Below are 115,343 nucleotides of genomic sequence, written 5' to 3' on the forward strand. Positions count from 1 at the left end.
GGTGGTTTTGCCGGAACCGGACGGGCCGAGCATTGTCAGGAATTCGCCCGGCGGAATATCGAGATTGAGGTTCTTTACGACCAGGGTTTCCCCGTCATAGCTCTTTTGAACGCTGTCATACTTAACAGCAGCGCCCCGTGTGTTCGCCATTGTGTCCCCAAGTCAGCTTCTATCATTATTATTAGACGCACGACCAATAACCTCCAGGTAACCTCTGTTCCTGAAGAGCTATCGATGTGTGCGAACGCGCATAGAAAAACAAAATTACTGCCTTTTGGAAAGGGGTTATGAAAAAAATTTGGATATTTTTTAGTCAGGCGCCGACTTAATATTTTGCAGCGCGGTATGAAGCCGTATTTTTTACTCAAGAAGAAGCGCCCGAAGAAAGAAATATCTTTTTCCGGGTTCGGCAATCTTTACTACACAACGATGTTCTTTGTTGTGCCTCTAGAAGAGTTTCGCGCAAGCCAACTTGCACCAATAGCCGTAGAACGTCACGGAATGCTCTGGCTGCGTCATGCGGAAAATAGCGCGACAAGGGAGCCGCGAGCACCGTGCGGGCAACAAAAAACCCCGCCCGGCAACTGCCGGACGGGGCCTGACGCTAAGCATCAACCTTGCAGCGTATACGGCTTATTTGTAGTCGTACTGGCCGTCTTTCCACTCGTACCAGACGTAGCCCGGCAGGGTGACGTCGCCCTTGTCGTCAAAGGAGAGGTCGCCGAGAACGGTCTTGAAGTCGCCGTCGTTTAGGGCGCCGACAACGTCGTCATACTCGGTGGAGCCGGCAGCTGCGGCAGCTGCTGCCCAAGCCTGGATGGCGGCGTAGGTGTAGAGCGCGTAGCCTTCAGCGGTCTTGCCGGCGTCTTCAAGCGCCTTCACGACCGGAGCAGCTTCCGGGTTCTTGCGCGGGTCCGGAGAGAAGGTCATCAAAGTGCCTTCGCCAGCCGGGCCGGTGATCGACCAATATTCGTCGGTCACGAGTGCATCACCGGAAACGAGAACGGTGCTCATGCCCTGGTCGACCATCTGACGCTTCATCAGGCCGGCTTCGGTGTGGTAACCGCCGACGTAGAGAACGTCGATGTTTTCCGACTTCAGCTTGGAAACCAGCGCGGTGTAGTCCTTTTCACCGGCAGTGTAGGCTTCGTAGAGGGTTTCGTTCTTGCCGGCAGCGTTCATGACTTCCTTGGTGGCATCGGCGAGGCCTTTGCCATAGGCAGTCTTGTCGTGAACGATGGCGATGTTCTTGTCGCCGAATTCCTCTGCCAGATAGGTACCGGCAACCTGACCCTGCTGGTCGTCACGACCGCAAACGCGGAAGGTGCCCGGGCCCGGACGTTCGTCGGTGAACTTCGGGTTGGTGGAAGCCGGAGAAATCTGGACGATACCTTCTTCCGCGTAAACGGCGGATGCCGGGATGGAAGAGCCCGAGCAGAAGTGACCGGCCATGAAGACCACGCCCTTACCGACCATCTGGTTGGCAACGGCAACAGCCTGTTTCGGGTCGCAGGCATCGTCGCCCACTTCCAGCACCAGCTGTTCACCATTGACGCCGCCAGCTGCGTTGATGTCCGCCACGGCCTGCTCGGCACCGGCTTTCATCTGCGCGCCGAAGGAGGCGTACTGGCCGGTCATCGGGCCTGCAGTTGCGATCACGATGTCTGCAAAAGCGGCGGTGGACATGGCCACACCGGCAACTGCAGCAACGCTAGCCAAAAGATACTTTTTCATCATCAACTCCCCTGGTTCCAGTTATCTGGACCACTTGGAATGGAAGCCCGTGCTTCCGTTTTGGCCGGGCCAGGGACGATTCTTGTTGTTTTTCGTCCATTCCCAGCCGGTTCCCCATCGGTGCGGAAAACGCACCTCCGGAATTCTCAATCCTTGGCGTATTTGTCCGTCTGGCCGGTCTTCAACCGCCAACTGAAGGGACTCGTCTTTTCGTAAAGCCAGACATACTGCGTCGTCATCTGGTTGGTGCGTGTATACCGCCATCCCGCCAGGCCGATTGCAAGCAGAATGAGATAGTCTACAACCAGATAGTGCACCGATAGTAGCGTTCCGTCGAACAGGGCGAAGGTCAGGAACCTGATCGCCAGGCTCAACAGGAACACGAACCAGAACAGCACATAAAGCGGCCGCCAGGTGTTGGCACAGGCACGTCCCGTCATCCAGGCCGCGCCGCCGCCAAGGCAGCACAGCAGGACGAGAAACACACCGAAACTGGTCTGATAAAGAATACCCATAGCGCGCTCCTAGTGTCTTCCGCCTTCGAGGTAGGCCGCCTGCACGTCCTCGCGGGCGAGCAGTTCCTTGCCGGAACCCGACATGGTGATCTTGCCGTTCACCATCACGTAGGCCCGGTGTGCCAGTTTCAGCGCATGATAGGCGTTCTGTTCCACCAGGAAGACGGTGAGACCGTCGCTCTGGTTGAGATCCCGGATAGCATCGAAGATCTGTTTCACGATCAGCGGTGCAAGGCCGAGAGACGGTTCGTCCAGAAGCAGAAGACGCGGGTTGGACATCAGGGCCCGGGCGATCGCCAGCATCTGCTGCTCACCGCCCGAAAGCGTGCCGCCGCGCTGGTTCCGGCGCTCCTTGAGGCGCGGAAACAGGTCGAAGGCGCGCTGAAGTCCTGCTTCCAGATCGTGGTTGCCGGCCATTTCTGCACCCATGATCAGATTTTCCATCACGCTCATGCGCGGGAAGATGCGCCGCCCTTCCGGAGACTGCGCAATCGACTTGCGCATGATCTGGTGGGTGGGCATGCGGGTGATGTCTTCGCCATCGTAGATGACCTGGCCGGAGCTGGCCTGCGGCGTGCCGCAGATGGTCATCATCAGCGTCGACTTGCCGGCGCCGTTGGCCCCGATCAGGGAGACGATCTCGCCCCGGTCGACGGTCAGATCGACACCGCGCAGCGCGATGATCTTGCCGTAGTGGGTCTCGACGTTCCTGACTTCCAGGAGGTGGTTGGAGGTTGTCATATGCCGACCTCCTCTTCCACGGCGTCGACTTCTTCGTCCGGTACGCCCAGATAGGCGGCGATCACCTTCGGATCGTCCTTCACTGCGGCCGCCGTGCCGTCGGAGATCTTCTCGCCATAGTCCAGAACCACGACGTGATCCGAAATTTCCATCACAACGCTCATGTCGTGTTCAATCAGAAGGATAGAGGTGCCGTGCTCCTTGCGGATGTACTGCAGGAGCGCGTTCAGTTCACCACTTTCCTTGGGGTTCAGGCCCGCGGCCGGTTCGTCCAGACACAGCAGCTCCGGACCGGAGCACATGGCCCGGGCAATTTCCAGACGGCGCTGGTCGCCGTAAGGCAGGTCAGCGGCCGGGGCGTCCGCCCGGTCGATGAGCGCTGTCTTTTCCAGCCAGTAACGCGCCTTTTCGACTGCCTGACGCTCTGCCTTGCGGAAGGTTGCCAGACCGAAGATACCCGCAAGCGAATAGCCCGAAGCCAGCATCAGCGGATTGTGCTGCGCGACCATCAGGTTCTCCAGAAGGGTCATGCCGCCGAACAGGCGGATGTTCTGGAAGGTACGGGCGACCTTGGCTTTCGCAGAGATCTGGAAATCCGCCATGCGCTCGAGCAGGTAATGCTCGCCGTTGGTGCGGTTCATCACGACCCGCCCTTCGGTCGGCTTGTAGAAGCCGGTAACGCAGTTGAAGACGGTGGTCTTCCCGGCGCCGTTTGGGCCGATCAGGGCGGTAATGTCACCGCGCCCGACATTGAACGACAGATCGTCGATGGCGACCAGGCCGCCAAAGCGCATGGTCAGATGCTCGATCGTCAGGACGGGGTTTGTATCCCAGGAGCTCATCCGTGGCCCTCCTGAACGAGGTCGGCACTGATGCCCTTGGCCTTCTTGCCGCTGAGGGTTATCGACGGCATGCGGGTTGAGATGAGGCCGCGCGGTTTCCAGACCATGATGACGACCATCAGGAGCCCGAACACCAGCATGCGGTATTCTTCCAGTCCGCGGAAGAACTCGAAACCACCGATCATCACGACTGCGGCGATGACGACACCGATCTGGCTGCCGAGACCGCCGAGAACGACGATCGCCAGGATGACCGCGGATTCGATGAAGGTGAAGCTTTCCGGCGAGATGAAGCCTTGCCGGGTGGCGAAGAACGAACCCGCGAAACCGCCGAACATCGCACCGAGCGCAAAAGCGGTCAGCTTGGTGTTGGTGGTGTTGATGCCGAGCGAGCGGCAGGCGATTTCATCCTCGCGCAGGGCTTCCCAAGCCCGCCCGACCGGCAACTTGCGCAGACGCATGGTCACGAAGTTGGTGACCAGAGCCATGATCAGGATCAGGTAGTAGAGGAAGATGATGCGGTGAATGGAATTGTATTCCAGACCGAAGGTGTCGGCGAAGCCGCCCGGGCCGCGCTCGAATTCGATACCGAAGAAGCTCGGCCGCGGAATGCCGGAAATACCGTCCGGGCCACCGGTGAAGTCATACCAGTTGAGCAGGACCACCCGGATGATTTCCCCGAAGGCCAGCGTCACGATGGCTAGATAGTCCCCCCTGAGACGCAGCACCGGGAAGCCCAGGATGATACCCCAGAAAGCGGCCAGGATGCCGGCGAGCGGCAGACAGATCCAGAAGGAGAAGCCGAAATACTGAGCCAGCAGCGCGTAGGAATAGGCACCGACCGCGTAGAACGCGACGTATCCCAGATCAAGCAGGCCGGCGAGGCCGACCACGATGTTCAGGCCCCAGCCGAGCATCACGTAGGTGGTCACCAGAATGGCAAGGTCGAGATACTGGCGCGACCCGCGCGATCCATAGGCCGACATCAGCAGGAACGGCAGGACCACAGCCAGGATCAGAAACACCGGCATCGCGAACTTGCCGAGTTTGGCCAGGGGCTTGGCGCTCGGCAGGAAACCTTTCGCCGTTTCGGTGACAGGCTTGTCGGCCTTCCAGACGAACAGGTTGAGGAGCAGCCGCCCGCCGAAGACGATGGCGACTGCAATGGCAACGGCTGCCCAGCGGTATTCAATGCCGAGCTGACCGCCAAGGCCGCTTGCGACCTCGGCTTTCATGCCGATCAGGACACCGAACAGGGCAAGCGCGATCGCACCCCCGGCCGCCGCATCCTTGAGCGACACCATGAAGAGGTTCTCAGATTTTGCTGACATGGATCAGACCTTCTCCACTTCCGGCTTGCCGAGCAGGCCTTCGGGCATAAAGATCAGCACGATCGCCAGGATCGAGAAGGCGGCAACGTCCTTGTACTCGACCGAGAAATAGCCGGACCAGAAGGTCTCGATGAGCCCGATCAGCAACCCGCCGAGCATGGCACCCGGCAGCGAGCCAATACCGCCAAGAACCGCAGCGGTGAAGGCTTTCACGCCGGCCAGGAAGCCGATGTAGAAGTCGATCACGCCGTAGTAGAGCAGGAACATCAGACCTGCGACGGACGCAAGGCCTGCACCCATGACGAAGGTCAGCGAGATCGTCCGATCGACGTTGACACCGACGAGCGACGCCATCTTGCGATCCTGCTCGCAGGCGCGCTGCGCACGGCCTAGAGAGGTCTTGTTGATCAGGAAGGTGAAGCCGACCATCAGAACGACGGTCACCACGATGATCAGGATCTGCGTGTAGGACAGCTGCACGATGAAGCCGGTTCCGTCCGGTCCGCCGTCGCTCAGCGTGAAGCCGCCGGAGATCAGGGGCTGCAGAGGCTTGTTGCGCGCGCCCTGCGAGATCTGAACGAAGTTCTGAAGCGTGATGGAAGCGCCGATCGCCGTGATCAGCGGTGCCAGGCGGAAGGAGCCGCGCAGAGGGCGGTAGGCGATCCGCTCGACCGTCCATCCCCAGGCCGCCGTCAGGGCCATCGAAATGACCAGGACACCGATCAGCGCCAGAATGAGGAGCGCCACTGGCAGGCCTGCCGTGATGCCGAAAGCGACGATGAAGATCAGCGCGATGAAGGCGCCGACCATGAAGATGTCACCATGGGCGAAGTTGATCATCCCGATGATGCCGTACACCATCGTGTAGCCAATGGCGATCAGGCCGTAGATCGACCCTAGCGTCACGCCGTTGATCAGCTGCTGTAGAAAGTAATCCATATTCTTTTTGTTACCCCCGGAAGCCATTGCTGCTTCTTTGAACGAGGCATTTTTGCCTTCATTAAAGCTTCATTAGCAAGTCACGCGAGGTGAGACAATTCCTCTCGTATCCGGCAAAAGATAAAAATAAAAGATTTCCTCTTTTCGAACTTTGAGGAAATTTATTCCACTTTTTAAAAAATCAGGTCAGAAAAATCCGGCCCGGGCGGTACGGTTTCCTTTATCCGTCAAACCGACCAGGCGAAGTCTTTCCGGACAGTCTTGTCTCTCCGGAAGTTCCTCCGATAATGTCCCTTGAATCAATCATGGGCAACACCTTGCACGACACCGGCACACAGCAGCTTCAGTTCCTGACCACGAAGGAAGTGGCCGACCTTTTGCGGGTCAAGGAACGCAAGGTTTACGACCTTGCCGCCGCCAACGAGATCCCGCATCGGCGAATCACGGGCAAACTCCTGTTTCCCGCAGCCGAACTGCGGTCCTGGATCGAAGGTCCGACTGCCGCCGCGACACCGGAACGCCCGGGCGTTCTGGCCGGATCACACGACCCCCTGCTGGACTGGGCGGTTCATGCTTCCGGCTGCGGACTGGCCATGCTGTGCAACGGCAGCGCAGACGGTCTGAACCGCTTTGCCGCCGGAGACGCCGCCCTTGCCGGCCTGCATCTGCCGGAAGAAAACGGCTGGAATGTTGCGTCAGTCAGCGAACTGGGCCTGAAGGACGCGGTCTTGATCAGCTGGGCATCCCGCAAACGCGGCCTTCTGGTTTCCCGGGAAGCTGCACCGACTGTTCGATCCGTTGCCGATCTGAAAGGCAGGCGCGTTGCCATGCGCCAGCCGGGCACCGGCACTGCCCTCCTGTTTTCCAGATTGCTTGCCGATGCCGGTCTGAGCGAAGCAGATCTGACCACCGGCCCTGCCACCGCCCACACGGAAAACGATGCGGCGTCGGCCGTTGCCGCCGGTGAAGCCGATGCCGCGCTCGGCATCGAAACCGCGGCAAGACCTTTCAAGCTGGCCTTCGTGCCGCTGGCCGAGGAATGCTTCGACCTGCTTATCGATCGGCGCTCCTTTTTCACCCCGCCTGTTCAGATGCTGTTCGAATTTGCACGAACGTCAGAGTTCCGGGACAAGGCCGCGGCGCTCGGCGGTTATGACCTGGCCGACCACGGCTCCGTCCGCTGGTTGTCCGCTTGACCCGCGCCGCCTTCAGTGTTCGGGCATACATTCAGGAAAGACAACGATGAGCGATATCCGCCCGCATGAAATTTCGGTTCCAATCGAGGAACCGGACGATGCAAGGCTCTTCTTCATCGGCAGGATCCACACCCCTTGGAAGGACCGCAAGGATTGCCCGCGCCAGGGCAAGGTGGACGGACCGGAGTGCCGGATCGAGATTTTCGAGCCCTGGGTCCCGGCACTGAAGGGCATCGAAGAATACGACAGGATTGAACTGCTTTACTGGCTCGACAAGGCCCGGCGGGACCTCATCGTCCAGAATCCGGCACATAGCGACAACTTTTTCGGTACCTTTGCCCTGCGCTCGCCCGTCCGGCCGAACCCGATCGGCACCGTTCTGGCAAAACTCGTTTCCGTCGATGGTCCGAACCTGATCGTGCGCGGGCTTGACTGCCTCGACGGCACCCCGCTTATCGACCTGAAACCTGACCGCTGTGCTTTCACACCGAAAGCACCGCCGAAGGACTGAACACTTCACTTGCCCTCTTCGGTCACCTTGACAAGCTCTGCCCGGACCTGACAATCCGGCCCAAAATTCGCGCCCCGACTGGCGCCCTGGGAGGAATTCATGCCTACGGAAACCCCTGCCGGCGAAACCGGTATCAACGACGTCGTCTCGATCGAGATCAACGGCTTTGTCGGCCTGATCGCTCTCGACAATCCGCCGGTGAATGCTGCCTCCCACGCGATCCGCTCCGGCTTGTGGCAGGCAGTGGAAACCCTGCAGCAGACCGACGGCGTTGAGGTGATCGCGCTTTATGCGAAGGGACGGACCTTCATTGCCGGTGCCGACATTCGCGAATTCGGCAAGCCGCCGCTCGACCCGTGGCTGCCCGAACTGTGCAACTTCATCGAAAGCGCCTCCAGGCCGATCGTCTGCGTCCTGCACGGCACCACGCTTGGTGGCGGCCTGGAAGTTGCCATGTCGTGCCACGCGCGCGTCGCCTTGACGGAATCCAAGGTGGGCTTGCCGGAAGTGACGCTCGGCATTCTGCCGGGCGCCGGCGGCACCCAGCGTGCCCCCCGGCTTGCCGGTATCGCGACGGCTCTCGACATGATTACCAGCGGCAAGCCTATGGGTGCCGACGAGGCCCTGGCCAACGGCCTGATCGACCGGATCGTTGAAGGCGATCCGCGTGACGTTGCCCTCTCCTCCGCCAAGGATCTTCTGGCCGGTGATCTGCCGAACCGCAAAACGGGTGATCTGACCGCCGAACCGGATCCCGCCGCCATCGAGGCGATGCGGGCAAAGCTCGCCAAGAGCCAGCCGCTGCTGTTCTCGCCGCACAAATGCGTCGATGCCGTCGAAGCCTGCCACCTACCGATCCGCGACGGCATGAAGGAAGAGCGCCGGCTCTACGAGGAATGCATGGCAAGCCCCCAGCGGGCCGGCCTGATCCACGCCTTCTTTTCCGAACGCGCCGTCACCAAGATCCCCGAAGCCACCGCGACCGCGCGCGAGATCAACTCTGTCGGCGTCATCGGCGGCGGCACCATGGGCTCCGGCATCGCAACTGCCATCCTGCTGGCCGGCCTGCCCGTAACCTTGACCGAACGCGACCAGGACGGACTTGACCGCGGTGTTGCGACGATCACCAGGAACCTTGACGGTGCGGTCAAACGCGGCAAGCTTTCGGAAGCTGGCCGCGACGACATTCTGGCCGCAAAACTCGGCACCTCGACGGATCTTGGCGCGTTATCGGATGCAAATCTCGTCATCGAGGCCGTTTTTGAGGACATGGGCGTCAAGCGCGACATCTTCCAGACGCTGGACAAGGTCTGCAAGGCAGGCACCGTGCTTGCCTCGAATACGTCCTATCTCGACATCAACGAGATCGCCGCGACGACCTCCCGTCCGCAGGATGTCATCGGCCTTCACTTCTTCTCGCCCGCCCACGTAATGCGGCTTCTGGAAGTGGTGGTTGCCGACAAGACCGGCGACGACGTGGTTGCAACCGGCTTCGCACTGGCCAGGAAACTGAAGAAGATCGCCGTGCGCTCGGGCGTCTGCGACGGCTTCATCGGCAACCGCATCATGACCTTCTACAAGAAAGCCGCCGATTACATGATGATGGATGGCGCCTCGCCGGAACAGATCGACACTGCCATGCGCGGCTTCGGCTTTGCCATGGGGCCTTACCAGGTGGCCGACCTTGCCGGGCTCGACATCAGCTGGGCAGCCAACAAGCGCCGCGCCGCCACCAGACCCGCCGAGGAACGCTACATTCCGATTGCCGACTGTCTTTGCGAAAACGGCTGGTTCGGACGCAAGACCGGTCAAGGTTTCTACATCTACGATGATCAGGGTTCCCGGCCGAACCCGGAAGCGCTCGCGATCATCGACGCGGAACGGGAGAAGGCCGGTGTCACGCCGCGCAGCTTCACGGAAGATGAAATCGTCAGCCGCTTCATGACCGCGATGATTTCCGAAGCCGTGCGCGTTCAGGAGGAAGGCATCGCGCTTCGCCCCATCGACATCGACGCCGTCTTCCTCAACGGCTACGGCTTCCCGCGTTTCCGCGGCGGCCCGCTGCACACGGCAGATGTCATCGGCGCGGGTGAACTGGTTCGCCGGATCGAAGAGTATGCCAGGGAAGACGCCTACTACTGGAAAGTCCCGGCTCTCCTGCGGGAGATCGCCGAAACTGGTGGAACCTTTGCGGAGATGAACGCGAAGGGGTGACCAAGGGTGGCAAGCCGCGCCGCTGCGCGCGGTGTTGATGGATAAAAGCATACGCCACCACACAAGATGTCACCCCGGACGAGCCTCTTGCGGCTTTCTGGAGGGAGTCTAGCCTTGCCGGGCCGCCTTCAAGCCGCCAGCGGCGTAGTGCGGAACGCTCTCGCCCAGCTTCAGACCGAGCTCCGGATTGGAGGCATTTCCGTCGAGGGCGCGTTTCTTGACGCCCTGCAGGATCGCCCCCATGCGAAAGAAGGCGAAGGCCAGGTAGAAACCGAAACCCGGAATGCCGGTGAGCCCCATGCGGGCGCAGTATGCGTCGATGAAGTCCTGGTCTTCCGGAATGCCCAGCGACTTCCGGTCAACGCCGGCCAGCCCCCGGCCTTCGGTGCCGGGCGGGTGCTGCCACTGCATGATCAAGGCTGCCAGGTCCGCAAACGGATGGCCGATGGTCGACAGTTCCCAATCGAGCACGGCAACGCAGGCTGGCCCATCTACTGCGAACAAGAGGTTGTCGATGCGATAGTCGCCATGCACCAGCGTGCGCCGTCCGTCGTCTTCGGGCACATTGGCGTCTAGCCAGGCAATGAGTTCGTCCATCGCGGGAATAGGGCCGGTTTCACTTGCCCGGTATTGCTTGGTCCAGCGGTCGATCTGGCGGCGGTAGTAATTCCCGCCGGGGCCGTAGTCGGCAAGCTCGCGCGCTTCCAGATCAATCCCATGGATGGCCGCCAGGACGCGGTTCAACTCGTCATAGATGCCGCGCCGTGTTTGCGGATCCAGATCCGGCAATCGCGGTTCATCGAAATTGCGGCCCCGGACGAGATCCATGACGTAGAACGCAGACCCGATCACGCTGTCGTCCTCGCACAGGACATGCATGCGTGCGACCGGCACATCCGACCCGGCCAGCGCCTTTTGCACACGGAACTCACGCTCGACCGCGTGCGCTGATTTCAGCAGCACGCCGGGTGGTTTGCGGCGAAGGACATAGTCACCAGACGCTGCGCTGAGCCGGAACGTGGGGTTGGACTGCCCCCGGTTGAACTTCTCGGCCTTGAACGGGCCCTTGAAGCCGGGAAGGGCCCCTTCCAGCCAGCTACCTAAGGCCGTGAGGTCGAGGTCCGTGCCCAAGGTCATGAGCGGGATGTCCGTGTGGTGAAACCCATTCCTTGAACCAGTCCATCGGCCGTTGTCTTCCTCACCTCCTCATCCTGAGGAAGCGCGCAGCGCTGTCTCGAAGGATGGGCGGCAAACTCTGGAGCAAGGGGCCCATCCTTCGAGATGCCGCAAGGGCGGCTCCTCAGGATGAGGAGGTGGAGAGGTAAGGCGTCGTGGCGGTCGCTCCTGATAGAAACCTGAAGAAAGTCCATCCTCAAAGCTTCCCGTTGGAATATTTCCGCAGCTCCGTGCGCGCAACCTGGCGACGGTGGACGGCGTCGGGACCGTCGGCAAAGCGAAGAGTGCGCAGGTGGGTCCACATGGCCGCCAACGGAAAGTCCTGGCTGATGCCGGCGGCGCCATGCACCTGCATGGCCTCGTCGACCACCTTCAGGGCGGTGAGCGGTGCCACCACCTTGATCTGGCTGATCCACGGCTGCGCGGCGCGGGTGCCCTGCGTGTCCATCACCCAGGCTGCCTTGAGGCAGAGCAGACGGGCCATTTCAATTTCCATGCGCGCATTGGCGATGATGTCGTAATTGGCTCCAAGATCCATCAGCTTCTTGCCAAAGGCCTCCCGGCCCATGGCACGTTTGCACAGAAGTTCCAGCGCCTTTTCCGCCTGGCCGATGGCCCGCATGCAGTGGTGAATGCGGCCCGGACCGAGGCGTCCTTGTGCAACCTCGAAACCCCGACCTTCACCCAGCACGAGGTCTTCCTGCGGCACCCGCACATTGGTGAAGCGGATATGCATGTGGCCGTGCGGCGCATCGTCGGCGCCGAAGACATGCATCGGCCGCAGCACTTCGATGCCCTCGGCATCCGCCGGGATCAGGAACATGGAATGGCGGCTGTGCTTGTGGGCGGCCGGATCGGTTGCGGCCATGACTATGTAGAGCGCGCAGCGCGGATCGCCCGCACCCGTTGCCCACCACTTGTCGCCATTCAGCACCCAGGCATCGCCATCGCGCACAGCCGTCAGCGCGATGTTGGTGGCATCCGAGGAGGCAACATCGGGCTCCGTCATCAGATAGGCCGAGCGGATATCGCCCCGAAGCAGAGGCTTCAGCCACTTTTCCTTGTGAGCCTCGGTGCCGTAACGCTCCAGCACTTCCATGTTGCCCGTGTCGGGGGCATTGCAGTTGAAGACTTCCGCGGCAATGCCGACCTTGCCCATTTCCTCGGCCAGATAGGCGTATTCCACGGTCGTCAGGCCGAAGCCTTTTTCGCTGTCCGTCAGCCAGAAATTCCAGAGCCCGCGTTCCTTGGCCGTGGCCTTGAGGCTGTTCAGAATTTCAAGCTGGCGCTCCGTCATCCGAAACCGATCACCGGAGGGATGACGGCCGACTTCCTCGTGATATTCCCGGTCGAGAGGGGCGATTTCGGTTTCCACCATCTGGCGCACCTGCTCGATCAGCGGCCGCACCCGTTCGGTCATTCCAAGATCCATCACTTCCCCCTAACAGATATCGGCACGCAGCCGCTCAATGGCGGCGCGGTATTCGGTTTCCAGGCGCTCGACCACGGCGGCTGCCGGCCCGACGGACTTGATCGCTCCGATGCCCTGGCCAGCGCCCCAGATTTCCCGCCAGGCCTTCGGCTTGGGACTGTCGTCCGGCATGACGCTGACATCCCACTCGTCCGGCAAATGATCGGGATCAAGACCGACCTTGCGAATGGAACCTTTCAGGTAGTTGGCCGGATGTCCGGTAAAGAGCGAGGACGTCAGCACGTCCTCGGCCCCGCCTGCGACCATCATGTCCTTGTAGGTCCGGTCCGCGTTGGCTTCCTCCGTCGCAACGAAAGGCGAGCCGACATAGCCAAGATCGGCGCCCAGAACGCGGGCCGCCAGCAGGGCTTCGCCGGTGGAGATGGCCCCGCCCAGAAGTAACGGGCCGTCGAACCATTCCCGGATCTCGCGCACCAGCGCGAAAGGCGACTGCGGGCCACCGTGACCACCTGCCCCTGCCGCGACCGCAATCAGCCCGTCGGCGCCTTTTTCGACGGCCTTTTTTGCGTAGGTGTTGTTGATGACATCATGCAGGGCGATACCGCCGCAGGAATGGGCCGCCTCGTTCACTTCGACCCGCGCGCCCATGGACGTGATCCAGACTGGCACCTTCCACCGCGTGCAGATCTCGACATCCCGCTCCAGTCGCTCATTGGACCGGTGGACGATCTGGTTGACCGCGAAAGGCGCGGCAGGCCGATCCGGATTTTCCTGGTTGTGCCGGTCCAGCGCTTCGGTGATCTCCTTCAGCCAGGCTTCCAGAACAACCGGACCGCCAGGCTCGTCCCTTGCGTTGAGGGCCGGAAAACTGCCGACAATCCCGGCCTTGCACTGGGCGATCACCAGCTTCGGACAGGAGACGATAAAGAGTGGTGCCGCAACAGCCGGAAGCCTCAAGCCCTGCAGAGCCTTGGGAAGGGATCTTGCCTTCAACATGATTTGTCCGCCTCTCCTTCCAGATAGAACCGGTTGAGCCATTCGGCGACCAGCGCAGGCCGCTTGCCGTTCTCGATCTCCACCGTCGACTGCCAGACGATATCAACCTCTTGCGGTTTCGGCCTTGAAAGACGGGCGAGGACAAACCGCCCGCGGACCCGGCTGCCCACCTTTACGGGTGCAAGAAAACGCACCTTGTCGAAACCGTAATTGATGCCCATCGTTGCGCCATTGATCTTCGGCTGGGCTTCAACCCCCATCGCGGAGAGGAGCGACAGCGTCAGAAACCCGTGCGCGATCGTACCTTCGAAAGGTGTTTCCGCCGCCCTTTCAGGATCAACATGGATGAACTGGTGGTCCTGCGTCACCTCGGCAAAAGCGTCTATCCTGGCCTGGTCGATCAGGTACCAGGAGGACACGCCGACCTCCGTTCCGACAAGCGTTTCCAGCTCGCTTGCGGCAAGGGTGCGTGACAGCGTATCAGTGCTCACTCAATAGGCCTCCTGGAAGAGGTCTGGCCCGGTTTCCACATTGATACCGCCGCTGATGGGCAGAATGGCGCCGGTGATATAGGCCCCACCTCGCCCGCACAGATATTGCATGGCAGCTGCGATATCCTCCGGCCGGCCGACACGGCCGAGTGGCACCTGGGCTCCCACACGCGAGCGGACATCCTCGTCCGCCGTTGCAAAGGCCGTCATGTTGCTGACGAAAGGTCCCGGGGCCAGCGCATTGACTGTGATGCGCCGTTCCGCCAGCTCCTTGGCAAGGATCCGCGTCAGATGATGAACAGCAGCCTTGGAGGCCGCATAGCTGTAGGCCCTGTCGCCATGGGCCGTTTCCCCCATGACCGAGCCGACGTTGACGACCCGTGCAGGATTGTCGTCGCTCGCGCCAGCTTCCAGAAGCGGCAAAAGGCCTTGCGTCAGCTGGAACAACCCGGTGACATTCACCCGCATCACCCGTTCCCAGGCGTGATAGGGAAAGTCGCCAAGCGGCTGGCCCCAGCTTGTGCCGGCATTGTTCATCAGAATTTCCAGGCTGCCGGTGCGCTTGCCGATTTCGCCCACCAGCGCCGCAACACCTTCTTCCGTTGCAACGTCCCCGGCAAAGCCTTCGGCCTTTCCCGAATAGCCGAGCGCGTTCAGCTCTTCGGCAGCCCCCTGGCAGGCTTCCAACTTGCGGCTGGCGATCATCACCCGCGCACCCGCGGCCATCAGCCCCTCGGCGGCCATGCGGCCGACCCCGGTCGCGCCACCCGTGACCAGTGCCGTTTTGCCGCCAAGGCCGAACAAGTGATCAGGCGTCATGCGGTGCCTCCGGGAACTGTTTTCTTAAGGTGAGTTTCGACACCTTGCCCGTTGCCGTCATCGGCAATGCATCGACGAAGACGACGTCATCCGGCACCTGCCACTTGGCGACCCGTTCCGCCAGATGGCAGAGGATCTCCTCCTTCTGCGGCTGCGCTTCCTCCGACGGCTGAACGATGAGCAGCGGACGCTCGTCCCACTTGGCGTCGGGTACCGCGATCACCGCGCAATTCGCCACGCCCGGATGAGACATGACGATGTTTTCCAGATCGAGCGAGCTGATCCATTCGCCGCCCGACTTGATGAGGTCCTTGGAACGGTCCGTGATCGTCAGGAAGCCTTCAGGACTGATGGCGGCGATATCGCCGGTGCAGAACCAGCCTTCCTTGTCGAACACGGGTTTCGAGGCTTCCGGATCCTCGTAATAGCCGGAAGTGATCGTGTTGCCGCGCACATAGAGATGGCCCGGGGTCGTTCCGTCATGCGGCAGGCGATTGCCGGCATCATCGACGATCTTCATGTCGACACCGAAGATCCGCCGCCCCTGGCTCTGCTTCCTGTCGATACGCTGGTCGAACGGCAGATCCGCCATCTCCGGCGGCAGGTTGCACTGGGTGCCGAGCGGGCTCATCTCCGTCATGCCCCAGGCATGGCAGACATTGACGCCCTGTTTTTCGAAAGCCTCGATCAGAGAGCGCGAGGCAGCCGATCCGCCAACGACGATATCGCCGAAGCCTTCGGGAATGCGGCCGCGCTGGCGGATCTCGTTCATGAGACCTATCCAGACAGTCGGCACACCCCAGGCGGAGAAGACCTTTTCGCGGTCCATCAGGTCGAACAGGCTATTGCCGTCCAGTGCGCCGCCCGGAAAAATCAGGCTGGAGCCGGAAAGCGGCGCGCCATAAGGCAGGCCCCAGGCATTGACGTGAAACAGCGGTACCACCGGCAAGATGCGCGAGCCCTCGTTGAGGACCCGGGGTATGGTGACACACATGTCGTAGGCATGCAGCACCGTGGAGCGATGCGAATAGAGCGTGCCCTTCGGATTGCCTGTCGTGCCGGAAGTGTAACAAAGCCCGGCGGCCTGATCCTCGTCGAAATCCGGCCAGTCGATTTCACCCGGCTGACCGTCAAGGATTTCCTCGTAACAGAGCACACCTTCCAGTGTCGTTTCAGGCATATGCGCACGATCCGTCATGATGACGATCCGCAGATCTGCCGGAAAATGCGGCCGCAGCTTTTCAACGATCGGCACGAAGGTGAGATCAACGAACAGCACCCGGTCCTGGGCGTGATTGACGATATAGATCATCTGTTCCGCTGAAAGCCGCGGATTGATGGTGTGGCAGATGGCACCGATGCCGGAAATTGCATAATAGAGCTCGAAATGGCGGTAGCCATTCCAGGCAAGTGTCGCCACCCGGTCGCTTTCAGCGATGCCGAGTGCCTTCAGGCCATGTGCCAGCCGGGCGATCCGGCCGGCGGTTTCCTTGTAGGTGGTGCGGTGAATATCGCCTTCCGTCCTCACGGACACGATCTCACCGGCCGGATAGGTATCCGCCGCAAAGGTGATGAGGTCCGCGATTTTCAGCGGACGGTGCATCATCATTCCCTTCATGTGTTTCCTCCCAGAACACGGCCGCTTCATACGGTCCCTCAAAGGGTTGAAGGAGAAGCCTAGCGCGCGGCTGACGCGCTGGAAAGGTCAATTTCCTCGGATGGCTTTTCCCGAAACCCTTTGACAGCGGCAGGCACATGCGCCAAACCCTGCCCAACCCAAGAGGAATGGTTGAGACCCCTTCATGACCCAGAAACTGGTCATTGCCGTTTGCACCGCGCAACGGCCGAAAATGCTGCAGGCGTGCCTGGATAGCCTCGACAATCTGATTGCGCCCGCGAACACGCAGATGACGATCGTCGTTGTGGAAAACGATCCCGTGCCGCATTTCACAGGTGCTGCAGCAGAAGATGTGAAGAAGAGGCTGTCTCTGCCGGTTTTCTTCCATCACGAAAAACGCAAGGGCATCCCCTTTGCCCGCAACACGGCCTTGGACGCGGCACTGGAACACGCCCCGGACTGGGTGGCGCTGATCGATGACGACGAACGCGCGGAACCGGACTGGATCGAGAAACTTCTGGCCGCCTGCCTGGAACACAAGGCCGAAGTCGCCAACGGGCCCGTGCGCCGGATTTATGAAAAACCGGCACCGCACTGGTGGAAATCGCAGCTCCTGAAGCCGCGGCCGACCGGCTCGATCATCACCGAAGCGCCGACCAACAACGTGTTGCTGAGCGGCCGTATCATCGCGCGGAACGGTCTTGGCCTGCGGTTCGACGAACGCCTGACCTTCGGCAGCGAGGATATCGACTTCTTCCGCCGCACCCACGCGGCCGGCGCAAAGATGATCTGGGTGGATGATGCCTTTGTCGAGGAGGACATTCCGGCCTCGCGCGTCACCACCGGCCGCCTGCTGAGCCGCATGCACATGGCGGCAACCTCCGGCGCGTTCAACATCGTGCTGCGCGAAGGCCGGCTGAAGGCCGCCCTGCATTTCATTCCCAAAAGCCTGCGGCGCATGTTCTTCGGCCTGCTGGCGACAATCGTCGGTTTCGTGCTGAAACCCTTCGCCAGAAAGCGCGGCGAGAAACTCTTCTACTATGGCCTGATCCGTCTCATGAAAGGCTCCGGCAACCTGCGCGGACTTCTGGGCCGGGCGCATAACTACTACGATGTGATCGATGGTCACTGACACGCAGATGCAGCCGAAAAAACTCGCGCACATTCATCTTGGCGTTGATGGCGGGGCAGAACGGTTCTTCGTGCGCCTGACAGGCGCCCTTGCCCGGCGGGGCGTGGAGCAGATCGCTTTCATCCGAAAGGACCGGCCCTGGCGCGATGACCTTGCCAGACACTGCGATGTGCGCGAGATGACCTTCAGCCGCTCGCACCTGAAACGCCATGTCATCCGCTGGGACATTGCCCGCCAGATCAGGGCATTCGGCGCGCGTTCCGCCATGGGCTGGATGAGCCCGGCCAGCAAATGGATGCCGAAACCCGGCCCCAACATGCGCACCTTCCTGCGCCTTGGCGACTGGCCGGACGGCTTTCACACCTATGGCAATGTCGAGGACCTGATCGGCAACACGCCGGAGATCATCCGCCAGGCCATCGAAATGGGCTGGCCTGCGGAACGTGCCCATGTGATCAGCAACTTTGTCGATCCGTTGCCCGCGGATCTGAAGCCGGTCGACCGGGCAGACTACAACACGCCCGAAGACGCCACGGTGCTGATCCACCTCGGCCGCTTCGTCGAACGCAAGCGCTTCGATCTTGCCATTCAAACGGTCGCCGGCCTGCCGGAGACCGTTCATGCCTGGCTGATCGGCGACGGCGAACTGATGTCCGACATGAAGGCGCTGGCATCAAACCTCGGCGTTCAGGACCGTGTCCACTTTCTCGGCTGGCAACGCGACCCCTCGCCTTTCCTGAAAGCTGCCGATATCCTGTTGTGCCCGACCGACGAAGAACCGCTCGGCAACGTTGTCCTGGAAGGCTGGACCGCCGGACTGCCCGTTGTCGCCACCGCCTCGCCGGGCCCAAGCTGGCTGATTGACCACGGCAAGACCGGGCTGCTGTCGACCTGCGGGGATGTCGACGGGCTGGTGGGGTCGGTCAAACAGCTGCTCAGCACGCCGGATCAGGAAAATGCATTGGTTGAAGGTGGCAAACGCCGCCTGGAAGGCCAGTTTTCCGAAGACGCCATCTGCAAGACCTATTCCACACTGCTTTTCGAGAGCTGATACCGATCACCGCAAGGCAACCCACGCAGGCGCGAACATGAAAAAGAAAAAAAGATTATACAATTTCATCGTCCGTCACCCGAACCGGCACACCTTCGCAAAGCTTTTCAATTGGTATGTCACCTTCTCGAATGCGCTGCGGAGCAAGAAACGCTGGAACATCAAGGTTGTTTCAGATGAGCCGGTCTTCCGCGTTCGGGACGATAAGGGCCAGGAGATCTCCTTTCTTCACAGCGAGCGCGTCGGCTTCTACCGTTACGGTGTTCAACCGAGAACCAAGGGTCTTCTGGACGACTATTTCATCGACCCGGCAACGATTTCAGACGGCGACGTGGTCATCGATTGCGGTGCGAACATAGGCGAGATCGGCCTCGGATTGCGCCTTGAAGGCAAATCCGTCCGCTACATCGCCTTCGAACCCGGCCGCGACGAGGCAGCCTGCTGCCAGCTCAACAACCCGGATGGAGTTGTCGAACAACGGGCCCTCTGGCACGAAAAGACGACGCTCAAATTCTACGAAAAGTCGGACACGGCCGACTCCTCTCTGATCGAGTTTTCCGGCTACGGCTCTATTGTCGAGGTCGAGACGACCACACTCGATGACTACTGCGCAGAAAATGACATCCGTTCAATCAAACTACTGAAGATCGAAGGCGAAGGGGCAGAACCCGAAATCCTCAAAGGTGCTGCAAAGATCCTGGACCGCGTCCAATACATCTGCGTCGACTGCGGCCCCGAACGCGGCCTCACCAAAGAACCCACACTGCCAGCCGTGTGCCATTTTCTGGTTGAGCGGGGGTTCAGGTTTGAAAAGATTTCAACGAAGAGACTGACTGCGTTGTTTGTGAGAGACTAGCGAACCAGGCCCCGGTGAACTACCGGTCGAGGCCAATTGCTCAACTCTAATATTCTTGAAGTATTTTTTTAACCCATTCCTTTTCCTCAAGGTCATAAACAAGAACGTCATAGTAGTATATCGTTCTCGTTTCCTGCTCTTTATTTTGCCTATCAACATATTTAAACATTTCTTCGACTGTATAAATATTATCCGTTGAACAAATTACAGCGCCAAAATTGTCAAATACGGTAATATATCCATAGCCCATCTCAAATAAATTTTTCAAGAGAAGCAGATAGTCTTTCATTTGATCGGTTTCTTGAAAATGACATTCAAAAAACAGGAGTGGTTTCTTGTCCAGCAGTTCACCCGCTGATGAAATCACATCGTGGTCAAAACCATCAACGTCAGACTTGATTAAACGAGGCGCCGGCAAGTCAGGGAACTGGCGTACTAACTCAGACAAGGGCCTGGTCGGCACACCACCATTGCCCATCACCGCATGTTTGGTACCATGCTCGCCGGAAAGTTCAGCGTAACTTCCAGTTTTACCGACGAGTGCTTTCGCTAATTCAACTAAAGCTTCAGGAATATCGTTTTTTATAGACAACAAGTTATTTTGTAAGTAACCAAAAAACTCATCATCTGCTTCAATACATAACACGTGAAGATGTGGGTTCCCATCCAGTATTGACGCTAGTGTATCACCGACATTTGCTCCTACGTCGATGACAACATCACCCGCGTCCAGATATCTGGCTAGGTGAGGCAGAAACCTATCGTAGTTTTTGTGTTTGCTTTGATAGGCGGGCAGTCTGTGTCCAGGCGGCAAGCTAATGTTGATGTTGCCGATCTGATACCTGATCGGCCCTTGTTTTTTCACGGATTTTGATCTGCGAAACGGATTTTTCAATTTTACGCTTCCCGCCTTTGATGCTCACCTTCTAAAGGTTGAAAGGCATCAGTCAATCCGAAAACATAGTTTTTCCATCTATGTGAAACAATACTCCTGCGCCACAAGCCACATGTAATCCATCAGAAATTTTTAAGAATAGGGAAAAACTTCTTCAATCTCTTTTTTATCTTCTCTTTTGCTCTCGTTGTAAAACCATATTCCTTATCTCTTTTTGCAAGTATCGGATAATTTTTCAACACCTCCCAATCGGGCTGCTTCGTATTTGGCTGCGGGTACCAATATTCGTAGGCCGACACCGTGCTGACCCCCCGAAGCTTTGCAAGCACTGAAAAAATGGATTGATCATGTCTGTGTCCCTTGAAACCTGGAAGATTTTCAGATTTCGAAGGCGTGTCGTCAATGTTGCCAAAATCTTGCTCGAATACAGCTTTCCATTCCTGCAGAATTGAATGAGCTGTTTCGCAGTTTCTAAAGAAAACTATTCCTGCGCCGATTGATTGACTATTAATTACATCTAAACAGTCTCGCACTCCAAAATAATCTAGCACATCACCCTTCGTCCAATATTTTTCTCGTAAGTCTGGAAGCCATCGACCGTCGTAAGGAAATGGCGGTTCGGGCTCTCGCGCCTGAAATGCAAGTATCCCTGCATTTGAGGCCTCCACCATTGCAAAATATTCCTTTAAGCGCCAGAGACCACGTGGATTCAAATGGCATCCCGCGTCCACATAGAGAAGGGTGTCATTTTCAGGCAACTGTTTGAGGGTCTGAGTTATTATTTGCGGCTTCCAACACCAATAACCAAATCCTCGAACGTTTACCTTTAGTTTCTGCCTAAATTTCTCACGAAATTCACTATCTAAGTCCTTTTCGCTGCAGCTAAAAATATTATCGAAATACCTTAGATCTTTCGCCTGTAATACTATTCGCCTCGACGATCTACTCATATTAGAGCTTGCGAAAGTAAGTAAATTCGTCCCCATGCGACTAAATTCTCTTCTCGATCGTGGTGCCAATTTATTAGATTGAATCTGATCGTCGTCTAAACATTATTCTTTTTTTGAAGATTTTTTCGAAGAAATTTAAAATCTGACTTTGTAAGAGACTTTGGAAAATCAAAATCTTTTTTGAACTTGTTATTACTTCTCAAAATTTTTGGGACCCAAGACTTAATTCTTCTGGGTTTAGTTTCGAGCGAAAGTGACGAAAAGGCGTAAAACTCTCCACCGAAGTGAAACAGATTCATGTCTATTTGACTCGCCATATACTCCAAAGTTTTTTTCGAAAAAAAGCTGATATGTTGACCAGTTTCAAATACCCAATACCACCAATTTTCATCCGGCAAATCATTCATGTCAAAACAGGTTGCAGTAAAGAAACATGTATGAAAGTTATACTTTAATTTAGCGTTTTGAAGAAACTGGAGAGGGTTTGCCAAATGCTCCAATACTTCGAATGCAACCGCGACCTCATGTACGCCTTCGTCGGCCTCGAATCCTCGTGCCATAAGATTTTCCGCGTATTTATCTTCCCAAAAGAAGTTAAAACCCTTGTCTCTCATTCCGCGCACAAAGAGACCATAACCTCCGCCAAGATCTACGCCTTTTTTAACATTAATCGAATTCATCAAAATTGCAGTGGAAACGCGATTTGCGTTTGCATTGTTCCGAACAAGAATACCAGTGTCCGTGATTGTAATCGCCGAGTCATAGGCCTCTTCTAACCAATAAGGCTCATCGACAAAAATATAACCTATACTTTTATCATAGTAATAATTTGCTTTATACTTACCTAAAACTTGGTGCGAAAACAGCCTTTCACAATCAAGACCAGATAAAGGAGATTTTTTTCGCATTTCTTCTCTCATAATTTTGAAAGATTAAATTCCCGCCCACTCGCTGGGCCTAGATGTTCACTTGGCGCTTTGTTGATTAGATCCGGGGCTATGAAAATCTTCCTCCCCTTTTCAATCATTTGCTTATGCAAAACAACATGTTCACACGTCAGATTTCCAAGGCTGTCTCGTGGTGAATACCAGCAACCTTTCAGGGAAGCGGTTTTGTACATAGCCAAGCCACCAAAGGCCGACTCCACTTCAATCCAAGAGTGATCTTCAGGTATCTTAAATTGCCTGTTGTGGATGTACTCGTCTCTAAGAAGTCGAATATTCTTCTTCTTGAAAAAACGTCGCCGTTTAGCGTTTTCCAATTCCCGCCAACAATCATCAGGACACCAGGTTCGGTGCCTAAGAGCGTAAAGATCATAGTAAGCTTCTGTCTGATTTGCAGTAATAGCATCCCAGTCAAGCGTTGTTTTTTCGATTATTTTACGAACTTTGAGAATATCAAACTCATCATTCACACCATCCAAATCCATGACAAGGGTATACTTAGGGGTGTGTTCTGATAGAAGTATTTTTTCCAAGGCGAAGTTTCTAGCTACGGCAATTCTTTCAACTCTATTTTTGTATGCATTTATCAATCCATCCAGGCGAACAATTTGGAAAACATCAGATTGATTTGCCGCCTCTTCTAGAAGTTGATCAGTTTCGTCCTGATTGTCGTTTGTTGTAATTATGACTTGGGAAACGCCGCTGCTGGCATCCAGACGCAGTATTCTCGATAGAGTTCCTTTGAACCCTTCTCCACCGTTTCTCACGGTTCCAACAATGCATATATCTCCATTCAACATATCTGATCTGGCTTTTGCATTTTATTTTTCAATAGAGACTGGAGAATTTGACAGATCTGCCTCACCTAAAAAAGGGTGTGACTTCAAAATTTGACCGAAATACTCTTTAGCAGCTCTGCATCCTCGCCGAAATCTGTTCTTCTGTTCGAACGCGCTAACAATTGCCTCCGAAAATTCGCGATTCCCAATTACCGGAATTGCATTTCCGTGAGCAAGAAAATCCTGCATTGCAATACCTTTGGAATGTACGATGATCTTTTCCGCGGCAACAGCATCCTGCACAAGACCTGAGCCCTGAAGCCCATAGACGCCTGTGTCATATGGCAAAAGGATCACGTCCGTCGACAGGAACAATTCTTCAAAGACTTCGGGATCAAGACTATCTGAAAAACAAGTGACCCGAAGCTTGTCAGCCTTTGACTCGAAGTGTTTTGCAAAGGAATAAACACCTCCGTCGACGTAATCCGTGCCCGAGCCCTGAAGCAGGATTTCAACCGGTTGGTCCAGACTGCGGCTATCGATCAAAGAAGATAGTTCTTCGACGATGGCTCCTACGCGATCATAACCCTTTCCTGGCCTAGGTGCGCCGAGGAGACCTACTCGAAACGTATCGTAGAAGCCAGCAGCCTTGGGGGTTGGCTCCAGCGGGCTGACGCTGCATGTCAGGTAGAAACCACTGGTGACGGGCAGATCAAACTGCTTCCACATGTATTCCGCGAGCTCACGGGTCTCGCTGAACAGACGAATTTTTTCAGATTTTCGGATCGCATCCCGAAACAATTTCATTCGCTGAGCCCGACGGCTGTCCTTGTGTTCGCCAAGTGTCGGATCCAGAAGGCGCATGCTGATCTGCGGCGTATTTTTGTCGAGTTGTGAAACAAAATCGACGATCGATTCCAGCGCGTCCAGATTGGCGGACGGAATGATCAACGTGTCATGCGCATCAAACTCAAGTCGCTCACACACTTCAAGGATTGTGTGGCCGAAGGGAGATTTTGGATAGGAGCCAATGCCTCCATCAGATACAGACCTGAAAAATGCGTCGACTTTTTGCCGAAATCCACCATGCCTGAACCGCCAGTACTGCCTGGCCTTCACCTGATCTGCCGCAGTCAAAGTGGCCGCAGCTTCTCCCAGAAAACCGTCGTAGCCCACACCAGCGATAAAGTGCAGTTGATGGTCAGGCAACAGCGCCCTTAGCGCGGCAATCTGGGTATGGTGATGTCCGCGATTTTTTATGAGCTTCGGCTCAACAATCAGAAGTTTTGAACCTTCAAGAGAATGCTGGTCGGCACTCATGACATCCGGACACCGCGATTGTCTTCAACGAACGCGTCCCGGTAGGTTTCTCGCAAGCCCTCGGCAAGCGACCGTACCTTGTTCCAACCCAATTCGTTTAACCGTGTTGTATCTGTAAGTTTTCGCGGTGTGCCGTTTGGCTTGCTCGCATCAAATGACAGTTCGCCCTCAAAACCAACAATGTCACAGATCAATTCTGCGAGTTGCCTGATGCTGATTTCCTTGCCGGTTCCAACATTTATAGCCATCGGGTCAGAGTAGTGTTTTGCCAGAAAAACAACAGCGTCTGCCAAGTCATCTACGTGAAGAAATTCCCGTAAAGGTGAGCCGTCTCCCCAAACTTCCAGAAATTTCTTGCCAGCTGTTTTCGCTTCATGCGCTTTGCGCAAAAGTGCAGGCAACACGTGACTCGATTGCAAATCGTAATTGTCGCCAGGCCCATAGAGATTTGTTGGCTGTGCTGAAATGAAATCGCAGCCATATTGAAAGCGATAGGCTTCACAAAGTTTGATGCCTGAGATCTTCGCCAGCGCATACCATTGGTTTGTCGGTTCGAGCGGTCCCGAGAGAAGGCTGTCTTCCCGGATCGGTTGCGGGGCCATCTTTGGATAGATACAGGTGGACCCAAGAAAAACGAGCTTGTCGACTGAGCACTGATAAGCCGAGTGGATGACGTTGGACTCGATCATCAAGTTGTCGAACAGGAATTCAGCTGGCCTGGTGCTGTTTGCCAAGATACCGCCAACTCTTGCCGCTGCCAGAAAGACCACATCAGGACGCGTCTGCGACATCCATTCTTCGACGCCTGACTGCCTGCGCAGGTCGAGATCTTTACTGGATACCGTTACGATTTCACAGTCTTCGGACTTCAAACGCCGAACGATGGCACCGCCAACCATGCCCGTATGGCCTGCAACGAAAACACGTTTGCCTGAAAGGTCAAACGATGTGGCCAGGACTTGTCCAGATTCTGCGGTGCCACGCATGCTTTCAGTCCTCAAATGGCTTTGATCGAAAATGCTTGAGACTCGTTTTTCAAATCCTCGGGCACCGACCTTAGATCACTTCGAACCATCTGCCTGATCATGTCACGAAATGGCGTAGTGGGTGCCCAGCCTAGCGCGTTTGTCGCTTTTTCCGGATTACCGAGCAGCAGATCAACTTCCGTTGGCCGGAAGTAGCGTGGATCGACGGAAACCACTGCTTTTCCAGTTTTCGTGTCGAATCCTTGTTCGTCTACACCGCTACCTTCCCAGCGAATGTCAATATCCAGTTCGGCGAAGGAAAGTTCGACAAATTCGCGAACCGAATGCTTTTCTCCCGTCGCCAGAACATAATCATCCGCCTTGTCCTGCTGCAGCATCAGCCACATGCCGCGGACGTAGTCTTTTGCATGCCCCCAATCCCGTTCGGCGTCCAGGTTGCCAAGGTAGAGCTTGTCCTGAAGGCCCAGCTTGATCGCGGCGGCGGCGCGGGTGATCTTGCGGGTCACGAAGGTTTCGCCGCGGATCGGGCTTTCGTGGTTGAAGAGGATGCCGTTGCTGGCGTGCATGCCGTAGGCTTCGCGGTAGTTGACGACGATCCAATAGGCGTAGAGCTTTGCTGCGGCATAGGGGCTTCTTGGATAGAAAGGCGTGGTTTCCGACTGCGGAACTTCCTGTACCTTGCCGTAGAGCTCAGACGTGGAGGCCTGGTAGAAGCGCGTTTTCTCGCTCAATCCAAGAAGCCGGATGGCCTCAAGCAGGCGCAGAGTACCGAGGGCGTCCGCGTTTCCCGTATATTCCGGGGTCTCAAAGGATACCTGAACGTGGCTCTGCGCGGCGAGGTTATAGACCTCGTCCGGCTGCGTTTCCTGCATGATGCGGATGAGGTTCGTGGAATCCGTCATGTCACCATAGTGCAGGTGCAGCTTCACATCACGGTCGTGCGGGTCCTGATAGAGATGATCGATCCGTCCTGTGTTGAACGACGATGACCGTCTCTTGATGCCGTGAACCGTATAGCCTTTCTCTAGCAGCAGTTCTGCGAGATAGGCGCCGTCCTGGCCAGTGATCCCGGTGATGAGGGCTGTTTTTTGCATCGGACTCTTTTGTCTCAATCCAGTTCCGTTAGAGCTTCTTCAAGAAGCAATGCGGACGTGAGTTTCATTTCTGCGGCGCAACTGTTTGGCAGTGTTCGCAAACGGTGGGTCATTCGCTGGCGTCCGACCGGCACCTCAATTCGCACCGAAGATTCCGGGCGTTATAGTCGGTTCCAAAATCAAAAGAAAGAGAACCCTGACCTCCGAGTGCTTTGAACATGCACTGGCAACAGCAAAAGTCATAATGATATGGCAGCGCGCAGGTCAAAGATCGCTGGCGTTCGGGCTGATGGCTTGGCATAACCGCGACGGCAACGAGCCGCCAGGCGAATTCAGGCGATTTCAAGTACGGGTGGATTAAAGGTGGTCACTTCCGGCTTCATTTGCAGACAGGTTTGATGACAGACGCAGTGAAAATCGACGTACTCCTCGTTTCGGGGGCAAGGCCTGCGCTGTTGGAGAAAACTCTGGCAAGCTTTTCACAGCGGTTGTTCAGGCATTTCGAGATCGGAACGCTTTACGTCAACATCGATCCCTTTGAAGGCGGACCTGTGGAGGTTGATGCCTGCGAGGAGATCTGCAAACAGCATTTCGCCAATGTCGTCACCCGCAAGCCTGACAAGCCTCACTTTACAAAAGCAATCCGGTGGCTCTGGCGACAGCCGGCTGCGGACTGGTGCTTCCACCTGGAAGACGACTGGGTGCTGAACCGGGAGGTCCGCCCAGAAGAAGTCAATAAGGCAATTACACGCGACGTTCGCCAGATCAGCCTGATGACCCGGGAAAAGAACTGGGGCTATCGGTCCTTCTATCATTATGAACCCGGCCGCAGGACATTCCTCGGAATGGATCTTGGCAAGGGTCTCAACAAGAAGCGGCCGATCTTCGGAACCAGCCCCTCCTTCCTGCGCAGCGATTTCGCCGCAAGATGTGCCGAGCTGATGGATGAGACACTCGATCCGGAAAAACAACTGAACTACATGAACCCAGACCTGAATGCCTTTACCGCACAATTCAGGAACAGGTTCATCGGCGCGCGGCGAGACTATGTGGCGATCGACATCGGCCGGGAACACCGCGATGCACTTGGGATAACCAAGGAAGTTATCGATGGAAACAGCGTCTGGAGCCGGACAGAGTAAGGCGCATCTTCAAGCCCACAAAATACTCTCGCACTAAGGTCAGCTGAAAAAGACGTTCCGTGTTGCTGGCGTATCGAAATCGAAGCCGAACAGTTCGATTTCGGTTTTGTACCAGTCGGCGACGATCTCGATATTCCTGTCGGTGTAGAATTTTCGCTGGTCGGCACGGGCATTGCGGGAGATATTGCGCTGTTCGAGCGTGTCATCTGCCCCAAGATATCTTGCCAGTTCCGGACCCAGTTTTTCCTGACGCAGGATATTGACCGCCACCTGCCCCCTCTCGTCGATCACATAGTCGCTTTGCGGGTACCAGCCGAGCGAGGCGCGGTGCCAGAAGAAATCAACCTTGCCCCACTCGTGGCGCGTCTCCAAAAATTCCTCGAACCCCTTCACCGTCAGATCGAATTCCGCCTCGTGGGATCCGCTTGTCTGTAGGTAGAACTTGAATCTGGAAAAAGTCCGTGCCCAGGGGTTGCGAACAACCGCAAAAGGCACCGTGCCGGCACGCACCGAAAGGTCGATATCCCGCAGCCGGGCATGTTCGTAGCCTGGATGAAGCCCGCGATCCCTCATGAAGGTCATCAGCGCGTTTGCATAAGCCTTGCTTTTCAGGCGGCGCCGGTTGGCAAGAACCAGATTGCCTTCCAGCGCCTTGGCATGGCGCACCGACATGCCGCCGTTCTTGGGAATGTGGACGAGCAGGTGTTTCTTCGGCACCAGCCCCAGCCTGGCAGGCGCGAACTTGAGGAAATTCTTGAGCTGGTATTCGTCCATGCTGTCCGTCTCTTGAAAGCCGTGCCCTGCGCCTTCCCGCACCTTGCATGCCTGACGGAAAGACGTCGTTTCTGCCTGCTGCCGGGCGCGGCGACCGTCAGCGCCTGAGGTCGATCTGGTGGTGCCTTATCCCAATCTGCCAGGACTGTCCATTCATCGGCTCGCCGTCCAGATTGAACTGCACGGGCTGCTGGGTCTCGATTTTCAGATTGCGCACCTTGCGCTGGATCGGGCCGCCGTTGATGTCGTCAACGCCGCTGTCCAGCAGCACCGACAAAAGATCGATGACCTTGCCCGACTGCGGGAAGGGAACGATGGTCAGATCGAGGAAGCCGTCATCGAGCTTGGCATCGGGGCATAGCCGAATGCCGCCACCTGCGCGGCGGCCATTGCCCACGGCGAGCGCCAGGAACGAGCCCTCCCAGGAGAAATCATCCGCCTCGATACGGGCTTCGCAGGCCGAAAGTTCCGAAAACCGCTGCAGACCTGTGAAGAGATAGGCAGCCCCGCCAAGAACACGCTTCAGGTTCGGGTCGGTCTGTGATGTCACCTGTGAACCGAAGCCGCCAGTTGCCATGTTGACGAACACACAGCCGTTGACCTCGCCAATGTCGGTCGGTTTGGCGGAAGCGCGCACGGCAAACCGCAGGCAGGAGGTGATGTCCGCCGGGTCAAGGCCAATGTGATTGGCAAAATCATTTGCCGTTCCAAGAGGCAGAACCGCAAATGAAAAAGGAGGCTTTTCCCCTTCGGGCAAACCATGCAGGGCCGCATCCAGAACCTCGTTCAAGGTGCCATCGCCTCCGCCGCTGACAAGCGTGTCGATCCGCTCGCTCTCGTGATCGCGCAGGGCATCGCGAACCAGTCTCTCGACATCGCCGGCCTCATAGGTCACGCGGACGGAGACATCGTGGCCCATGGACCGTACGGCCTCTACCGCACTGCGGACATCGTCGCGGCCGGCGGACTTGCCATTGAGGATCAGGCGCAGATGATGCTTTTCCAATTACGTCTCCTTGTCCCTGCTTCTTTCTTACACGAGCAGGGAAAATTGCCATCAGGCATGGCAGCAGATCATAACCCGGGGCGGGAATACGGCAGTTTGAAAGCGGGACGGGTCTCTCCGATTGGTGCCTGTGAGCAAAACGCCGGTAAGGTGCAATCGTTCCGCTGAAAAGTGGGTCATGTGCCCGCCGGTTTCAATTTCTGCCGATGGCTTAAAAGTCAGGTCCAGGGGAACCGTCGTGCGGAGCGCCCTGTCTTGACGCCTGCTTCAGCCCGGCAGCATTGTTTCCCGGCGCGTCCGTGCGGTGCGCGCTTCCTCCATCAGCCATTTTCGGAATGCAGATACCACCGGCCGCATCGTCCGCCCCTCCGGATAGACGAAATAATACGCCGTCTGTTGTGACAGGGAGAGGTCGAAAAGCCGGACGAGACGTCCTGAGGCCAGTTCCGCCTCGACGAAAAAACGCGGGATCAGCGCGGCCCCGGCGTGGTGGATCGCAGCCTCGGAGATCATGACGAACTGTTCGAAACGCGCGCCTTGGAAGGCGGCATCTGTTTCCACGCCTGCAAGATCAAACCACTGCCGCCAGGCAAGCGGGCGTGTTGCAAGCTGCAGGCGCGGCACGCGGGCAAGATCGGCAGGTGTGCGGATCTGGTGCCGATCGCGAAAGACGCGTGAGGCAACGGGGATGACTTCCTCGTCGAACAGCCGCTCGGCGATCGCCCCCGCCCAGACCGGGTCGCCGTGGTGAATGGCGCCGTCAAACGGCTCCTCGTCGAAATCGAACGGCTGCAGGCGTACACTCAGGTTCAGGCCAGCGTCCGGATACCGGCGCCCGAAATCGGCAATCCGCGGCGCCAGCCAGCGGGTGCCAAAGGTCGGCAGAACCGCAAGGTTGAGGACGTCCGCACTGCCGGCGTAGGACATCACCTGCCGCGTGGCCGCGGTCATCTGTTCCAGCGCCCCTCGGATATCGTGAAGGTAGATCCGGCCCGCGTCGGTCAGGACAATGCGCTGGCGAACCCGCCGAAACAGCTCGACGCCCAGCCTGTCTTCCAGCTGGCGAACCTGCTTGGACACTGCGCCCTGCGTCAGGTGCAGTTCCTCCGCGGCGCGGGTAAAGCTCAGATGCCGGGCGGCACATTCGAACGCGATCAGCGTGTCTGCCGGCGGGACGAAGGCGCGCCGCATGGCAAATTCCCCTACTTCATTCCATTTCGTCATGAATGATGGACGAGGTTTCGCTTTTACGCAAACGGATTTGAGGCAAGACTAGAGGAAATAGAATGACCCTGGCCGTCAAGCGGCCGCACATCATTGGCCGGATCACGGCCTGGGAGACACGACCATGAACGCACCCGCGAATGTTAAGTCCTCACCGGCCGGTGGCGGCTCCTTCGACTGGCAGGACCCGTTTCACCTGCGCGAACAGCTGAAGGAAGACGAACAGCTGATCCAGGATACGGCTCGCGCATTTGCCCAGGAAAAGCTGCTGCCGCGCGTAATCGAAGCCTACCGCGAGGAAAAGACCGACCGGGGCATTTTCAACGAAATGGGTGAACTCGGCCTTCTGGGCGTCACCCTGCCGGAAGAATACGGCTGCGCCGGTGCATCCTATGTCGCTTACGGCGTCGTTGCCCGCGAGATCGAGCGTGTCGACAGCGGCTATCGCTCCATGATGAGCGTGCAGTCCTCGCTGGTCATGTACCCGATCTATGCGTATGGCTCGGAAGAACAGCGCCAGAAATACCTTCCGAAACTGGCAAGCGGCGAATTTGTCGGCTGCTTCGGCCTCACCGAGCCCGATGCAGGTTCCGATCCGGCTGGCATGCGCACCCGCGCGGAAAAAATCGACGGCGGCTACAAGCTGACCGGCTCGAAGATGTGGATCTCGAACGCTCCGATCGCAGATGTCTTCGTCGTCTGGGCGAAGTCGGAAGCTCATGATGGTGCCATCCGCGGCTTCGTGCTCGACAAGGGCATGAAGGGCCTTACCGCACCGAAGGTCGGCGGCAAGCTTTCCCTGCGCGCGTCCATCACCGGTGAAATCGTCATGGACGGTGTGGAAGTGGGTGAAGATGCCCTGTTGCCGAATGTTTCCGGCCTGAAAGGCCCGTTCGGCTGCCTCAACCGCGCACGCTACGGCATTGCCTGGGGCGCAATGGGCGCTGCAGAAGACTGCTGGACCCGCGCCCGTCAATATGGCCTCGACCGCGAACAGTTCGGCCGCCCGCTGGCACAGACCCAGCTCTTCCAGAAGAAGCTGGCGGACATGCAGACCGAAATCACGCTCGGCCTGCAGGCAGCGCTGCGTGTCGGCCAGCTGTTCGACGCTGGCAAGGTGGCGCCGGAAATGATCTCGCTGATCAAGCGCAACAACTGCGGCAAGGCCCTGGATATCGCCCGCCAGTCTCGTGACATGCACGGCGGCAACGGCATCCAGGAAGAATACCACATCATGCGCCACGCCCAGAACCTGGAAACGGTCAACACCTACGAAGGCACGCATGACATTCATGCGCTGATCCTCGGCCGCGCACAGACCGGCCTGCAGGCGTTCTTCTAAGACCCTGAAGTCATGACATTTGATGCGGGCGGCCAAGCCGCCCGTCTCTCGTTCGGTTCTCTTGAAAAGGGTTTGCGTCAGCAGGCCCGTTGTTTTTCCTGACAGCGCTTGAGGAGGCTCCATGGCGGACCAGACTGCGGATGTCGTCATCATCGGGGGAGCCGTCATGGGCTCGTCCGTCGCCTGCCACCTGGCCATGCGCGACGATTTTTCCGGACGCATCGTCGTTATAGAGGCGGATCCCGCCTATGAAACCTGCGCTTCCGCGCGGTCGGCAGCGTCCATTCGCCAGCAGTTCTCCAGCGCCATCAACATCGAGATTTCGCTTTACGGCATCCGCTTTCTGCGGGAGATCGGAGCAGCGCTCAACGTGAACGGCGACAGGCCCGCTATCGATCTTCACGAGGGTGGCTACCTGTTCCTGGCAACGCCCGACAAGCTCAATATCCTTCAGGAAAATCACCGCCTGCAGCAGCAGCTCGGCGCGGATATCGCCTTTCTTGACCCGGACGGTCTCAAGGCAAAGTTCCCCTGGCTGGAGGTTTCCGACCTCGCCGCAGGCTGCCATGGCGTTACAGGCGAAGGCTGGTTCGACGGCTATGGCCTGATGCAGGCCTTCCGCAAGAAGGCCCGGTCGCTGGATGTCGACTACATTGCCGCAAAGGCCAGGGTGGCATCCGACGGCAATGGCGGCTGGAGCGTTGAGCTATCGACGGGCGAGAGACTGTCGACACCTGTCGTCGTCAATTGCGCCGGAGCTTCCGGCGGGGCCGAGCTTTGCCGTCAGGCCGGAATGGACGTTCCGATCGTTTCCAAAAAGCGCTGCGTCTTTACCTTTGAATGCAAGGACAAGCTGGAGCGTTTTCCGCTGCTGATCGATCCGAACGGCACCTATGCGCGCCCGGAAGGCACCGGCTACATCTGCGGTTCGGCGCCGCCTGAAGATCGCGATCCGGACTGCCACGATTTCGACGTCGATTATGGCCTTTTCGAAGAACATATCTGGCCGACACTGGCAACGCGCGTTCCCGCTTTCGAGGCAATCCGGCCGGGGGCTGCCTGGGCCGGCTGCTATGACATGAACCTCTTCGACCACAACGCCTTTGTCGGCGCAGTGCAGGGGCTGGACGGGTTCTATCTGGCACTCGGGTTTTCAGGACATGGTCTGCAGCAGTCACCCGCGGTTGGGCGCGGCCTTGCGGAACTGGTCGTGACAGGCGGCTATCAGACGCTGGATCTCTCACCGCTGGCGTTCGACCGGCTGGCTGCCGGAACACCGATTATCGAAAAGAACGTGGTCTGACCGTCTGAAGCTTACTCGGCCACCAGCAAGGGCGTGACGGGTCCGTCCTCGACCTTGCTCGTCTGGGCGCTGGATACCTTGGGCAGGGTCAATGGATTGGCGGGGCTGATCTCCGCCTTTTCCAGTGCCGCGTCAGGCGTTTCTGCCGAAATATCGTCCGGGATTTCTGCCGCGCCTTCCGTCAACGCTTCGGCATTGTCGGTAACCGGGCCAGCGTTGCTGCCGCTGTCTTCAGCGTCCGTCGTCTCCACCAGAGGCTCTTCCACCGGCAAGGGCAGGCTTTCAATCTGGTTCTGACCAGATGAAGCACCGCCCACCGACGTCCAGTCCACCAGCCGCGTCATTGCATCCTGCAGGACGGCCGTCAGACGGGCCATTCGCACCTTGTCCGGCTCGAAAGGCGGTGACTCATGGCGCAGGTAAGAGCGTTGTGCCAGTAGCAACGTCATCGCATGCAGGCCGCGGTCCGGTCGACCGAACGTATGGGTGATGAAACCACCCTGGGTCTGCTCATCGACGCTGACCGTATACCCTTCCCGCCCCTTGAACGAGCCGACCAGCACATTGCGCAGGTCCGGATCACACGACTTTCCGCCCGCCGTGCCGATACTGACCAGCGGCAGTCCATTTTCGGTAACGCCCTTGATGTTCGAACGCATGGACTGGCAATCCAGCACGATCACCTTGCGATGACTTCGCAAAAGCCGGTCGATCTGGCGGCGCAGGGCCTTGTGGAAGGGCGTATAGAAAAGCAGCGTGCGTTGTTCGATCTCGGTCGGGCCAGGCTCTTCGCCTTCCTGATAGATGCGCTTGCCATCCAGCGTGGTGGCGGGACACAAGGCGCGCGTCGGATCCTGCGCAGCGCTGACAGGTGTCTTGGGATCGCGGTCCAGATCGACAACGTAGCGGGAAATGGTGGAGCGCAGCACTGTCGCGCTCAACTCTCCGTGAAAGTCGAACACGCGTTCCAGGCGCCAGGCGAGATCGGCCTGAAGACGGCCCGTGGCATTCAGCCTTTTTTCGACAGCGTTCGGGATCTCCGTGCCCGAATGGGGCAGGCAGACAATCAGCGGGCTTTGTCCTTCTTCAACCAGGATCATGCTGCAACGCCTAAACGACGAGACCAAACGGCCTCTAACTTGGAGAACTTACTTAACGGAAACAAGACATTTTCTTTACAACCAGAAGACACGTAACCACACCCGCAACAAAGCATGGTCGAATAGATCATTGTTTCCAGCAGCTTGCCAACCCTTATTGCCTGCACCGCTTCTGGGTGAAAGCCGTTTCCGGTCCGAAGCTCTCTTTCCCACACTATTTCGCGGTCGCACAAACCATCGTATCGCGCATGTTAATCCGGCGAGCTGACCAACTGGCGTCTTGACGGATGCCTGCAGGCGGGCAATTTTCACAGCAACACATCTTTCGGCGGCCAAGGCCGTCCCATCCCCTTCCGTTCAGGATCTGCCTTCAAACGAGGACCCGGCCATGACGCTTCGCAATGGCAAAGAATTTCTGATGATTCCAGGACCGACCAATGTGCCGGAGGAAATCCTGCGGGCCATGCACCGGCCTGCGGTAGACATTTATGAAGGCCCTTTGCTGGAAACAACCGGGTTCTGCCTGCACGGTTTGCAGCGTCTGTTCCGGACCGAAGGCAAGACCTACATCTACGCAGCCAACGGTCATGGAGCCTGGGATGCCGCCCTGTGCAACACGCTGAAGCGTGGCGACAAGGTGCTCGTGCTGGAGTCCGGCCGCTTTGCCCTTGGCTGGGGAGAAGCTGCCAACGTGCTGGACCTCGATATAGAGGTTCTGCCCGGTGCCTGGGACAAGGGGGTCGACCCTGCCCACCTGCAGGAACGGCTGAAACAGGATACCGCCCACGAGATCAAGGCTATCCTGGTGGTTCAGGTCGATACGGCCTCCGGGGTCTGGAATGATATTGCCGCCTTGCGCAAGGCGATCGACGCAGCTTCACACCCTGCCCTGTTCATGGTCGACACCATTGCCTCGCTAGGCTGCATGCCGTTCGAGATGGACGCCTGGGGTGTCGATGTGGCGCTGACGGGATCGCAGAAGGGTCTGATGTGCCCGCCAGGCCTCTCCTTTGTTGCCGCCGGCCCGAAAGCCGACAAGGCACATGAAACGGCGGAGCTGCGGACCAACTACACCGACTGGACTTTCCGGCAAGGGCCGGAGCACTACCAGAAATACTGCGGAACGCCGCCCGAGCACCTTCTGTTTGCCTTTCACAAGGCTCTCGATCTCATTTTCGAGGAAGGGCTGGAGAAGACCTGGCACAGGCATGCCCTTCTGGGCGAGGCAACCCGGCGGGCCGTTGCGGTCTGGGCGGAAAAGGGCGCGGTCGACTTCAACATCACCGACGCGCATGCCCGCTCGAACTCCGTCACCGTTGTGCGGTTCAACGAAGGCGACGTGGCGGCGCTAAGGACCTTTACCAAGGAAGTTTGCGGCGTCACCATCGGTGGAACGATCGGCGAATTGTCCGGCAAAGGCATCCGCATTGCCCACATGGGCCACGTCAACGCCGTCATGCTGCTCGGCACGTTGTCAGCCATCGAACTCGGCTTCCAGAAACTGGGCATTCCCCATGGGCGGGGCGGAGTGCAGGCGGCGATGGATTACCTGGCGGGCGCTCTGTGAGAACGGTGGGACGCGTCCTGGAAAGTGTCTGAATTTTGAGCGCGATCGACCGCCTTCCACACGGGTTCAAATGCCTGGCGATGCTTGCTGAGCAGCATTTTCACCAGCCCCTTCAGCAAGACGGTCCTCATCCTGAGGAAGCGCGCAGCGCTGTCTCGAAGGATGGGCGGCATAGTCCGGTACAAGCGGCCCATCCTTCGAGACGGACCAGACCGGTCCTCCTCAGGATGAGGGTCGTTTTGAAGTCTTTTTCTTCTCAAAGCCTTTCCTCCAGCCGGTCGCAGATCGTTTTCAGAACCTTGATCCGGGCATGGCGCTTGTCTTCGGAGGAGACCAGCGTCCAGGGGGCGTAGTGGGTTGATGTGCGATCGATCATGTCGCCGGCGGCGATGGCGTATTGGTCCCATTTCAGGCGATTGCGCCAGTCGTCATCCGTGATCTTGTGCTGCTTGTAGGCCGTGTCCTCGCGCGCCTTGAACCTGCGCAGCTGCTCGTCCTCGGAAATGGCAAGCCAGAATTTGCAGACAATGTAGCCAAAGTCCGTGAGTTCCTGCTCGAACTCGTTGATTTCGTTGTAGGCGCGCAGCCAGTCGTCGTGTCCGGCGTAGCCTTCGACACGCTCCACCAGCACGCGTTCGTACCAGGACCGGTCGAAGATGGCGAAATGTCCCTTGGCCGGCACGCGCCGCCAGAAGCGCCACAGGTAAGGGCGGGCCTTTTCCTCGTCGGTCGGTGCCGAGATCGGGTGAACCTTGTAGATGCGCGGATCGAGCGGACGGATCACCCTGCGGATCGCACCGCCCTTGCCGGCGGCATCATTGCCCTGAAACACCAGAACAACACCCGTCTTGGACAGGGACTTCATGTCCGACAGATCGGACAGTTGCTTCTGGTACTTGTCGCGAAGCTCTTCGTATTCCGACTTCTCCAGCTTTTCCGTCAGGTCGATGGTGTCGACTGCCGTTTCGCGCTTCAGCCCGCCGACCACGGGAGGTGCGGCAATCGAATGCGGTTCGCCGTCCTCCAGCTTCAGCTTCATGGCATTGGCAACCGTTTGTGCCAGCGCGGCATCCCGGTACTCGGGATCCTGCGAGGGGATGACAAACCAGGGCGCGTAGCCCTTGCTGGTTTCCAGAATGATCTTTTCGCCGGCCTCGCTCGCCTTCTTGTGGTGCTTCAACGCTGCCCAGTCGGCCAGCACATGGCGCGCGGCATGTTTTTTCTCGATGTGCTTCAGCCGTTCTTCCTGTTCCTTCTTGGGCAGGTAGAACCAGAATTTCAGGATCAGCACATCCTCGTTGGCGAGCATTTCCTCAAACCGGCGGATCCGGGTCAGGGCCTTGTCGAACGCGTCCTCGTCGATCTTCTTGTAGATCCAGTCCCGCAGAACGGTCTGATACCAGCTCCCGAACACGATGGCCGTCTCGCCCTTGGGCGGCAGATCGCGCCAGTAGCGCCACAGCGGCGGGCGCAGCCGGGCCTCGTCCATCAATTCGCCATAGGCGTTGCAGACAAGATGGCGCGCATCCATCCAGCCATAGAGCCGGGCAACCGCTTCGCCCTTGCCCGCGCCATCCAGGCCATCAACCAGGATCATCGTCGAGAACGGCTGTTTCTCGACAACGGGCAGCTGGGCTGCCAGCAGCGCCTCGCGCAACTGCGGCTCCAGTTTCTTGAAGGTTTTCTTGTCCATGTTCTGCGGCAGGCGGGCGGATTCAAACATGAAGACCTCAAAAGAAAAGACGCACTGGCTGCATCTTGAAACACCCGCACTTAAAAAACCATCTCTTGCTTCAATGTTCCCGAATGGCAGGAGATTTCAATTTTTCGCTATCGGATGGAAGAAGGCGCAACTATATGAAGCGGTAACCGTTTGCTTCACGTCTTTGAAGGCACCCGGCATTTGACAGTTTTTCACTTTTCTCGACCAACACGACCGACCCCGTGACCGAATTTCTTGATCCTGTTCTGACCTTCATCGCGGAAAACCCGTCCCTGGCAGGTCTGATCTGTTTTCTGGCCGCGATGGGCGAAGCGCTGTTCCTGATCGGCCTTTTCGTGCCGACGACGGTGGTGCTGGTGGGCGCCGGAACGCTTGTCGGGCTCGGCAAGCTGGATCCCGTGCCGCTGTTCATCTGGACGACCCTGGGAGCGACCGCAGGCGATGCGATCTCCTACTGGATCGGCTACACCTTCAAGGACAAGATCAAGACCATGTGGCCGCTGAACAAATATGCGGACATTGTGGAAAGCGGTGAGAATTTCTTCAAGAAACACGGCGGCAAGAGCGTCTTTATCGGCCGCTTCGTGCCTGGTGTAAAATCGGTGGTTCCAGGCATCGCCGGCATGGCCGGCATGAATTTCACCCGATTTTCGGTGGTCAACGTCACCTCCGCCTTCGCCTGGACGATCGTGCATATTGCCCCCGGTATCATTGCAGGTTCCGCACTTGATGCCATCGGCCAGATCAGCGGACGGCTGGCCCTGGTGCTCGGCGCTCTCCTGGTCATCGTCTTCCTGGCGGTGATGCTCGGCCGCTGGCTTATCCTGATTGTCCTGCCGCTGTTTCCCAACACCCATGCGGCCATCGTCAAACGCTTCGCCAAGCGTCAGGATCGGGTATCCCAATGGATTGCGCGCAATTTCGACCCCGCGCATCCACGCTCGGCAGGCATGCTGGCCTCCGCGCTGATCCTGCTGATTTCCTTGCCGGCCTTCTTCTGGATCGTCGGAGAAATCGCCCCCGGCGAACCGATGGTGCGGGCCGACCTTGCCATCCTGAACCTGTTCGACAGCCTGCGCACGCCAGTCGGCGACCGGATCATGGTGTTCGTGACATCGCTCGGCGACGGGATCGTCGTTACCGCCGTTACCGTTGCGGTTGCCGCCTATCTGTTCCTGAGGAAAGCCTGGCGACGCGGCATCGGCTTCGTCATCGCGATGGCCGGCACCGCCATGTTCGTGCCCCTGTTCAAGCTGATGCTGCATCGCTCGCGGCCGATCGAACTTTATGCGGGTGCCGACGCCTACAGTTTCCCCAGTGGCCATGCGACGCTGAACGCGGTGCTCTACGGCATTTGCGCCGTGTTGATCGCCCACGATCTCAGCCGTTGGGCCAAGGCCAGCATTTTCACCATCACCGCGACACTGGTCATTACCATCGGCTTTTCGCGTGTCTACCTTGGCGCCCACTGGATGTCGGACGTCCTGGCCGGACTGTTGTTCGGCATTGGCATGGTTTCCGCCTTCGCCTTCGTGTTCGGCCCGATCCACAACGAGAAGATCGGCCGGACGACACTTGCCGTCATTGTCGTTGCTACACTCGGCATCTTCGGCACCTGGCACCTTTCAGGTACCTATGACAAGGCACTACAGATCTATGAGCCGCGTACCAACACCGAAGCGCTGACAGCAACGGGCTGGCTTGCAGGCGGTTGGCGGGCATTGCCTGCTGAGCGGATCGAACTGAATGGTGATACCGAGGAACCGCTGGTGATCCAGTACACCGGGTCCCTGGACCGCTTTGCCCAGGCTGCAGAAGCCGATGGCTGGCAGAAACCACCAAAATGGTCCCTCTCGAGTGCAGGCGGGTTCGTGGAAGGCAAGACACCGCCGGATTCCCTGCCGATCCTGCCTCGAAGCCAGAACGGTCGCCAACCGTCTCTCGTTCTCATCCGCAAGGATCCTTCCGCCGACGCAGACAAAAGCGGACGCTGGGTGCTGCGGCTCTGGCCGAGCCGCTATGCCATCCTGCAAGCGGGCAGCCTGCATCCGCTTTACCTCGGCAGCGTGGTACATGAGGATATCCTGCGCCCGATGGGCGAGTTCTCCGGTCCAAAAACGGATATCGAAACTCCGGACCCGACCGACAACCCAGCCCATCTGTTGCCTGGCGCGATAACGCGAAAGCGAGCGGACGGGACGGAAGTCGTGCTCGGCTTCAGCTATGGCCCGGTGCCTCCGGCTGCGTCCGGGGTTCCCGCAAAAGATACGCCCGTGGCTGCACCGCAGGCTCAGTAATCTCGCCATCGCAGCAGTTCGGGTCTGGTGCCTGCAACACGTTCCGGACCAGCCCCTTGCGCTGGTTTAGAGACGGTTGATCTGTTGAGCCTCTACACAACGCGGTCCCAAAAATGTCCTAATGGGCCGCCATTCTCTTGTGAGACATATTCGGATCAAGGCTTCGCTTCACGCCAAAAGATGCCGTTATTCCAGCGGGTTAGGCACCAATGGCCGAGTTTGTTTTTCGCGTGTCCGCTCCCCGGCCCCGGAAGCGCGATCGAAAATTACCCCTTGATACTTTTTTCGTATATTCATATATTTGAATATATCGTAATCAAGGGCACATCATGACTGACTTTACACCCCTTATGAGTTTCCTGGGTGGAACGCTGATCGGCGTTGCCACGGTTGCCCTGATGGCCGTGCTCGGGCGCATTGCCGGCATCAACGGCATTGCCAGCGGCTTTCTGACCACGCAGTTCAACCAGGACTGGGCCTGGCGCGCCGCCTTTCTGGCCGGCATGGTCGCCAGCCCGCTGATCATGCTTGGCGTAACCGGGCAGCTGCCGGAAATCACCGTGCCGTCTTCCCCGCTGATGCTGGTGATCGGCGGTTTTCTGACCGGTATCGGTACGACCTATGGCTCCGGCTGCACGAGCGGCCATGGTGTCTGCGGCATCTCGCGCCTGTCGGCACGGTCCATCGTGGCAACCGTCACGTTCATGGCAACCGCGGGTGTGACCGTCTACCTGACCCGCCACGTCTTTGGAGGATAACGGCATGAAACTTCTTTCCGCTTTTGCCATTGGCCTCCTCTTCGGCTGCGGCATCCTGATCTCGGGCATGGGCGACCCTGCCAAGGTCCTGAACTTCTTTGATGTGGCCGGCACCTGGGACCCGAGCCTTGCCTTCGTGATGGGCGGTGCGCTGCTTGTCACGGCCATCGGCTATCGTCTGGTCTTCCGGATGAACACGCCGCTGCTGGCACAGGGCTTCAACCTGCCTTCGAGAACCGATCTCGACGCCAAACTGATCGGCGGCTCCGCGGTTTTCGGCATCGGCTGGGGCCTGAGCGGTTTCTGTCCGGGTGGTCTCGTTCCGGTGCTGGGTCTGGGCATGGAGCCTCTGCTGACCGCCGGTGCTATCGTTGCCGGCATCTTGACCGCAAGATGGATGATCGCCCTCGGCCATCGCCAGCAACCCGCAAAAGCCTGATCCGGCTCGGCCGGCAAAAACAAACGGGAGATTGTTATGAGCAACTCAAACTATCCGGTCGACATGGGTGTCAAACCTGACGTCACACCCTTTTTCGATCCGGCCACCAACACGATCAGCTACGTGGTCAAGGACCCGGCTTCCAACGCCTGCGCCGTTGTCGACAGCGTGATGGACATCGACTACGCCGCCGGCCGCATCACCTATGACCATGCCGATCAGATCATCGCCTATATCCGCGAGAAGGATCTCAAGCTGGAATGGCTGATCGAGACACATGTTCATGCCGATCACCTGTCGGCAGCGCCGTATATCCAGCAGAAACTGGGTGGCAAGCTGGGCATCGGCGACAAGATCACCGTCGTCCAGGAAACCTTCGGCAAGGTTTTCAACGAAGGCACGGAGTTCCAGCGCGACGGCAGCCAGTTCGACCGCCTGTTCCGTGATGGGGACGTCTATCAGATCGGCGAGCTGACCGCCTTTGCCATGTATACGCCCGGCCACACTCCGGCGTGCATGGTGCATGTGATGGGCGATGCCGCCTTTGTCGGCGATACGCTGTTCATGCCCGACGGTGGCTCGGCGCGTGCCGATTTCCCGGGCGGTGATGCGGCAACGCTTTACGACAGCATCCAGAAGGTGCTGGCCCTGCCGGACGACATGCGCCTGTTCATGTGCCACGACTATGGGCCGAACGGCCGCGACATCCAGTGGGAGACCACGGTGGGTGCCGAGAAGGAACACAACATTCACGTCGGTGGCGGCAAGACGAAAGAAGAATTCGTCAAGTTCCGCACGGAACGTGATGCCCAGCTCGACATGCCGAAGCTGATCATCCCCTCGCTGCAGGTAAACATGCGCGCCGGCAAGCTGCCGCCCGCGGATGAAAGCGGCAAGACCTTCCTGAAAGTGCCGGTCAACGGCCTCTGATCGAGGCCAATGAACGGCCCCTCTAGCAGAAACGAAGCAGGCGGCTGATCCCCGCGTATTCACGCGGGGAGGGCGTCTGCAGAAAATCGGTCGAGACTTCATCGCCGGGAGGAGGCGGACAGGACCCATGAAAGCAATCAATTCCCAGATATCGGTAGCTCCCCAGGTAAAACCCGAGGACATGGCCGACTTTGCACAACAGGGCTTTCGCTCGGTGATCTGCAATCGCCCCGACGGGGAAGGTGCCGACCAGCCCTCGTTCGAGGAAATCGAAGCGGCTGCCGGCAAGCTCGGTATGGAAGCGCGGTATCTGCCCATCGTTGCCGGCAAGGTGGGCGATACGGATGCCGAAGAGTTCGGGCGGCTGATGGAAAGCCTGCCGAAACCGATCCTGGCCTATTGCCGGACCGGTACGCGCTCGGCAACGCTCTGGTCGTTGTCCCAGGCCGAAAAGCTGCCGCTCTCCGACATCCTCTCCAAAACCAAGGCCGCCGGCTACGACATGGCTGGCGTGGTGCGGCGCATCGCCAACGGCGGCCGCACACCGACCGAAACTGCCGAGGATGCGCGTTTCGACGTCGTCATCGTGGGCGGTGGCGCGGCCGGCATCTCGGTGGCTTCCAGTCTGCTTTCCCGCAAGTCGGACCTGGAAATCGCCATCATCGATCCGGCGGACGTTCACTACTACCAGCCCGGCTGGACGATGGTCGGCGGCGGCATCTTCGAGGCCTCGGACACCGCCAAGACCATGGGCTCCCTCATTCCGAAGGGCGTTCACTGGATCAAGTCGGCAGTCGCCGCCTTCGAACCAAAGGACAATGCCGTCGTTCTGGACGGCTGCCGTGTGGTCAAATACGGACGGCTGGTGGTCTGCCCGGGCCTGAAGCTCGACTGGCACAAGGTCGAAGGCCTTGTCGACACGCTCGGCAAGAACGGCGTGACGTCCAACTATCGATACGACATGGCTCCCTACACCTGGCACCTGGTGCAGACCATGAAGGCTGGACGGGCGCTGTTCACCCAGCCGCCCATGCCGATCAAATGCGCCGGTGCGCCGCAAAAGGCCATGTATCTTTCGGCAGACCACTGGCTGAAGTCCGGCACTCTGGACAAGATCGACATCCAGTTCATGAATGCCGGCGGTGTGCTGTTCGGCGTGAAGGACTATGTGCCTGCGCTGATGGACTACGTGAAGCGATACGATGCCGGCCTGAACTTCTTCCACAATCTGGTTGCAGTCGACGGGCCTGGCAAAAAGGCCGTCTTCGAGGTGAAGGAACCGGAAAAGGATCCACGCCAGGTGGAAGTCGAGTTCGACATGATGCATGTGACGCCGCCGCAGACGGCGCCCGATTTCATCCGAGTCTCGCCGCTGGCGGATGCCGCCGGCTGGGTCGATGTCGACCAGTCCACGCTGCGCCACAAGACCTTCGACAACATCTGGTCGCTCGGCGATGTGATGAATGCACCGAATGCCAAGACGGCCGCGGCTGCGCGCAAACAGGCACCGGTGGTCGCGGAGAACATCGTTTCCGATATCGCAGGGCACAGCGCGACGGCCCAATATGACGGCTACGGCTCCTGCCCGCTCACCGTTGAACGTGGCAAGATCGTCCTGGCCGAGTTCGGCTACGGTGGAACGCTGTTGCCGAGCTTCCCGCGTTGGCTGGTGGACGGGACCAAGCCAACGCGCACCGCATGGCTCCTGAAGGAGCGTATCCTACCTCCCATTTACTGGCGTGCCATGTTGCGCGGCAAGGAATGGCTGGCCAAGCCGGAAAAAGTATCGGCAGCATAACAAGCCCGGGAAACGGGCCCATCGAACCAACCTGCAACTCGAGCCGGTTTCCCGGCTCGAGTTTTTACCAGCCCCGACAAAGGCCAAGAAAAATGATCCGCCTAAAGCGCTATCTGCCCATTCTCGACTGGGGCAAAAGCTATGACAGGGAAACGGCGACAAACGATCTCGTTGCGGCGGTGATCGTGACGATCATGCTGATCCCGCAGTCTCTTGCTTACGCGCTTCTGGCTGGTCTGCCGCCCGAAGTCGGCCTTTATGCATCCATCCTGCCGCTTGTCGCCTACGCCCTGTTCGGCACCAGCCGAGCGCTGGCCGTCGGGCCGGTTGCCGTGGTCTCGCTGATGACGGCTTCCGCCGTTGGCGAACTGGCCAGGCAGGGCACCCCGGAATATCTGGGTGCCGCCATCATTCTCGCTTTCCTGTCGGGCCTGATGCTGATCGCCATGGGCCTGTTCCGGCTCGGGTTCCTGGCGAACCTCCTGAGCCATCCGGTGATTTCCGGCTTCATCACCGCGTCGGGCCTGCTGATTGCGTCCAGCCAGCTCAAGCACATCCTCGGCGTCAAGGCGAACGGGCATACGCTTTACGACATCCTCGGCTCCATCCTGCAGCACCTTGGCGAGATCAACTGGATCACCTTCGCAATCGGCGTATCGGCCACGGCTTTCCTCTTCTGGGTGCGCAAAGGCCTGAAGAAGCTGCTGCTTGGTATGGGAATGAAACCGTTTTTTGCCGATATCCTGACCAAGGCCGGGCCGGTGGCAGCCGTCGCGGTGACCACGATCCTGTCCGCCGTCTTTCAACTCGGCGAGAAAGGCGTGCGTGTTGTCGGGGACATTCCCTCCGGCCTGCCGGTGCCGCATCTGCCAGCCTTCGACAGCGAGTTGTGGCTGGCGCTTGCCGGTCCCGCGCTGCTGATTTCGGTCATCGGGTTTGTGGAATCCGTCTCCGTTGCGCAGACGCTGGCAGCCAAGAAGCGTCAGCGGATCGAGCCGGATCAGGAGCTGATCGGCCTCGGCGCCTCCAACATTGCCTCCGCCATTTCCGGTGGCTATCCGGTCACCGGCGGGTTCGCCCGCTCGGTCGTCAATTTCGATGCCGGGGCAGCGACCCCGGCGGCTGGTGCCTTCACCGCCGTCGGCATTGCGCTGGCCACCTTGTTCCTGACCCCGCTGCTGACGCATCTGCCACAGGCAACTCTGGCCGCCACCATCATCGTTGCCGTGCTGTCGCTCGTCGATCTCGGCGCGATCAAGCGGACCTTCGCCTATTCTAAGAGCGATTTCGCGGCCATGGCCGCGACGATCCTGATCACCCTGTTCTTCGGTGTCGAGCCGGGCGTGGTGACCGGCGTTGCCCTGTCGATCGCGCTTTATCTCTACCGCAGCAGCCGGCCACATATGGCGATTGTCGGCGTCGTGCCGGGAACCGAGCACTTCCGCAATGTTGACCGGCACGCCGTGGTGACGGGGGACCGGGTGCTGACGCTACGGGTCGATGAAAGCCTGTTCTTTGCCAATTCGCGGTTTCTGGAAGACCGGATCTATGCACTGGTGGCCGAAAAGCCCGATATCGAACACGTGGTGCTGATGTGCCCGGCCGTGAACGAGATCGACGCCAGTGCCCTGGAGAGCCTTGAGGAAATCAACCACCGTCTGTCGGATTCCGGTGTTTCCTTCCACCTTTCGGAGGTGAAGGGACCGGTGATGGACCGACTGAAGCGGACCGATTTCCTGAAGCATTTGAGCGGGCAGGTGTTCCTCAGCCAGTATGACGCCCTGTGCACGCTCGACCCGCTGACGGCGCATATCTCGGAAAGCCGCACGCCGAAGAAGACCGCGAAATCGAACCTGTGGAGCGGGCCGGAGATCTGATCCGGCTCTGGCTATTTTGCTGTGAGAGGGTCGAACTGGTTGTTACCGCATTTCTGTCTGATCCACCGCTCCTCAGGATGAGGCATTTTTACTGTCAGGCGCTTGAGGCGAGAGCTGCTCGACCCCAAACCAACCAGCAAAAGGGCGTCAGTTGCTGTTTGACGACTGGAGGATCGGCACGATCTTCTCGCAGAAGCGGAAATGGACCGGCGGCTTTTCGCCTTCCTGAACCATGAGCCCTTCGGTGCCACGGGGCTGAACGGTGACCAGTTCGATCGCCTCGCCGCCATCCGTCAGCAGGCAATTGATGGCCGCACGCTGGGTCATCTTGCCGCTCTTTTCAGCCCCATAGACCTGACAGATGCGCCCCGGGGTTTCCAGAAGGCCGCGGTAGATGGCCAGCGTCGAGCCGGGTGCGCTTCGGTCGATCCGCGGAGCCGGACAATCCTGCAGTTCCCGCACCCATATGCCTTGCGCGAAATCCGCAAAACGCAGATCCAGTGCCCGCCCTTGCAGAAGGGGTGCGGATTTCGGCACCTGGAACATCAGGTCTCCCTTGCCTGCAAGCGCAGGCCCGCACGCAAACGCCAGTGCAACGCCCAACAAGGCATTTCGTGTGAAACCGTTCAACCGCTACCCCCTCCCGGAGTGACAAGATCCAACCGGATTATCCGATGCGCCGAAACATCGCGCAAGTTGGCAGGAAAGGTCAATGTCGCCAACGGCAAAACTTGCAAAAAACGAACAAATGTGGAACAAAATGCGCATGGAACCCGATCATCAGCCACTAGCGGGGCGGATTCAGCTGGATGACCCGCTCAAGGACGGACGTCAGTCGGAAACCGCGCTGAAGGTCTGGCGCGGGGCCGCGCGGCTGTTGCGACAACTCGATTTCGCCTGCCTGCCGGAAGTCACCCTTGCCTCCGCCCGGCGGGCGGACCTTCTGGCGCTTGGGCCGAAACATGAGCTCTGGATAGTCGAGGTCAAATCCTCGATTGCCGATTTCCGGGCGGATACCAAGTGGCCGGACTACCGTCTTCATTGCGACCGGCTCTATTTCGCAACGCATCCGGACGTCCCGCTGGAGATCTTTCCCGAGGAGGCCGGGCTGATTGTTTCCGACGGCTTCGGGGCGGAGATCCTGCGCGAAGCACCGGAACACAAGCTGGCGGCAGCGACCCGGAAATCGGTAACCCATCGTTTCGCCCGCCATGCTGCACATCGCCTGCACAACCTGTCAGACCCGGACGGCGTTCGGTTGTTCCAGAGCTACTAGGGCCGACTTTTGACTCACGCCCTTGCAACGGCTTCCCGGCGCCGGAAGCGAAGCACCAGGATCAGTGCGAGCAGCACCAGGACAGGAGCGGACACCGCAGCCAGACCCGTCCAGCCGATCCCCGCAAACAGCACGCCGGAGAGAAGCGAGGCTCCGGAGGATGAAACCGCAAGAAGCGTATCGTTGACGCCTTGGACCAGCGGCCTTTCCTCGTCGCTCAAGGCTGCCTGCAGCAAATGCGTTCCTCCGATGAAACCGAAATTCCAGCCCACGCCCAACAGAACGAGGGCACCGTAGAATTCGAGCAGGCCGATGCCGGACCATGCCGTCAGCGCGGAAGCGAACAGGAGAACGAGCCCCAGGACGGCGATCCTGGTTCCGCCGAAGCGGCGGATCAGAAACCCCGTAAAGAACCCGGGTGCGAACATTGCGACCACGTGCCAGCGAATGACATCCGCGGCCTGGCCTTCGGCGAACCCGCAACCGATCATCGCCAAGGGTGTCGGGGTCATCAGCAGAACCATCATCGCCTGTGACAAAGCTGCAAGCCCGATCGCTCCGACCGCCCTGGGATTACGGCTCAGGATCCGTACCGCGCTTTCCGCGCGCCTGTGGGCCACCTTGAGTGGCGATGCCGGCATCCTTAACCACCAGACCGGCAACGCCCCAAGAACTCCGAGCATGGCGATTGCAAGATAGGCTCCGGCCAGCGGTATTGGCGCCAGTGCGTCCTTTGCTTCATTGAACAGTTGCGGCCCCAGCAACGCGGCCACCAGTCCGGAAGCCAGTGTGAAGGAAATCGCCTGGGCCCGATGTTCGGCGGGAACCGCCTCGGAGGCCGCAAACCGGAAATAGTTCACGCTGATCAATGCGGCCCCAAGAGCCGCATGTGCCAGGCAGAGCAGGATGAAACTCTGCAGAACAAGCGCCAGTGCCGCGAAGACACCGCCGAAGACCAGCATTGCCGCGCCAAGCAGGAAACCTGCTCGCCTGCCGAAGCGCCCCATGAAGAGAGATACCGGCGTTGCCACGATGATGCCGACCAGCATCTGCGTCGACGGCGGCGCGGTTGCGAGCCACACGTGGGGAGCCAGCCACCCTCCTGCCAGACCGCCAAGGATGATCAGCATCGGCATTGCCGAGCCGAGCACGATATTCGCAAGGAGAATGAGGAGAAAGTTTCTCGTGAGCATGAGGCCGTCCGTACCGGTTACGCCAGGGATCACTCCTGTTTACCGGTTGAACCGACTGTCTATAATGACATAGTATCGTCAATTATGGACAAAACACTTCGCCAGATCGACATCCTGCTTTTCGACGGCCTGAACATCCTGGATGTGGCAGGTCCCGCGCAGGTTTTCAGTTCGGCAAACGAAGACGGCACCGAACGCTACAGGTTGCGCTTCGTTTCCATGGACGGGATGGGGGTCACCTCTTCGTGCGGGCTCAGATTGCAAGTGGACACGACCGCATCGACAGACGGGCGGCGGGATCTTCTGATACCGGGTGGGACTGGTGTCGATCAAGCAATGCATGACCGGATGATCCTGGATATTCTTGCAACTTGGCCTTCGGAAATGGAGGACAGACGGGTTATTTCGATCTGCTCCGGTGCGCTGGTCCTGGCCAATGCTGGCCTTTTGAATGGCCGGAAAGCCACGACCCACTGGCGGCGCGCCCGACAGGTGCGGCAGCAATTTCCTGAGGTTCGCTGGTCCACCGACGAGCTTTATCATATCGACGGCGAAGTGATGACGTCCGCAGGCGTTGCCTCAGGCATCGATCTGGCGCTGGAGATCATCAAGAGGGACCATGGTGGAGCCCTGGCTCTTGCCGTTGCCCGCGAGTTGGTCGTCTATCTGAAAAGAGCCGGTGGCCAAACCCAGTTCGCGGACTTGCTTGAAGCGCAGTTTTCCGGCGACCGCGAACTTGGCCGGCTGCTTGACGCCTTGCAGGACAATCCCGGACGCGACTGGACACTGGAGTTGATGGCTGAGGTTGCCGGTCTGACCCCGAGGACCTTGAGCCGACGGTTTTCCGCAAGCGCGGGGCTAACGCCCGTGAAATATCTGGAACGCTACAGGCTCAAGCGGGCAGCGGATGTCCTGTCAGGCGGTGCGCCGGTGGGAAGCGCTATCCGTGTTTCCGGTTTCTCCGATTTCCAGCAAATGCAGCGGGCGTTCAAGAGGCATCTCAATACCACCGTCGGCGAGTACCGGGAAAAATTCGCGGATAGCTGAAACCCTGTGGCGACAAATCGCGGATGGCACATCCCGGACATCAGCTGAGAAGCCCATCCGGAGCGCTGCAACCAGCGCCCCGGATGCAGTTTGCATCAGACGAACAGGTTGACCAGGCTTTCCAGGTATTCCTGCTTGCCGGATTTCGGCTGCGGTTCCAGGTCAGCCTTGTGGACGCGCTCGGCCAATGTCTCGAGCGAGGAGCCGCCCTTGAGGATGTCGGCGTTTTCCGGCTTCTGCCAACCGGCATAACGGTCATCGACGAAGCCCTTCAGTCGGCCGTCCTCGATCATGGCTGCCGCGGCCTTCAGTCCGCGGGCAATCGCGTCGGCAGATCCGACATGCGCCTGGATCAGATCGACCGGGTCGAGTGACTGGCGACGCAGCTTGGCGTCGAAGTTGGTGCCGCCGGTGGTGAAGCCGCCCGCCATCAGGATCTCGTAGTAGGCGAGCGCCAGTTCCGGCACGTTCATGCCGAAGTGGTCAGTATCCCAGCCGCACTGGTAGTCGTTGCGGTTCATGTCGACGGACCCGAAGATGCCGAGCGAACGGGCCATGTGCAGTTCGTGCTCGAACGAGTGGCCGGCCAGGATGGCGTGGCCCTGCTCGATGTTCATCTTGACGTCGTTTTCCAGCCCATAGGCCTTCAGGAAGCCATAGACGGTGGCGACGTCGTAGTCGTACTGGTGCTTGGACGGTTCCTGCGGCTTCGGCTCGATCAGGATCGTGCCCTTAAAGCCGATCTTGTGCTTGTACTCGACCACCATGTTGAGGAAGCGGCCGAACTGGTCCAGCTCCTGTTTGATGTTGGTGTTGAGCAGGGTCTCGTAGCCTTCGCGGCCACCCCAGAGCACATAGTTCTCACCACCGAGGCGATAGGTGACGTCCATTGCGTTCTTCACCTGTGCGGCGGCATAGGCGAAGACGTCCGGATCCGGATTGGTGGCCGCACCGCCCATGAAGCGGCGGTTGGAGAACATGTTGGCCGTGCCCCAAAGGAGCTTGATGCCGGTGTCGGCCATCTTCTTTTCGAAGATGTCGGCAATCGCGTTCACGTTGGCATTGCTTTCGGCAAGCGTCCGGCCTTCCGGCGCAACGTCGCGGTCATGGAAAGTGAAGAACGGCATGCCCAGGATCTGGAACATCTCGAAGGCAACGTCTGCCTTCAGTTTGGCCTGTTCCATCGGATCGCCGCCAGCCGCCATCCAGGACCGGTTAAAGGTTTCGCCGCCGAACGGATCGGACCCCGGCCAGCAGAAGCTGTGCCAGTAACACACGGCAAGACGCAGATGGTCTTCCATGCGTTTGCCGAGGACGACTTCGTCCTTGTTGTAGTGGCGATAGCTCAGCGGCTCGGTGCTTGCCGGCCCGGTGTATTGGATCGGCTGAAGATCGCCGAAGAACCCAGTGCTCATGTTGTCATCTCCTTGAATATGTTTCCTAAAAGCCGGCTTGTTTGAGCGCCGGATAAAGCTTGCGCCAGCGCTCGTAGCCTTCGGCATATCTTTGTGTGAGGGCCGGCACCGGATCGATGCTGGCCTTGAGGGCCGGCTTGGTGAAAATGCCCTCGGTGCTACCGAGCGCGGCGGCCTGGCCGAGCCTGGCCGCGCCAAGCGAGCCGCCGAAGTCGCCATCCACCGGAACGTCGACCGGAACATTGAGCAGGCTGGCGATGATCTCCAGCCAGACCGTTGAGCGAGACCCGCCGCCGACCGCCAGAACGCGTTCGATCCCGGTGCCGGCAACGCTGAGCGCTTCCAGGCAGTCCTTCAGCGCAAAGGCGACACCGTCGAGTACCGCGTGGCAGAGTTCGGCATCGTCGGTTCCGTGGGAAATGCCGAAGAAGCCGGCGCGGATGTCGACGTCGTTGTGCGGCGTCCGTTCGCCGCCGAGATAAGGCATGAAGGAAACGGGCGAAGGCCCTTCCACATTGCCAACCAGACCGGTGAGTTCACCCGGATTGCGCTTCACCACCTTCGCCAACCAGTTGAGGCTGTCGGTTGCCGAAAGGATCACCCCCATCTGGTGCCAGGTGTCCGGCACGGCATGGCAGAAGGCGTGAACCGCGCTGTCGACGTTGGGCGAGTAGCGGTCGTTGGTCACGAACAGCACGCCGGAGGTCCCAAGCGAGACAAAGGCCGAACCAGGATCGACCGCACCGACACCGCAGGCCGAAGCTGCATTGTCGCCACCGCCGCCGGCCACCACCGGAGCGGCGTCGAAACCCCAGCGGCCACAAAGATCCACCTTGAGTGTGCCCGAGCTTTCGGACCCTTCGACAAGGCGCGGCATGTTCTCACGGGTGAGGCCCGTTGCGGCCAGAAGCGCGTCGCTCCAGTCGCGTCTGGCGACATCCAGCCAGAGCGTTCCGGCGGCATCCGACATTTCGCCGACGTACTCGCCCGTCAGCTTGAAACGGACATAGTCCTTGGGCAGCAGAACCATGGTGGTTCTGGCGAAGATTTCCGGCTCGTTCTCGCGCACCCACTGCAGCTTCGGCGCGGTGAAGCCCGGCATCACCCGGTTGCCGCCGAGCGTCAGGAATTTCGGCTCGGCCGCTTCCAGTTCCGAGCACTGCTTGCCCGACCTGCCGTCGTTCCACAGGATGCAGGGGCGCAGCGGCTTACCGGCGGCATCCAGAAGCGTGGCGCCGTGCATATGGCCGGACAAGCCGATGCCACGCACCGCGGCCATGGCCTTCGGCGCTTCCGCCTTGAGCGCGTCCAGAACGGTTTCGCAAGCCCGCCACCAGCTGTCCGGGTCCTGTTCCGACCAGCCCGGATGGGGACGCTGGACCGTCAACTCCGCGGTTGCCGATGCAATCAGGGACTGGTCCTCACCAAGAAGAATGGCTTTGACCGAACTGGTACCGATATCGAGGCCGATATACATGAGGTGCGTTCCTCAAAAACAATCAAAAAGAATGCCGATGGCCCGTGACCGGGTGTCGGCATGAGGTTCCACACCGTCCGAACAGGGCCAGGCCATCTGTTCAAACCATGAGGAAGTCCCGCGGGCAAGAGCCCGCGGGTCCTGTCGGTTTATCCGACCACTGTATCGTCCACAAGAGCACCTGGGCCCGGGATCGCCCCTTCCGGGCATTTACCCAGAATGATCATGCCGAGCACGTCGTCATCAGTGACGTCGGTCGTGCGGGCGGTGCCGACTAGCTGACCGTTCTTCATGACCGCGATACGGTCGCAAAGCTGGAAGACGTCGTGGATGTCGTGGCTGATCAGGAAGATGCCGAGGCCCTGTTTCTTCAGTTCCTGGATGAGTTCAGCCACCATCTGCGTTTCATGCACGCCAAGCGCGGCGGTCGGTTCGTCCATGATCAGGATCTTGGCGTTGAAATAGACCGCGCGGGCAATGGCCACCGACTGGCGCTGACCGCCCGACAGGGCTTTCACCGGCGCATGGAACTTTTTGAAGTTCGGGTTGAGCCGGCCCATGATCTTGCGGGTTTCCGCTTCCATGGCATCGTCATCGACAAAGCCGAGCGGCGAGGTCAGTTCACGGCCGAGGAACAGGTTGGACGCGGCATCGAGATTATCCGCCAGAGCAAGCGTCTGGTAGATGGTCTCGATGTTCTGCGCCCGCGCGTCGCGCGGCGAGTGAATGTGCACTTCCTTGCCGTTGATGCGGATTTCGCCGCTGTCGGCCTTGTAGGCACCGGAAAGGATCTTGATCAGGGTCGACTTGCCGGCACCGTTGTGGCCAAGCAGACCCACGACTTCACCCGGATAAAGATCGACAGAGACATGATCCACGGCCTGCACCCCGCCGAAGGAGATGCACATGTCTTTCATTTCTACGAGAGGCGCGTCCATGTCTCAGTCTCCCGTGCGCTTGCGATAGATGATGTCGACGAGGACGGCGATGACGAGCACGGTGCCCACGACGATATTCTGCAGCGGGGCGTCGACGCCGACCATGGCCATGCCCGACTGCAATGACTGCATGATCAGCGCGCCCAGGATGGCGCCGTAGATCGTGCCGACACCGCCGGCAAGCGCGGTGCCGCCGATCACTGCCGCGGCGATGACCCTGAGTTCGTCCAGCGTGCCGATGTCGTTGGTCGAAAAGCCGAGGCGTGCGGCCGCGACAGCGGCTGCGAGCGCGCTGAGGCCGCCCATGATGGCAAACACCTTGACGGTCAGGAACCTGGTGTTGATGCCGGAAAGCTCCGCGGCATCCGGATTTCCGCCGGTTGCGAAGATGTAGCGTCCGAGACGGGTGCGGCGCGCGACGATGGTCATGACGACGGTAACCACGATCAGAAGCAGCACCGAGTAGGGAATGCCGTAGCCCATGACCAGGCCTTCCGGCATGGTTTCGCCCCGGGCCTCGAAGATCCGCTCAAGACGGGCGGTGGGAATGTCATAGGCATTCAACACCCAGACGAACCCGAGAATTGCCCCGGTCGTGATGACACCCATGGTGACTTCCGCCCAGCCGGGTTTGACCGGGAACCCATGCGCAGCCTTCCGGCGGCGCGAGGAGACCTGCATCCACAGCGCAACGGCGACGGCCAGAACGCCGAAGATCCACGATCCCGTTTCGCCCATGGTGCCGCCGATACCGCCGATCATGGTGAAGGTTTCATCGAGCGGGCCGATGGTCTGACCGGAGGTGATGAACCAGGCAACGTTGCGCCAGACCAGGAGGCCACCAAGCGTCACGATGAAGGCCGGAATGCCGAGATAACCGACCATCCAGCCCTGGAAAGCACCAATCAGCACACCAACAACCACACCGGCCAGAATGGCCAGGATCCAGATAGCCGGATTACCGAGGCCGAGCAGCGGCGGCAGGACATCGGTCTGGACAACCGCCATGACCGCCGCAACGGTCGCCAGAACGGAGCCGACGGACAGATCGATGTGGCGGGTGACGATAACGAACACCATACCGGTGGCCATGATGGCAACGGACACGGTCTGGATCGTCAGGTTGAAGATGTTGCGCGGCGTCAGGAACCGGCCATCCGTAATCACATTGAACACCAGGCACAGGACGATGAACGCCCCGATCATGCCGAGAAGCCGTGTGTCCAGCTGCAATGCGGCAAACAAGTTTCGTGCTGTCGGGCTTTTGGGCCCTGACAGTGCGGTGTCAGACATAGAGGTTACTCCTGCTTGGAGACCATTACGCTTACGCATCGGGTGGCCCATCCCGGGGAGCGGCTTTCGCAGCAGCTGTCCCTGTTATTACGGCCCCGGTTAACAGTAACCGGGGCCGCACATTAAGCGTAGTGTTATTAGTTACAGGGAGCCGGGCCGTTCTCGACGCCCTGGCACAGATCATCCTTGGAGATCCAGCCTGCATCGACGACCGCGGTCAGGTTGTCCTTGGTGACCGGAAGCGGTGCCAGGAACTTGGCGGTCAGCTCGGTGCCGGACGGAGACGTCCAGGCAGCTGCGCCATCGACGCCGCCCATCTCGGTGCCACTGGCCAGGCTGACGGCGATTTCACCGGCGGCCTTGCCGAGTTCACGAGCGTCCTTCCAGACGGAAACCGTCTGCGTGCCCTTTGCAACACGGTTCAGAGCGGCATGGTCGCCGTCCTGACCTGACACCGGAATGCCGTCCATGCCCTGTGCGGTCAGAGCGGCCACGACACCGCCGGCCGTACCGTCGTTGGAAGCAACAACCGCGTCGACCTTGTTGTCGTTGGCGGTCAGGATCTGTTCCATGTTGCGCTGTGCGTTCGCCGGCAGCCAGCCGTCGGTGTAGGCTTCGCCAACGATCGTGATGTCACCCGCATCGATTGCGGACTGCAGGACTTCCTGCTGACCACCGCGGAGGAAGTCCGCGTTCGGGTCGGTCGGGGAGCCCTTGATCATGACGTAGTTGCCCTTCGGCGCGGCAGCCAGAACGGCGCGAGCCTGCATGCGACCAACTTCAACGTTGTCGAAGGTCAGGTAGAAGGCGCGCGGATCATCGATCAGGCGGTCGTAGCCGACAACCGGGATGCCTTCGTCGGCAGCAGCCTGCACGGCCGGGCCGATTGCCTGGGAATCCTGCGCCAGGATGATGAGGGCGGTCGCGCCTTGTGCGATCAGTGCCTCAACGTCGGAAAGCTGTTTTGCAGACGAGCTCTGCGCGTCGGCGGAAATGTAAGTCGCGCCGGCTGCCTCAAGGGCGCCCTTGATGGCGGCTTCGTCAGTCTTCCAGCGTTCTTCCTGGAAGTTGGACCAGCTCACGCCAACAATGACGTCTTCTGCGTGGGCCAGGTTCAGTGCGGTCGCGGACAGCAGAGCGCCCGCCAGCAAAGTGGTGATTTTACGCATTGCGATGTTTCCTCCAGTTGGCGCATCCCACGTCGGACGGATGTGCCTGAAATGCGTCAGTGTCGAAGCGCCTTTTCGAGGCGCCTTCAGAAAGGACAGCCTTATTGTTATTTTTTTTGGTGCCCGAAAAAAAGTTGCAGGAAAGCGCTGCTCCTGTCAACATGGTTTTGCAAAACACTGTTCCGCGGGGTTTGACACACCCGGTGAGAAGCAGGAAAACCGGGAGAAACCCGGGACAGAGGAAACACCTTGGGAAGAGCTGAGCGAGCATGACACGCAAGGCGGACCGGGATCAGATCCGGCGGCAAAACAGAAGTATTGTTCTACAGGCCCTGCGCCGGAACGGCCCTATGGCGCGGATAGATCTCGGCCAGATGACACGGCTGAGCCCCGCGACGGTGACGGCCATCACCTCCGATCTTCTGGACCAGGGATTGATCCTGAGCCTGGAGAGCGAGGAGCCCAAAACACCCCAGGCGCGTGGACGGCCACGCACCCTTTTGAAGCTCAAGCCGGACGCGGTCTATACGGTTGGCGTCCGTCTGTCGGTCAACAACATCGATCTGTCGCTGGTGAATTTCGCCGGCGAGGTGGTGTGCGACAGGCGCAGCCATTTTGACAGCGCCACCGAAGATGCCGACAGCTTTCCCGAAACCCTGATCACGGCGATCAGGCAGTTCCTCGACGAGGCCGGCATCGGCCCGTCACGGGTTCGGGAAATCGGCGTTGCCGCACAGGGTGTCGTCGAAACGGAAACCGGCGTCGTTGCCTGGAGCCCCGCCTTTGCAGGGCGCAAGATCCCTGTCGTCGGTCCATTGCACGAAGCCTTCGGGGCGGATTGCTACATTTCCAACGACACCAACATGATCACCGAAGCGCTGCACTGGTCGGACCCGAACAAGTACAGCGGGACATTTGCCGTGATCATGCTCGATTACGGTGTCGGCATGGGGCTTTACCTCGACAACCGGCTGTTTTCGGGAGCAAGCGGCACGGCCGCCGAGTTCGGCCATGCCAACCATCTGCCAGGCGGGGCGCTCTGCCGATGCGGAAAGAAGGGCTGCCTTGAGGCGTATCTTTCCGATTACGCGCTGGTGCGGGCTGCCTCTCATCTGCCGGAGAACACCGATCCGGGCACCATCAAGGCGGGCGTCAGCGGCCTTGCCCGGCTGATCGAACTGGCCGGCTCCGGTGACAAGGACGCCTGCAACGCGTTTCACGATGCGGGCCGGGTTCTGGGCTATGGTCTTGCCCGGGTGATTGCGATGATCGACCCCAAGCGCGTGGTACTGACCGGCGCTGCGATGCGTGCCTTCTCCTTCATGGAAAAAGGCATGTGGGAAGGGCTGGAAGAGGCTCTCGTTTCCGATCTCAGGAACAATTTCTCCCTGGACGTGATGCCGTGGAATGAGGACTTCATTCGCAGCGGCCTGATCGCCCAGTCGATGGAACGTCTCGACAAGGATTTTCTCGGCAACGCAACTCCGCCCTCAGGCCGCATAGCCCGGCTCGACCGCAAGGAGGCGACGGCATGACAGGCAAATCCCGGCTCGCAGTCTCTGCTCTCGTCCTCGGCATCACCCTGCCTGCATCAGCACTTGCCGATCCCGCACCCTGGAGCGAACGGGCCATCAAGGAAGACGTCGATATCGACGCCCTGGCGCAATCGGGCGAAGATGCGATCACCGTGCTGCAGCCGCTTGGAGAAGAGCTGTTCAAGGCCAAGTTCACCACATTGGATGGCGCAGGCCGGCCGGACGCGACACGGGCTATCGTGCCGACAAAAGTGCGCCGCAAGGCACCGCAGGCGTTCCAGCGTCTTGCTGGAATGGACGCCAATTCCTGCTCTTCCTGCCACAATGAGCCTGTGATCGGTGGTTCTGGTGCGTTCACGGCAAACGTGTTCGTGTCCGAAGGCTTCGAAAGCGCCGACTTCGACACCACGGATCCCCAGTTTTCCAACGAGCGCAACACGGTCGCGCTTCAGGGAGCCGGGCTGATCGAATTGCTTGCCCGGGAAATGACCACGGACCTGCGCAGCCAGCGGACGGATCTGCTGGCCAGGGTGCGGAAAAGCGGTCAGGAAGAAACCGTCAGCCTGGAAACAAAGGGCGTCTCCTTCGGCAAGTTGACCGCCTTTCCTGACGGGACACTGGACGTTTCCCGTCTCGAGGGCATCGACGACGACCTGACCTTGCGACCTTTCAGCCAGAAGGGTGTCTTTGCCTCACTTCGCCAGTTCAGCGTGAACGCCACCAACGATCATCATGGCATACAGGCGGTCGAGCGGTTCGGCGCCGAATGGACAGGATCGGACGACTTCGACGGTGATGGCCATACGGGCGAAATTTCGCCGGGTCAGATCTCGGCGCTGGTCGCTTTCCAGGCAACGCTTCCCGCGCCCACCCGAAAACAGGATCTGCCGGATGTCTGGCAGCAGGCGGCGGCAAAGGGAGAAGCGCTTTTCGGCACCATTGGCTGCAGCTCGTGCCACATTCCCGAATTGCCGCTCGAAAGCCTCATCTTTCAGGATCCCGGCCCGTTCGACACCGCCGGTACCCTGCGCCAGAGCGACGTGAAGGCACCGCTCGAACTTGACCTCGGCACGCTGGACTGGGTGAAGGCCCTGCCGCGCGATGACCAGGGCCGGGTGCTGGTTCCCCTTTACGGCGACCTGAAGCGCCACACGATTGCCGATGCGGCCAATGACACCTTCGGCAATGAACTGCTGGCCCAACGCTTTGTTGCGCGCGACGTTTTCATCACGTCCGAACTCTGGGGCATCGGCAGCACGGCGCCCTATGGGCACCGGGGCGATATCACGACGCTGGAAGAGGCGATTCTGGCCCATGGCGGCGCTGCTTCCGACAGCCGCAAGGCCTATGCAGGTCTGACGGAAACAGAGCAGCAGACGATCATCGCCTTCCTGCGCAGCCTGGAGATCGCGGAATGAAGCCTTTCAGTCTTTCCGTGTCCGGTGCGCTGTTGAGCGTAAGCCTTGCGGCCCCGGCTCTGGCCGACGACACCCGTCAGGTTTCCGTTGCGCCCGTCCCCTCGTTTGTGGAAGAGGCTTCGGCTGCGGGCATCGAGCATTCCTATGACGGTGCGTGGGAATTCTTCGTTGGCGGCGGCGCCGCGATCTTCGATTGCGATGGCGACCGCAAGCCGGATCTGTTCTTTGCCGGCGGCAAGAACCCGGCGCAGCTTTTTCGCAACGAAAGCCGTGTGGCAGGACCGCTGAAATTCACAGCGGTGGAAACAGGCCTCAACGAAAAACAGGCCACCGGCGTGCTCGGCGCCTATCCGCTCGACATCAACAACGACGACATCCTGGATCTCGTCGTGCTGCGCCTGGGTGAAAACCTGATCCTGGAAGGCAAGGGCGCCTGTACGTTCGAAGTCGCCAACCGGGCTCTTGGCTTCGACGGCGGTCGCGAATGGAGCACTTCCTTTTCCGCCACCTACGAACCAGGGCTCGATTATCCAACGCTTGCCTTCGGCAATTATGTCGATCGTTCTGCCCCCGGTTCGCCCTGGGGCACCTGTCACGACAACTTCCTGTTCCGGCCGGAAAAGACGGAGGACGGCAGCCCGCTCTACGCGGAAGCAACGCGCCTGTCGCCGGGATATTGCAGCTTGTCGATGCTGTTCACCGACTGGAACCGCTCCGGCGAACCTGCACTCAGGATCTCGAACGACCGGCAATATTACCGCGGTGGCGAGGAGCAGCTCTGGGCCGTTGCGCCCGGCAGACCGCCTCGCCCCTATCGCAAATCCGATGGCTGGCAACACCTGAAGATCTGGGGCATGGGCATTGCGTCCATCGACCTGGATGTGGACGGTTTTCCAGAGTATGCGCTCACCAGCATGGGCGACACCAAGCTGCAGAAGCTCGATCCGGAATCGGACGAGACCGTGCCGGTCTATCAGGACATTGCCTTCGACCTCGGCGTTACTGCGCACCGGCCCTATGCGGGCGAAGACCTGAAACCCTCAACTGGATGGCATTCCGAGTTTCAGGACGTCAACAATGACGGGCTCTGGGACCTCTTCATTGCCAAGGGCAATGTGGAAGCCATGCCCGACTTCGCGGCCTATGACCCGGACAATCTTCTGCTCGGCCAATGGGACGGCCGCTTTGTGGAAACCGGCGACACCGCCGGGATTGCGCTGAACCGGCGCGGACGCGGGGCGGGTCTGGCGGATTTCAACGCCGACGGACTGGTGGATCTGGTTGTCGTCAACCGATCCGGACCGGTGAGCCTGTTCCGCAATACCGGACAGGGCACGGCAGAAGAACCGAAACAGCTCGGCAACTGGCTGGCTGTGGACGTGCGCCAGCCGGGCAAACCCAACTCCCGCGCAGTTGGTGCCAAGATCAGCGTGAAGACGGGAAACCGGACCGTGGTGAAGGACATCCAGGTAGGGGCAGGTCATGCCTCCGGCCAGATGGGCTTCGTTCACTTCGGCCTGGGTGTAGCGGAACGTGCCAACGTGCGAATCAAATGGCCGGACGGCGACTGGAGCCACGGCTACCGGGTCTTTGCCAACGGTCACGTGATCATTGAACGGGGTGCGGAAAAGGCAAAGCTCTGGTATCCGGAGTAGGCCCCGGCAAGGCACCTTTCCGGTACTGAAAAACTGGTTCGCGAGACGATCGTAAATTCAGAAAAGCTGCATTTTTTCAATGACTTTCCGGCTCTTATGCCGGAACATGCATGACAAGATGCAATTTCTGGAGAACCTGCGCTCATGGCCGGTCCAACCGACAAGAAATCCTTCAATCCCCCTTCCGTACGAACACCCTTCGGGCAGTACAATCACGGCCTTTACGTGCCGCCCGGCGCCAGCCTGCTGGTAACCTCCGGCCAGCTCGGCATCCGGCCGGACGATACGATTCCGCCGGACGTGACCGGTCAGGCCGAAGTTTGCTTCGAGGCCATCGCCGCCATCCTGAAGGAAGCGGAGATGAGCTTCGATGACGTCATCCGCATTTCCGGTTTCGTCACCCGGCGCGAGGATTTCGCCGACTATATGGCTGTCCGCGACCGCTACACCGGAACGCTGAAACCGGTCTCGACCCTTTTGGTGGTTGGTGGCTTCACGCGTCCGGAATTTCTGGTGGAAGTGGAAGTGACCGCGGCGAAGGTGTTCTAGCCCAGCCAGCCTGGAGCGGTGTCAGAACCGCTCCATTTCCTTGCCGACCTTCTCCAGAAAGGCACCGGTCGAGGCCGGGGTGCAGTTGTTCATGTCGTAATGGGCCAGATATTTCACGGGTGCGCCGATCTTGATCTGTGCCCGGATGACCCGATTGACTACCTTGCGCGGCGGATCACCAACCAGAAACGCCCGCCACCGGCTGCCGCCATAGGTCATGACGGCCGCCATCTTGCGGATATGGCGCAAGGTCGGCGTCAAGGTGCCATCTTCCAGATGAAACGAAACGCCTGGCAGCCAGACACGGTCGAAGTAACCTTTCAGCATCGCGGGAAAGCCGAAGTTCCAGACCGGCGTGCAGATGACCAGACCTTCCGCCGCCAGCAGGCGCTCGCAGTAATTGTCGACCAGTTCCCGGTTGTCGGGGACCGTGTGATAGATGTCCCTGTCGCGTGCGGAGAGGACGGGGTCGAACCCTTCCTCATAGAGATTGCAGCCGTCGACCTCATGCCCGGCCTTCGCCAGGCTTTCACAGGTCTTGTGATAGAGCGCCCGGCCGAAACTGTGCTCCTGCGGGTGGGAATGGAGAACAAGTACGCGCATCTGATCAGGCCTCGGCAAAGGCCTGAAGGCCCGGGAAAAGATAGTTCTGGCCGGAATTGAAGTCGAAGTCCGGATTGTCCCAGGCGATCATCTTGCCCGGATTGAGCAACCCTTCCGGGTCTGTCTCCTTCTTGAAGGCGAGCTGGACCTGGTCGGTCTGTTTCATGCCGCCCTCTTCAAGGGTGTAGCGATGTGGGTTGAACACCCGGCAACCGTTTTCCTCGTGCAGCCGGATGATCTCGTCCAGCCGTTCTTCCGTCGTGTAGCGGATCAGGGGAAGGCCGGAACATTGCACCTGACCATCGAACCGCAGGAACTCCAGGTGTCCGAAGATCTCGCCCGGGAACATTTCGGTGGTCTTGCGCACAAGCTCCACGTGGTTCGGGCCCGGATACTGCGTCTGCAGGTAGGTGAAGGAACTGTCGAACTTCAGCGCCCGCAGTGTCGTGTGGTTCCAGGCAAGCTCATAGACATGCGGAATGCCCTTCATGCTTTCCACTTCGTCCGACCGGAAACGCACTTCGCCCTTCATCCGTTCCGCAAGCGCAAGCATTGCCGACATGGAGTGCGGGGCCACCATCAGCACGGTGACCGCCTCGCCTTCCTTCAGCCAGGGCTTGTGCCGCGTGAAGAAATCGAACGGTATGGGTGCCGCAATCGGGGCGACTTCCTTCAGCAGAATACCGTTGCTGCGCGCCAGCTTGTCGGAAAAGACGACCGCGTCCATGAAGGTTTCGTGGCCGACGATCACGTCCACCCAGTCATGGGCCGTTGTCAGCGGCATTTCGACTTCGGTGATGATACCGTTGGTGCCATAGGCATGACTGACCTTCTGCAGGTCCCAGGTGGACAGCTCGATCACCCTGGGTTCGGCTTCCATGGTCACGATGCGCAGGCGCAGGATGTTGCCGAGGTCGCGCAGGCCGCCCCAGTGAACCGAACCGACACCGCCGGAACCACCGGCGATGAAGCCACCGATGGTCGCGGTTTGCGCGGTTGAAGGATGGAAGCGCAGTTCCTGGCCCGAATGTTCCTTTGTAATCTTGTCGAGCTTTGCGATGACGATGCCCGGACCGCAGACGACCCGGCCCGGTGCGATTTCCTTGACCTCGTCCATCTTCGACATATCAAGCACGATGCCGCCGGACAGTGGCATCGCCTGGCCATAGTTGCCCGTGCCCGCACCACGCGGCGTGACCGGCACACCGTGCGCAAATGCCGTTTTCAGAACCTTTATGACTTCCGCTTCATTTTTCGGCGAGACCAGAAGATCTCCGGTGACGTTGTCGAGCTGGGCCTTGAGGACCGGCGAATACCAATAAAAGTCACGGCTCTTGGCCTGAACCAGACGCGGATTGTCCTCAACCGCAATGCCATCAAGTTCGGCCTTGATTGTCTCGTAATCGGCCATGGTCAGCCTTTCGTCAGCGGGTCAAGTTCAGAATAATCCGGCAGGCGACGGTCGATGCCCATGCCATTCCGCATCACGATGCGGTCCGCCTGCGGACGGGACAGAAATTCGCTCCAGCTTCGAGCGTTGAAGATGACAAGATCGGCGCCCAACCCCTCGGCAATCCGCCCGACTTCGGGGACTTGCAGGATGTCGGCCGGAAGGCTGGTGACCACCTTGGCCGCATCATCAAGCGGGTGGTCCAGATGCGCAATACGCACCGCCTCGCGGAACACTTCCACCATGTCGAGATCGCCATAGGCGTAGAAAGGATCGCGGGTATTGTCCGATGAAACGGCCACCGGCACGCCTGCGGCCCGCAGTTCGTGCAGCAGTGTGACGCCACGCGAACGCGGTGTGCGGCCCGGGTGCCGGTCCTGCAGATACATGTTGCACATGGGCAGGGAAACGACGGATAGGCCTGCCTCCCGCACCTTGTCGATTGTCGCCTTGGCCTTGTCGTCGTCCTGGCGCGCCAGGGAACAGCAATGGCCGACCGTGACGGCGCCTTCGAACCCGTTGCGCAGCTTGGCTTCCGCAATAGCAAGCAGCGTCAGGACGTTGGCATCCTGGGTCTCATCAACATGCAGGTCGATATCGAGGCCGTTGTCCGCAGCCGTGCGAAACAGGATATCCAGCCTGCGGTCGAGATCCGGCAACGGGAACGTCACGCCGCCAAGCAGACCGCCGTTTGCCACGACGACCTCCACCAGGTCGGAAAAATAGGCGTCGTCATCGATGGCATCGATCGGAAACAGCGCGGCAGCCTGCAAGGCGATCCGGTCTTTCCAGCGTTCGCGCATGTCGGCGAACACCTCGAAGGAAATCCGGTGCTGCGGTGCCAGGCTGTCGAGATGGGTGCGCAGGAGGCTGGTCCCGTGCGCATAGGCACAGCGCAGGGAGAAGTCCATGCGCATTTCAACGTCCCTGGCCGTCCAGTTTGCCTCCCGGTCGGCCCTGACGGCGGCAAGTGCACCGTCGAAATCGCCGGTCGGGTTGGGTTGCCGGTCCCAGATATGCCCCTTGTCGATGTGGGTGTGCATGTCGGCAAAGCAGGGCCAGACCATGCGCCTTTGCAGATCAACGCTTTCGATGTCCGCGGGGGCTGCCCCGGCCGGTAGGATGGCCTCAATGCGCCCGTCTGCGACGATCAGATCGGCCGACGACAAGCCCTCGCGCGCAGGGAGCGCCGACCCCGGCGTGACTGCGGCGGGCAGGGTTGCGGTGCGCAGCGCGAACCGGCCGGTTTTGGGAAGGTCGAGTGTCATCAGTTTTCCCGCTTCAGGCTGCTTTCGTGCCAGCGATGCAGTGTCCACCAGGAGATGAAGGACGTCAAAGCGAAGATCAGCACACCCAGGCTGGCAAGCAGGAACAGCGCTGCGAACAGACGTGAAATATTGAGCCGGAACTGGGATTCCAGAAGGCGGAAGGCAAGTCCCGAGCCTGCACCGGCCGATCCGGCCGCAAATTCGGCAACGACCGCCGCAATCAACGCAAGACCGCCACCGATGCGAAGGCCGGTCATGAAATACGGCAGGGAAGCCGGCAGCTTCAGATAGATCAGCGTCTGCCAGCGCGAGGCGCCATAAAGTTCAAACAGGTTCAGGAGGTTGTGATCCACGCTTTTCAGCCCCTGCACCATGTTGGACAGGATCGGGAAGAAGGCGACGACAAAGGCGCAAATCAAAAGCGCTGCCTGCGTCGACGGCGCGTAGATCAGGATCAGCGGCGCGATCGCGATGATCGGCGTGACCTGCAGGATAACGGTGATCGGATAGAGCGCCGTCTCGATCCAGCGGGACTGCACAAGCAGGATCGCCATGCCGCCACCGCCGATCAACGCCAGGGCAAGGGAGGCAAGCGTGATCTTGGTCGTCACCCAAAGGGCGGGCAGCAGGATGTGCCAGTCGGACATCAGCGAATTCACCACCAGTCCCGGGCCGGGAAGAATGTAGTGCGGAATGTCATTCACGGTGACCATGACCTGCCAGAGCGCGATCAAGCCTGCGATGACGAAGATCGGCACCAGAACCGTCAGGATACGCTCCCGCCGCTTGGCAGCGGCAGCGCTTTCCTTTGTCGGCAGCTTGGCTGCTGATGCAGGCCTTTTGCGCGAGACCTGCGCTTCGCGGTCTGGTTCCTGCAGAACGTCGGCGGGGGCCAGTGTTTCGTTTGCTGGTGCGGTCATCAGTGCTCCTCGCCTCCCATGGCTTCCGACAGCATGGCGGAGACTTCCGCGCAGGCCTGCCTGTACTCCTCGGAGGTACGGTACTGCGCATCCCGCTCCAGGCTGGTGTGCAGGGGAAAGTCCGAGTGCACGCGGCCGGGCCGGGCTTTCATCACCACGATCCGGTTTGCCAGATAGGCGGATTCATAGACGGAATGGGTCACGAAGATCACCGTGATGCCGGTCGCCTTCCAGAGCGCCAGCACATCGTCATTCAGCTTTTGGCGCGTGATCTCGTCAAGGGCCGCGAAAGGTTCGTCCATCAACAGCAGCTTGGGCTCGGTTACTAGCGCACGCGCAATGGAGACCCGCATCTTCATGCCGCCGGAAAGTTCTCGCGGATAGGCATCGGCGAAGTCTTTCAGGCCTACGCTTTCCAGCGCGATCATGATCCGTTCCGATGCCGCTTTCTTCGAGACACCCTTGAGGCGCAAGGGAAGGTAGACGTTGCCGAAGACGGTCTGCCAGGGCATCAGCGTCGGTTCCTGAAACACGAAGCTGATGTCGCCGTCAGGCAGCCCTCTGGAGTTGATGCGGAAACTCGGCCAGTCGATTTCGCCTTCCGATACGCCGCCAAGGCCGGCGATGATCCTGAGCGCGGTCGACTTGCCGCAACCGGACGGCCCCAGCAAACTTATGAACTCTCCCGGCCGGACCGTCATGGACATGCCGGACAGGGCCAGCGTCCCGTTGGAGAATACCTTCGAAACATTATCCATCGCCACCAGCGGGCGGGACGATTTCACACTGCGGGCCGACGGCGTCTTCGTTTCTGCGCTGCCCTGTTCGGCGATGACCATGCTCAACTCTGCATCTGGAGGCGGCCGCTTCGCACGCCGTGGCGCGAAGCGGAATGGATTTGCCAAACCGGCCTTACTTCTTCAGGTCGAGGCCGACGCCCTTGCAAACGAAGTCCGTGGTGTAGGACTGCTTGTAGTCAAGAGAGGCATCCACGACGGCGATCGAGGCCAGCGTATCGAAGAACGCCTTGAAATGCTCGTCGGTCATGCAACCGATGCCCTTCTCTTCCGTGTCGCCAGAATCCACGATGCCGTATTCCTTCATCTTCGCAAGGGAATAGGCGAGCTGACCGTCGGTCATTTCCGGGTTGTCTTTCTTGATCAACTCGTTTGCCGCGGCGTTGTCGCCATACAGGTAGTTGTACCAGCCCTCGATGGAAGCATCGACGAAACGCTGCACCAGATCCGGGTTTTCCTCGACCAGCGCCTTGGAGGTGGTGATCATGGTCGAATACGGCGTCCAGCCTTCATCGGCCAGAAGGAACACTTTCGGTGCCCAGCCCGCCTGGTTTTCGATTTCATACGGCTCGGAGGTCAGATAGCCCTGCTGCGCGGACTTGGGATCTACGATGAAAGGAGCCGGGTTGAAGGTGTAGGGCTTGAACTGGGCATCGGAGAAGCCTTCGAAGTTCTTCTTCATCCACTCGAAGTAGGTAACGTAGCCGTCCTTGCCCATGTAGATGGTTTCAAGCTTGGCAAGGTCGGTGAACTTGTCGATGCCCTGATCGGGATGCGCCACGAGGATCTGCGGATCCTTCTGGAAGATGCTGGCGACGTTGATCAGCGGAATGCCTTCCTTGACATAGTCGAAGCCCTTCAGCGTCCCGCCCATGTAAAAATCGATCTTGCCGGAAATCAGCAGCGCATCGTTGGCGGCCTGCGGGCCGCCCGGCGCGATTGTGACTTTCAGGCCGTATTTCTCGTAGGTGCCATCGGCAACGGCCTGGTAGAAACCGCCGTGTTCCGCCTGGGCAAGCCAGTTGGTGCCGTAGCTTACCTCATCCAGCGCCAATGCCTGGTGAGTGGCGGTTCCGGTGAGAAGAACCGCTGCGAGAAGCGTCTTCGCAGATGGGAAAACTGTCATTTCGTACCCTCCAGTAAAACAAAACTACCGTGAAACCGCACATTTCCGAAAATATTTGATCCCTTGCAGCGCACGTTGAAAAGCATCAAAATTCGCCTGCAGTGATGCCTTATTGTCATCGCTATCTTTTCTGACGATCAATTGTGCCGCATGCACAAAAAGGAGGCACTTCTTGGCCCTGCTCCACTCCCGCAAGCTGCTCTATCTGGACGAGATCGCGCGCTGCGGTTCCATTCGGAAGGCCGCTGATCGGCTGAATGTGTCGTCCTCCGCCATCAACCGGCAAATCCTTGCCCTGGAAGAGGAATTCGGCGTTCCGCTGTTCGAGCGCCTGCCGCGCGGGCTGCGGCTTACCGCGGCTGGAGAGCTGTGCGTTGAACATATCCGGGGCGTTCTGAAAGACTATGCCAGGCTAGAGACCCGGATCCGGGCGCTGAAAATGCCGCAGGCCGGCCAGGTTTCGCTGGTGACGACCGTCGGCCTCGCCTCGGGACCGCTGTCGGAAATCATCGCGAAGTTCATCGAGAAGAACCCGCGCGTTCACATCAAGCTGCGCAGTGACGGCGGCACGACGACCATCAATCCGGTCCTGACAGGCGAAGTCGACATCGGCCTCGGCTTCAACATTGCCGCAACGCCGGGCCTGCGGACGCTGGCCACCTTCGACATTCCCATTGGTGCGGTGGTTCCGCCCGGACACAAGCTGGCGCAGGAAACCGGGCCGGTCGATCTCGTGGATGTGGTTCAGGAGCGTCTGGTACTGGCCCAATCGGGAACCAGCCTGCGGGACGTGATCAATCTGGTGCTGTCGTCCGTGCCGATCCCGGTGGAGCCGATCCTGGAAACGAACTCCTCGGAAACGGTTCGCCAGCTTGTCCGGCGCGGCATCGGCATCAGCCTGCTCAATCCGCTGGACGTTCTGGCCGAATGCCGGCGGGGCGAGCTTGTTTTCCGACCACTGAACGTTGCCCGGACACATCACCAGCCGATGAAGCTGTTTACTCGGGCGCGAGCCTCGATGGACGCGGCAACGAGCCTGTTCGTCGAATTCCTGCTGCAGGAACTCGTTGCTCAGGTGGAGGAATTGCAACGGGAAGGCAACCTGCCCGTTTAAGATCCGAAGATCGTTATGGCTTATACAGGTTGGTCAGTGAATAGGCTGTGAAGTCACGCAGCATCTCAATGAAACCGGCGGCCTGATGAGCACTGATCACCGCTCCTTTTTCCGCCGTCCCCTTGGAGGCATCACCAACGACGCCGGCCGGGTTGAGATCATGGGCGATCCAGGCCAGGGCGTGGGGCGGCGTCGGCTGGATGTATTTGGAGTTTACCAGCATCTCTTCGGCTTTTGAGATGAAGTTCTCGGCCTTGTCCATGCGGACCAGTTCAGGCCGGAAATGCAGCATCAAGGACGTTTCGACCTCGCCGCCGTGAATACCGAATTTGGACTCGTGAGCGGAAATCATGCCGTCCGGATGGCCGAACCGGCCCCAATGCGTCACCAGAACAGCCATTTCGTAACGCACGCGCAGTTCGCGCGAGACGATGCTGATGATGTCGGTGTTGCCGCCATGGGAATTGACGATCACCATCTTGCGAATGCCGGCTTCCGACACTTTCTGGCCAATGGCGGTCCAGACGGGGATCAGCAACTCAGCCCCGAGAGACAATGTTCCCGGGCCGTAGACATGTTCGTTCGCCTTGCCGATTTCCTGCACAGGCAACACCAGGATATCGAGATCTTCCGGCAGCTGTTTGCGCGTTTCGGCAAGCATTCCCTGGGCGATTGCGACATCGGTCGCGATCGGCAGATGCGGGCCATGTTGCTCGGTCGAGGCGGTCGGCAGGATTGCGATGGTTCGCTCGGGATCAAGCGCCGCGAAATCCGAGGCATTCAATTCGTTCCAGAAAAAATGCTTGGCCATCGGCGCTGCCCCAACTTTGTTGCCGTGATGCGTTCCTGTTTGGCGTAGGCAAGTCGGCGACACTTGAAAAGCATCATTATGTCTTCAGCCCGCTGCCTTTTTGTGTGCAGTGGGTTTCAAGCCCTTTACCGACCCGGAGCAAAATATGGCGACATCCGTCCGCCACTTTGTACTCAATCGAAAAATATTTTCCTTTTCTGTCCACAAACATGTCCACAGGCGCAGGGTTCCGAAAACAGGCTGAAACCGGTCATTTTCCCGCCACTGCAAATCCTGAAACCTTTTGTTAACCATGCAGTTAGCGGGAGTTCCCCAAGGAGATGCGCTGCATTCCGGGTTAACCCGCCCGACCTGGATGGCGAAAGTTTGGGCGCACCTATGCCTACCCAGAAGCGAAACGGCCACATTTACACCAAAGATTTGCCTTGTGATATGCGAGGTAGGACGCCGCATTGAGGCTCGGGATGCGGCATTGGGTAAAATGTAAGGTGGGTAACCGACATGTATCTCCTGTTCTTCATGGGAGCCGTCCTCTATGGCGCCGTTACGCTGGTGTTTCTGATCCTGTCGTCTGCGGAATTGCTTGATAGCGGACTGAGCACACCAAAGCGGCTGCTGGGAGTTCTGGTCACATCGATCTTGTGGCCTGCGACTCTTGTTGCAGTCAGTCTTGTGCTCGCGGTCCAGAATGTGGCCGGACGGGTTCAAAGCCCCCGTCAGACAGCGCCCCTGCGCCTGTCACACCACTCGCACTAACCGGACGCGGTTCCGGAACCAACGCTACCAGTTTGCCTGGCGGCCGCTTTAACTCTGGTGCACACAGGTGCGCCGGAGCTCTTTGGCGTGCGAGCGCGTTGATCTGTCCTGTTTTCCCCGCCAATACACCGTGACAGGCAGCTGTCAGGCCAGATTTTGCGCCATGGCGCAAATTTCATCACAGCGCCTTTTTTGCGTTAAGGTGCTGTTTTTCCGGTAATTTTATTGCTGATTTTTTCCCTCAAGTTTTTAATCATTCCAAAAAAAATTTGACTAACTGTTCAAATTTTCTTCCAATGCATTCCTGAGCCTCCTCATCAAACGAAGGAAGCCACCTTGAAAACGATCGCCAACCTTCCGGAGATCTCCATGACCCAGACCAAAGCCGGCCCGGACATTGCCGCCGGGCGCTTGCCTGAGGACGCATACGCTGAGAATTTCAGCGACCTGCACCCGCTGCTGGACCAGCACGAAGCGCAGGTCGAAGCCGACCGTTGCTACTTCTGCTACGACGCCCCTTGCATGCAGGCATGCCCGACCAGCATCGACATTCCGCAGTTCATTCGCCAGATCTCGACCGGGAACCCGACCGGGGCCGCGAAAACCATTTTCGCCCAGAATATTCTGGGCGGCATGTGTGCCCGCGTCTGCCCGACCGAGACACTGTGTGAACAGGTCTGCGTGCGCGAAGTTGCCGAAGGCAAGCCGGTGAAGATCGGCGAGTTGCAGCGGTATTCGACTGATCACTTCATGTCGGAGTTCAGCTCGACGCCGTTCACGCGCGCTGCTGCAACCGGCAAGAAGGTTGCCGTCGTCGGCGCCGGACCTGCGGGTCTTTCCTGCGCCCACCGGCTGGCGGTGCACGGTCACGACGTCACCCTGTTCGATGCCCGCGAAAAAGCCGGCGGCCTCAACGAATACGGTATCGCCTCCTACAAGTCGGTCGACGACTTTGCCGCGCGGGAAGTGGATTTCATCCTGTCCATCGGCGGTATCGAAGTCCGGACCGGAATGCGCCTCGGCACCAATCTGGATCTTGCGACCCTGCGTGCCGAATATGATGCCGTGTTCCTCGGCATCGGCCTTGGCGGCGTCAATGCGCTTGGCCTTGAAGGCGAAGACAAGAGCGGCTCGATCGATGCCGTCGACTACATTGCCGACCTGCGTCAGTCGAAGGATCTTTCCGAGCTTCCGGTTGGCCGGCGCATCGTGGTGATCGGCGGCGGCATGACTGCGGTCGACATTGCGGTCCAGACCAAACTGCTGGGCGCCGAAGACGTCACGATCGCCTATCGCCGCGGACAGGACCGGATGAACGCCTCCGAATACGAACAGCAGCTGGCCCAGACCAGCGGCGTCCGGATCATGACCTGGGCCCAGCCGAAGGGTCTAGTCGGTGAAAACGGTGCGATTACCGCGATTGAACTGGAGCGGACCCAGGAGCAGAATGGTTCCCTGACCGGTACCGGCGAAGTCATCACCCTGCCTGCGGACATGGTGTTCAAGGCCGTTGGCCAGACCCTGGTGCAAGCGGATCTCGGCGATGCGCTGTCCCTTGAAAAGGGTCGCATCGTGGTTGATGCGGACCGCAAGACCAGCCTTGCCGATGTATGGGCGGGCGGCGACTGCGTGCTGGGCGGTGAAGACCTGACGGTTGCCGCTGTCGAGGATGGCAAGATTGCCGCCGAGAGCATTAACGCTGCCCTGACCGCCTGAGACTTGCGCGCCTGAAACCTGAGCGCCCGACAGCAGCTGACGCGCTCGGCGCCACCGATTTGAGGGAGAGCCACCATGGCTGACTTGCGTACTGATTTTATCGGCATCAAATCGCCGAACCCGTTCTGGCTGGCATCCGCGCCGCCGACGGACAAGGAATATAACGTCGTCCGGGCCTTCAAGGCCGGCTGGGGTGGCGTCGTCTGGAAGACGCTTGGGGAAGATCCGGCGGTGGTCAACGTCAACGGTCCGCGCTATGGCGCGATCCATGGCAAGGACCGGCAGCTGATCGGCCTCAACAACATCGAACTGATCACCGACCGTCCGCTGGAAGTGAACCTGCGCGAGATCAAGCAGGTGAAGCGCGACTGGCCGGACCGGGCGCTCGTCGTCTCGCTGATGGTGCCTTGCGAGGAACAGAACTGGATCGACATCCTCCGCCGCGTCGAAGAAACCGAAGCCGACGGTGTCGAACTGAACTTCGGTTGCCCGCACGGCATGAGCGAGCGCGGCATGGGCTCCGCCGTCGGCCAGGTGCCGGAATACATCGAGATGGTCACCCGCTGGGTGAAACAGCATTCGCGCATGCCATGCATCGTGAAGCTGACGCCGAATATCACCGATGTCCGCAAGCCGGCGCAGGCCGCCAAGGCTGGTGGAGCTGACGCTGTCTCGCTGATCAACACCATCAATTCGATCATGGGTGTCGACCTCGACATCATGTCGCCGTCTCCTTCTGTCGACGGCAAGGGTGCGCACGGCGGCTATTGCGGCCCGGCCGTAAAGCCGATTGCACTCAACATGGTTGCCGAAATCGCCCGCGACCCGGTGACCCACGGATTGCCGATCTCCGGCATCGGCGGCGTGACCACCTGGCGTGACGCGGCCGAGTTCATGGCGCTTGGCGCAGGCTCTGTGCAGGTCTGCACGGCCGCAATGACCTATGGCTTCCGCGTTGTCGAGGACATGATCGAAGGCCTCAGCGACTGGATGGACACCAAGGGCTATACGTCCGTCGACCAGTTTGTCGGCAGCGCGGTGCCGAATGTGTCCGACTGGCAGTACCTCAACCTCAACTACATCGCCAAGGCCAAGATCGATCAGGATCTTTGCATCGAATGCGGCCGCTGCCACATCGCCTGTGAGGACACGTCCCACCAGGCGATCACCAACATGGTGGACGGCGTTCGCAAGTTCGAGGTGATCGACGAGGAATGCGTCGGCTGCAACCTGTGCGTCAATGTCTGCCCGATCGAAGGCTGCATCACCATGGAACCCATGGAGGCCGGCAGCATCGATCCGCGCACCAAGAAGCCTGTCGAAAAAGACTACGCCAACTGGACGACGCACCCGAACAACCCGATGGCCGTCAAGGAAGCAGCCGAATAGGCAAAGCTCCGGCGGTCACCTTCAACGCGGGCAGGATCCTCCCTTGCCCGCGTTTTTTGTTCGCTTTTCAGGCTAGGAACCTTGAAAGGGATTGTCGCAAGCAGGCAGATCAACCGCCGGCCCGACGGATGCCTTCCATCTGCGACAAAGGATCAGGCGGCATCAACTCGTTGAAGGGCAGCGGCCTGTCGAAGAGATAGCCCTGCAGGAACTCGCAACCCGCCTCCACCAGGAAGTCGCGCTGTGCTTCCGTCTCGACCCCTTCGCCGACGCTTTGCATGCCCATTACCCGGGCAAGGCTGAGCATGGAGCGGACGACCATGTCCGCTTCCTCGTCCTCGCCGATACGCGACACGAAACTGCGGTCGATCTTCATCTTGTCGAAGCGATACTTGTGCAGGTAGTTCAGGCTGGAAAATCCGGTGCCGAAGTCGTCAATGGCAAGCCCGACGCCAAGATCGCGCAGCTTGAGAATGGTGTTCCGCGTCTGCGCGCTTTCCTCCAGCATCAGGTCCTCGGTGATTTCGAGAACAAGCCTTTCCGGAGGAAAGTCGTATTTCTGCAGCAGTGCCTCGACCTTGTCCGCGAAACCTGCGGCCTGGATCTGGCTTGTGCAGACATTGACCGACACGCCGGTCTGCATCCAGCTGCAGGCATCGTGAAGCGCCCGCTCCAGCACCCAGGCACCGATCACAGGCATCAGTCCAGCATCCTGGGCAACCGGCAGGAACATCGCAGGCGGCACCAGGCCGCGGCTTGGATGCCGCCAGCGGATCAGGGCTTCATAGAAGGCCAGTTCGCCCGACCGGGCGTCAACGATCGGCTGATAGAACAGGTCGAATTGCTCTTCGCGCAGGGCTGAATCAAGATCCACACGGATCTCGCGCCGCTCGCGCAGAAGGTCGTCCATCCGCTCGTCGTAAATCCGGAACGAGCTTTTCTGCTCCATCTTGCAGCGCTGCAGGGCGATATCGGCAGCGCGAACAAGGCCTGTCAGTGTCTGGCCGTGGTCCGGGAAGCGGGCAATACCCGCGCTTACGGACGTTTCAATGCGCTTGCCTTCATAGTCGAACGGCTGCCGCAGCTTTTCAAACAGCTTGCCTGCTTCCTCAACGGCTTGCTCCGGTGTTTCCCAACGCTCCGTCAGGATCAGGAATTCATCGCCACCGCTGCGCGCGACCAGGTCGAACGGGCCGAGCACCGATCTGATGCGTTCGGCCTGAGCGACCACCAGGCTGTCGCCCACGGTGTGACCGTAGATGTCGTTCACTTGCTTGAGGTTGTCGACGTCGAGATAAATGATCCAGGCGCCACGCTGCTGATCCTTGCGCAAGGCCAGCCTCTTCGTGGCTGTGGCGTGGAAATATCCGCGTGTGACAAAGCCTGTCAGGGAATCGTGATTGGCGGCGTAACGGGCTTCCTGTTCACGGGCTGCCAGCCGTGCCCTGGCGTTGGCATTCTGCCGGAGGGCAATCAGGGCCACTGTCAGAATGACCCCGAGCGACAGCAGGAGAACCGGTATCGAAGACAGGATGATCCCCGACGACTGGCTCATCGGATACCATGCGAGATAACCAAGCACCGTGCCGGACCCGTTCTGAACCGGAGTACCGATCATGCCGTCGGGAATTTCCGAAGCGAATTTCAGATTATCGAGGGCGAGGCTGGACAGAAGATTGCTGAGATGCGCCGCATCGATCTCGAATGCGTTGACGAGAACGTTCGGCGGCCCGAAGGACATTTCGATCCCACCGGGATCCGGTACGATCGCAAAGGCCGCGACGATGAAGGGGTGATCGTTGATCTCGACAATGTCGATGGCCGAAATGTCGGCCAAAGTCCCGGTGAAGCGGACTTCGCCTGGTTCTGACCGGACCAAGGCTTTGACGTAATTGCCGCGTATGCTGTCCAGCGTGCCGGTAATGCCCGTCTGGACGCTCTTGGAAAAGTCTTCCGCTCTCTCCTTGCCGTGGAAGTTGGAAGAAAAGAGGACCTTGCTGTCCGGACCGAAAAGCACTGTGTAGTCGTGGGCGAAATCCAGGGCCATGTCGACGCCGAACCTGGCCTCGATCCAGTCAGGCGACAGATTGGTATCGATATTCTGATAGGCGGCGTTGGAAGCGGCGTAGCGCTCCATTTCACGCAACAGCAACTGCTTGTGGTTCTGGAAGACACGCGCGACTGATTTGGTCTCCCGCATCGCAGCTTCGCGCTCCGCGACCAGCACCTTGAACAGCACGGCGCCGAAAGAAAAAATCACCGCGCAGAACATCAAAATGATGACGAGGCTGGAAGAAATGCCGAAAACGCCCGCGGTCATCCGGCGCGGTTCGTCGGATACTGTCTCCGCCGCGGAATGAACCAGGTCGAATTTGTCTGTTTTTCCAGACAGATCGCGCATTTCGCTTTCAAAATCCCAAGCTTTTGTCAGCGAAGCAGTCTGGGTTCAAACCTTTAATTTTTAGTGCCTTGGCAGGCATGAGGCAAAGGCAGCCGGAACAATTTCCGCCCCGGCTGCCCGATTGACGTTACATCTTGTCGGTGACGACCGTTGTTGTGGCGCCTTCCGGCTCCTTGGTGATGACCGGGTCGGACCCGCCGGACAGGAGGGACTTCACGGTGCGCTCATAGGCAGACATGTCCAGTTTGCCGTCAGATCCATCAACCAGCTTGTTGATTTCGCCGACCATGCGGATCTGATGCTTTTCGGTCTGCGCGCCAGTGGCGTCGTTTTCGAGAACGATTTCAGCAGCTTCTTCCGGGTTTTCGGCGGAATAGGCCCAGCCCTTCATGGAGGCCTTCACGAAGCGGGCGAGCTTGTCGACCATTGCCGGGTCGTCCAGGCTGGATTCCAGAACGTAGAGACCGTCTTCCAGCGTGGCGACACCCTGGTCTTCGTATTTGAAGACGATCAGGTCTTCTTCCGGAATGCCGGCATCGATGACCTGCCAATATTCGTTGTAGGTCATGGTGGAGATGCAGTCGGCCTGCTTCTGCAGCAGCGGATCGACGTTGAAGCCCTGCTTCAGGACGGTCACGCCTTCGTCGCCACCGTCCGTCGGAATGCCGAGCTGGCTCATCCAGGACAGGAACGGATATTCGTTACCGAAGAACCAGACGCCGAGTGTCCGGCCCTTGAAGTCTTCCGGCGAGGTGATGCCGGTTTCCTTCAGGCAGGTCAGCATCATGCCGGACTTCTTGAACGGCTGTGCGATGTTGACAAGCGGCACACCCTTTTCGCGCGATGCCAGGGCGGACGGCATCCAGTCGATGATCACGTCGGCTCCGCCACCGGCGATAACCTGCGGCGGCGCAATGTCCGGACCGCCCGGCTTGATCGTCACGTCCAGGCCTTCTTCGTCGTAAAAGCCCTTGTCCTTGGCCACGTAATAGCCGGCAAACTGGCCCTGTGTAACCCACTTAAGCTGCAGTGTCAGCTCGTCCGCGGCGTTGGCCGCACCTGACACCAGGCTTGCGCCCAGGACAGACGCGAGCGCCAGACTTTTCAATGCCTTCATTGCCATTCCCCTACTGGTTATGGGCGAGCCGCTGTCGGACTCACCCTTCTCTGGAACTTCAAACCCTAACCGGTGCGGACCTCGGAGCGGTTCCCGGCCGCCTGATCCTCTTCCGGCTGTTTGGCCGCATCCGGACGCCGGGGCATTTTGCCTTCTCAACGAACAGTGCTGACCAATTGGTCAAGAAAATCTAGAAAGGTGCCATGTCACTGGTCAAGGTTATTTTTTCATCAAGGCCATTTGGCGTTTCAAAGACGAGCATAGGCGGGCTTGGTTCAAGTTGTGAAGCCGGTGGATCGGATTTTTAGTTGCCTGACGCCCGGTCAGTCGATCCATACTTAACGGTGCATAGTGGGAGGAGATTGCGCGGCCCGGATTCCTTGCGAATCCGCCGGTCGGCAATGCAAATGGACAAAAAACATGATTTCCAAATCAGCCCTGGATTACCAACCGTTGCCGCTGCCGGATCGGCGAATTTACGACGACAAGGAAATGCTGGCCCGTGCGCAGGACTTTTATGACGATGTGCGCACCCGCCATACGGTTCGCCATTTCTCGGACCGTCCTGTGGACCGTTCCATCATCGAAGCCTGCATCCGCGCTGCCGGAACGGCCCCGAGCGGCGCCAATCATCAGCCATGGCATTTCGTGGCGATTTCCAATGCCGACCTGAAGCACAAGATCCGCCTGGCTGCCGAGGAAGAGGAACGCAAGTTCTATGATGGCGGTGCGGGCGACGAATGGATCAAGGCACTGGAGCCCATCGGCACCGACGCGGACAAGCCGCATCTGGACATCGCCCCCTGGCTGATCGTGATTTTCGCGCAGCGCTGGGGCACCTTCGATGACGGCACCCGCTACAAGCACTACTATGTGCCCGAAAGTGTCGGCATCGCCACCGGCCTCCTGATCACCGCACTTCACCATGCGGGGCTTTCAACCCTGACGCACACGCCCAACCCGATGAAATTCCTCAACGGGATCCTGAACCGACCGGAAGCGGAAAAGCCGGTCATGATCCTGGCCGTCGGCCATCCCGCGGAAGACGCCACGGTACCGGCTGTCGCCAAGATCAAGAAGCCTCTGGAAGAGATCCTGAGCGTGTTCGAGGACCAGGCATAGCTTCAGAACCAAGTGCGTTTCCAGAGCGTCACCCCGGGCGGACAGCGCGAAGCCCGGGGCTTACTCGCCCGCAATACGCGGCGATCACCCCGTCACATGTGTCGGGGCAGCGCTGACATTGGCCTTTATCTTCTCCAGCAGTTCCTTGCGGTCCGGACTGCCGTCGGCGGCGTAGTTGAGGTTCTTGAAGAGCGATGTCTGTTCGGTGAAGAACTTGCGGACGGCTTCCTTGTCGTCAAAGGCAAAGTCGGTGCAGGCGATCCGGTAGACGAGATCGAAGGTTTCCTGCTGGCGCTTGAGCGGCGCCGACACGTCGACATCGTCAAAGGCATCCTGCTGCAGGTAGACCATGTCGAGAAACAGTGCCTTCTGCTGAAGGATGAAATCGTCGGTCGAGACGCCCTCTTCGCCTGTCACCTGCATCATGCGGGTAATTTCGTCACCCTTGCGCAGGAGTTCAATCATCTCCGAAACGCGGGGAACCCAGTCCGGGCCGATATTGTTCTGGTACCAGTCGTTGAGCTGAATGTGATACCGAGACCAGGACAGCAGCGGGTCGACCGCCGGATAGAAGCGCTTGTAGGCCCGTTCGGACGAGAGGCCCAGGAAGGTCTTGACCGTGCCGAGGGTCGACTGGGTGACCGGTTCCTCAAAATTGCCGCCGGCCGGAGACACCGTGCCGATCATGGTGAGACTGCCGGTCTCGCCGCTGGCGGTCCGCAACACGCCAGCGCGTTCGTAGATGCCCTTGATGGCGCTGTCGAGATAGGCGGGAAACGCTTCCTCTCCCGGAATTTCCTCCAGCCGGCCGGAGGTCTCACGCATGGCCTGGGCCCAGCGGGAAGTACTGTCGGCGATCAAGAGCACGTCATAGCCCATCTGCCGATAATATTCGCCAAGGGTAATGCCGGTGTAGATCGAGGCCTCGCGCGCCGCCACAGGCATTGAAGACGTGTTGCAGATGATGACCGTACGATCCATGAGCGTGCCATCTCCGGAGGGGTCCGGCTGGTGCGGGAACTCGGTGATCGTTTCGACCACCTCGCCGGCACGCTCGCCGCAGGCAACCACGATCACGATATTGACCGCCGAGAAACGCGAAATCAGCGATTGCAGCACCGTCTTGCCCGCGCCGAAGGGACCCGGAATGCAGCCCATACCGCCACGGGCGATGGGAAAGAACGTGTCGATCAGGCGCAAGGTGGTGATCAGCGGCTCGCTTGGATAAAGCCGCTCGCTCTGACCGGCCTTGACCAGCCCTTCCGGGATCGCCCGGCGAACCGGCCAATGCTGGACCATGGTCAGGTCGCGGGTTTCGCCACGATCGTTCTTGAGCGTTGCCACCACCTCGTTGATGGTGAACGTACCTTCGCGTATCCGGTCCACTGTCCAGGAACCCGTCGTGACGAAGGGAACCATGATCCGGTGCTCGAACCTGCCTTCCGGAACCGTGCCGAGCGTTTCCCCGGCTTTGACCACATCACCGGATTTCACCTTGGGTTCAAACGACCATTTGCGGTTCTGGTCGAGAGCGTTGGTGAGCACCCCGCGCGGCAGGAAGAAGCCGTGCTCGGCCGCAATATCGGCCAGCGGGTTCTGCAAGCCGTCAAAAACCGTGCTGAGCAGGCCCGGCCCGAGAGCAACCGACAGCATCTCGCCGCTCTGGATTACCTTGTCACCGACACGCACGCCCGCAGTGCTTTCGAACACCTGTGCTTCAGCGGACTTTCCGCGCACGCGCAGCACTTCGGCCTTCAGGTATTCCCGCGGCTTGCCATCACGTTCGGGACCATGGGGGATAATATAGACCACCTCGTTCTTGATGAGAGGGGCAGAGCCGAGCGGCGACAGTGTGACGAGATCGTCCTGCACGGCGACGATTTCCGCGGTCGGTTCGGGCAACTGAACATGGCTCGTCATGAAGGGGCTCCCTCAAGGGCAGAAGTGAAGTCTGAGAAAAGGTCCGGCCGGCCGGCTTGACTGCCGCCGTCCGTCTTGCCGCCAAGGGCTGACGCCACGAGCGTGGCCAGCCGGGCACGTGCATCGGCCTCGTTGTAGCGTGACCAGCGTTCCACGATCACCCAGCGCAGCACGTAGATCGCAACGGCCTCGAAATCGAATTCATGCAGGTTGCCGTAATGGCCCATCTGCCGGAAGACCTGGGTGAGGACAAGACGTTCCATGGCGATGTGATCGCCCGCCCGCATCAGTTGGTGAGCCTCGCCCACCCACGGCATGAAATGGCCGAGACCGAAGGCCGGGTCGCTCCAGTTGGCCTTGACCTGTGCGCACCAGCGGCCGAAGCCCCAGTTTTCGATATCTCCGGCGCTTTCCTGTCCATCCCGGCGTCGGCGCAGCGCTGCAATCAGCGTCCGCGTTTCCATGCGTGCCCCGACAAGATGTTGCAGATCCGGATAGGCAGCCAGATCGGCAAGAACCTTGTTTGCCCGCCGGATCACATCGATGTCGCGATCATAACCGGCAACACCGGCCCAGGCCGTCACCTCTACCATCTCGCGCAGCAGGCTCGCATGCGCGGGCTCCAGCATTGACAGCCGCTGCTTCAACCGGAACCCCGAGATCGGCACGTCCTTGCGCGAGAACAGCTTGCCAAGATGGGGCAGGCTGGACACCAGCGCGATATATTGGTGCGGCCGGCTCATGTCAGCGCAGCACCCCTTCCATCACCGCTCTGAGACGCGGTTGCAGGTGCCGCTTCAACAGTGTCGCGATCGCTTCTTCGGTCAGATCGATGGAAACGTCCCTGTCGGTCAACTTCACCTTGATGCCGTCAAAGCCCGGTGCGGTGGAGAAGGTGACCCCTTGCCGCAACACTTCGCCCGCAAGCGCGATCACGAAGTGGGTGAGGGTTCCCGGCTCGACCGCCTCGGGCGATTGCTTCAACTCCTCGAAGGTGACGACCTTCTCCGGCAGGACGATCTCCATCGGCTCAGCGTCGCTGACCGACGCATTGTCCTTTGCGTTGGCGGCCATCGCCAGAATGAGGTTTTTCAGGAATTCCTGGTCGGCAAGTGTGGTTGCCACCAGCCGGCCGGCTTCCTGCTGGATGCGGTCGCCCAGCTCATTGCGCAGGCTGAGGACAAGATCGCGCGCGGCAACCTTCAGCCCGTCTTCCGTCGCCGCCTTTTCCCTGGCCGCTTCCGCTCTTGCATCAGCCAGCAGGCTGTCCGCCTTCTGCCTTGCTTCCTCAACGATGGTTTCCGCCTTTTCCCTGGCCTTGGCCAGGATGGCATCCCCCTCCGACTGGCCCGCGGCTACGCCTTCGGACTTCAGCCTTTCGATAAGCGCCTGGACACCGGCACCAGCGGCGTTCTCCAGGTCGTCTGCTGCGTCATGTTTGGACATTGCCGCCTCCTGTTCCTTCTGGCCCTAAGCGGGTATCGAGCCGGACAGGACCAGCGCGAAGACGAGAGCAAAGACCGAAAAGCCTTCCAGCACCGCCGCCGGTGCGAGGGAAATGCCGAAGATTTCCGGCTTGGCCTTGGAGGCATGAATGGCCGAGGCGAGCACCTCGCCCTGGCGAATGCCGGTGTAGAGCATGGTGACGCCGGACAGGAGGCCGATGCCGAAAAGCGCGGCGCCATTGGCTGCATCAATGGTGGGCTGCTGCAACGAGAACATGATCACGATGCCGTAGATCACCTGGGACGACGGCATCAGCGAAACACCGATGAACCGGCCATAACCACCGTCGCTGTCCAGCATGGCGCCGATCGCGGCGCTACCGCCAAGGGCGCAGCCCCAGGCACTGCCGATGGCGCCGAGGGCGACCGGCGCGAACAGCCCAAACCAGCCGAGAGCCACAACGAATTCGTTCACAGGCGTGTCTCCTCTTTCTTGAACGGACGGAAAGGCGTGCCCTCGTCCTTCAAACCCCAATTGAAAAATTCAATGACATTCAGACGCAGGCCATGCACGCAGCCGGCGATCAGCCCCAGCCCGATATTGATGGCGTGCCCGAGCACGAGAACCGCGATGGCGATCAGCAGACCGACGCCAGGAACCGCGTGGTTGAGCTGGCCCGAGAGCGAATTGATGGTTTCGGCAAGCGACGCTGCCGCAAGCCCCAGCGCAAACAGGCGCATGTAGCTGAGAACATCAGAGAAAATGTTGACGATACGGGCCAGCGAGGCGAGGCCATCGAAGACCCTGAGGCCGCCGGTCTTGAGCGATGTCACCTTGCGGTCGCTGCCGAAGATGCCGACCAGCAGGAGCCCACCAACCACCGCAACCGGACCGGCAACCGCAATGGGAGTGCCTTGCCCCAGAAACGTTGCCAGGCCACCGAGTGCCACCAGACACCAGCCGACAGGCTGCAGGCGACCGCTCAGGCTCGTTTCGTGCCAGGCGCGCATCAGGTTGGCGATGACGATATGGGTCACGCCGATGGTCAGCGTGATCTTCATCATCGTGTCGACGTCCTTCAGATGCAGCACCTTCAGACGCGCGAGAAACGTGCCTTCGGGTGGCGCAACACCGAAGTAGCTACCCGTTGCCACGCCAAAGGCCGCTGTCGAGATCATCAGCCAGACGGACATCCGGAACATGCGCCGGCCCAACGCCGAACCTTTGAAGCGCACCCGGAACAGGTACAACAGCAGCAGAAGAAGCAGGCCATAGCCCGCGTCCGTCATGATCATGCCGAAGAAGATCACGAAGGAAACATAGACGATTGCCGAAGGGTCCCACCCTCTGTAGCCGGGGGTCTGGTAGAATTCGACCAGATCCTCTCCCGCTTCCAGAGCAGGTCTGTTGTCGAGAAGCGTGGGCGGCGCATCGGCCTCTTCGACATCCGTCACCAGCAGGGCGATGCCGAGACTGTCCGAAAGCGTGCGGACTTCCGCGACCTGGTCCCGCCGCGCCCAGGCCTGAAGCACGAAGACCTGTTCGGTGTCCGCTGTTTCGAGCGACGCCCTGTGGCGGGCGGAATGGTCTCGGGCGGCGGCAAGGTTCTGCGCCAGCACGAACCGCCATTTGGTGAGAGCCTGACGCTGCAGCTCCAGCTCTTCCAGTTGGATGGTCGCATCTTCATGTTGACGCCGAAGCACCGAGAGCGCCTCGGCCCCCACGTGAACGCGCGGCACCGGCATGGCATTTGCCGCCGGTTCTTCCGGAGAAAGCAATACGATATAGCTGCGGTACTTGTCGCGGTGGACGATCTCCAGGATCTTGTCGGAAGGATCGATCAGCTTGATCTTGGCGTTGGGCACCACGTAGAACCACAGCCGGTGCTCGCCGATTTCGGCCAGGTCGGAAAAGCTGAATTCGCCCCAGGGCTCCACATCCTGAATGCGCTGGTCAAGGCGCGCCACCCGGTCTTCGCAGTCACGAAGTGCCTTGCGGTTGGCAAGCGTCTTTTCGACCACCGTTTCCAGGTCAAAGTCGTCAAGATGGGTGACAGGACGACGCTGCGCCATGCTGTCCATGAGCCAGCGCAGGGCTTCGCTCGCCTCGCGCCCCCGGCCTGCGGGAACGGCTTCCAGTTCCTTTTGTGCCGAAGTCAGGGGGATCAGGTGCAGGGCACCGAATTCCTGCGTGGCTTCCAGCACCTTGTCCTTGTCCTCAAGGATGCCGACCAGATTCACCTTGACGAGCGGGACGATGGTCATAGCTCGGCCACCGAGGTTTCGGCGCCGCGAGCTGCCGTCTTGCGTTTGGAGATCTTGGCACGGACCACGGCATCGCGTTCCGCGTCCGCCAGGGCCATGCGGATTTTCTTGATGTTGCGTTCCGCCTGCGGGATCAGCACCTTTTCGAACAGGTTGACCCTGCGAGAGATAACCGCTTCGGCCTCGATCAGCCGGGCAATACGCTCCTTGGCAATTTCCCGCTCCTTGTTGAGCCGCAACAGTTCCTGCATGCCTGCGACATAGGGGTCGACCCAATGCGGGCGCGCCAGACGGGAATAGGGTTTCGTCTCGACCTCGATATCCTCCAGGACCGGCAACCGGGTGCCGGAGAGGTTCTGCTCGCCGACGACGGCCTGCTTCAACACCACGAGCCCTTCCAGCGGGACATGCTTGTTGGCCATCATTGGAAGAGACCGCGCAAGAGCGTTGAAACGCTCCTCATACTCCGCCTCGAGGCGGACGGCTGCTTCCTTGGCCTTGGCGCGCTCGGCCATGATCTGGAGCCTCTTCAGCTCAAGAGACGGCAGGAAGCGCTTGTATTCCGAGAGCTGTCCGCTTTCCCGGGCCAGAGACGACTTGTTGAGGGCCAGCCTTGCCATCAGGCAGCCTCCTCGTCAGACGCTCCGCCGGCAGGTTTGCTTTTCGGGAAATACTTGTCGATCAGCCCCTGTTTCATCAAAAGCTGTTCCGGCTGGAAGCATTCGGCAAGCGTCTGCCAGCACAGGTCGAGCGCCTCTTCCAGGGGCATTGCGACATTGATATCCATGAAACGCCGCCGGAAAAGGCCGCCAAACTTCAGAAGCTGGTGGTCGTAATCCGACAATTCGAACGCCATGGACTGCTTCTGCTCCGCATCGCGTGCGCCGGAATAGAAGCGGATCATGGTGTTCATGATCTGGTTGTGATCCTCACGCGTCACTTTGCCGATCACATGCTGTTTCAAACGGGACAGCGAGCCGAAGGGATCCAGAACGCCGCTGTGCAGATAGAACTGGCCCTCGGTGATGTAGCCGGTGTTGTCCGGCACCGGATGGGTGACGTCATTGCCCGGCATTGTCGTGACCGTAAGGATGGTGACAGAGCCTGAGCCCTTGAAATCGCAGGCTTTTTCGTAACGGCGGGCCAGCTGGGAATAAAGATCGCCCGGATAACCCCGGTTGGCGGGCACCCGCTCCATCGCGATGGAGACTTCCTTCATGGCATCTGCGAAGGCGGTCATGTCGGTGAGCAGCACCAGCACGCGCTTGCCTTCCTCAACGGCGAATTTTTCCGCAACCGCAAGGGCCATGTCCGGAACCTGCAAGCGCTCGACCACCGGATCCGACGCCTGGTTGATGAACATGACCGTGCGCGGGAAAACGCCCGCATCCTCGAATTGCTGCCGGAAAAAGGCATAGTCGTCGAAGATCAGCCCGAGGCCGCCGAACACCACGATATCGGCATCTGCCTGGATGCCGATACGCGCCAGAAACGGGTTATAGGGTTCGCCGGAAACCGAGAAGATCGGGATCTTCTGACTTTCCACGAGGCAGTTGAAGATATCGATCATCGGCACATCTGTGCGGATCATGCGCGAGGCGAGCACGCGCTTCATCGGGTTGGCGGACGGTCCACCGATCGGGACGGAAGGGTCGCTGGACAGATCCGGGCCCCGGTCAATCGGCTGCCCCGCGCCATCGAACACACGGCCCAGGATATTGTCGGAATAGGTGACCTTGGCCGGCTCACCCAGAAAGCGTACGGACGAATTGTTGGCGAGGCCCTTGGTACCGGAATTGACCTGCAGCGAAACCATGTCCCGGTCGATGTTGATGACCTGTGCGAGAGACGTCGCACCATCGCCTGAATCGACCAGTGCCAGATCACCCAGGCACGGGCGCCCCTCCGACGCGCTCTTCGTAGAAGACACCTGAATGCGAATGATATCGCCAACGATATCGACAATCCGTGTGTGGGAGACCAGCATTAACGCCCCCTTGGGAAGGAAATTAACTCACATCGGGCAAAACCCGTTCTGCTGCAACGCAAACCATCTTAGGCGGGTTTTTCGATCCCACACAACCTGAACTGTTGCCCGGCACCCAACTTGCTTCAACCAAAATGAAGTTAAGAGAGAAATGATTGCGTTCGTATGACTTGCATCAAAGTGCTCATGCCAGAGGCAGCAGGCTTACTCCCGCATTGCCGCAACCCCATTTCACTTGCGTTAACGGCGGACCGACTTCGCTGATCCGCTTAATTCCGGCATAAGCCCAGGGGAAAGCAGCATTCAGGAAGACGTGCCATTGCGCTGCACAAATTTAAAGCAACTTTCAAACGATCGACCTGATATTCTACCTATATATTGGAATATCAATTCTCCATTTCCCCGATCATTCTTCATGATCGTTTCTTTTTCACGATCACGCGCCTTCCCGCCAATATTGTTCTTCAGTCATCTGAATTTTTTCCCAAGAGGAAGATTTTTAAGCATGCGCAAAACCACCCGGATAGGTTTAAGGCCAGTTGTATTCGCCATTTTTTCTTCACTTTTGTTAAAATGTGATATTTTTTAGGCAAAGCGCTTTGAAATTTCCCGACATCCGGTTGCACAACCTATGCCGGTAACCCGGTCGCATTGCTGGCGACCCTGGAGGAAAAGTTGACGGACCAAGTGACTGATCACGCCCTGGAACTGCCTTCATCGTCCAATTCATCCAAGAAATCCCAAACAGGCCGGCACGCCAATGGCGCGGATAGCGCCGCGAAAAGACCCGAGGACCGTAGCCCTCCGGTACGCAGCGACATCGGCACGATCCTCCTGCACTGGACGTTGGTTATCGCGATCGTCACCAGTCTGCTGACGGGCATGCGTCTGTCGGCGGATGCGGAACACGCCTGGTTCTCCAAACTTTTCGAACCGATCCTGCCACAGGGTGAAATCTGGACCTGGCACTATGTGTCGGCGATATTCGTTCTGGCGGTTATCTTTGCCTATGCGGCCTATATGACGCTTGGCCGCCTGAAACGGCGGATTTCCTCCAAGAAGATCGTTGTGCTGACGCTTCCCGCCAGCACCAAGCTGCGCCTGGCCGCGGTCAACGTCATCGCCTACTGGATCCTGTTCGGGGCCGTGCTCACCCTGTCGGCGACGGGCGTCCTGCTTTACATCGGTCATGGTGGCATCTGGGTGACGGTGCACTACACGGCCGCGCTCGTGGTGCTGACCTATATCGTGGCCCATGTGGTGCTGCATTATTGTTATGGCGGTGTTGCCCAGCTGCTGCGGCTGTTCCGTCCGCAGGCGCTGCGCCGCTTCCCGGGCATGAGCCGTCACCCGCTGGCCCTGGCGACTGCCCTGGGCGCAATCGTGCTTGTTGGCGCCGTCAGCCTCGATTTCGGCACACGCGACAGTCTTGTCGTGGCCAAGGGCAACACCCTGCCGGAGCTGGACGGCACGCTGGACGATCCGGTCTGGCAGGACGCGGCCCCTGTTTTCATCCGAACACAGCAAGGCTCGAACCTGGACGGAACAGGAGAATCCACCGTCGAAGTACGTGCCGTCCAGGTGGGGGACAAGATCGCGTTTGCCTTCCGCTGGGAGGACAAGAACCGGTCATTGAAGCGGCATCCGCTGATCAAGCGTGAAGACGGCTGGCACATGCTGAACAACCGGGCCGACATTTCCGACGAGACCGCCTACTACGAGGACAAGTTCTCGGTTGCCTTTTCCACCACCGACACCTTTGGCGGCGGTGGCGCCACCCACATGGGCCCGAAGCCCCTGAGTGACAAACCGGCAGCCTTCAACCACCGCGGCCTGCATTACACGACCGACGGCAGCCTGGTGGATGTGTGGCAATGGAAAGCGTCCCGTGGTGGCATGCTGGGACGCGTCGACGACATGCATTTCGCGACGCCGGTGGAACCGAACGAAGCCCAGGCTGCCGGCAAGAGCCGCTACAGCGCCGGCTACAATCCTGACGAAGGCAAGGCTTTCTACGTCTACAACTACATCGGCGATCCCGTGACCCATTATCATGGGACGGTCGGCGTGCACCGGCTTCCGATCGACCACAAGAAAATGACGTCGTTGATGGGCACCATCGATCTGTCCACGGAAGTGAGCGAAGACGAGGGCTCGCAGTGGTGGATGTTCGAAAACGAAAGCGTGCCGTACTCGCCGGAAAAGGACGCGGAAATCCCGGTCGGAACGGTCATTCCGGGGGTTCTCATCCAGGGTGAATATTCCGGCAGCCGGGCAGATCTGCTGGGTGGATCCAGGTGGCACGACGGCCACTGGACACTTGAAGTTGTCCGGAACATGGACACCGGCCAGAGCCAGGACCTTGCAATGAAGGATGGTCTCTTCATGTGGGTCTCTGCGTTTGACCACAACCAGACGCGCCACACCCGCCATTCCCGTCCCGTACGGCTGACCTTCAATTGAGGCCTGCCCTTCCCGCCTTTCCTGTCTTTTCCGGACGTTTCTTTCTACGGATGTAATCACCCATGTCGAAAAGCACCTGTACGGTCACCATCAACGGGAAGGCCATCAAGGCCAATGTCGGCGACACGCTGATCGACGCCGGGCTCGGCGGACGCCTCGTCATCCCGCACGACTGCTGTTCCGGCCAATGCGAAACCTGCCGGGTACGCGTTTTGAGCGGGCAGATCGACGACATGGGCACCCGGGAAAAGGACACCGTGCTCGGATGCCTTTCCGTCCTGGAAGGCGATGCCGAGATCGCCTATGACCCGGTGCCGCTGGTGAAGACCACGAAGGGAACGGTGGAAAGCATTCGGCCGATCAAGGACGGATACCTGGAAGTTCGGGTCAAGACGGCGCGGCCCGTGCCCTGGCTGCCAGGGCAATATCTGCGCGCGACCTTTGCAGGATATCCGCCGCGCGACTACAGCCCGACAACCCCGCTCAACCTGGATGCGGAAGAGAATGTCCTTGTGTTTCACATCAAGGTCTACCCGGACAGCATCGTATCGTCGAAGCTGGGCAAGGAAATTGCCAAGGGACATGCCGTCAAGCTGCGTGGCCCGTTCGGCAATGCGTTTTTGCGACGGCAGCAGAACCCGATCCTGCTCACCTCGACCGGAACCGGGTTCGCACCGATCTGGTCGATTGCCGTTGCAGCGAGCCTGGGCCAGACCGGCCGTGAAATCCGCATCATTGCCGGGTCGAGAACCCGGGACGGGATCTACATGCGCGACGCGGTTCGCTGGCTGCAAGGCCGGGGCATTCCGATCACCCTGACGGCAGGCGATGGCGACGACGAGACGGTGCGCAAGGCGCGCCCGCATGAACTGGTCGGACAACTTACGCCCGATCACGTCGTCTATTCGGCCGGTGCGCCGTCACATGTCGACGCCATGCGGGAGATCGCGCTAGGCGCAGGGGCAACCTTCTACGCTGATCCGTTTTTTGTGGCGGAAGAAGAGAGCGGCCTGCTGGCCCTTGCTGGAAACCTTATCCGAAAGGCATCCGCTCCGTTTACCTCGGCTTCCGCAGACTGACACCAGGGCGCTACACCAGCCTCTCCTGAGAGCGAGCGGTCTTGCCGGACTATTGCGCGGCGGTTGTCAAAGACCGTTCGCCGGCATAGATCAGCTCTTCGGTACTGGCGACAGGCATGGGTCTGCCCAGATAGTAGCCCTGCGCTTCCGTGCAGCCGATTTCGGTCAGCATGTCGAGAAGCTGCTTGGTCTCCACACCTTCGGCGGTGGTGGTCATGTTGAGATTGTTGGCCAGTTCGATGACCGCTTTCACGATGGAAATGGAATCGTCCGAATAGGCCATCGACCGGACGAAGGACTGGTCGATCTTGATCTTGTCGAACGGGAACCGGCGCAGGTAGCTGAGCGAGGAATAGCCGGTTCCGAAATCGTCCATGGACACTTTCACGCCCAGCGACTTGGCCTGGCGCAGCGAATCCAGAACATCTTCTGAATCGGTCAGAAGCACGCTTTCGGTCACTTCCAGTTCGAGACGGTCGGCCTTGAGACCCGTCTGGGTCAGGGCATCGATCAGCACCGGACCAAATGCGTGGCCGCGCAGCTGCCGGGGTGACAGGTTGACCGCGATCCTGAGGTGGTCCGGCCAATTGGACGCGATCCGGCATGCTTCCTTCAATACCCATTCGCCCAACTGGATGATCAGGCCGGTATCTTCGGCAAGCGGAATGAAATCAGCCGGAGAAACCATACCCCGTGTCGGATGGTTCCAGCGCACCAGCGCCTCGAAGCCGGACACCCGGTCGTCCACGAGCGTGTATTGCGGCTGGAAATAAAGCTCCAGTTCGCCATTGGCGACCGCGGTCCTGAGATCGGTGATAAGCTCTCGCCGGTCGTTCACGGCCGTGCCCATGTCCTGCTCAAAGAAGCGGTAGGTATTGCGACCGTCTTCCTTGGCCCGGTAGAGCGCAAGGTCCGCCTGCTTGAACAGTTCGTCGCCTGCAGTGCCGTCGGCCCTGGCAATTGTGATGCCGATGCTGACGCCGATTACGAGTTCATGATCCGTGATCTGGAACGGCTGGGAAATCTCCCAGATGACCGACTGCGCCAGTTCCTCGACATCAGCAAGCCTGCACGGCAGACCGGTGAGGATCGCAAATTCGTCGCCGCCAAGTCGGACGACAACGTCCTTTCGGCCGATGAGGGCGCGCAGACGCTCCGCCACCTGCCGCAAGAGTTCGTCGCCAATCGGGTGCCCAAGGCTGTCGTTGACCGTTTTGAACTCGTCCAGATCGAGGCACAGAATGGCGAACTCGCCGCCCTTGACCAGTTGCTGGTTCAACAGCATGTCCAGCTGGTCCCGGAATTCGATGCGGTTTGGCAGCTGTGTCAGAAGGTCGTGACGCGCCAGGAACGCCAGCCGGTCGCGGGCTTCCTGCCGCTCAGTGATGTCTTCGGATATCGCCACCCAGCCACCTTCCGCCAGCGGCTGGCGGGTGGTCAGGACGATACGGCCCGAGCGGATCTTCACCATTTCGGTGCTTTGCGAGCCACCTGAATACCTGTGATCTCCCATCCGGGGATCGTGCAGAGCCATGTCACCGGTTTCAACGGCATCAACTTTCTGCAGCGTTGCGAGCTGAGCAGCCGTCATACCCGACTTTATCCTGCCCGGCTCGACTTCGAACAATTCGGCGTAGCGCTGGTTCGAAACAATCAACCTGCCATCGACGTCGAACATGCACAGACCGTGCGACATGTTGTTGAGAGCAGCATCAAAGAGAACGTTCTGCTCGCGCAACTGGGCTTCCTGAGAGCGCAGGATGGAGTTCTTTTCGTGCACGCGTTCGCGCAAGGCGTCGCGCTCCTTGACGGATCGCTGCAAGGAAACGACCGATCTGGCGATGTCGCCAACTTCGTCCAGCCGCTCGGTTCCAACCACCTTGCTTTCGAAGTCGCCCGCTGCAATGCCGGTCAATACACGTGTGATCTTGGTCAGCGGCCGGGTAATCTGCCGCGACATGAGAAAGGCGACTGCAGCAAAAGCCACCAGCGCGATCAGTCCGAACAGGAACAGCCGCCGGAGCAGCTTGGCTTCTTCTTCGGTGCCGATGCGGGTCAGTTTGTTCTGGATTTCGGTCAGCGCCGCGATGGGCGTCAGCGCACAGACAGTCATGGGAACGACAGGGACACCGCATTCGATGACATGCCCACCGTCCAGGGTGATGTTCGGCGTTTCCTTCGAGCGGGTGAGATCCGAATAGTTTCCGGTGAAATTCGCCGTGGAAATGATCTGACCGTCGAAAACGATCGCCATTTCAAAGGAATTGATTTTTGCTAGATCCGCCAGGAGTGGCTCTTCCGGCCGCAGCCAACGTTGCGCGACAAGTCCGCCGATCACATAGCCGAAATCATCGAAAACCGGGACAAACGCGATCTGAGACACTTCATTGACCCGATCGCCCGGCACGAAGACACCCGTTTCGGATTTGGGCAAGACGCCGGAATAGGTCAGCTTCTCTCCCGGAAAGCTGTCTTTGAGCGACTTGGCGACCTCGTTGAAGAAGCTCAGACCCTGCATCTTGGACCCCAGTTCGACGAGGTCCGCAGAATAGGAGGAGGCGCCGATCACATGGCCTTCCTCATCCAGAACGACGATGCCGTCCACATCCGCCAGTTTCGCCGCCGGGCCAAGCAGTTCCGACATGGCCACGACATTGCGTGACTCAACGGCCTTGGCGGTATCCACCCTCTCCGACAACGCATTTATGCGCCGAAGCCTGTCCTGAAACAGGAACTCCATACGGGTCCCGGCAAGCTTCACGTCGGCGGACAGGGTTTCCACAAGACGCGCGCGGGAAAGCTCCAGAAGCTCGGCCTCCTGACGCTGCATGCTGTCTTCAAGCTGGAAAGCCACCAGTCCGATAAGACCGGCAAATGCACACACCGCCGTTAAAACAGCGCCGTATGTATAATGCCAGAGAAGGGACGAGTGACGGATCATGTGGACCAATTGGGTTATCTACCGACGGGTACGCCACCGTAGTTACTGATCAATGTGTGAGCCTGACCCGACTGGGCGTAGTCGATGAAGGCCTTCATCTCATCGTCCAGCGTGCCTTCCTTGTAGATCAAGGCGAGGGTTACCGAACTCGGGTACCCCGGATCAGTCGGATGGTGGCCATCGATCTTGAGGACCGACAGTCCGTCTTCAAGCGGCTTCGAATAAGGACCGAAAGCAATCGCGCCTTCGACTTCGCGCGCGCTGGAAATTGCTTCCTGGGTGGTAAGGGCCGTTTTCGAGCGCGGCGAGAACTCCATTTCCGCCCAGCCCGGCATCGACGATTTCAAAACCTGCAAGGTGCTGTCCGCGTCTTCGCGGCGGACGAGGCGGACACGCAGATCGGCACCGCCCAATTCAGACCAATTGACTATTTCACCGGAATACAGCTTGACCAGTTCTTCGCTGGTCAAAGCATCGATACCGGTAGACGGGTGCGTGAAGATTGCGCTGGGAATTTTTGCAATCGGCAGATAAACGAGGCCGAATTCCACCTCACTGTCCTTCAGGGGACGCGCGACCCGGCCCAGGCGCTCCGTGCCGGAGCTGACGGCGGCGATACCGCCACCCGAGCCAATGCTCGGTGGAATTTCAAGATTGATATCGGGACGATTCTCGACAAAGCCTGCACCAATTTCCTGAAGCATTTCAAGGCCATCACCCGTGCCTACTACTTTTAGCGGGCCCTGTGCCGACGAAACTTCAGTGTGTAAGAAAAAAGTGCAAAGGGACAATGCCAAGGCAAAAGCCAAACTACGCATTTTTATCACCCAAAAATTGACGGTACTATCTAGAGTGACATATTCAAGTTAATTAAACGCTAAACCCCCGCGATAAATTACAATAAATGTGTAGTCTAATTAAAGTAATGAAATAAAAGCAAAATAATCCTGAAATTAAAATTCGATCTGATTTGGGCAATATTTTCCTAGCAGGAATAATTTACCGACTTAGCAAATTTGTTCACCCAATAAATTGACCGGTAAACATGACCTGACTACCACCAAGAAAGATGTATTCGATACAACCTTAGATTTTCTTTTCGCACAAACATCAAGTTGCATGATTTATGCTGCAGGGTAGATTCACTGCCGATCAACGCTTACATCGAATTCGGGTAGCGAGAAAATTTACAACCTCATGCTTGCGCAAAACTTGCCGGTTGGATTTTCGACCCTGTCAGCGGTGGGCAACAGGGCCGCTATTCAACAAACCAGCGGCGCGGCGCTGTCCCTCACTATCAGCTCTACATCAACCATCACCGGTTCCATCTCGACGTCTGTCCTGGTGTGCGCAACGTCAATACAATCCAGCAGGAGGGAAACTGCCCTGGCACCAAGCGCGCGCCGGTCCTGCCGAATGGTTGTAAGTGCCGGGACATAAAACTCCGACAGCTCGATATCATCGAACCCGACGACGGAAATATCTTCCGGAACGCGGACACCGTTTGCGGTCAGGGTCGAAATCAGCCCGAAGGCAACCTGGTCAGAGGCACAGAAAACCGCCGTTGGCCGATCGTTCATTGCCAGGATCCTCTCACCGGCCATCCGGCCGGATTCCAGGGAAAAGTCACCCCGGATGATCCATTCCTCACGGGCAGGCAGCTCCAGCCTTGCACGTTCGGCCAGCATGCCTTCGCGCCGGGCATGCGTCAGAACATTTTCCTGCGGACCTGTGATATGGGCAATCTTGCGATGGCCAAGGTCATACAGGTGCCGGACGGCCAGTTTCGCTCCGCGAACGTTGTCACTGCGCACGGAGGGCAACGCGACGTCGTGCGCCCATTCACAGGCAAAGACGATCTTGCCGGAGACGCCGTTGTCTTCGAACAGCTGCAATTCCTGGTGGGAGATCGCGCCGTCCAGACAGATCATGCCGTCGATCTGGGCGTCCAGAAAATAGTCGACCACGTGTTTGCCACTGGTCGCATGGTCCTTGGTATCGGCGATCAGGACCGAATAGTCACGGTTGCCGAAGGATGCACTTATCCCGGCCAGGATCTGGGAAAAGAACGGATTGCCGAGGTTTGGTACCAGAACCAGGATGGCTCCCGCCTGCTGGGTGCGCAGGTTACGCGCTGCCCGGTTGACCCGGTAACCGGTAGAGCGGATCGCCGCGAAGACGATGTCGCGGGTGGCCTCGGTCAAAAGTTCAGGATTGCTCAGCGCGCGGCTGACTGTTGCGGTCGATACGCCCGCCTCTTTGGCAACATCTTGAATTCGTGCTATTTTCTGGGCCAAGGCCTTCTCCGGTATTTCTCTTTTTTGAGCCTGGGCGCCTGCCGCCATGACGGCGGGTTCGTCCTCGAAACTGTCTGATCCGACATTCCGGGTTGACACAAGACCGTTTCCCGAGAATGATGAATGTAATCGATTACATATAGCATACAATAAAATGTAATCGATTACAAAATGCGGTGGAGGCCGCATGGTGAGGACAATCGGACAATTCACGTTCGATGGGAGGAAATGATGAAAGCACTACGTGCAGTTTTTGCAGCAACGACCGCCCTTTGTGCAGCAACGGCCGCGAACGCGACCGACCTGGAAGTTACCCACTGGTGGACTTCAGGCGGTGAAGCGGCTGCGGTTGCCGAATTCGCAAAGGCATTTGACGCGACCGGCAACAAGTGGGTTGACGGTGCGATTGCCGGTTCCGGCGGCACAGCCCGCCCGATCATGATCAGCCGTATCACCGGCGGCGATCCGATGGGCGCAACACAGTTCAACCATGGCCGCCAGGCAGAGGAACTGGTGGAAGCTGGCCTGATGCGCGACCTCACGGATATTGCAGAGGAAGGTAACTGGAAAGAAGTCATCCATCCCTCCAGTCTGCTCGACAGCTGCACGCTGGATGGCCGCATCTATTGCGTTCCGGTCAACATTCATTCGCAGCAGTGGCTCTGGCTGAACAACAAGGTGTTCGAGGACAACGGGCTGGCGGTTCCGACCAACTGGGACGAATACGCTGCCGCGGCGCCCAAGCTTCAGGAAGCGGGCATCGTGCCGCTGGCCATGGGGCAGCAGCCCTGGCAGACGACACTGGCGTTCCAGGTGCTTCTCACCGCGCTCGCCGGACCTGAAGCCTATACGAAGATCTTCGGCGAGAAGGATGCAGAGCTTGCCGGCAGCGAGGAAATGGCAAAGGTCTTCCAGGCCGCCGCGACCGCTCGCGACATGTCCAAGGACTCCAACGTCCAGGGCTGGAACGATGCCACCACCATGGTCATCACCGGCAAGGCCGCAGGCCAGATCATGGGTGACTGGGCGCAGGGTGAGTTCCAGGTCGCCAACCAGGTTGCCGGCGAGGACTACACCTGCCTGCCCGGCCTTGGCGTCAACGAGGTCATCATGACCGGCGGCGACGCGTTCTACTTCCCGAAAGTGGACGACCCGGCCATCACCGAAGCCCAGGGCGAACTGGCAAAGGTCATGCTTTCCCCGGAAGCCCAGGTTGCCTTCAACCTGAAGAAAGGCTCGCTGCCAGTGCGTGGCGACGTCGATCTGGCGGCTGCAAACGACTGCATGAAGAAGGGCCTCGACATCCTGGCCAAAGGCAATGTCATCCAGTCTCCGGACCAGCTGATGTCCGCCGACAGCCTGACCCAGGTGAACGACCTTTTCGTCGAGTTCTTCAACAACCCGTCCATGACCGCTGAAGACGCACAGTCGATGTTCGCGTCGATCGTCGGCAACGCCGACTAACAGCGGAAAAGGCCCGCCGCCCGCGCCGCACGGTCCCAACTTTGCCGGGACAGCGGCCAGGCGGCGTCCTCCAGCCCTGCGCGCTCCGGCGCGCAGGGAACGCCCGACATCACCCTGGACGTCTCGACAAGGAAGTTTTCGGCATGGCCGCAGCTACGCGCCCCGCGAGGTGGCATCGGAACATCAGCGCCAAGGTGGCCGCGGTTCCGATGATCATCACCGCCGTGGTGGTCTTCATCGGCGGAACCGCCTGGACGGTTCTTTATTCCTTCACCAACTCCAAGCTCCTGCCGCGTGAGAAATTCGTCGGCCTTGCCCAGTACGACCGGCTGTGGAGCAGCAGCAAGTGGCTGATCTCCATCGAGAACCTGGCCATCTACGGAGCCTTCTCGCTGATTTTCTCGCTGCTGATCGGCTTCATGCTGGCGGCCCTGCTCGACCAGAAGATCCGGTTCGAGGACACGTTCAGAACAATCCTGCTCTATCCTTTCGCGCTCAGCTTCATCGTCACGGGCCTGGCATGGCAGTGGATTCTCAATCCCGACTTCGGCATCCAGCACGTGGTTCGCAGCCTCGGCTGGGAGAGTTTCAATTTCGACCCGCTCTACAATCCCGAGATCGTCATCTATGGCATCCTCATCGCCGGCCTTTGGCAGGGAACCGGGCTCATCATGTGCCTGATGCTGGCGGGTCTTCGGGGGATTGACGAAGACATCTGGAAGGCCGCCAAGATCGACGGCATCCCGATGTGGAAGACCTATCTGTTCATCGTCATTCCGATGATGCGCGGCATCTTCATCACCGCAATCGTGCTGATCGCCTCCGGCATCATCAAGGTCTACGACCTGGTCGTCGCCCAGACCGGCGGGGGGCCCGGCATCTCCTCCGAAGTTCCGGCCAAATACGTCTATGACGCCATGTTCCTGTCGCAGAACCTCGGCCAGGGCTTTGCCGCCTCCACCATGATGCTGCTGACGGTCGTCATTATCGTTGTGCCCTGGGCCTATCTCGAGTTCGGAGGCAAGCGCAAATGACCAAGACGCCCCACCTCCTCAAAGGCTCGATGAAATACGATGCCGGCCCGGCCGAAGCCGGCCCCGACCGGGCGCTCCGCCACGGCGACGGCACACCATCCGGCAGCCGGATGGTCGAAGGCCCCGCCGGCCGCAAGCCACGCAAGGCGCTGTCCCGCAGGAACATCCTGATTTACGGCACGCTGATCGTCGTCTGCCTCTATTACCTGCTGCCGCTCTACGTGATGATCGTCACCTCGCTGAAGGGCATGCCGGAGATCCGGCTTGGCAACATATTCTCACCTCCCGTGGAGATCACCTTCCAGCCCTGGGTGAAGGCCTGGGCGGAAGCCTGCACCGGCCTCAACTGCGATGGCCTGTCACGCGGCTTCTTCAATTCGGTCAAGATCCTGATCCCGTCCGTGATCCTGTCGATCGCGATTGCCTCGGTAAACGGATATGCGCTTGCCAACTGGCGCTTCAAGGGTTCGGAAACCTTCTTCACGATCCTGATCGTCGGGGCCTTCATTCCCTACCAGGTGATGATCTATCCGATCGTGATCATGCTGCGGGAAATCGGCCTTTACGGCAGCCTGACCGGGCTGGTGATCGTGCACACCATCTTTGGCATGCCGATCCTGACGCTGCTGTTCCGCAACTATTTCGCCTCCGTGCCGCAGGAGCTGTTCAAGGCGGCGCGCGTGGACGGGGCCGGATTCTGGGCGATCTACTTCCAGATCATGGTGCCGATGAGCCTGCCGATCTTCGTTGTCGCCATGATCCTGCAGGTGACCGGCATCTGGAACGACTTCCTGTTCGGCGTGATCTACACCAAGCCGGACCTTTATCCGATGACGGTGCAGCTCAACAACATCGTCAATTCCACGCAAGGGGTGAAGGAATACAACGTCAACATGGCCGCGACCATTCTGACCGGCCTCGTTCCCCTCACCATCTACTTCATCTCCGGAAAACTCTTCGTGCGCGGCATCGCCGCCGGTGCGGTGAAAGGCTAACGAGACGACCCATGGAACCAAGTATCTCCATCAATAACCTTTCCCTGAGTTTCGGAAGCCTGGATGTTCTGAAGGATCTCAACCTCGATGTCGGCCAGGGTGAATTTCTCGTGCTGCTCGGCTCTTCGGGCTGCGGAAAATCAACCCTTTTGAACTGCATTGCCGGGCTGCTGGACGTGACCGGCGGGCAGATCTTCATCGGCGGGCGCAACGTGACCTGGGAGGAGCCTTCCCAGCGCGGCATCGGCATGGTGTTCCAGTCCTATGCGCTCTACCCGCAGATGACCGTTGCCGGGAATCTGAGCTTCGGCCTGAAGAACGCGGGCCTGCCCAAGGCGGAAATCCAGGAGCGGGTGAACCGGGCTGCAAAGGTCCTGCAGATCGAACCGCTGCTCAACCGCAAGCCGGCCGCCCTTTCCGGTGGCCAGCGTCAGCGTGCCGCCATCGGCCGGGCTCTGGTGCGCGATGCCGACGTTTTCCTGTTCGACGAACCGCTGTCGAACCTGGACGCCAAGCTGCGGGCGGACCTGCGGGTCGAGATCAAGCAGCTGCACCAGAAGCTGTCCAACACCATGATCTATGTCACCCACGACCAGATCGAGGCCATGACGCTGGCCGACCGGATTGCCATCATGCGTGGTGGCCAGATCCTGCAGCTGGCCTCGCCCAACGAGATCTACAACCGGCCGGCCAACAAATATGTGGCCGAGTTCATCGGTTCGCCGACCATGAATTTCTTTGAAGGAGAGCTGGAAGAAGCCGGCGGAAACTACCGGTTCACATCAGGCGGAAAGACCTTCTCGCTTGACGGATACACCTTCCAGAACGGCCCACCTGCAACAGGCGCTGCCTGGTTCGGCATCCGTCCGGAACACATGGTCAGCGGCGCGGAAGCAGACACCGCGCTCGTTCGGTTGGACGGGCAGGTGGAACTGGTGGAGCCGCTCGGTTCGGACACGCTTGTCCGCTTCACCACCGGTGACCAGACGCTGTGGGTGCGCATGGACGGTCAGGCGAACATCCGGCACGGCGACGCAATCACGGTCGGGTTCGATCCCGCCCGCGCCAATCTTTTCGACAAAACCTCGGAATCCCGGCTCTAGGCCGGTCCCTAACCACTTCAGGACAATCAAGATGGATATTTCATTCCAGCTCTATTCAGCCCGCGAATTCACCCCATGGGACGGCGTTCTCAAGCGGCTTGCGGACCTCGGCTATACCCAGGTCGAGGGGTTCGGCGGAAACTACGAGAACCCGGCGGCCTTTCGCGACATGCTCGACGCCCAGGGCCTCAAGATGCCGTCGGGCCATTTCTTTCCGATGGAGCAGTTCGAAGACGACCTTGCCAAGGTGATCAGCACTGCTCAGACCCTTGGTATGAAAAGGATCTTCGTTCCCGCCGTGCCGCCCGAGCAACGCATTCCGGATGCGGCCATGTGGCAGTCCATCGCCGAGCGGCTGGAAGCCATCGGTCAAAAGGTCCGCGATGCCGGCCTGCGGTTCGGTTGGCATAACCACGATTTCGAATTTAATGCCTGCGCCGATGGCCGCCTGCCGATGGACATCCTGATGGAGGCCGCCCCTTCCATCGAATGGGAAGCCGATATTGCCTGGATCGTGCGCGGCAATCAGGACCCGCTCGACTGGATCGAAAAATACGCCAGCCGCATCACCACGGCCCACGTGAAGGACATTGCGCCAGAGGGCGAATGTGCCGACGAGGACGGCTGGGCGGACGTCGGCCAGGGCACCATGGACTGGAAGGGCATCATGTCGGCGCTTCGTGGCGTCGGGGTCGATCTCTTCGTCATGGAACACGACAAGCCTTCCGACTTCGACCGTTTCGCCACCCGCTCCGTTGCGGCCTTCCGCACCTACTGAGGTAACCCTATGAGCAAGACACTTGGCATCGGCATCCTCGGATGCGGAAACATTTCGGCCGCCTACATGCGCCTCTCTCCGCTCTTCAAGGGCATCGAGGTGCGCGCCTGCGCCGACATCAATGAAGCTGCCGCAAAAGCACGTGCCGAGGAATTCGGCCTGAGAGCCGAAACCGTCGACGGCCTGCTGGCGGCAAGCGATATCGACATCATCGTCAACCTGACGGTTCCGGCCGTTCACTACGAAGTCTCCAGACGCGTGCTGGAAGCCGGCAAGCATGTCTATTCGGAAAAGCCGTTCGTGCTCAGCCTGGAAGAGGGCGAATCCCTTGCCGCGATTGCGAAGGAAAAAGGCCTCAGGGTCGGGTCGGCCCCCGACACCTTCCTGGGCGGAGCACACCAGCTTGCCCGGCACCTGATCGATAGTGACGCCATCGGCAAGGTGACGTCAGGCACCTGTTTCGTGCAGAGCCCGGGCATGGAAATGTGGCACCCGAACCCGGACTTCTTCTTCCAGACGGGTGGTGGCCCGATCCTCGATCTCGGGCCTTACTACGTTTCCAACCTGGTGCAGCTACTTGGACCGGTGAAGCGGGTCTGTGCAATGAGTTCCGCCGGATCTGAATATCGCACCATCACCTCCGAGCCGCGCAACGGCGAAAAGATCAAGGTGGAAACACCGACGACGATCCACGCAGTGATGCAGTTCCAGTCCGGCGCCCAGATCACCTATTGCGCCAGCTGGGACGTGTGGCAGCACGGCCATTCCAACATGGAGCTTTACGGCCGTTCCGGCACGCTGCATGTGCCGGATCCGAATTTCTTCGGTGGTGAAGTGCGCATGACGGACAAGGGCAGTTTTGTGACCCTGTCGGAAGCCTGGAACCATCCGTTCTCCAAATCAAACGACCGTGGCCACGCCAATTACCGCACGGCGGGCCTGGCCGATATGGCCCTCGCCATCCTGGAAAATCGGCCGCACCGTTGCTCTTTGGAATTTGCTCTGCATGTTGTCGATGTGATGACGTCGATTCTCGCTTCTGGCGAGAGTGGGACTTTCATTGACATCAAAACCACCTGCGAGCGCCCGGAAGCCCTGGACCCGCAGGCGGCAAAAGGCCTTTTAATATAACGGGATACCCTATGACCTGGACAGCAGCGGAAACGCGCTACGACACCATGGAATACCGCCGATGCGGGAAATCCGGCCTGAAACTGCCGGTGATCTCGCTTGGCCTTTGGCACAATTTCGGCGACGATACGCCGCTCGACAAGAAAAGGGAGATTGCCCGGACCGCCTTCGATCTCGGCATCACCCATTTCGATCTTGCCAACAATTACGGCCCCAAGCCGGGTTCGGCGGAAACCGCCTTCGGTGAACTGCTGCGGACGGATTTTGCGCCTTACCGGGACGAGATGATCATTTCGTCCAAGGCCGGTTATGAGATGTGGCCCGGGCCTTATGGCGAGTGGGGCAGCCGCAAATACCTGATCGCGTCCTGCGACCAGTCCTTGAAGCGGATGGGCCTCGACTATGTCGATATCTTCTATTCGCACCGCTTCGACCCGGACACACCGCTGGAAGAGACCATGATGGCCCTCGACCACATCGTGCGGTCCGGACGAGCGCTTTATGTCGGCATCTCGTCCTATAATTCCAAACGGACACGGGAAGCCGCCGCCATCCTGAAGGAGCTGGGCACACCGTGCCTGATCCATCAGCCGAGCTATTCCATGATCAACCGCTGGGTCGAGGAAGACGGGCTTCTGGATACGCTCGATGACCTTGGCATCGGTTCCATTGCCTTCTCGCCGCTGGCCCAGGGCATGCTGACCAGCAAATATCTGAAGGGCATTCCGGAAGACAGCCGGGCGAACCAGGGCAAATCGCTGAAGACCCAGTTCCTGAGCGAAGACAACCTCGCCACCATCCGGGCTCTCAACGACATTGCCGAAAAGCGCGGCCAGACGCTGGCGCAGATGGCCCTTGCCTGGGTACTGCGCAAAGGCCGGGTCACAACGGCCCTGATCGGTGCGAGCCGGGGCAGCCAGGTAAAGGACTGCGTCGGAGCTGTCGCCAATCTCCAGTTTTCCGACGAGGAGCTGAAGCTGATCGAGGAAACCACCCGCGAGGCGGATATCAACCTGTGGGCGGCCTCGGCTGAACGGAAAGGACCCAGCCGGAAATGATCCGAAATCCCATCCTGCCGGGGTTCAACCCGGATCCCTCGATCTGCCGTGCGGGCGATGACTATTTCATCGCCACATCGACCTTCGAATGGTATCCGGGCGTCCAGATTCACCGGTCGAAAGACCTGGTCAACTGGGATCTGGCCTGCCGGCCCCTCAGCCGGGCAAGCCAGCTCGACATGCGCGGCAATCCGGACAGCGGCGGCATCTGGGCACCGTGTCTTTCCTACGCGGACGGGCGGTTCTGGCTGGTCTATACGGACGTCAAACGGCTGGATGGGAATTTCAAGGACGCGCATAACTACATCGTCACGGCCCCTTCCATCGAGGGGCCGTGGAGCGACCCGATCTACGTCAGCTCACACGGGTTCGATCCGTCGCTGTATCACGACGACGATGGCCGCAAATGGTTCCTGGTCCTGCAATGGAACCACATTTCAAATTCCGTCGGCGGGCATCCGCGCCATCCGGCCTTCGACGGCATCCTGCTGCAGGAATGGTCGGAAATCGAAGGCCTGAAAGGCGAGATCCGCAAGATCTTTTCCGGAAGCCCGCACGGTCTGACGGAAGGTCCACATCTTCACAAGCGCGGCGGCTGGTACTACCTGACAGTCGCCGAAGGCGGCACCGGCTACGGGCACGCCGTTACCATGGCCCGGTCACGGTCCATCGACGGGCCGTACGAGCTTCACCCGCAAACCCACCTCATCACCGCCAAGGACGATCCGGTCGCGCCGCTGCAACGGGCAGGCCATGGCCAGATTGTCGAAACGCCGGATGGCGACGTCTACCACACCCATCTGTGTTCCCGGCCCCTGCCCGGACGGTTCTCGCCTCTGGGACGGGAGACCGCGATCCAGAAATGCGTCTGGCGGGAGGACGGCTGGCTTTACCTGGAAGACGGCGGCATGGTTCCGAAGGTTGAGGTGCCGGGTCTGACGGCGACAGAACCTCGCCCCGCTCAACGCGTGGAGCGCGTTTTCACTGGGGAAATCCTGCCGCCGGAGTTCCAGTGGCTGCGCACGCCTTATCCGGAGCGGCTGTTCACGCTGACGGGAACGGCCCTGCGCCTCATCGGCCGGGAAAGCATCGGCAGCTGGTACGAGCAGTCGCTGGTTGCCCGGCGCCAGGAGCACCTCGGCTACCGCGTGGAAACCACGCTCACCGATTTTGCGCCAACGACCTACCAGCAGGCGGCCGGACTGACGACCTATTACAACCGTCACAAGTTCCATTTTCTGGGCGTGAGCTGGACGGAACAGCTCGGCCGCTGCCTGACGCTGCTTTCCTGCCCCGGCGACTGGCCGGATGGACGCATGTCGTTTCCGGCAAACCCTGTCGCGCTTGGCAGCGGACCGGTCGAGCTTGCCGTTGAGGTTGATGGTGCCCGCCAGCAATTCTTCTGGCGCCAGCAAGGCCGCGACTGGACGCCTTTCGGACCGGAACTCGATGCCAGCGTGATCTCGGATGAAGGCGGGCGCGGTGAGCACGGCTCCTTTACCGGCGCCTTTGTCGGTATGCTGGCCTTCGACATAACCGGACAAGGCAAGACCGCCGATTTCAGCAGGTTTTCATACGCACCGGAAGGCACGTGAGCTCACACTCTAAGGAGATATTCATGGCTGGACTGATCAAGGGGCCCGCAATTTTCCTGGCCCAGTTTGCCGGAGACGACGCTCCGTTCAATTCGCTTCCCGCAATCGCCAAATGGGCTGCGGATCTCGGCTACAAGGGCATTCAGATACCGACCTTCGACAGTCGCCTGTTCGACCTCGACAAGGCCGCCGAAAGCGAAACCTATTGCGACGAGGTCAAAGGCATCTGCGCGGACGCCGGCGTCGAGATTACCGAGCTTTCAACCCATCTGCAGGGCCAGCTCGTGGCGGTTCACCCGGCCTATGACCTGGCCTTTGACGGCTTTGCACCATCCCAAGTGCACGGCAATCCGAAGGCCCGGCAGGCCTGGGCGGTCGACCAGATGAAAAAGGCGGCGATTGCGAGCAAGCGGCTTGGCCTCACTACTTCCGTCAGCTTCACCGGTTCGCTGGCGTTTCCCTATCTCTACCCCTGGCCGCAACGGCCTGCGGGGCTGATCGAGGAAGCGTTCAAGGAACTGGCGGCACGCTGGAAACCGATCCTCGATGTCTATGACGAAAACGGTGTCGATGTCGGCTATGAAATCCATCCCGGCGAGGACGTCTTCGACGGCGCCACCTTCGAGATGTTCCTGGAGGCGCTCGGAGGCCACACGCGCTGCCAGATCAACTACGATCCGTCGCACTTCCTGCTGCAGCAGCTCGATTATCTGGCGTTCATCGACATCTATCACGAGCGCATCTGCGCCTATCACGTGAAGGATGCCGAGTTCAATCCGGACGGCCGCCAGGGCGTCTATTCCGGCTATCAGGGCTGGGTCAACCGCGCGGGCCGGTTCCGGTCCCTGGGTGATGGCCAGGTGGATTTTTCCGGCATCTTCTCCAAGCTCGCCCAACATGGCTATGACAGCTGGGCCGTCCTGGAATGGGAATGCTGTCTGAAGTCACCCGAACAGGGCGCTGCGGAAGGGGCACCCTTTATCGAGCACCACATCATCGAAGTCACCGACAAGGCTTTCGACGACTTCGCTGGCGGCGAGACCGACCAGGAGCAGATCCGGAAGATGCTGGGCCTGAGTTAGGGGCGGACCAACCGCGCATCCCGTTCCGGCACCCTAACCAGTCCTGATTGACGCAGCTTTGCCGCTATCCCGGTTGTCACCCCGGGCGGCCGAAGGGTGACCCGGAGCCTGCTCATGTCCAGAGATATGGTTGGGAGCGAAGGCTTTTGAAGACATCCACCCGCTTCGGCAAGCAGCCCAGAGAGTGGGCCCCGGATCTGCGCTGCGCTTGTCCGGGGTGACCGCTTTCGCAGTGGCTTCAATGGATCCGTTAACTGCAGTTTCTTGCCAATTGAGCGACAACTTCTCTCCGATTCAGCCTCCCTTTCCCACCAACCTCATCCTGAGGAGCCGCTCTGGCGGCGTCTCGAAGGATGGGCCGCCTGTTCGGGATTTGCCGCCCATGCTTCGAGACGGACCTGACGGTCCTCCTCAGTATGAGGGTTTCCATAGAGGCTTGCTCTCACAGCAGCAGGTGCGAAACCGAGGGGGCGTAGAGCGCATCGACGGCGGCGGCCGTCGCACCGAGGGCGACCGCTGTTGCACCGGACGTACCAATGCGGATCCTGTCTTCTTCAAGCGAACCGTCGAGACGGCGAGGAAGCGGGGAGGCACTGTCGAGCAGCGCCTGGAGGAAGTCCGGACAAATGATGCCACCCAGGATCAGCGCTTCCGGGTCGAGCATCATCTCGATCATGTTGATCATCTGGCGCATGAGCGGCGCGACATCGGCTATCCAGCCGAGGACTGCCGGATCTCCTTCGGCGAACAAGGCTTCGATCCGCCCAACGGAGCCTGGTTCCGTCGGCTCCAGTCCAAGCCTTTCACACAGCGCGTTGAGTGACAGATACCGTTCCAGGCAGCCGGTGTTGCCGCAGGAACAGGCCGGGCCTGTCGGGTCGATCACAACGTGCCCGATTTCGCCGGCGTTTTTCGTCGCACCCGGATAGAGCGCCCCGTTCAGGACGAAGCCGGCGCCAAGCCCCATACCGAACTGGATGAAGGCAAAGCTGTTGAAGCTGCGGCCGATCCCGTAAACATGCTCGCCCAGCGCGGCGGCCGACGCATCGTTCTGAAGGACGACAGGCAAGCCGATCGCCGACTGAAGCTGCGCGAGATTTTCCGGCGAGCCAAAATCCGAAAATGTGGTGGCATCGGTGCCGCTGGAGGTCTGCGATCCGGTTTCAAAAGGGCCGGGAGCAGCAAGACCGACGCCGAACAGACACTTGGCCATACCGGGATGCGCCGCGCGGAACTCTTCTGCCATCGACAGGATCCGGCTGTTGGCTGCCTCGGGCGTGGCAGCGGCCATGGGGGCGGCCGACTGCCAGACGATGCTGCCCAGAAGATCGCAGGCAATCGCCGTCACTGACAGACGATCGACATGAAACCCGAGACTGTAGGCATGATCGGGCTTGAGCTGCACCGTCATGCCCGGGTGGCCGCGGCCCCTGGCCTTCTGGGCGTGCATCTCGACAATGCCGCGGCTTTCCAGCTCGCCGACGATGTTTTGCACCGTCTGGCGGGAAAGCGACGTGATTTCAGATATTTCCGTGCGACCGATCGGACCGCGCGTGCGGATGACTTCCAGCACCACGCGGTGATTATGCGTCTTGGCGCGGGTCAGGTTTGTGCCGCTGGTCCGGAAGGATGCGGGGATCGGAGCACTGTCGTTCATGGCGCCAATAGACCAGAAATTATTTTTTCTATCAATTTGACAAAATAAAAAAACCGAACATAGGATGCTTTGCCTACACAAAAACCGGAGGGCGAGATGAACACGTTTGGAAAGATGATTTTGGGGTCCGCCTTCGCGACCCTCGCCATGACCACGACGGCATTGGCCGACACCACACTGAATGCACTTTTCATGAGCCAGGCGGCTTATAGCGAAGACGACATCAAGTCGATGACCGCCAAGTTCGAGGAAGCAAATCCCGGCGTCACGGTTGCGCTCGAATTCGTTCCCTATGAAGCCCTGCACGACAAGATCATTGCAGCGGCAGGTGCGGGCGATGACGGCTATGACGTTGTCCTGTTCGACGTGATCTGGCCGGCCGAATTCGCAACGCGCGGCTTCCTGCAGGATGTCACCGACCGCATTCCGGCCGACTATACCGACAAGGTTTTCGACGGTGCCTGGACGACGGTCGAATATGACGGCAAGCGCTATGGCATGCCCTGGATCCTCGATACGAAATACCTCTTCTACAATGCCGACATGCTGGCAGAGGCTGGCATTTCCGCCCCGCCCAAGACCTGGGCCGAACTGGCGGAACAGGCCAAGCAGATCAAGGACAAGGGCATTGTCGAATATCCGCTGGTCTGGAGCTGGTCCCAGTCCGAGGCGATGATCTGCGACTTCACCACCCTGACTGCTGCCAATGACGGCGCGTTCTTCGATGAAGGCCAGCCGGCCTTTACCGCAGGCGGTGCCAAGGATGCCGTTTCCTTCATGAAGGCAACGCTGGACGAAGGCCTGAGCAACCCGTCTTCACGCGAATATTTCGAAGAAGACGTCCGCCGGGTGTTCTCCAACGGCGAAGCGGCGTTCGCCCTCAACTGGACCTACATGAATGCCCTGGCCAACGATCCGAAGGAAAGCAAGGTCGCCGGCAAGGTGAAGGTAGCGCCGGCACCAGGTGTCGAAGGCAAGTCAACCGCGTCCAGCGTCAACGGTTCCATGGGTCTCGGCATTCCCGCCAACAGCCCGCATGCGGATGAAGCCTGGGCCTATATCTCCTTCCTGACCCAGAAGGACGTTCAGGACAACTATGCCAAGCTCAGCCTGCCGATCTGGAAGGCGTCCTATTCCGAACCGAAGGTGATCGAAGGTCAGGAAGACCTGATCGCGGCGGCGAAAGAATCCATTGCTGTCATGTATCCGCGTCCGCTGGTGCCGTCCTACACCGAAGTCTCCGACATTCTCCAGAAGAACATCCATCAGGTCCTGCTCGGCCAGGCAAGTGTGGATGAAGCCCTGGAAGCTGCCGCAGACCGCGTCAAGCGCATCCGCTAAGTTTGCGATTGACGGGAGACTGACCATGCTTGGCCGACGCCAGAAACGTGAAAAATGGATCCTTCTGGCGCCGGCCCTGGCTTTGCTTGCGCTGGTCACGCTGATACCGCTTGCCAACACACTGTGGCTGAGCTTCACCGACACGCGCATTTCCGCTCTTCCCGAGCCGGTGCATTTCATCGGCCTGGAAAACTACGTCTACGCGCTTACCGACCCGGATTTTCAGGACGCCCTCTTCAGGACGCTTTACTTCACCATCGTCTCGGTGGGTCTGGAAGGCATTCTCGGTGTCGCGGTTGCCGTGCTGCTCAACCAGGAATTCCGCGGCCGGACGCTGCTTCGGGCTCTGATCATCCTGCCCTGGGCGGTGCCGACCATCGTCAACGCCGTTGCCTGGCGCTTGATCTATCACCCTGATTATGGCGCGCTGAACTCCCTGCTGTTCCAGCTGGGCCTCATTTCCGATTACCGCAGCTGGATCGGCGATCCGGCGACCGCCATGAACATGGTCATCCTGGCAGATGTCTGGAAGAACTTTCCGCTGGTTGCCTATGTGGCACTGGCCGCCCTGCAGACAGTGCCCGGTGACCTCAACAAGGCGGCAGCCATCGAAGGTGCCGGGCCCTGGAAACGGTTCCGCTCGATCACCCTGCCCTGGATCGCCGGTCCATTAATGGTTGTCATGGTGCTGCGAACCATCGAGGCCTTCCGCGTCTTCGACATCATCTACGTGATGACCGGCGGAGGCCCCGCGGACAGCACCAAGACCGCGAGCTTTTACGTCTACCAGGAATATTTCAACTACCTCAGAAGCGGCAGCGGGGCCTCCTATGCAGTACTGGTTGCCGGGATCAGCGCCGTTCTGATCGTGTTCTATTATTCCGCGACCAAGCGGCAGACGGCGGGAGGCGCGGCATGAAACGCTCGCTCGTTCAATCCATCCTGCTTTATGGCTGCGCCCTGTTGCTGGCAGCCTTCACAACAGGCCCGCTGCTCTGGCTTGCCGTCATGAGCATCAGCGCGCCGACCGACCTGACCGAGGTGCCGCTGCGCTGGGTCCCCTCTGAACTTGACTTCAGCCGCTACACGAGCCTGCTCAGCCTTGAAGGCGGCAACGGCGAGCGATTTTTGAGCGCACTCCGGAATTCCCTCCTGACAGCGGGCGGGTCAACCGTCATCGCGCTTCTGCTCGCCATTCCGGCTGCCTATGCCTTTTCCAGAAGACAGGCGTCGATGGTCCTGTTGTTCGCTTTTCTCGCAACGATCATGATGCCGCCGATCACCTATGTGCTGCCGCTCTATTCGACCTTCAGCAGCTTCGGCATGCTGAACCACACGGTGACGCTGATCATCGTCTATACGGCCATGCTGCTGCCCTTCGCCACCTGGCTGATGAAGGCCAATATCGACGTGCTGCCGGTGGAAGTGGAGCAGGCTGCCTTCATAGAAGGTGCCGGAACCGCCTACACCATCCGGCAGGTGGTGCTGCCGCTGGCCCTTCCGGCCATTGCCGCCACCGCCATGCTGTCCTTCCTGGTGGCCTGGGACGAGTTCTTCTACGCCCTGATCTTCACCAACGATCTCAGCGCGAAGACCCTGCCTGTGGCGATCGCGGATTTCTCCGCCGGGCGCGTTACCGACTACGGCGTCATCGCCTCGGTTGGCGTTCTGGCGACATTGCCGCCAGCCATACTCGCCATCGCCTTCCAGAAATTCATCGTCTCCGGACTGGTCGCCGGATCCGTCAAGGGCTGACCACAGCAGGAGACCGACAAGGAATGAACGCCGCAATGCCGCAAGACCCCATCCTCCAAATCAGCCGCCTGCAGAAGAGATACGGGGACGTGAATGTCCTCAAGGACATCGACATCTCCATGGCGCCCGGTGAGTTTCTTGTCCTGGTCGGACCATCCGGTTGCGGCAAGTCGACCCTGCTGAGCTGCATTTCCGGACTGACCGACATTACCTCCGGCACCATCCGTATTGCCGGCAAGGACCGCACCAACGACGAACCGGCCGACCGGGATATCGCCATGGTGTTCCAGTCATATGCCCTGTTCCCCAACATGAGCGTGGAACGCAACATCGGCTTCGGCCTTGAAGTCCGAAAGGTCGAAGAGGCCGAGAAGAAACGGAAGGTGGCCGAGGTCGCGGATCTTCTGAAGATCGAACACCTGCTGCACCGCCGCCCGGCGGAACTTTCCGGCGGACAGCGCCAGCGTGTCGCCATGGGCCGGGCCCTTGTGCGCGAACCCAAGCTGTTCCTGTTCGACGAACCGCTGTCCAATCTCGATGCCAAGCTGCGCGTGACCATGCGCACGGAAATCAAGCGTATCCATCAGACAACGAACGCGTCCATCGTCTACGTCACCCATGACCAGATCGAAGCCATGACGCTGGCCAGCCGGATCGTGGTGATGAAAGACGGCGTGGTCCAGCAGATCGGCACGCCGCAGGAGATCTACAACAAGCCGGTAAATGCCTTTGTCGCGGACTTCATGGGCGCACCGTCCATGAACCTGATGACCGGCACCGCTACACGCGAGGGTGACCATCTCCGGCTGCAGATCCCGACACCGGAAGGACCGCCGCTGGAACTGTTCGACTATGGTCCGGGGCCGGAAACGCTGTCCGCCGGCGGTACGGCAGAGCTCACCATCGGCCTTCGCCCGGAGGCGATGACGGATCTTGGCTTGCGGTCCGGTGGCATCGACGGCCGCAGCCTGCAAAGCGCCGATTGCCTTCTGGACGTGGTCGAACCGGCCGGCGCCGACACCTATGCGGTCATTCAACTTGGCGGAACGGAAGCCGTTGCCCGGCTGTCGGCGGATGCGCCGGTCACCGCCGGTCAGCGCGTTCCGATCGCTTTCGACCTTTCCAAGATTTCCTATTTCGACATTGTATCGGGTAACCGCCTATGAGCATTCAACGAGGCCTTGCCGCCGACATCGGCGGCACCAACACCCGGCTGGCACTGGTCGAAAACGGCCGCGTTCTGGAAAACACCATCGCGCGGTTCCGCAATGCGGATTTCGAAACACCGGAAGCGGCCATCGGCACCTATCTTTCGGAAGCCGGGCGACCGGCCTGTGCGTCTGCCGTCATCGCCATCGCGGCCCCCATCGATGGCCCCGCGATCCGCATGACAAACCATCCCTGGACCTTCAGTGCCGACTGCATCGGCAAGGTTCTGGGCGGAGCGAACATTACCTTCCTGAACGATTTCGAGGCGCTCGCCTATTCTCTGGACAAGGTCCCAACGGAGCGGCTTCAGCCCGTCTATGAACCGAGCCAGAAACTGCGCAGCAACGCCACGCGCCTCGTCGTCGGCGCGGGGACCGGTTTCAATGCTGCCGCCCTGTTTCAGACACCTGCCGGATTTCATGTCGGCACCGGCGAATGCGGTCACTCGACTTTGCCGGTCGAAACCGAAGACGAACTTCGTCTCTGGAATTACCTCGCGCTCAACCGCGGGCGCGCCTCCGTCGAACGGGCGCTGTCGGGAAGCGGTCTCAAGGAAATTCACGAGTGGTATTGTCTGGAGCAGGGCCTGTCGCCGCGCGACTTGTCACCGGCTGAGATTGCGGAGCGCGCCAATTCCGGGTCCGATCCGCTTTGCGTTTGCGCAGCCCGGCAATGGGTGACATTTCTCGGCCGAGTGATTGGCGACCTCTCGCTGGTGTTCCTGTCCCTTGGCGGCATCGTGCTGACAGGCGGTGTCACCCGAAGCCTGGCAAGGTTCCTGGCAGAACCGGAATTCATCAATGCCTTTTGCGCGAAGGGCCGCCAGCAAAAGCTGGTTTCCGGCATTCCGGTTCATCTGCTTGATGACGATTTCGCAGCTCTGGCGGGGTGTGCGTCGCGGATGTAAGCGTCACCACACGATCAGGAACTCAGCCCCAGCTCCTCGATCACGGTCTGGACCGCCAGACGAAAAACCTGTTCCTCGGCTCCCGGCTGGGTGCCCGGACGGGTCATCAGCCCGACCGGCCCCTTTGTCATGTCGGTGTCGAACGGCAGGCGGACCAGGTGGCCGTCGGCGGTTTCGTTCTGCACCACGCCGGACGAAATGATCCAGACCGCGTCAGTCCTGCGGGTATAGACCCTGCCGAAAGCACCCGAGACCGTTTCGATCTTGTTCGGGATCTCGCCGACCCCGTTGGCGATCATGAAGCGCTCGACCAGCGGCCGGATCGCCGCGCCCTCCGGCGGATAGAGCACGGGCCATTCGACAATACGCTTGATGTCCGGCCTTTCCAGAAGCGGGTGCCCGACCCGGACGATCACATCGACCCGCTCGGAATAAAGCTGGGTGAAGGAAACGCCTTCCATGGACACCGGCCTGCCGAGCCGGCCGATCACCAGGTCGAGTTCACCCATCTTCAGCCGTTCGATCAGGTAGCCGTGCGGGCCGTCCATGATCTGGACCATGACATGAGGTGCCAGTTCGGAAAACTCCTTGATGACCGGGGGCATGAAGCTAGCCGCGACACTCGGCAGAACGCCCACCTTCAAGGTCGCACGGGCGTGTTCGCCTTCCTTCTCGACCCCGTCCAGGCCTTGCTGCAGGCTCGCCAGCGAGATCTGCGCGAAATGCAGAAACACCTTGCCCTGCTTGGTCAGCGCGATGCCGGCCCGGTTTCGCGTCATCAGGCTGGCGCCGATGATGTCTTCCAGTTCCTTGAGCGTTTTGGAGATCGCCGGCTGGGTGAGATTCAACTTGTCGGCAGCCAGTTTCAGGCTGCGTTCCTGCGCAATCTCCACGAAGCACTGGATGTGCCGGAACTTGATGCGTCGGTCGATCATTTAATTTCTCATTTTGGAAAGAAAGAAGCCGAATATCTCATTTTACTTCCCAATTTTGATCATTCAATATCAATTCAACAAGGGAGGATCGGATGCGAACTCAGGTTGTCATTGTCGGCGGTGGACCGTCCGGCCTGCTGCTCGGACAGCTTCTTCATCTGAAGGGTATCGAGACCATCATTCTGGAGCGCAAGACGCGTGAATATGTGCTTGGCCGCATCAGGGCCGGCATTCTGGAAACGGGTCTCGTCAACATGATGCGCGAGGCAGGCGTGGCCGAGCGGATGGACAAGGAATGCTTCGTCCATGACGGCACCTGCATCTCGTACGAAAACGAGATGTTCGACATCAACTTCCAGAAGCTGATCGGCCAGAATGTCGTCGTCTACGGCCAGACGGAAGTCACGCGTGATCTTTATGACGCCCGCGATGCAGTTGGCGGTCAGACGATTTTCGAGGTCGAGGGGGTCGAAATCCGCGATGCGGACACGGACGCGCCCTATGTCACCTTTACCGTGGACGGCAGCGCGCGGCGCATCGACTGCGATTTCGTGGCGGGCTGTGACGGGTTCCACGGCGTCAGCCGCAAGACCATTCCCGACACCGTGCGCAAGGACTACGAGAAGGTGTTTCCCTTCGGCTGGCTGGGCGTTCTGTCCGAGACGCCGCCGGTGCATGAAGAACTCATCTATGCCAATTCGGCACGCGGCTTCGCGCTTTGCTCCATGCGTAACGAAAACCTGTCGCGCTACTACGTCCAGTGCAATGTCAGCGACGACATTTTCGAATGGACCGACGAGAAGTTCTGGGACGAACTGAGACGCCGGCTACCGGAAGCGGTTGCCGACAAGCTGGTGACCGGACCTTCTATCGAGAAATCCATTGCCCCACTCAGGTCCTTCGTGTGCGAGCCGATGCGCTGGGGCCGTCTGTTCCTGTGCGGCGATGCCGCCCATATCGTGCCGCCGACAGGCGCCAAGGGCCTCAACACCGCCGCCTCCGACGTGCATTACCTCTACGAGGGTCTGGTGCATTACTATCAGAACAAGGACAGCCATGGCATCGATACCTATTCGGAGAAAGCCCTGGCTCGGATCTGGAAAGCGGAGCGTTTCAGCTGGGCGACCACCAACATGCTGCACCGGTTCCCGGACCAGTCGGATTTCGATCTGAAGATGCAGCGGGCGGAAATCGAGTCTCTGCATCACAATGAAACCGCGCAGAAGTGGTTTGCGCAGAACTATGTGGGACTGCCCTACTGATGAAGATCGCGCGTCTGCCTTCTGCCGACATTCACTGGCGCCAAGATGGCGACCCGGACGGCACGCCTGTCGTCTTCGCCAATTCGCTCGGCACGGAATTGCGGCTCTGGGACAAGGTCATCGACCTTCTGCCGGAAACAGGCCTCCGGCTGATCCGCTTCGACAAGCGCGGTCACGGGCTATCCTCCTGTCCCGAGAGCCCCTACTCCATGGACGATCTCGCCAGCGACACGCAACAGCTGCTCGATCACCTTCAGATCGGCTCCTGTGTTTTTGTCGGGCTTTCCATCGGCGGCATGATCGGTCAGCTCCTTTCGCACCGGCAGCCGGAACGCATCAAGGGTCTGGTACTGTCCAACACCGGCGCGAAAATGGGCGAAGCCGCCATGTGGCAAGACCGGATTGCCCGGATCCGTGCAGGCGGTATCGAGAGCCTTGCCGATGCCATTCTGGAGCGCTGGTTTTCGGAAGATTTCCGCCAGACGGCCGAATGCCTGGCCTGGCGCCACATGCTGGTTCGCACCCCGACAGAGGGTTACATCGGCTGCTGCGAAGCAATAGCCGGCGCAGATCTGACGGACAGCACGTCCGGACTTCGCCTGCCGGTACTGGGTATCGGCGGCAGCGAGGACCTCGCCAGCCCACCGGCCATGGTGCGCGGCACGGCGGACCTCATCGCCGGCAGCCGCTACGTTGAAATTTCCGGTGCGGGCCATCTGCCCTGCGTCGAAAAGCCGGATGTCTTTGCCGGCCATCTCATGACTTTCCTGAAGGAGGACCTCCATGTCTGAGCGTTTTGAAACCGGCATGAAGGTCAGGCGATCCGTGCTTGGCGATGAACATGTCGACCGGGCGGAAGCCGCCAAGACGCCACTTGACGAACCATTCCAGACCCTGATCACCGAGGGTGCCTGGGGCACGGTTTGGGCGTCGGACGGCATCAGCCCGCGGGAGCGTTCGATGCTGACGCTCGCCCTTCTGGCGGCACTCGGCAATTTCGAGGAGATTGCCATGCATATCCGGGCAACCGCCCGCACCGGCGCCAGCAAGCAGGACGTGCTCGAGGCGTTTCAGCATGTGGCGGTCTATGCGGGCGTGCCACGTGCCAACCAGGCGCTCAAGATCGCCAAGGAAACTTACGCCGAAATGGAACGCAGCGGCCAGAAGCTGACCGCGAAAGGCGGTTAACGGAGGAAAATCGATGTTGAAACCCGGACCTTTCTATCAGCGGGACCGCGAGTGGCATCCGCCGGCACATACGCCGGACTACAAGACCAGCGTGTCGCGCTCGCCGCAATATTCGATGATCAGCCTGGAAAACAACGTCAGCGAGATCACCGGGCCGACCTTCGGCCATAACGATATCGACCCGCTCGACAAGGACCTGATCTACAACTACGCGAAGGCGGGTGAAAGCGCGATCGGCGAGCGGATCATCCTGCATGGCAGGGTGCTGGACGAGAACGCGAAGCCGATCCCGAACACCCTGGTGGAGATCTGGCAGGCCAATGCGGGCGGACGCTACCGGCACAAGAAGGACACCTATCTTGCGCCCATCGACCCAAATTTCGGCGGCTGCGGCCGCACCCTGACCGACGAGAACGGCTACTACTATTTCCGCACGATCAAACCGGGCGCCTACCCCTGGCGGAACTGGGTGAACAACTGGCGGCCGGCCCATATCCACATGTCTATCTTCGGCACTGCCTTCTGTCAGCGCCTGATCACCCAATGCTACTTCGAGGGCGATCCGCTCATTCCGAAATGCCCGATCGTGAACACCATTCCCGATCCGGCGGCCATCGAGCAACTGGTCGCCAAGCTCGACCTCAATGCCACCATCCCGCTGGACACGATCGCCTACAAGTTCGACATCGTCCTGCGCGGACGCCGCTCGACCCTGTTTGAAAACCGGCCGGAGGGGAACTGATCATGACGCAGCAACTCGACTATCTGAAGGAAACGCCTTCCCAGACGGCCGGACCTTACGTTCATATCGGCCTCGCGCCAGGCGCCGCCGGTTTCGACATCTATCGGCAGGAACTGGGCTGGGATATCGCAGGCCCCAATGCCAAGGGTGAGCGCATTCGTGTGGAAGGTGTCGTCATCGATGGCATGGGCTCGCCGATCAAGGACGTGATGCTGGAAACCTGGCAGGCCAACAGCGAGGGCATTTACGCCCATCCTGAACATGCCGGCGACGTGGAAGACGGGTTTCGCGGCTGGGGCCGTGTCATCACCGA

102 protein-coding genes (2 of these 102 cut by a window edge) are annotated in these 115,343 nt (G+C 59.6%); 49 read left to right on the forward strand and 53 right to left on the reverse strand.

Annotated features, from left to right (window positions below):
- The 7 genes from B0E33_RS10660 to B0E33_RS10690 form a co-directional block, all read right to left on the reverse strand.
- A protein-coding gene (locus tag B0E33_RS10660) for an ABC transporter ATP-binding protein (RefSeq protein WP_022999203.1) crosses the window boundary here: on the reverse strand, positions 1–150 show its beginning. 945 nt of this gene lie to the left of the window's left edge; the window shows 150 of its 1,095 coding nt (coding positions 1–150); its start codon is at positions 148–150; the stop codon falls past the left edge of the window.
- Between the two features lie 483 nt (positions 151–633).
- Positions 634–1,734 (reverse strand): branched-chain amino acid ABC transporter substrate-binding protein, encoded by a 1,101-nt coding sequence (locus tag B0E33_RS10665; RefSeq protein ID WP_031268732.1) that lies wholly within the window; start codon positions 1,732–1,734, stop codon positions 634–636.
- Between the two features lie 146 nt (positions 1,735–1,880).
- Positions 1,881–2,249, reverse strand: coding sequence for a DUF6867 family protein (locus B0E33_RS10670; protein WP_022999205.1), 369 nt, complete (start codon positions 2,247–2,249; stop codon positions 1,881–1,883).
- Between the two features lie 9 nt (positions 2,250–2,258).
- Positions 2,259–2,990: an ABC transporter ATP-binding protein gene (locus tag B0E33_RS10675; protein ID WP_022999206.1), complete on the reverse strand. Its 732-nt coding sequence runs from the start codon at positions 2,988–2,990 to the stop codon at positions 2,259–2,261.
- A complete protein-coding gene (locus tag B0E33_RS10680) occupies positions 2,987–3,832 on the reverse strand; it encodes an ABC transporter ATP-binding protein (RefSeq protein WP_022999207.1) in 846 nt (281 codons plus the stop codon). Before B0E33_RS10680 ends, B0E33_RS10675 begins: the two co-directional genes overlap by 4 nt.
- Positions 3,829–5,163 carry a high-affinity branched-chain amino acid ABC transporter permease LivM gene (gene livM / locus B0E33_RS10685; RefSeq protein WP_031268733.1) on the reverse strand — a complete coding sequence of 445 codons (1,335 nt, stop codon included), beginning with the start codon at positions 5,161–5,163 and terminating at the stop codon, positions 3,829–3,831. The genes B0E33_RS10680 and livM overlap by 4 nt, the downstream gene beginning before the upstream one ends.
- Before the next feature lie 3 nt (positions 5,164–5,166).
- A complete protein-coding gene (locus B0E33_RS10690; RefSeq protein ID WP_022999209.1) occupies positions 5,167–6,102 on the reverse strand; it encodes an ABC transporter permease subunit in 936 nt (311 codons plus the stop codon).
- A 287-nt stretch (positions 6,103–6,389) separates the two neighbouring features.
- On the opposite strand from B0E33_RS10690, the gene B0E33_RS10695 reads away from it, so the two are divergent.
- From B0E33_RS10695 to B0E33_RS10705, 3 genes are all read left to right on the forward strand, one after another.
- The gene (locus B0E33_RS10695) at positions 6,390–7,298 is read left to right on the forward strand and encodes a substrate-binding domain-containing protein (protein ID WP_228148080.1); all 909 of its coding nucleotides are present in this window, start codon (positions 6,390–6,392) and stop codon (positions 7,296–7,298) included.
- 46 nt (positions 7,299–7,344) lie between these two features.
- Positions 7,345–7,809: a tRNA (N6-threonylcarbamoyladenosine(37)-N6)-methyltransferase TrmO gene (gene tsaA, locus B0E33_RS10700; RefSeq protein WP_077291210.1), complete on the forward strand. Its 465-nt coding sequence runs from the start codon at positions 7,345–7,347 to the stop codon at positions 7,807–7,809.
- Positions 7,810–7,908: 99 nt separating this feature from the next.
- Positions 7,909–10,023, forward strand: coding sequence for a 3-hydroxyacyl-CoA dehydrogenase NAD-binding domain-containing protein (locus tag B0E33_RS10705; RefSeq protein WP_077291211.1), 2,115 nt, complete (start codon positions 7,909–7,911; stop codon positions 10,021–10,023).
- Between the two features lie 108 nt (positions 10,024–10,131).
- Here B0E33_RS10705 and B0E33_RS10710 read toward each other — a convergent pair whose 3' ends face one another.
- From B0E33_RS10710 to B0E33_RS10740, 6 genes are all read right to left on the reverse strand, one after another.
- Positions 10,132–11,160 (reverse strand): phosphotransferase family protein, encoded by a 1,029-nt coding sequence (locus B0E33_RS10710; RefSeq protein ID WP_156912385.1) that lies wholly within the window; start codon positions 11,158–11,160, stop codon positions 10,132–10,134.
- A 235-nt stretch (positions 11,161–11,395) separates the two neighbouring features.
- Entirely contained in the window at positions 11,396–12,631 is a 1,236-nt protein-coding gene (locus tag B0E33_RS10720) for an acyl-CoA dehydrogenase family protein (RefSeq protein WP_077291213.1), read from the reverse strand.
- Between the two features lie 9 nt (positions 12,632–12,640).
- Positions 12,641–13,627, reverse strand: coding sequence for an NAD(P)H-dependent flavin oxidoreductase (locus B0E33_RS10725; protein WP_055656990.1), 987 nt, complete (start codon positions 13,625–13,627; stop codon positions 12,641–12,643).
- Positions 13,621–14,118, reverse strand: a complete 498-nt coding sequence (locus B0E33_RS10730) for a MaoC family dehydratase (RefSeq protein ID WP_077291214.1) — start codon at positions 14,116–14,118, stop codon at positions 13,621–13,623. The genes B0E33_RS10725 and B0E33_RS10730 overlap by 7 nt, the downstream gene beginning before the upstream one ends.
- A complete protein-coding gene (locus tag B0E33_RS10735) occupies positions 14,119–14,937 on the reverse strand; it encodes an SDR family oxidoreductase (RefSeq protein ID WP_077291215.1) in 819 nt (272 codons plus the stop codon).
- Positions 14,927–16,555: a long-chain fatty acid--CoA ligase gene (locus tag B0E33_RS10740; protein ID WP_077291216.1), complete on the reverse strand. Its 1,629-nt coding sequence runs from the start codon at positions 16,553–16,555 to the stop codon at positions 14,927–14,929. The genes B0E33_RS10735 and B0E33_RS10740 overlap by 11 nt, the downstream gene beginning before the upstream one ends.
- A gap of 184 nt (positions 16,556–16,739) precedes the next feature.
- Here B0E33_RS10740 and B0E33_RS10745 point away from each other — a divergent pair, with 184 nt between their 5' ends.
- Genes B0E33_RS10745 through B0E33_RS10755 form a run of 3 tightly spaced genes read left to right on the forward strand, consistent with a single transcriptional unit; the run spans position 16,740 to position 19,594 of the window.
- The gene (locus B0E33_RS10745; RefSeq protein ID WP_077291217.1) at positions 16,740–17,687 is read left to right on the forward strand and encodes a glycosyltransferase family 2 protein; all 948 of its coding nucleotides are present in this window, start codon (positions 16,740–16,742) and stop codon (positions 17,685–17,687) included.
- Positions 17,677–18,738: a glycosyltransferase gene (locus tag B0E33_RS10750; protein ID WP_077291218.1), complete on the forward strand. Its 1,062-nt coding sequence runs from the start codon at positions 17,677–17,679 to the stop codon at positions 18,736–18,738. The genes B0E33_RS10745 and B0E33_RS10750 overlap by 11 nt, the downstream gene beginning before the upstream one ends.
- A gap of 37 nt (positions 18,739–18,775) precedes the next feature.
- Positions 18,776–19,594, forward strand: coding sequence for an FkbM family methyltransferase (locus tag B0E33_RS10755; RefSeq protein WP_167579523.1), 819 nt, complete (start codon positions 18,776–18,778; stop codon positions 19,592–19,594).
- Between the two features lie 46 nt (positions 19,595–19,640).
- On the opposite strand, the gene B0E33_RS10760 is transcribed toward B0E33_RS10755, so the two are convergent.
- The 7 genes from B0E33_RS10760 to gmd all read right to left on the reverse strand — a co-directional run bounded on the left by B0E33_RS10760 (position 19,641) and on the right by gmd (position 26,562).
- Positions 19,641–20,489 (reverse strand): FkbM family methyltransferase, encoded by an 849-nt coding sequence (locus tag B0E33_RS10760; protein WP_077291220.1) that lies wholly within the window; start codon positions 20,487–20,489, stop codon positions 19,641–19,643.
- 122 nt (positions 20,490–20,611) lie between these two features.
- The gene (locus B0E33_RS10765) at positions 20,612–21,475 is read right to left on the reverse strand and encodes a hypothetical protein (protein ID WP_167579524.1); all 864 of its coding nucleotides are present in this window, start codon (positions 21,473–21,475) and stop codon (positions 20,612–20,614) included.
- A 59-nt stretch (positions 21,476–21,534) separates the two neighbouring features.
- Positions 21,535–22,347, reverse strand: coding sequence for a class I SAM-dependent methyltransferase (locus B0E33_RS10770; protein ID WP_167579525.1), 813 nt, complete (start codon positions 22,345–22,347; stop codon positions 21,535–21,537).
- 8 nt (positions 22,348–22,355) lie between these two features.
- On the reverse strand, positions 22,356–23,183 hold the full coding sequence (locus B0E33_RS10775) for a glycosyltransferase family protein (protein WP_077291223.1): 828 nt from the start codon (positions 23,181–23,183) through the stop codon (positions 22,356–22,358).
- Between the two features lie 21 nt (positions 23,184–23,204).
- Entirely contained in the window at positions 23,205–24,482 is a 1,278-nt protein-coding gene (locus B0E33_RS10780) for a hypothetical protein (protein WP_077291224.1), read from the reverse strand.
- Positions 24,479–25,468 (reverse strand): GDP-L-fucose synthase family protein, encoded by a 990-nt coding sequence (locus B0E33_RS10785; protein ID WP_077291225.1) that lies wholly within the window; start codon positions 25,466–25,468, stop codon positions 24,479–24,481. Before B0E33_RS10785 ends, B0E33_RS10780 begins: the two co-directional genes overlap by 4 nt.
- 11 nt (positions 25,469–25,479) lie before the next feature.
- Complete coding sequence (gene gmd / locus B0E33_RS10790; protein ID WP_077291226.1) at positions 25,480–26,562, reverse strand: GDP-mannose 4,6-dehydratase; 1,083 nt, start codon at positions 26,560–26,562, stop codon at positions 25,480–25,482.
- 398 nt (positions 26,563–26,960) lie between these two features.
- Here gmd and B0E33_RS10795 point away from each other — a divergent pair, with 398 nt between their 5' ends.
- A complete protein-coding gene (locus B0E33_RS10795) occupies positions 26,961–27,704 on the forward strand; it encodes a hypothetical protein (protein ID WP_077291227.1) in 744 nt (247 codons plus the stop codon).
- A gap of 39 nt (positions 27,705–27,743) precedes the next feature.
- On the opposite strand, the gene B0E33_RS10800 is transcribed toward B0E33_RS10795, so the two are convergent.
- The 3 genes from B0E33_RS10800 to gcvA all read right to left on the reverse strand — a co-directional run bounded on the left by B0E33_RS10800 (position 27,744) and on the right by gcvA (position 30,675).
- Positions 27,744–28,478, reverse strand: coding sequence for a sulfotransferase family protein (locus B0E33_RS10800; RefSeq protein ID WP_062491066.1), 735 nt, complete (start codon positions 28,476–28,478; stop codon positions 27,744–27,746).
- Between the two features lie 97 nt (positions 28,479–28,575).
- The gene (gene yegS, locus B0E33_RS10805; RefSeq protein WP_062491068.1) at positions 28,576–29,484 is read right to left on the reverse strand and encodes a lipid kinase YegS; all 909 of its coding nucleotides are present in this window, start codon (positions 29,482–29,484) and stop codon (positions 28,576–28,578) included.
- A gap of 267 nt (positions 29,485–29,751) precedes the next feature.
- Positions 29,752–30,675, reverse strand: coding sequence for a transcriptional regulator GcvA (gcvA, locus tag B0E33_RS10810; RefSeq protein ID WP_022999230.1), 924 nt, complete (start codon positions 30,673–30,675; stop codon positions 29,752–29,754).
- Positions 30,676–30,832: 157 nt separating this feature from the next.
- Here gcvA and B0E33_RS10815 point away from each other — a divergent pair, with 157 nt between their 5' ends.
- Positions 30,833–32,050: an acyl-CoA dehydrogenase gene (locus tag B0E33_RS10815; RefSeq protein WP_062491071.1), complete on the forward strand. Its 1,218-nt coding sequence runs from the start codon at positions 30,833–30,835 to the stop codon at positions 32,048–32,050.
- A 121-nt stretch (positions 32,051–32,171) separates the two neighbouring features.
- Complete coding sequence (locus tag B0E33_RS10820) at positions 32,172–33,353, forward strand: NAD(P)/FAD-dependent oxidoreductase (RefSeq protein ID WP_062491073.1); 1,182 nt, start codon at positions 32,172–32,174, stop codon at positions 33,351–33,353.
- Between the two features lie 11 nt (positions 33,354–33,364).
- On the opposite strand, the gene B0E33_RS10825 is transcribed toward B0E33_RS10820, so the two are convergent.
- On the reverse strand, positions 33,365–34,453 hold the full coding sequence (locus tag B0E33_RS10825) for an N-formylglutamate amidohydrolase (protein ID WP_022999233.1): 1,089 nt from the start codon (positions 34,451–34,453) through the stop codon (positions 33,365–33,367).
- Between the two features lie 388 nt (positions 34,454–34,841).
- Here B0E33_RS10825 and B0E33_RS10830 point away from each other — a divergent pair, with 388 nt between their 5' ends.
- The gene (locus B0E33_RS10830; RefSeq protein ID WP_062492040.1) at positions 34,842–36,020 is read left to right on the forward strand and encodes a pyridoxal-phosphate-dependent aminotransferase family protein; all 1,179 of its coding nucleotides are present in this window, start codon (positions 34,842–34,844) and stop codon (positions 36,018–36,020) included.
- Positions 36,021–36,276: 256 nt separating this feature from the next.
- On the opposite strand, the gene pap is transcribed toward B0E33_RS10830, so the two are convergent.
- Positions 36,277–37,743, reverse strand: a complete 1,467-nt coding sequence (pap, locus tag B0E33_RS10840) for a polyphosphate:AMP phosphotransferase (protein WP_062491077.1) — start codon at positions 37,741–37,743, stop codon at positions 36,277–36,279.
- Between pap and B0E33_RS30885 the strand changes: the two genes are divergently transcribed.
- The 7 genes from B0E33_RS30885 (at position 37,742) to B0E33_RS10870 (ending at position 45,842) form a co-directional block, all read left to right on the forward strand.
- The gene (locus B0E33_RS30885) at positions 37,742–37,927 is read left to right on the forward strand and encodes a hypothetical protein (RefSeq protein ID WP_139314197.1); all 186 of its coding nucleotides are present in this window, start codon (positions 37,742–37,744) and stop codon (positions 37,925–37,927) included. The two genes, pap and B0E33_RS30885, sit on opposite strands and share 2 nt — an antisense overlap.
- Positions 37,928–37,964: 37 nt before the next feature.
- Complete coding sequence (locus B0E33_RS10845; RefSeq protein WP_062491078.1) at positions 37,965–40,040, forward strand: bifunctional DedA family/phosphatase PAP2 family protein; 2,076 nt, start codon at positions 37,965–37,967, stop codon at positions 40,038–40,040.
- A 329-nt stretch (positions 40,041–40,369) separates the two neighbouring features.
- Positions 40,370–40,798 (forward strand): YeeE/YedE family protein, encoded by a 429-nt coding sequence (locus B0E33_RS10850; RefSeq protein ID WP_201030435.1) that lies wholly within the window; start codon positions 40,370–40,372, stop codon positions 40,796–40,798.
- A 4-nt stretch (positions 40,799–40,802) separates the two neighbouring features.
- The gene (locus tag B0E33_RS10855) at positions 40,803–41,237 is read left to right on the forward strand and encodes a DUF6691 family protein (RefSeq protein ID WP_062491082.1); all 435 of its coding nucleotides are present in this window, start codon (positions 40,803–40,805) and stop codon (positions 41,235–41,237) included.
- A 36-nt stretch (positions 41,238–41,273) separates the two neighbouring features.
- Positions 41,274–42,167 (forward strand): MBL fold metallo-hydrolase, encoded by an 894-nt coding sequence (locus B0E33_RS10860; protein ID WP_022999239.1) that lies wholly within the window; start codon positions 41,274–41,276, stop codon positions 42,165–42,167.
- A gap of 127 nt (positions 42,168–42,294) precedes the next feature.
- A complete protein-coding gene (locus tag B0E33_RS10865) occupies positions 42,295–43,965 on the forward strand; it encodes a bifunctional protein tyrosine phosphatase family protein/NAD(P)/FAD-dependent oxidoreductase (RefSeq protein WP_022999240.1) in 1,671 nt (556 codons plus the stop codon).
- Between the two features lie 92 nt (positions 43,966–44,057).
- The gene (locus B0E33_RS10870) at positions 44,058–45,842 is read left to right on the forward strand and encodes a SulP family inorganic anion transporter (RefSeq protein ID WP_022999241.1); all 1,785 of its coding nucleotides are present in this window, start codon (positions 44,058–44,060) and stop codon (positions 45,840–45,842) included.
- 147 nt (positions 45,843–45,989) lie between these two features.
- Here the strand turns inward: B0E33_RS10870 and B0E33_RS10875 are convergent, their stop codons facing one another.
- On the reverse strand, positions 45,990–46,472 hold the full coding sequence (locus B0E33_RS10875; RefSeq protein WP_031268743.1) for a hypothetical protein: 483 nt from the start codon (positions 46,470–46,472) through the stop codon (positions 45,990–45,992).
- Positions 46,473–46,608: 136 nt separating this feature from the next.
- Between B0E33_RS10875 and B0E33_RS10880 the strand changes: the two genes are divergently transcribed.
- Positions 46,609–47,118 carry an MmcB family DNA repair protein gene (locus B0E33_RS10880; protein WP_077293228.1) on the forward strand — a complete coding sequence of 170 codons (510 nt, stop codon included), beginning with the start codon at positions 46,609–46,611 and terminating at the stop codon, positions 47,116–47,118.
- Positions 47,119–47,132: 14 nt separating this feature from the next.
- Here the strand turns inward: B0E33_RS10880 and B0E33_RS10885 are convergent, their stop codons facing one another.
- Entirely contained in the window at positions 47,133–48,311 is a 1,179-nt protein-coding gene (locus B0E33_RS10885; RefSeq protein WP_077291228.1) for an MFS transporter, read from the reverse strand.
- Positions 48,312–48,395: 84 nt separating this feature from the next.
- Between B0E33_RS10885 and B0E33_RS10890 the strand changes: the two genes are divergently transcribed.
- Positions 48,396–49,358, forward strand: coding sequence for a GlxA family transcriptional regulator (locus B0E33_RS10890; RefSeq protein WP_077291229.1), 963 nt, complete (start codon positions 48,396–48,398; stop codon positions 49,356–49,358).
- A 95-nt stretch (positions 49,359–49,453) separates the two neighbouring features.
- Here the strand turns inward: B0E33_RS10890 and xylA are convergent, their stop codons facing one another.
- From xylA to xylF, 5 genes are all read right to left on the reverse strand, one after another.
- A complete protein-coding gene (gene xylA / locus B0E33_RS10895) occupies positions 49,454–50,773 on the reverse strand; it encodes a xylose isomerase (protein WP_022999245.1) in 1,320 nt (439 codons plus the stop codon).
- A 25-nt stretch (positions 50,774–50,798) separates the two neighbouring features.
- A complete protein-coding gene (xylB, locus tag B0E33_RS10900; RefSeq protein WP_077291230.1) occupies positions 50,799–52,250 on the reverse strand; it encodes a xylulokinase in 1,452 nt (483 codons plus the stop codon).
- Between the two features lie 149 nt (positions 52,251–52,399).
- Complete coding sequence (locus B0E33_RS10905; RefSeq protein WP_006939086.1) at positions 52,400–53,167, reverse strand: ATP-binding cassette domain-containing protein; 768 nt, start codon at positions 53,165–53,167, stop codon at positions 52,400–52,402.
- A gap of 24 nt (positions 53,168–53,191) precedes the next feature.
- Positions 53,192–54,481, reverse strand: a complete 1,290-nt coding sequence (locus B0E33_RS10910) for a sugar ABC transporter permease (protein ID WP_031268746.1) — start codon at positions 54,479–54,481, stop codon at positions 53,192–53,194.
- 137 nt (positions 54,482–54,618) lie between these two features.
- Positions 54,619–55,650, reverse strand: coding sequence for a D-xylose ABC transporter substrate-binding protein (gene xylF / locus B0E33_RS10915; RefSeq protein WP_022999249.1), 1,032 nt, complete (start codon positions 55,648–55,650; stop codon positions 54,619–54,621).
- Between the two features lie 350 nt (positions 55,651–56,000).
- On the opposite strand from xylF, the gene B0E33_RS10920 reads away from it, so the two are divergent.
- The 4 genes from B0E33_RS10920 to B0E33_RS10935 all read left to right on the forward strand — a co-directional run bounded on the left by B0E33_RS10920 (position 56,001) and on the right by B0E33_RS10935 (position 60,807).
- Positions 56,001–57,185 carry an ROK family protein gene (locus B0E33_RS10920; RefSeq protein WP_208997797.1) on the forward strand — a complete coding sequence of 395 codons (1,185 nt, stop codon included), beginning with the start codon at positions 56,001–56,003 and terminating at the stop codon, positions 57,183–57,185.
- Positions 57,182–58,603 carry a di-heme oxidoredictase family protein gene (locus tag B0E33_RS10925; RefSeq protein WP_055656942.1) on the forward strand — a complete coding sequence of 474 codons (1,422 nt, stop codon included), beginning with the start codon at positions 57,182–57,184 and terminating at the stop codon, positions 58,601–58,603. The genes B0E33_RS10920 and B0E33_RS10925 overlap by 4 nt, the downstream gene beginning before the upstream one ends.
- Entirely contained in the window at positions 58,600–60,258 is a 1,659-nt protein-coding gene (locus B0E33_RS10930; protein ID WP_077291232.1) for a CRTAC1 family protein, read from the forward strand. Before B0E33_RS10925 ends, B0E33_RS10930 begins: the two co-directional genes overlap by 4 nt.
- 144 nt (positions 60,259–60,402) lie before the next feature.
- Positions 60,403–60,807: a RidA family protein gene (locus B0E33_RS10935; protein ID WP_077291233.1), complete on the forward strand. Its 405-nt coding sequence runs from the start codon at positions 60,403–60,405 to the stop codon at positions 60,805–60,807.
- 21 nt (positions 60,808–60,828) lie between these two features.
- On the opposite strand, the gene B0E33_RS10940 is transcribed toward B0E33_RS10935, so the two are convergent.
- From B0E33_RS10940 to B0E33_RS10965, 6 genes are all read right to left on the reverse strand, one after another.
- On the reverse strand, positions 60,829–61,410 hold the full coding sequence (locus B0E33_RS10940; protein ID WP_022999255.1) for an NAD(P)H-dependent oxidoreductase: 582 nt from the start codon (positions 61,408–61,410) through the stop codon (positions 60,829–60,831).
- 4 nt (positions 61,411–61,414) lie between these two features.
- A complete protein-coding gene (locus B0E33_RS10945; protein WP_062491106.1) occupies positions 61,415–62,821 on the reverse strand; it encodes an FAD-binding oxidoreductase in 1,407 nt (468 codons plus the stop codon).
- 2 nt (positions 62,822–62,823) lie between these two features.
- On the reverse strand, positions 62,824–64,128 hold the full coding sequence (locus tag B0E33_RS10950) for a cytosine deaminase (protein ID WP_077291234.1): 1,305 nt from the start codon (positions 64,126–64,128) through the stop codon (positions 62,824–62,826).
- Positions 64,128–65,048: an ABC transporter permease gene (locus B0E33_RS10955; protein ID WP_022999258.1), complete on the reverse strand. Its 921-nt coding sequence runs from the start codon at positions 65,046–65,048 to the stop codon at positions 64,128–64,130. Before B0E33_RS10955 ends, B0E33_RS10950 begins: the two co-directional genes overlap by 1 nt.
- A complete protein-coding gene (locus B0E33_RS10960; protein ID WP_197923159.1) occupies positions 65,048–65,887 on the reverse strand; it encodes an ABC transporter ATP-binding protein in 840 nt (279 codons plus the stop codon). The genes B0E33_RS10955 and B0E33_RS10960 overlap by 1 nt, the downstream gene beginning before the upstream one ends.
- Positions 65,888–65,960: 73 nt before the next feature.
- Complete coding sequence (locus B0E33_RS10965; protein WP_022999260.1) at positions 65,961–66,971, reverse strand: ABC transporter substrate-binding protein; 1,011 nt, start codon at positions 66,969–66,971, stop codon at positions 65,961–65,963.
- 178 nt (positions 66,972–67,149) lie between these two features.
- On the opposite strand from B0E33_RS10965, the gene B0E33_RS10970 reads away from it, so the two are divergent.
- Positions 67,150–68,085: a LysR family transcriptional regulator gene (locus tag B0E33_RS10970; RefSeq protein ID WP_031268748.1), complete on the forward strand. Its 936-nt coding sequence runs from the start codon at positions 67,150–67,152 to the stop codon at positions 68,083–68,085.
- A 13-nt stretch (positions 68,086–68,098) separates the two neighbouring features.
- Here the strand turns inward: B0E33_RS10970 and B0E33_RS10975 are convergent, their stop codons facing one another.
- Positions 68,099–68,896, reverse strand: coding sequence for a creatininase family protein (locus tag B0E33_RS10975; RefSeq protein WP_077291235.1), 798 nt, complete (start codon positions 68,894–68,896; stop codon positions 68,099–68,101).
- 501 nt (positions 68,897–69,397) lie between these two features.
- Here B0E33_RS10975 and B0E33_RS10980 point away from each other — a divergent pair.
- From B0E33_RS10980 to preA, 3 genes are all read left to right on the forward strand, one after another.
- A complete protein-coding gene (locus B0E33_RS10980) occupies positions 69,398–69,652 on the forward strand; it encodes a hypothetical protein (RefSeq protein WP_077291236.1) in 255 nt (84 codons plus the stop codon).
- 369 nt (positions 69,653–70,021) lie between these two features.
- Entirely contained in the window at positions 70,022–71,368 is a 1,347-nt protein-coding gene (locus tag B0E33_RS10985) for an NAD(P)-dependent oxidoreductase (protein ID WP_055659228.1), read from the forward strand.
- Positions 71,369–71,443: 75 nt separating this feature from the next.
- Positions 71,444–72,757: an NAD-dependent dihydropyrimidine dehydrogenase subunit PreA gene (gene preA / locus B0E33_RS10990; protein ID WP_022999265.1), complete on the forward strand. Its 1,314-nt coding sequence runs from the start codon at positions 71,444–71,446 to the stop codon at positions 72,755–72,757.
- 109 nt (positions 72,758–72,866) lie between these two features.
- Here preA and B0E33_RS10995 read toward each other — a convergent pair whose 3' ends face one another.
- A complete protein-coding gene (locus B0E33_RS10995) occupies positions 72,867–75,158 on the reverse strand; it encodes a putative bifunctional diguanylate cyclase/phosphodiesterase (protein ID WP_077291237.1) in 2,292 nt (763 codons plus the stop codon).
- Between the two features lie 127 nt (positions 75,159–75,285).
- The gene (locus tag B0E33_RS11000) at positions 75,286–76,275 is read right to left on the reverse strand and encodes an ABC transporter substrate-binding protein (RefSeq protein ID WP_022999267.1); all 990 of its coding nucleotides are present in this window, start codon (positions 76,273–76,275) and stop codon (positions 75,286–75,288) included.
- A gap of 420 nt (positions 76,276–76,695) precedes the next feature.
- On the opposite strand from B0E33_RS11000, the gene B0E33_RS11005 reads away from it, so the two are divergent.
- A complete protein-coding gene (locus B0E33_RS11005) occupies positions 76,696–77,397 on the forward strand; it encodes a nitroreductase family protein (protein ID WP_077291238.1) in 702 nt (233 codons plus the stop codon).
- Between the two features lie 84 nt (positions 77,398–77,481).
- Here the strand turns inward: B0E33_RS11005 and B0E33_RS11010 are convergent, their stop codons facing one another.
- Genes B0E33_RS11010 through B0E33_RS11040 form a run of 7 tightly spaced genes read right to left on the reverse strand, consistent with a single transcriptional unit; the run spans position 77,482 to position 85,014 of the window.
- Complete coding sequence (locus tag B0E33_RS11010; protein ID WP_077291239.1) at positions 77,482–79,317, reverse strand: V-type ATP synthase subunit A; 1,836 nt, start codon at positions 79,315–79,317, stop codon at positions 77,482–77,484.
- Positions 79,314–80,060 carry a hypothetical protein gene (locus B0E33_RS11015; RefSeq protein WP_077291240.1) on the reverse strand — a complete coding sequence of 249 codons (747 nt, stop codon included), beginning with the start codon at positions 80,058–80,060 and terminating at the stop codon, positions 79,314–79,316. The genes B0E33_RS11010 and B0E33_RS11015 overlap by 4 nt, the downstream gene beginning before the upstream one ends.
- 1 nt (position 80,061) lies before the next feature.
- A complete protein-coding gene (locus B0E33_RS11020; RefSeq protein ID WP_062491117.1) occupies positions 80,062–80,763 on the reverse strand; it encodes a hypothetical protein in 702 nt (233 codons plus the stop codon).
- Positions 80,764–80,787: 24 nt separating this feature from the next.
- The gene (locus B0E33_RS11025) at positions 80,788–81,237 is read right to left on the reverse strand and encodes an ATP synthase subunit C (RefSeq protein WP_006939055.1); all 450 of its coding nucleotides are present in this window, start codon (positions 81,235–81,237) and stop codon (positions 80,788–80,790) included.
- Positions 81,234–83,027 (reverse strand): V-type ATP synthase subunit I, encoded by a 1,794-nt coding sequence (locus B0E33_RS11030; RefSeq protein ID WP_077291241.1) that lies wholly within the window; start codon positions 83,025–83,027, stop codon positions 81,234–81,236. Before B0E33_RS11030 ends, B0E33_RS11025 begins: the two co-directional genes overlap by 4 nt.
- A complete protein-coding gene (locus tag B0E33_RS11035) occupies positions 83,024–83,647 on the reverse strand; it encodes a V-type ATP synthase subunit D (protein WP_022999273.1) in 624 nt (207 codons plus the stop codon). The genes B0E33_RS11030 and B0E33_RS11035 overlap by 4 nt, the downstream gene beginning before the upstream one ends.
- Positions 83,647–85,014, reverse strand: a complete 1,368-nt coding sequence (locus B0E33_RS11040; protein WP_077291242.1) for a V-type ATP synthase subunit B — start codon at positions 85,012–85,014, stop codon at positions 83,647–83,649. Before B0E33_RS11040 ends, B0E33_RS11035 begins: the two co-directional genes overlap by 1 nt.
- Positions 85,015–85,689: 675 nt before the next feature.
- Here B0E33_RS11040 and B0E33_RS11045 point away from each other — a divergent pair.
- Both B0E33_RS11045 and B0E33_RS11050 read left to right on the forward strand, forming a co-directional pair.
- The gene (locus B0E33_RS11045) at positions 85,690–87,477 is read left to right on the forward strand and encodes an ethylbenzene dehydrogenase-related protein (protein ID WP_228148081.1); all 1,788 of its coding nucleotides are present in this window, start codon (positions 85,690–85,692) and stop codon (positions 87,475–87,477) included.
- 62 nt (positions 87,478–87,539) lie between these two features.
- Positions 87,540–88,556 carry a 2Fe-2S iron-sulfur cluster-binding protein gene (locus B0E33_RS11050; protein WP_062491128.1) on the forward strand — a complete coding sequence of 339 codons (1,017 nt, stop codon included), beginning with the start codon at positions 87,540–87,542 and terminating at the stop codon, positions 88,554–88,556.
- A 49-nt stretch (positions 88,557–88,605) separates the two neighbouring features.
- Here the strand turns inward: B0E33_RS11050 and B0E33_RS11055 are convergent, their stop codons facing one another.
- The 3 genes from B0E33_RS11055 to B0E33_RS11065 all read right to left on the reverse strand — a co-directional run bounded on the left by B0E33_RS11055 (position 88,606) and on the right by B0E33_RS11065 (position 93,794).
- On the reverse strand, positions 88,606–91,386 hold the full coding sequence (locus B0E33_RS11055; RefSeq protein WP_208997798.1) for a bifunctional diguanylate cyclase/phosphodiesterase: 2,781 nt from the start codon (positions 91,384–91,386) through the stop codon (positions 88,606–88,608).
- A 125-nt stretch (positions 91,387–91,511) separates the two neighbouring features.
- Positions 91,512–92,315, reverse strand: coding sequence for a PstS family phosphate ABC transporter substrate-binding protein (locus B0E33_RS11060; RefSeq protein WP_077291244.1), 804 nt, complete (start codon positions 92,313–92,315; stop codon positions 91,512–91,514).
- 444 nt (positions 92,316–92,759) lie between these two features.
- Positions 92,760–93,794 (reverse strand): LacI family DNA-binding transcriptional regulator, encoded by a 1,035-nt coding sequence (locus B0E33_RS11065; RefSeq protein ID WP_077293231.1) that lies wholly within the window; start codon positions 93,792–93,794, stop codon positions 92,760–92,762.
- Between the two features lie 228 nt (positions 93,795–94,022).
- On the opposite strand from B0E33_RS11065, the gene B0E33_RS11070 reads away from it, so the two are divergent.
- The 9 genes from B0E33_RS11070 to B0E33_RS11110 all read left to right on the forward strand — a co-directional run bounded on the left by B0E33_RS11070 (position 94,023) and on the right by B0E33_RS11110 (position 104,034).
- Positions 94,023–95,258, forward strand: coding sequence for an ABC transporter substrate-binding protein (locus tag B0E33_RS11070; RefSeq protein WP_022999280.1), 1,236 nt, complete (start codon positions 94,023–94,025; stop codon positions 95,256–95,258).
- A gap of 143 nt (positions 95,259–95,401) precedes the next feature.
- A complete protein-coding gene (locus tag B0E33_RS11075) occupies positions 95,402–96,292 on the forward strand; it encodes a carbohydrate ABC transporter permease (protein WP_055656892.1) in 891 nt (296 codons plus the stop codon).
- A gap of 110 nt (positions 96,293–96,402) precedes the next feature.
- Positions 96,403–97,287: a carbohydrate ABC transporter permease gene (locus B0E33_RS11080; RefSeq protein ID WP_031268755.1), complete on the forward strand. Its 885-nt coding sequence runs from the start codon at positions 96,403–96,405 to the stop codon at positions 97,285–97,287.
- Between the two features lie 11 nt (positions 97,288–97,298).
- Entirely contained in the window at positions 97,299–98,390 is a 1,092-nt protein-coding gene (locus B0E33_RS11085) for an ABC transporter ATP-binding protein (protein ID WP_077291245.1), read from the forward strand.
- A 31-nt stretch (positions 98,391–98,421) separates the two neighbouring features.
- Positions 98,422–99,168, forward strand: a complete 747-nt coding sequence (locus B0E33_RS11090) for a sugar phosphate isomerase/epimerase family protein (protein WP_077291246.1) — start codon at positions 98,422–98,424, stop codon at positions 99,166–99,168.
- Positions 99,169–99,177: 9 nt separating this feature from the next.
- Positions 99,178–100,299, forward strand: a complete 1,122-nt coding sequence (locus B0E33_RS11095; protein WP_077291247.1) for a Gfo/Idh/MocA family protein — start codon at positions 99,178–99,180, stop codon at positions 100,297–100,299.
- Between the two features lie 11 nt (positions 100,300–100,310).
- Positions 100,311–101,357, forward strand: coding sequence for an L-glyceraldehyde 3-phosphate reductase (gene mgrA / locus B0E33_RS11100; RefSeq protein WP_022999286.1), 1,047 nt, complete (start codon positions 100,311–100,313; stop codon positions 101,355–101,357).
- Positions 101,354–102,952 (forward strand): glycoside hydrolase family 43 protein, encoded by a 1,599-nt coding sequence (locus B0E33_RS11105; protein ID WP_077291248.1) that lies wholly within the window; start codon positions 101,354–101,356, stop codon positions 102,950–102,952. Before mgrA ends, B0E33_RS11105 begins: the two co-directional genes overlap by 4 nt.
- A 23-nt stretch (positions 102,953–102,975) precedes the next feature.
- Positions 102,976–104,034, forward strand: a complete 1,059-nt coding sequence (locus B0E33_RS11110) for a sugar phosphate isomerase/epimerase family protein (protein ID WP_077291249.1) — start codon at positions 102,976–102,978, stop codon at positions 104,032–104,034.
- A gap of 442 nt (positions 104,035–104,476) precedes the next feature.
- Here the strand turns inward: B0E33_RS11110 and B0E33_RS11115 are convergent, their stop codons facing one another.
- Positions 104,477–105,691 (reverse strand): ROK family transcriptional regulator, encoded by a 1,215-nt coding sequence (locus B0E33_RS11115; protein ID WP_077291250.1) that lies wholly within the window; start codon positions 105,689–105,691, stop codon positions 104,477–104,479.
- A gap of 96 nt (positions 105,692–105,787) precedes the next feature.
- Here B0E33_RS11115 and B0E33_RS11120 point away from each other — a divergent pair, with 96 nt between their 5' ends.
- From B0E33_RS11120 to B0E33_RS11140, 5 genes are read left to right on the forward strand one after another with little or no spacing between them, the layout of a single operon-like run.
- The gene (locus B0E33_RS11120) at positions 105,788–107,032 is read left to right on the forward strand and encodes an extracellular solute-binding protein (protein WP_062491147.1); all 1,245 of its coding nucleotides are present in this window, start codon (positions 105,788–105,790) and stop codon (positions 107,030–107,032) included.
- 25 nt (positions 107,033–107,057) lie between these two features.
- Positions 107,058–107,951, forward strand: coding sequence for a carbohydrate ABC transporter permease (locus B0E33_RS11125; RefSeq protein ID WP_022999290.1), 894 nt, complete (start codon positions 107,058–107,060; stop codon positions 107,949–107,951).
- The gene (locus B0E33_RS11130) at positions 107,948–108,787 is read left to right on the forward strand and encodes a carbohydrate ABC transporter permease (protein WP_077291251.1); all 840 of its coding nucleotides are present in this window, start codon (positions 107,948–107,950) and stop codon (positions 108,785–108,787) included. Before B0E33_RS11125 ends, B0E33_RS11130 begins: the two co-directional genes overlap by 4 nt.
- Before the next feature lie 23 nt (positions 108,788–108,810).
- The gene (locus B0E33_RS11135; protein WP_077291252.1) at positions 108,811–109,953 is read left to right on the forward strand and encodes an ABC transporter ATP-binding protein; all 1,143 of its coding nucleotides are present in this window, start codon (positions 108,811–108,813) and stop codon (positions 109,951–109,953) included.
- Positions 109,950–110,903, forward strand: coding sequence for a glucokinase (locus tag B0E33_RS11140; protein ID WP_077291253.1), 954 nt, complete (start codon positions 109,950–109,952; stop codon positions 110,901–110,903). The genes B0E33_RS11135 and B0E33_RS11140 overlap by 4 nt, the downstream gene beginning before the upstream one ends.
- A 14-nt stretch (positions 110,904–110,917) precedes the next feature.
- On the opposite strand, the gene pcaQ is transcribed toward B0E33_RS11140, so the two are convergent.
- On the reverse strand, positions 110,918–111,838 hold the full coding sequence (gene pcaQ / locus B0E33_RS11145) for a pca operon transcription factor PcaQ (protein WP_077291254.1): 921 nt from the start codon (positions 111,836–111,838) through the stop codon (positions 110,918–110,920).
- A gap of 92 nt (positions 111,839–111,930) precedes the next feature.
- On the opposite strand from pcaQ, the gene pobA reads away from it, so the two are divergent.
- The 5 genes in view from pobA to pcaG are tightly spaced (at most 13 nt apart) and all read left to right on the forward strand, a layout consistent with a single transcriptional unit that may run on beyond the window.
- A complete protein-coding gene (pobA, locus tag B0E33_RS11150; protein ID WP_077291255.1) occupies positions 111,931–113,100 on the forward strand; it encodes a 4-hydroxybenzoate 3-monooxygenase in 1,170 nt (389 codons plus the stop codon).
- The gene (gene pcaD / locus B0E33_RS11155; RefSeq protein ID WP_055656872.1) at positions 113,100–113,891 is read left to right on the forward strand and encodes a 3-oxoadipate enol-lactonase; all 792 of its coding nucleotides are present in this window, start codon (positions 113,100–113,102) and stop codon (positions 113,889–113,891) included. The genes pobA and pcaD overlap by 1 nt, the downstream gene beginning before the upstream one ends.
- Positions 113,884–114,288: a 4-carboxymuconolactone decarboxylase gene (gene pcaC, locus B0E33_RS11160; protein WP_077291256.1), complete on the forward strand. Its 405-nt coding sequence runs from the start codon at positions 113,884–113,886 to the stop codon at positions 114,286–114,288. The genes pcaD and pcaC overlap by 8 nt, the downstream gene beginning before the upstream one ends.
- A gap of 13 nt (positions 114,289–114,301) precedes the next feature.
- The gene (gene pcaH, locus B0E33_RS11165) at positions 114,302–115,030 is read left to right on the forward strand and encodes a protocatechuate 3,4-dioxygenase subunit beta (RefSeq protein ID WP_055656871.1); all 729 of its coding nucleotides are present in this window, start codon (positions 114,302–114,304) and stop codon (positions 115,028–115,030) included.
- A gap of 2 nt (positions 115,031–115,032) precedes the next feature.
- Positions 115,033–115,343, forward strand: partial view of a protocatechuate 3,4-dioxygenase subunit alpha gene (gene pcaG / locus B0E33_RS11170; RefSeq protein WP_075284651.1) — the 5' portion only. The gene runs 310 nt beyond the window's last position; the window shows 311 of its 621 coding nt (coding positions 1–311); it begins with the start codon at positions 115,033–115,035; its stop codon lies beyond the right edge, outside the window.

This window comes from Roseibium algicola (assembly GCF_001999245.1).
GTDB lineage: Bacteria > Pseudomonadota > Alphaproteobacteria > Rhizobiales > Stappiaceae > Roseibium > Roseibium algicola.

Bases quoted from the DNA above. Each gene is read 5' to 3' on its own strand.
- pcaQ (WP_077291254.1), bottom strand. From the start codon at position 111,838: ATGATCGACCGACGCATCAAGTTCCGGCACATCCAGTGCTTCGTGGAG.
- B0E33_RS10800 (WP_062491066.1), bottom strand. From the start codon at position 28,478: ATGGACGAATACCAGCTCAAGAATTTCCTCAAGTTCGCGCCTGCCAGG.
- B0E33_RS30885 (WP_139314197.1), top strand. From the start codon at position 37,742: ATGAAGACCTCAAAAGAAAAGACGCACTGGCTGCATCTTGAAACACCC.
- B0E33_RS10980 (WP_077291236.1), top strand. From the start codon at position 69,398: ATGTATCTCCTGTTCTTCATGGGAGCCGTCCTCTATGGCGCCGTTACG.
- B0E33_RS10870 (WP_022999241.1), top strand. From the start codon at position 44,058: ATGATCCGCCTAAAGCGCTATCTGCCCATTCTCGACTGGGGCAAAAGC.
- B0E33_RS11095 (WP_077291247.1), top strand. From the start codon at position 99,178: ATGAGCAAGACACTTGGCATCGGCATCCTCGGATGCGGAAACATTTCG.
- B0E33_RS11060 (WP_077291244.1), bottom strand. From the start codon at position 92,315: ATGCGTAGTTTGGCTTTTGCCTTGGCATTGTCCCTTTGCACTTTTTTC.
- B0E33_RS10885 (WP_077291228.1), bottom strand. From the start codon at position 48,311: ATGCTCACGAGAAACTTTCTCCTCATTCTCCTTGCGAATATCGTGCTC.
- B0E33_RS10830 (WP_062492040.1), top strand. From the start codon at position 34,842: ATGACGCTTCGCAATGGCAAAGAATTTCTGATGATTCCAGGACCGACC.
- B0E33_RS11050 (WP_062491128.1), top strand. From the start codon at position 87,540: ATGTCGAAAAGCACCTGTACGGTCACCATCAACGGGAAGGCCATCAAG.
- B0E33_RS10945 (WP_062491106.1), bottom strand. From the start codon at position 62,821: ATGGCCGATTACGAGACAATCAAGGCCGAACTTGATGGCATTGCGGTT.
- pcaD (WP_055656872.1), top strand. From the start codon at position 113,100: ATGAAGATCGCGCGTCTGCCTTCTGCCGACATTCACTGGCGCCAAGAT.
- B0E33_RS11015 (WP_077291240.1), bottom strand. From the start codon at position 80,060: ATGAGCCGGCCGCACCAATATATCGCGCTGGTGTCCAGCCTGCCCCAT.
- B0E33_RS10995 (WP_077291237.1), bottom strand. From the start codon at position 75,158: ATGCGCGATCTGTCTGGAAAAACAGACAAATTCGACCTGGTTCATTCC.
- B0E33_RS11140 (WP_077291253.1), top strand. From the start codon at position 109,950: ATGAGCATTCAACGAGGCCTTGCCGCCGACATCGGCGGCACCAACACC.
- B0E33_RS10940 (WP_022999255.1), bottom strand. From the start codon at position 61,410: ATGCGCGTACTTGTTCTCCATTCCCACCCGCAGGAGCACAGTTTCGGC.
- B0E33_RS10935 (WP_077291233.1), top strand. From the start codon at position 60,403: ATGGCCGGTCCAACCGACAAGAAATCCTTCAATCCCCCTTCCGTACGA.
- B0E33_RS10960 (WP_197923159.1), bottom strand. From the start codon at position 65,887: ATGGTCATCGCCGAACAGGGCAGCGCAGAAACGAAGACGCCGTCGGCC.
- B0E33_RS10675 (WP_022999206.1), bottom strand. From the start codon at position 2,990: ATGACAACCTCCAACCACCTCCTGGAAGTCAGGAACGTCGAGACCCAC.
- xylA (WP_022999245.1), bottom strand. From the start codon at position 50,773: ATGAGCACTGGGTTCTTCGGCGATCTTCAGCCGATCCAATACACCGGG.
- B0E33_RS10695 (WP_228148080.1), top strand. From the start codon at position 6,390: ATGTCCCTTGAATCAATCATGGGCAACACCTTGCACGACACCGGCACA.
- B0E33_RS10865 (WP_022999240.1), top strand. From the start codon at position 42,295: ATGAAAGCAATCAATTCCCAGATATCGGTAGCTCCCCAGGTAAAACCC.
- B0E33_RS11055 (WP_208997798.1), bottom strand. From the start codon at position 91,386: ATGCAGCGTCAGGAGGCCGAGCTTCTGGAGCTTTCCCGCGCGCGTCTT.
- B0E33_RS10955 (WP_022999258.1), bottom strand. From the start codon at position 65,048: ATGACCGCACCAGCAAACGAAACACTGGCCCCCGCCGACGTTCTGCAG.
- B0E33_RS10755 (WP_167579523.1), top strand. From the start codon at position 18,776: ATGAAAAAGAAAAAAAGATTATACAATTTCATCGTCCGTCACCCGAAC.
- xylF (WP_022999249.1), bottom strand. From the start codon at position 55,650: ATGCGTAAAATCACCACTTTGCTGGCGGGCGCTCTGCTGTCCGCGACC.
- B0E33_RS10775 (WP_077291223.1), bottom strand. From the start codon at position 23,183: ATGTTGAATGGAGATATATGCATTGTTGGAACCGTGAGAAACGGTGGA.
- B0E33_RS11105 (WP_077291248.1), top strand. From the start codon at position 101,354: ATGATCCGAAATCCCATCCTGCCGGGGTTCAACCCGGATCCCTCGATC.
- B0E33_RS10975 (WP_077291235.1), bottom strand. From the start codon at position 68,896: ATGGCCAAGCATTTTTTCTGGAACGAATTGAATGCCTCGGATTTCGCG.
- B0E33_RS10740 (WP_077291216.1), bottom strand. From the start codon at position 16,555: ATGAAGGGAATGATGATGCACCGTCCGCTGAAAATCGCGGACCTCATC.
- B0E33_RS11035 (WP_022999273.1), bottom strand. From the start codon at position 83,647: ATGGCAAGGCTGGCCCTCAACAAGTCGTCTCTGGCCCGGGAAAGCGGA.
- B0E33_RS11040 (WP_077291242.1), bottom strand. From the start codon at position 85,014: ATGCTGGTCTCCCACACACGGATTGTCGATATCGTTGGCGATATCATT.
- B0E33_RS10985 (WP_055659228.1), top strand. From the start codon at position 70,022: ATGACCCAGACCAAAGCCGGCCCGGACATTGCCGCCGGGCGCTTGCCT.
- livM (WP_031268733.1), bottom strand. From the start codon at position 5,163: ATGTCAGCAAAATCTGAGAACCTCTTCATGGTGTCGCTCAAGGATGCG.
- B0E33_RS10735 (WP_077291215.1), bottom strand. From the start codon at position 14,937: ATGACGCCTGATCACTTGTTCGGCCTTGGCGGCAAAACGGCACTGGTC.
- B0E33_RS11005 (WP_077291238.1), top strand. From the start codon at position 76,696: ATGATTTCCAAATCAGCCCTGGATTACCAACCGTTGCCGCTGCCGGAT.
- B0E33_RS11090 (WP_077291246.1), top strand. From the start codon at position 98,422: ATGGATATTTCATTCCAGCTCTATTCAGCCCGCGAATTCACCCCATGG.
- B0E33_RS10880 (WP_077293228.1), top strand. From the start codon at position 46,609: ATGGAACCCGATCATCAGCCACTAGCGGGGCGGATTCAGCTGGATGAC.
- B0E33_RS11080 (WP_031268755.1), top strand. From the start codon at position 96,403: ATGGTCGAAGGCCCCGCCGGCCGCAAGCCACGCAAGGCGCTGTCCCGC.
- B0E33_RS10905 (WP_006939086.1), bottom strand. From the start codon at position 53,167: ATGAAAGACATGTGCATCTCCTTCGGCGGGGTGCAGGCCGTGGATCAT.
- preA (WP_022999265.1), top strand. From the start codon at position 71,444: ATGGCTGACTTGCGTACTGATTTTATCGGCATCAAATCGCCGAACCCG.
- B0E33_RS11070 (WP_022999280.1), top strand. From the start codon at position 94,023: ATGATGAAAGCACTACGTGCAGTTTTTGCAGCAACGACCGCCCTTTGT.
- B0E33_RS11000 (WP_022999267.1), bottom strand. From the start codon at position 76,275: ATGAAGGCATTGAAAAGTCTGGCGCTCGCGTCTGTCCTGGGCGCAAGC.
- B0E33_RS11085 (WP_077291245.1), top strand. From the start codon at position 97,299: ATGGAACCAAGTATCTCCATCAATAACCTTTCCCTGAGTTTCGGAAGC.
- B0E33_RS11075 (WP_055656892.1), top strand. From the start codon at position 95,402: ATGGCCGCAGCTACGCGCCCCGCGAGGTGGCATCGGAACATCAGCGCC.
- tsaA (WP_077291210.1), top strand. From the start codon at position 7,345: ATGAGCGATATCCGCCCGCATGAAATTTCGGTTCCAATCGAGGAACCG.
- B0E33_RS10820 (WP_062491073.1), top strand. From the start codon at position 32,172: ATGGCGGACCAGACTGCGGATGTCGTCATCATCGGGGGAGCCGTCATG.
- B0E33_RS10925 (WP_055656942.1), top strand. From the start codon at position 57,182: ATGACAGGCAAATCCCGGCTCGCAGTCTCTGCTCTCGTCCTCGGCATC.
- B0E33_RS10785 (WP_077291225.1), bottom strand. From the start codon at position 25,468: ATGCGTGGCACCGCAGAATCTGGACAAGTCCTGGCCACATCGTTTGAC.
- B0E33_RS10745 (WP_077291217.1), top strand. From the start codon at position 16,740: ATGACCCAGAAACTGGTCATTGCCGTTTGCACCGCGCAACGGCCGAAA.
- B0E33_RS10965 (WP_022999260.1), bottom strand. From the start codon at position 66,971: ATGACAGTTTTCCCATCTGCGAAGACGCTTCTCGCAGCGGTTCTTCTC.
- B0E33_RS11110 (WP_077291249.1), top strand. From the start codon at position 102,976: ATGGCTGGACTGATCAAGGGGCCCGCAATTTTCCTGGCCCAGTTTGCC.
- pobA (WP_077291255.1), top strand. From the start codon at position 111,931: ATGCGAACTCAGGTTGTCATTGTCGGCGGTGGACCGTCCGGCCTGCTG.
- B0E33_RS10910 (WP_031268746.1), bottom strand. From the start codon at position 54,481: ATGTCTGACACCGCACTGTCAGGGCCCAAAAGCCCGACAGCACGAAAC.
- B0E33_RS10795 (WP_077291227.1), top strand. From the start codon at position 26,961: ATGACAGACGCAGTGAAAATCGACGTACTCCTCGTTTCGGGGGCAAGG.
- B0E33_RS11130 (WP_077291251.1), top strand. From the start codon at position 107,948: ATGAAACGCTCGCTCGTTCAATCCATCCTGCTTTATGGCTGCGCCCTG.
- B0E33_RS11135 (WP_077291252.1), top strand. From the start codon at position 108,811: ATGAACGCCGCAATGCCGCAAGACCCCATCCTCCAAATCAGCCGCCTG.
- B0E33_RS11030 (WP_077291241.1), bottom strand. From the start codon at position 83,027: ATGACCATCGTCCCGCTCGTCAAGGTGAATCTGGTCGGCATCCTTGAG.
- B0E33_RS10725 (WP_055656990.1), bottom strand. From the start codon at position 13,627: ATGTTGAAGGCAAGATCCCTTCCCAAGGCTCTGCAGGGCTTGAGGCTT.
- B0E33_RS10930 (WP_077291232.1), top strand. From the start codon at position 58,600: ATGAAGCCTTTCAGTCTTTCCGTGTCCGGTGCGCTGTTGAGCGTAAGC.
- pcaC (WP_077291256.1), top strand. From the start codon at position 113,884: ATGTCTGAGCGTTTTGAAACCGGCATGAAGGTCAGGCGATCCGTGCTT.
- B0E33_RS10670 (WP_022999205.1), bottom strand. From the start codon at position 2,249: ATGGGTATTCTTTATCAGACCAGTTTCGGTGTGTTTCTCGTCCTGCTG.
- B0E33_RS10770 (WP_167579525.1), bottom strand. From the start codon at position 22,347: ATGCGAAAAAAATCTCCTTTATCTGGTCTTGATTGTGAAAGGCTGTTT.
- mgrA (WP_022999286.1), top strand. From the start codon at position 100,311: ATGACCTGGACAGCAGCGGAAACGCGCTACGACACCATGGAATACCGC.
- B0E33_RS10690 (WP_022999209.1), bottom strand. From the start codon at position 6,102: ATGGATTACTTTCTACAGCAGCTGATCAACGGCGTGACGCTAGGGTCG.
- B0E33_RS10710 (WP_156912385.1), bottom strand. From the start codon at position 11,160: ATGACCTTGGGCACGGACCTCGACCTCACGGCCTTAGGTAGCTGGCTG.
- B0E33_RS11115 (WP_077291250.1), bottom strand. From the start codon at position 105,691: ATGAACGACAGTGCTCCGATCCCCGCATCCTTCCGGACCAGCGGCACA.
- gmd (WP_077291226.1), bottom strand. From the start codon at position 26,562: ATGCAAAAAACAGCCCTCATCACCGGGATCACTGGCCAGGACGGCGCC.
- pap (WP_062491077.1), bottom strand. From the start codon at position 37,743: ATGTTTGAATCCGCCCGCCTGCCGCAGAACATGGACAAGAAAACCTTC.
- B0E33_RS10850 (WP_201030435.1), top strand. From the start codon at position 40,370: ATGACTGACTTTACACCCCTTATGAGTTTCCTGGGTGGAACGCTGATC.
- B0E33_RS11010 (WP_077291239.1), bottom strand. From the start codon at position 79,317: ATGACGAGCCATGTTCAGTTGCCCGAACCGACCGCGGAAATCGTCGCC.
- B0E33_RS10680 (WP_022999207.1), bottom strand. From the start codon at position 3,832: ATGAGCTCCTGGGATACAAACCCCGTCCTGACGATCGAGCATCTGACC.
- B0E33_RS10765 (WP_167579524.1), bottom strand. From the start codon at position 21,475: ATGGGGACGAATTTACTTACTTTCGCAAGCTCTAATATGAGTAGATCG.
- pcaH (WP_055656871.1), top strand. From the start codon at position 114,302: ATGTTGAAACCCGGACCTTTCTATCAGCGGGACCGCGAGTGGCATCCG.
- xylB (WP_077291230.1), bottom strand. From the start codon at position 52,250: ATGTATATCGGCCTCGATATCGGTACCAGTTCGGTCAAAGCCATTCTT.
- B0E33_RS10860 (WP_022999239.1), top strand. From the start codon at position 41,274: ATGAGCAACTCAAACTATCCGGTCGACATGGGTGTCAAACCTGACGTC.
- gcvA (WP_022999230.1), bottom strand. From the start codon at position 30,675: ATGCGGCGCGCCTTCGTCCCGCCGGCAGACACGCTGATCGCGTTCGAA.
- B0E33_RS11020 (WP_062491117.1), bottom strand. From the start codon at position 80,763: ATGTCCAAACATGACGCAGCAGACGACCTGGAGAACGCCGCTGGTGCC.
- B0E33_RS10720 (WP_077291213.1), bottom strand. From the start codon at position 12,631: ATGGATCTTGGAATGACCGAACGGGTGCGGCCGCTGATCGAGCAGGTG.
- B0E33_RS11125 (WP_022999290.1), top strand. From the start codon at position 107,058: ATGCTTGGCCGACGCCAGAAACGTGAAAAATGGATCCTTCTGGCGCCG.
- B0E33_RS10920 (WP_208997797.1), top strand. From the start codon at position 56,001: ATGGCGCGGATAGATCTCGGCCAGATGACACGGCTGAGCCCCGCGACG.
- B0E33_RS10815 (WP_062491071.1), top strand. From the start codon at position 30,833: ATGAACGCACCCGCGAATGTTAAGTCCTCACCGGCCGGTGGCGGCTCC.
- B0E33_RS11120 (WP_062491147.1), top strand. From the start codon at position 105,788: ATGAACACGTTTGGAAAGATGATTTTGGGGTCCGCCTTCGCGACCCTC.
- B0E33_RS10950 (WP_077291234.1), bottom strand. From the start codon at position 64,128: ATGACACTCGACCTTCCCAAAACCGGCCGGTTCGCGCTGCGCACCGCA.
- B0E33_RS10665 (WP_031268732.1), bottom strand. From the start codon at position 1,734: ATGAAAAAGTATCTTTTGGCTAGCGTTGCTGCAGTTGCCGGTGTGGCC.
- B0E33_RS10855 (WP_062491082.1), top strand. From the start codon at position 40,803: ATGAAACTTCTTTCCGCTTTTGCCATTGGCCTCCTCTTCGGCTGCGGC.
- B0E33_RS10890 (WP_077291229.1), top strand. From the start codon at position 48,396: ATGGACAAAACACTTCGCCAGATCGACATCCTGCTTTTCGACGGCCTG.
- B0E33_RS10780 (WP_077291224.1), bottom strand. From the start codon at position 24,482: ATGAGTGCCGACCAGCATTCTCTTGAAGGTTCAAAACTTCTGATTGTT.
- B0E33_RS10825 (WP_022999233.1), bottom strand. From the start codon at position 34,453: ATGATCCTGGTTGAAGAAGGACAAAGCCCGCTGATTGTCTGCCTGCCC.
- B0E33_RS10705 (WP_077291211.1), top strand. From the start codon at position 7,909: ATGCCTACGGAAACCCCTGCCGGCGAAACCGGTATCAACGACGTCGTC.
- B0E33_RS10750 (WP_077291218.1), top strand. From the start codon at position 17,677: ATGGTCACTGACACGCAGATGCAGCCGAAAAAACTCGCGCACATTCAT.